Consider the following 113,772-nt stretch of genomic DNA (forward strand, 5'->3'; position numbering starts at 1 on the left):
TCGACGCCAAGGCGAACGCGTCGAGCGACGGCAAGGCATCGGCGTCCGCCTCCTGGGCCGTGTACGGCGGCTTCGACCTCAGCGGCCGGCTCAATCTCCAGCTCTCCCTGTTCGGCACGCCGGTCATCGAGCACCACATCCCGCTGGGCGCGCTCCACCGCGAGTGGTCGCTGGCGAAGGGTCACGCCGAGCGGTAGTCACCGCCGCCGGATCGACCGGTCAACTCCTATGGCGCGGCGGCCGGTTGACGATCCGGCCGCCGCGCCACCGCCGCCCTCAGGCGGGGCGTACGCCCGTGTGGACCGTGGTGGCGGCAAGGAGGAACGCGTCGGGGCGGCGCAGGATGCCCTCGGGCGCCTCCGCGTCGAGCAGCACGTCCAGGGTCTTGCGGTCCTCCGCGTCCAGGGACTCGCTCATCGTCTCCCGCAGCCGCGACAACTGGGCGTGCAGGAACGTGCGGGCCTGCTCGCCCAGGGGTGCCGGCAGGTCGAGCAGGAGCGTGAAGCTGCCGACCTGGGTGAGTCCGGCGCGGCGGAGCATCGCGGGCCAGTCCTCGACCAGGGTGGTGCTGCCGGGCAGCTCGGCGCGCATGATCTCGAACCAGTGCTCCTGGGCGGCATCCAGCCGCGCCAGGAGACCCGGCCTGCCGATCCCGATGTCGCGCGGCAGGTAACGCAGGGGCAGACCGCCCTCCGCGACCGCGAGCAGGCCGCCGGGGTTCAGGGCACCGGCGAGAGCGTCCAACGCACCCTGCTGATCGCCGAGGTGGTGCACCGCCTTGCTGCTCCACACCAGATCCGCCGCGCCGAGGCCGCCGCCCTCCAGGCCCTCGGGCAGCTCCGCGTGCCGGACGGCGACCCTCTCGCCCACGCCGAGCCGCTCGGCGCGGGCCAGGGTGCGGTCGAGGAGCGCGGGCGCGCCGTCGACGGCGACCACCTCGGCGTCCGCGAAGGTCTCGGCGAGGACGCAGGTCATCACGCCCGGCCCGCTGCCGACGTCGAGTACGCGCCGGACCTCCTGCTCCGGGGCGAGCAGCTCGCTCAGGCGGGCCGCCGTCCGGCGCAGGACGGGGAGCTGGAGCTCACCGCTGTTCACCAGGACGGCAGCCATGGCCTCCCAGTCGACATCACTGTGGTCATGGCCGTTGCCGTGCGCATGCCCGTGCCCATGTGCGTGTACATGTGCCGAATCGCTGTGTGTGCTCATGCGGAGGAGCGTGCGCCCGTCGAGCGGCTGCGGCAACTTTCGTTGCCGATTCCGGGACGGCCGGGTGATGCGGTCAGCAGCCCTGGCCCACGCCGTCGATCCGGCCGCCGAAATCGGAGCCGTAGTCGATCCGGTTGTCGCCGCTGCGCACCACCCGGGTCTCCTTCGGGTCCCAGTTGATGAAGCAGCCGTCGGCGCTGGCCACGAACGATCCGACGTTGTCGTGGAACGCGGCCGGCATGTCGTGGTAGCCGTCCTTGGCGACCCACTCCCAGCTCCGGCCGTTGTAGCGGGATCCGGTATAGAAGCAGATCGACCCCTGTGTACAGGAGGGCGCGGCCGGGGCGGCGGGTGCCGCCACCGCGTTGGTGACGGGCATGAGCAGGGCGGTCAGGGAAAGAGCGGAGGCCAAGGCCCATGAACGCAGCTTCATGAAAGTTCCCCTCGTTGAACGATGAAGATGAACCGGTACGACCGTGCTCCCTCACGGGGCTCCTTGCCCCGAGGGCGTCCCGGATCCGATGTCCGTCCGACCCGGTGCCAGGAGTCTCGTCGCCGGGTCGGCGCCGAGTCGACGGGTTTCCCGTTGACCGGGGGAACAGGAAACAGGGAAACCCTGCGGACAGCGCCCGCCCGCGCCCTGCCGTACGGTCCAACTCGCCGTGCCAGTAAGGCGTTTGCCGCACGGCCATTGGCTAAGGTGCCGTGATGGACGCAATGGATGTATACGAGTCTGCGCTCGGCCTCGTCGGCGGCACCCCGCTGGTCCGGCTCCGCACCGGCGGTGCCGCCGCTGTCTACGCGAAGCTGGAGTACCTGAGCATCGGGGGCAGCGCGAAGGACCGGATCGGGCTGCGCATGATCGAGCAGGCGGAGAAGGACGGGCTGCTGCGGCCCGGCGGGACCGTCGTCGAGGCCACCTCCGGCAACACGGGCATCGGGCTCGCGCTGGTGGCGGCCGAGAAGGGGTACCGGATCGTGGTGGTCGTCTCCGACCGGGTCAGCGCCGAGAAGGTCGACACCCTGCGAGCGTTCGGCGCCGAGGTGGTGGTCAAGCCAGCCGGCCTGCCGCGCCAGCACCCCGACCACCCGATGAGCTTCGCCGCCCACCTCGCCGGGACGACGCCGGGCGGGTGGCTGGCCGACCAGTACGACAACCCGGCCAACCCCGAGGCGCACTACCTGACCACCGGGCCGGAGATCTGGCGCCAGACCCGGGGGCGTGTCACACATCTGGTGTCCTGCATCGGGACCGGCGGCACGATCAGCGGCGCCGGACGCTACCTCAAGGAGGTCAGCGACGGTGCCGTCGAGGTGATCGGGGCGGACCCCGCCTCGTCGGTCTACTCCGGAGGCGACGGCCGCCCCTACTTCATCGAGGCGGCCGGACACTTCCTGCACCCGGACACCGCCGAGGACGTCTGGCCCACGTCCTACCACCCCGGTGTCGTCGACCGCATCGTGCCCGTCGCCGACCGGGAGGCCCTTGACACCCTGCGCCGACTCGCCCGCGCACAAGGGCTGTTGGCGGGTGGTTCTTCCGGTACCGCGCTGGCCGCGGCCCATCGGGTCGCCGCGGATGCCGGGCCGGACGCCGTCGTGGTGGTGATCCTGCCCGACTCCGGAAGGCAGTACCTCTCCAAGTACTTCAACGACTCCTGGATGCTGCGCCTGGGCTTCCTCGACGGCGACGAGAGCGCCCCCAGGGTCGCCGACGCCGCACCCATGGCCGACGTCACCTCACCCCTGCCCTACCTCAACAGCCGCACCTCTGTCGGTGACGCGCTGGAGGTGCTCCGCGCCAGGAAGCAGGGCGGCGCGGACCCCGTCCTGCCGGCCGGCCCCTGTCCGGCGGGCCCCGACCGCCGCCCCACCGCGCCCGAACTCACGGGATCGGTCACCCTGGCGGCACTCGAAGCGGCCCTGCACGACGGCACGGCGAGCCCGGCCGATCCCCTGTCTGACCACCTCGAAGCGCCGCTCCCCCACTTCGGCTACGGCGAACCCGCCGCGGCGGCCCTCGGCACACTGACCGGGCACGCCCAGGACACCGCGGTCGTCCTGCGCGACGGCTGCGCCCAGACCCTCATCCAGTCGGCCGATCTCCGCGCGCTTCTCCCCACCCCTCGGTGAGCCTGCCCGGGCCACCCGGGGCGGTGGCCGCCCTGTGCAGGGTTCGCAGGGCCAGGAGGAGTACGCCGATGTCGTCCAGGTAGATCGGGTCCGGGAGGAGGTCGACGGGGCTGATGACGTAGAGCAGTGCGCCCCAGAAGGCGGCCTTGTGGGTCAGGGGGACCCCGGCGTCCTGGAGCACTTTGCGGGCGCGGATCAGACGTACCGTCAGAACGACCGCAAGCACGGCGGTCGCGAGGAGGGCGAGGGCCGCGAGGGCCAGGGCCACTTTCACTTCGGTGCTCATCGCGCTGCCTTCCGTCGCACTCCGGCGGCGATGCTACTGAAGCCGGCCCCCGGCGAGCAGTGGCGCGCTCATGTGATGCCATCTCCTCGCAGCAGGCCCCGGCGACCGGGGCGGCCGCCTCGTCACCCCCCGAGTACCGTGCCCCGGGCGGTTCATGCGAGGTTCAGCAACCGGGTGCCCCCTTGCCGCCGCGCTGCGGGAGGCTGAGGTTGGGGGTGCCGTCCGGCCAGGTGAGGGCGATCGTCCTGGTCGAGCCGTCGGGGCCGAGCTGGACCACCGGGGTGGGCTTGCCCGCCGGGGTGCCGTCCGTGCGGAACGACAGCCAGCCGCTGGCCCCCGGCAGCATCTGGGCGCAGTAGAACTGGTGCAGGATGCCCGTCTCCAGGCCCGGGTTCTTCAGCCCGACGGCGTCGCGCCGGCCCGCGCTGATCGCCGCCACCGCCGCGTCGTGGGTGAGCATCGCCTGCCCGCTGCCCAGGTCGGCCGGGTCGAAGGTGAGGGTCGCCACCTCCTTGTCGGCGGTCAGCGGCTGGCCGGTGCAGGGGTCGGGACGGCCGGTGAACGCCGCCCAGAACTGGTCGTAGTTGTGCTTGGCGTCGGAGCCGGGGCAGTCCTTGCCCCACTCGTCAGGGCTGGCAAGCGCGGTGTACGCGACGGTGACCCGGCCCGATGCGATGCCGTTCAGGACGCCCTTGTCGCGGATGGACTCCGAGGCATCGTCACCGGCGAGGATGTGCAGCTGGGGAATCCCGCAGGGTGCGCCCTGCACCCAGTTCTCCACGAACGCCCCGAGGTCGCGGCCCCGGCCCGCGAAGTACACGACGGACGGGGCGGCCTGGCACAGGTTGGCGTGCATGAGGTTGAACTGCTGGACCAGGTAGTCCTGGCGGCCCGATCCGGCGGGCAGGTCGCTGGGCGAGGTGTACGGGAGTACGGTCACGGTGCGGTTCGGCGTCTTGAACCTGGTCTTGGCCGCCTCGGCGAGCGTCTGCGTGTAGTCGTCGCCCGTGACACTGTCCGCGACGACGGCGAGGGAGGTCACGGCCGGCTTCAGGTTGGATACGTACTGGTTCGCCGCGACCACCGAGTCCGCGTTGGTCGGGGAGACCCGGAACATGTCGACGATCTGCTTCTTGCCGGTGGGGTCGGCCGGGTCGAGGTTCATCGAGTCGCCCGTCACCGTCGACCCGATGACGGGAATGTGCAGCTGTGCGGAGATCGCCGCGGCGGCGCGCCGGGTCTGCTCGGTGGACTGGCCGAGCCCGACGACCGCCGAGATGCGTTCGGCGCTCATCTGCTCCTTCAGCTCGGCCACGGTGTGGTCCCACGAGGCGTACTGGCTGCCCATGTTGGCGAGGTACAGCTTGATGGCGGGCGTACTGCCGTAGGCGGCGGTGTTGTTGGCCCGCCACACGGCGGTGAGGGCGCCCTCGATGTTGGGGTAGAGCGAGTCGTAGGTGAGGGTGTCCACGTCGGACACCGGCGAGAGGTCCAGCATCAGGACGACGCTGGTGTACGGGCCCTTCACCGCGTCGTTGGCCGACTTGACCATGTGCTCCAGCTCCCGCATCCGGGCGGGTTCGTGGTCGGTGAACGGCCCGCTGTCGATGTTCACGCCCGCGCAGGCGAGCGGGGTTCCAGTCGCGGTCATGCCGGTGCCGCAGGTCAGCGAGGGCGGGAAGAGCCTGTCGTAGCCCCAGCGGCCGCCGAACACGAGGCCGGTGAGGATCACGAGCGCCGCGAGGAGCGAGAGGACCGGGTGACGGCGCAGCCGGCCGAAGCGGGGGTTGCCTACAGCGGGTGGCATGGACACTCCTTGCGGTGCGGTCGGCGGGCGCGGGGGTGCCGCGTCCGCCGCGGGGCTAGGCGAAGGCGGCCGCCGCCTGCTGCAGCGGACTGACGTCCAGCAGACGGGAGTTGTGCGCGAGGCGGGTGAAGCATTCCTGTATCTCGCCGTCCCAGCGCCGGGTGTGCTCGGTCAGCGGGTCGCTGTACAGCCAGAGCAGGGCGAGCAGCTTGGCGGTGGCCACCGCGAGGACGGTCTGCCCGCCGTCCTCGACCCCGTCGAGCAGCAGCGCGTACGCCTCCTGGGGCGAGTGCTCGTACAGCAGCCGGCAGGGCGCGGAGGAGAGGTAGTCGAGCAGCCGGATCCAGGCGCGGTGGTCCTCGTCGAAGCGGTCCGCGAGGGCTGCGGCCACCGGTGCGAAACGTCCGAGGGCCAGGTCGTGGAAGAGTCCTCGCTCGACGGCCGCGGCTTCGCCGCCGTGCGCGGGCAGCGCGGCCAGGGCGACGGACTGCGCGGCGAACAGCTCGTGCCAGGGGCTCGTCCCGTCGGGGCGCGCGGGCCGGGCTGTGTTCAGCGCGGTGAGTGCGGAGCGGGTCAGCCAGGGGTGCAGCGTGGCGGGCCCGTCGGAGTCGCCCCAGCCGATCTGGCGGATGCGCGAGTGGCGGTGGGTGAAGGTGCTCACCCACAGGTGCCGGCGCAGGAGTTCCAGGCTGCGCGGAAGCTCCGTCGAGGTGGCGGGAAGGCGCGGGTCCTGCGCGGTGCGTACGTCGGCGAGGTAGGCGGCCGCCAGGACGATCGCGGGGGCGGTGCTCCAGGCGGTGCCGGGGACGGGCAGCCCTTCGGGGAGGCTGGTCTCCAGGGCGTGGGCCCACAGCGGCGTGCCGTCCTCGTCGGCCGGGGCGAGCAGCGATACGGCGGGTCCGTGCGGGCCGGGGTGTGCACCGAACGGCTCGTCGAGTACGGCGGAGACGGCGCCCCGGTGGCCTCCGGTGAGCCGGTGGACGACGGATGCGGGCAGCGGCCGGGCGGGCGAGGGGTCGGAGCGGCCCATCGCGTAGCCGACCTGCTCCTCGGTCATCGGGTCGAGCCACACCGGGTACCACCAGGCGGCCGCGGGCCCGCGCTCGACGGCGACGGCCGCGTCGTTCTCCCGCGCCCACAGCGTCCGGGTCGCCCGGGAAAGGAGCGGGACGCGGCGCTGAGGCGTTGCGGCCAGCGGCGTCGAGCGCCAGGGCTCGCACCACCAGGACGTCCACTCCGACTGCCACTGCTCGCACGCGGCCAGCACGAGCAGCGGGTCCGCCGCACCCGAACCGTCCATGTCGGCCGCCTGGTTGCGGGACCGGGCGCCCGCGAGTTCGGTGAGGAAGCGACGCCCGGCCGGGGTCTGCGCGCCGTCCACCAGGAGCACCCAGGCGTGGTCGTGCCGGTCGCGGCGGGCGCCATGGGCGGGCAGTACGCAGGAGCAGGCGGAGCGCAGTGGCGGATGGCGTTCGGCCTGGTCCTTGACGTCGGCGAGGAAGGCGGCCATCAGGGGGCCGACCGCGGCGGAGCGCGAGGTGGAACTCAGTCTGATGAGCGCGTCGATGGAGCGCGCGGATTCGGCTTCGGGAACGCTGATGTGCCACCTGAGCGCGTCCCGTACGCCCCACCGTGCGGCGCTCTGCAACAGGGATCCGATCACGGGCTTGGCCTGGTCGCGGACGGCGGACACCACCTCCCGCGCGGGCCCCGAGACCAGGGGGCTCAACGCTCCCTGGGCGACGACGTCCATGGTGGCCGCCGCGGCGTGTTCCACCCCGGCGGCGAACCTGCCCGACCGGCTGTTGCGCGTGTACTGCTGTATGAGCTCACGTATCTGGTCGGCGGCCCGGCCCCGGTCCGCGTCCAGGTTCTCGTTCAGGGCGAGCAGCCCGAGCCCGAAGCGGTGGAACACCGGCCCGCGGCGCAGATTGTCCCAGCCGCGCATCATCTGGAACGCGACAAGGGCTGCCGCCGACACCGGGTCGACGGGGTTCTCCTCGAAGTCGAGCCCCGCGTGCACCACGGTCCCGCCGCACGCCCGCGACACGGCCCGCAGCAGATCGGTCTTCCCGGACCCCCGAGGCCCCAACAGCGCGACGACCGGCTGCCGTTGCCCCGGATACCGCCACAACATGTGCCGCAGGAACGCATCGGCGCCCCCTGCCGCATCAAGATCCCCCACCGCACTCACCGCCCCCGGAACCGACACGCACAAGGCGCACCTTCCGCATCGATTGAAACGGAAGGTAACACCGGAGGGACAGGCGGCGACGGGTGTTCCACCACATCCGACCACCGGATCGACGCCCGTGCGGCAGTTGCGGGGATTTGGGAACTGGAGGCACCAACCCCCGTGCGGCCGTGGTTGGTCGAGGCGTTGCCGTCAGGTGGTCGGCAACGCCGTGACCGGGGCCGTTCTGAGGTGGGCCGTGCCCGAGCGGACCGCCCAGGCGAACACGGCGAGCGACACCGCCCCCACCACGCCGGAGTCGTACGGTGCCGGGAGGTGGCCCGAGCCTCCGAAGGTGCCGAGCCACGACAGCAGGGTCAGTGCGGCGAGGTGGAAGACGATCCAGGCGCCGTGCCGCAGTTCCTGAAGCGTGGAGCGCCCCTGCTCGTCGCGGCGCAGCAGCAGGAACAGGGGAACGCCCGCGAGGACCAGGGGCAGGGCGAGCCGCAGGTGGTGCCAGCCCGACCAGAAGACGAACTCGCTGGCCACCAGGAAGCTGATGGGCGCGATCCAGTGCACGCCGGGCACCTGGCCGTCCGCCGGTGGAAGTCCCCTGTCCTTGTCGTGGGCCCGGAACGCGGCGGCGGCGACCGCCGAGGCCGCGTACACGAGCAGGTACATGTCGCCCATCACGCTGACGATGTCCTGCCAGCCGCCGAACGGCAGCATGAAGACGATGATGACGAGCAGGTTCAGCACCAGGGCGCGGCGGGCCGTCCCGGAGCGGGGGTCGATGCGCATGAAGAAGCGGGGCAGCAGGCCGTTCTTGGCCAGCGCGTAGGTGTGCCGGGCGTCGATGGCGACCCCGACGTAGGCCGACCCACCGGGCGACACCACCGCGTCCGCGTACAGCAGGGTGGCCAGCCAGTGCAGGTTGAGGACCAGGGCGAGCTGGCCGAAGGGCGAGTCGAAGTTCACGCCCTGCCAGCCGTGGCCGAGCAGGGAGTCGGGGACCGTGAAGAGGAAGGCCAGTTGCAGGCCGAGGTAGACGAGCACGGCGAGCCCGATGCCGGTGAGCACCGCGAGCGGCACGGTGCGGCGCGGGTTGCGGGCCTCGCCGGAGAAGTCGAGGGGTGCCTGGAACCCGTTGACGGAGTACACGATCCCGCCGCCGGCCAGGGCGGTCAGACAGGCCGCGTAGCCGTACGGTGCGAAGCCGCCGTGATCCGTGAGGCGGCCGGAGTGCGTGCCGGAGAGGAACAGCGCGACCACCGTGAGGACCGGGATGAGCACCTTGAACAGCGACACCAGGTTGTTGAGCTTCGCGAAGGTCCGCACGGCGAACCAGTTGAGCGCCGTCAGGAGCACGCTGAGCCCGGTGGCCACGGCGAGGCCGGAGCCGGTGAGGCGGCCGTTGTGGTAGAGGCTCGGCAGATAGTGCGCGGCGTACTGCATGATCGCGCTGATCTCCGCCGCCGTACCGCCGACCGAGAGCAGCACGGACCAGCCGACCACGGTACCGACGAGGCGGCCGCTCGCGTACAGCGGCCACCGCACGGTGCCGCCGCCTTCCGGGCGGGTGGCCCCGAGTTCCACCATGACCAGAGCCACCAGCGCGCACAGCACGCCCGCCCCGACCCAGGAGAGCAGGGCTGCGGGCCCCGCGGTCTGGGCGGCGAACATGGCGGCGAACAGCCAGCCCGAGCCGAGGATGTTGGAGAACCCGATCGCGGTCAGGCTCCAGAACCCGAGTTCCTTGTGGAGCCGCCGCTCCTCGCCCAGTACGGTCAGGACCGAAGGGGTCTCCCCCGGCTGGATCGGCCGCACGCGCACCCGCCTCCTCGCATGACTCACGACACAGGAGTGCCCAGCGTGTCACGCCATGGGCCGTGCGTCGCCGAGGAAGACGACCGAGTCCTCACGGGTTTCGACCGAGCCCCGCCCGGTTTCGACCGGGACTACCAGGTTTCGACGGCGAAGCTGACGCCCGCCGTATCCGTCTGGAGGCTCAGCTTCACATCGCCGCTGGTGATGTCCACATCGACCGAGCCTCCCGCGGCCGCGAGCTGCACGGCCTGGACGCCGTGCCATACGTTGCCGTCGTGCAGGGCGACGCGGACCGAGCCGGTCGCCGGGGTGTCGGTGATCTGGTCCATGCCGAGGTGGAGTCTGCGGTTGTAGCCGGCCCACGCGCTGCCGTGCGGCAGCAGGACGACGGTGGGCTGGGCGCCCGGGTCGACGCGGCCGGTGATCCATTGGGGCATGTCGGTCTCCTCAGGCGGTGAGTGCTGGAACGAGAGCGTCCAGTCGCGCAGTTCACTGGTGCTGGCGAGGCGGCAGTAGTCGAGGTCGAGGCCGTTGGACTCGCCGTACTGGTGGAACATCCAGGCGGCCTGGATTCCGGGGTTCCCGGCGGCGCGGCCGGCCGTGGCGATCCACAGGAAGTCGGCGTAGAAGCCGTTCCGGTCGACGTTCCACCAGTAGTCGAGGTTGGCGTACATGCCGACGGGATTGCGCGGCAGACGGCTCTTGACATATCTCAACCACGCGTCCTTGTAAGCGCGTTGAGTCGATTTGGGGACGCCGGAGTTCGCCGGGTCGTAGCCCTCCCAGTCGAGGATCACCACGTCGCCCGGCTGCCAGTTGACCCGGTCGATGAAGTAGTCGGCCTCGGCCTGGGCGCTGTTGCCCATGTGGGGGTAGTGGTACGCCCCCCACACGAGGCCGTTGGCCTTGGCGTGGTCGCGCTGGGTCACCCAGCGGGGATTGATGTACGAGAGCCCTTCGGTGACCTTGACGAAGGCGAAGGACAGGCCACTCGTGTTCGGTGTCGACGACTGGTACGACGCCCAGTCCTGCCCGTAGATACCCATCAGCAACCTCCGCGAGCGAGCCGGCCGGAACCACCCCTCCCCTCCTCTTGCTTGCCCGCTGACGGGCGGGCCGACTCACCGCCGGCGCGTCCTGTGGCGCCCAACGCGAAGGGCCGCCGGCACGTGCCGGCGGCCCTTCGGTCAACTGTCTTGCCCGCAGCGGGAGTTACTGGGCTGCGCTGGTGCGGTTCCTGCGGCGGTGCAGGGCGAAGGCGATGCCCGCGCCGCCCACCGCGAGCGCGCCCGCTGTGATCCCGGCCGGGACGAGCGCCGAGGAGGAGCCGGTCTCGGCGAGGGTCTCGCCGGCCGTCTGGGTCGTCGGGTTGTTGCCCGAGCCGCCCGTGCCGGACGTGCTGCCCCCGGTCGAGGAGGCGGGCGGGGTCGCGTGCTCGGGAATGTCCGTGACGGACTTGACCGACCCGTCGGCGTTGAGCAGGACCTGCTTGTTATTGGGGTGCTTGAAGTCGAACGCAGAGGTCAGCGCGTTCGCGCGGGCGTCGAAGGAGGCGTCGCCGATCCGTCCGGTGTGCCAGTTGTCCTCGATGAAGCGGGTGATCGACGCCTGCTCGGTGCGGGTGTGGTCGACCGAGTTGACCTTGCTGTAGGGCGAGATGACGAGCAGCGGCTGGCGGGTGCCGGGGCCGCAGCGGTCGGAGTAGCCGCCGGCCGCGGCCGGTCCGGCCTGGCAGGCCGGGCTGTCGGGAGCCTTGCCGTCGGAGCCGGGCTTGGTGTCCTTCGAGCCGTTCTGCGGCTTGGCGTACGCGTGGTCGTACCAGCCGTCCGAGTCGTCGTAGGCGATGACGACGGCGGTGTCCTTCCACTCCGGCGACTGCTGGAGCTTGTTGATCTGCTCGACGAGGAAGTGCTGCTCGTCGATCGGGTCGGAGTAGGCGGCGTGGCCGTCCTGGAACTCCGCGGCCTTCAGGAAGCTCACCGCCGGCAGGTTGCCGGCCTTGAGCGCCGCGTCGAAGTCGCTGAGGTCGTAGTTGTGGTTGGCCTGTCCGCCGTGGCCGATCTCGGCGGTGTTCTTCGGCGGCAGGTGGTGCGGGTTGGCCGTGGACTTGTAGTACTGGAACGGCGAGTGGTGCGGGCTGTAGTCGACGGCCGCGGCGCCGCCCACGTTGGTGTGCGTGCTGCCCGAGCACTTCGCGTAGTCGCCCTGCTTGCCGTCCCACGCGGTGCTGGGCCGGAAGCCGCCCTGGAACCAGCCCCAGGTCACCTTCTGCTCGTTGAGCAGGTCACCGATGTTGCGGCCCTGCATCGCGGCGAGCGCGTTCTTGCTCGTGTGGTCCTTGCCCGAGCAGTCGTCGTACGCCGGGTCCGGGTCGTTGACGAGCGTGCCGACACCCTTGGCGTCCGGAGAGATGACCGTGTACGGGTCGGGCTTCGCGGTCTGCTTGGGGTGCTCGGTGCCCGAGGCGGGGTCGGTGGAGATCACGCCGTGGGTCTGCGCGGAGATGAGGTTGAGCGCGCCGGGTGTGGAGGGCCCGTAGGTGGTGCTGAACGAGTTGTCGCCGAGCGAGTAGTGCTGGGCGTAGTTCCACATCGCGGTGACGGTGTTGCCGTCGTAGTAGTCCATGACCAGGCCGGGCTCGCCGAACAGGTTGCCGGAGCACTTGCCGGAGTCCGTGTTCTGGACGTAAAGGTCGGCCTTGCCGCCGTTGGCGGCGTACTGCTCGGGCCCGTAGCCGTGGTTCTGGTCGCAGGTCATGGCCTGCTGGGGGGTGAGCCGCTTGGGCAGGTACTGGTTCGGGTTCTTCGTGAGGAGCCCGGCGTTGCGCAGGGTGTCGATGTCCTTCGGGGTGTGCTTGTCGGCGGTGAACTTCGTGCCGTCGGTGTTCGCCGCCACCGGGTACGCGCCGAAGTAGTGGTCGAAGGACACGTTCTCCTGGAAGAGCACCACCAGGTGCTTGACCGGGGTGGCGGTCTGGCCGCCGTGGTGGTCCGCCGAGTCCGCCGCGGCCGGGACCGTACCGCTCAGGAGGCCGAGTGCTGCCGCTCCGGCGAACGCTCCCCACCGTCTGGCCCAGCGCCCCGGACCCGCCGCGCTACCTTTGCTGCCCATGCTCCGCGTGCCTCCACTGGCGTCCGCTTTCGGCCGCCGTCGTGATGTCGTTGACGAGACGCGATGTTTCGCGCGGACCACTACACCGCGACAGCGACACCGTGTCCTCCTGGTGAACACCCAGTCAGGAATACCAGGCCAAAACTTGACTCTCTGTTGGTGCAATGCGGCCGGTCGGGCGACCGTCAAGCAAGCAGGGCCCGCCCGAACCAGTCTGTCCGGTCCCGCACCCCCGGCAGAGCGAAGAAGTAGCCGCCGCCGAATGGCTTGATGTAGTCCACCAGAGGCTCGCCTTTCAGCCGTTTCTGGACGGTCTCGAACTGCCGGGCCAGGTCCTGCTGGTAGCAGCAGAAGACGAGCCCCATGTCCAGGTCGCCGTTGGCGTCCATGCCGCGGTCGTAGTTGTAGCCGCGGCGCAGGATCCGCTGGTTCTCACTGGGCTGTCCGGAGCGCGGGTTGGCGAGCCGGATGTGGCTGTCGAGGGGGATCACATCGCCCTTGGGGTCCTCCGCGAACTTCGGGGTGTCGAATTCGGCGGAGCCGTCGAGCGGGGCGCCGGTGTCGCGGCTGCGGCCGAACATCCGCTCCTGCTCACTGATCGAGACCCGGTCCCAGAACTCCACCAGCATCCGGATCAGCCGCACGACCTGGTAGCTGCCACCCGCCGTCCACGCGGGCTCGCCGCCCCCGGCGCCCACCCACACCAGCCGGTCCATCGCGGCCGCGTCGGAGGTGTCGGGGTTGGCGGTGCCGTCCTTGAAACCCATGTGGTTACGGGGGGTTCCGCTGGGCCTGGGCGGGCTGGTGTAGCCGTCCATGCGCCAGCGCACCTGCATCCCGCCGCGGGTGTGCCGGGCTATGTCGCGCAGGGCGTGCAGAACGACGTCCGGGCTGTCCGCGCACAGCTGCACGCTCAGGTCGCCGTGACACCAGGCGGCGTCGAGGTCGTCGTCGGGGAAGGCCGGCATCGCGGTGAGCCGGGCCGGCTTGCGGCTCTTCAGGCCGAACCGGTCGTCGAAGAGCGAGGCACCGACGCCCGTCGTCACCGTCACCCCGCCGGTGGGCCCCTGCGGGCCGAGCACCCCGGAGTCGCTCGGCGGCGCGGTGATCCCCACCGGTGCCGGTGTGCCGCCGGTGGCCAGGAAGCGGGCCCGCTCCGTGAGCGTACGCAGCAGCTCGGTGAGCTCCCTGCGGTCCGCGGCGGTCACGTCGAAGGACACCAACGCCGTTGCCCGCTGGGGAGGCTGGAGGATTCCGGCCTGGTGCACGCCGTGGAAGTCCACGGGCGCGGATGCCTTGCCCGCGTCGTCCGCCAGGGCCGGGCGGGGGATCGCGCCGCTCAGGGCGGCCCCGGTGACCGCGGTGCCGACCCCTACTGCCGCGCCCCGCAGGAAGCCGCGCCGTCGTACCTCGCTCATGCTGTCCTCCGCGCATCACAGATCGTCGCCACCGGGGCGAGGAGTTCCACCGCCTGGCCGACGTCACTGTTGACCCGTTGCCGGTCCTGTCGGCCGAGCCGGTCGAGCGGCGTCCAGTGGCCGCCCGCGCCGAAGCCGTCCAGGGTGTGCTGGGTGCGGTCCAGCCACGCGTCGAGGCGCGGCAGGTCCGGGTAGCGGCTGGTGAGCAACGGGCGCAGCAGGGTGAGGAGTTCGCGGGTGCCGTCGAGGTTGGCGCGGGCGGTGGCGAGGTTGGTGCCGCTGCCGTAGTCGGTGCGGCCGGTGAGCTCCGACTGGGCCGTGGCCTCCAGGATCTCGTGGGCGCGCAGCCCCAGCTGGGCCGGGTCGAGGCGTTCCTGCGGCCAGCTGTCCCGCAGGGCGTGCACGGCCTGGGACAACCGGTCGGCAGGACCGCGCAGGGAGGCGGCGGACTCGCCGTGCCACAGCCCGTATTCGACGCGGTGGAAGCCCTCGAAGTCCTTGGCCGACGCGGCTTCGGAGGGGGCGGGGCCCGCGCCGTTGATGGCTGCGTCCGCATCGCCGAACGCGTCGTACGCGGCGCCCATCCGCTCGTACACCAGGTGCGCGGGCAGCCAGGCGTCCCGTGCCGAGGCAAGGTCGCCGTCGTCGATGGCACGCTTCAGCTCGTCGGTGCGGTCGGTGAGTTCAACGGTTTTGGCCGCGATCCACTGCTGATAGGAAATGGCCACCGGGATGAGGTCGTGCTGGGTCACGGGGACCGCTGCCGGGCCGCTGCCCGTGCTCGCGCCCGCGATCTTCACGGTGGGTCCGGTGACCGCGTCGGCGTCGTCCGGCAGGCACTTGAAGGCGTACGAGCCGCCGCCGAGGACCACGCGCATCTCGCGGGTCGTGCCGGGGGCGAGGCCCTCGACCTCCCCGTAGACGGCGCCGGTCGCGGGGTCGGTGAGATCGACTTCGGCCGCCGAGGAGGACGTGTTGCTCAGCGCGAACACCTGCGGGCCCGGCGCCGCACTGCTCCAGCCCTTGCCGCAGGCGCCGGGCGACACCTCGACGGTGGTCGGGCCCTTCGCCGCCAAAGGCTTCGCGTCCGAGGAGCCGCCGCCGGACGAGGCGAGGGCGTAGACGCCCGCGCCCGCCGCCACGAAGGCCACAGCCAGGGCCAGGGCCGCAGTGGTGGGCCGGCCGCCGGGCGGCCAGGCCTTGCGGGCCGCTGCGGCGGACCCCTCGTCGGGTTCGGCCGGTTCCTGACCAGAACCCGGATCGGGGTCGTGCATCACGGCACTCCGTTCGTGTCAGCTGCGAGGGGGCGACGCCGCTCATGCTAGGCACCCGGCCGGGCCCGAACGCTCATCCGGGTGGCCGGGTGTCCAGATTTACCCCTGAGTTCACCGACACGACACCGGGTCGGGCCACGAACGGCGGATTGCGCCGCTCGTCGCCGACCGGATCTCGACTACGTCACGTCCTCGCCGGCCGGTTCGGACGGCGCCGCGTCCTCACCGAACGGATCCGGACTACGCCGCGTCCCCGCCGACCCGGATCACGATCTTGCCGTGGGCGTGGCCCGTCCGGCTGAGCTCGAACGCGTCCGCGAGCCGCTCCAGCGGGAACGACTCGGCGACCGGGACCTTGAGCTGCCCCGCGTCCGCGAGCGTGGCGAGGGCTTCGAGGCCGGGCCCGTCGGGGCGCACCCACATCCACTGGCCGCCCGCCTCCATGACGGACGGGTCGGCGATCGAGGCGTGCCGGCCCCCTTCGCGCAGCACCGCCAAGGTGACGTCGAGCACCCCGCCGACGTAGTCGACGACGACGTCCACGCCCTCGGGGGCCAGCGCCCGGACGCGCTCGGCGACGCCGTCGCCGTACGTCACCGGCTCGGCCCCCAGCTCGCGCAGCCGGTCGTGGTTGCGCTCGGAGGCCGTGCCGATGACCCGGGCACCCATGGCCTTCGCGATCTGTACGCCGAACGTGCCCACGCCGCCCGCGGCGCCGTGCACGAGCACCGTGTCGCCCCTGCCCGTGCCGAGCCGGGTCAGGGTCTGCCGGGCGGTGAGCCCCGCCAGGGGGACGCCCGCGGTCTCCTCCCAGCTCAGGGACTTGGGCCGGCGGGCGAGCGCCCGTACGGGGACGGTCACGAACTCGGCGAAGGTGCCGCCGTGCACATAGTCCTTGCGGGCGTACGCGAAGACCTCGTCGCCCGCCTTCCACTCGGGGGTGTCGATGCCCGTGCGCTCCACGACACCGGCGACGTCCCAGCCCGGGACCACCGGGAAGACCGTGTCCATCATGCCGTCCAGACCGCCGGACATGATCTTCCAGTCGACCGGGTTGACGGCCGCGCAGCGCACCCGCACGACCACCTCGCCCGGGCCCACCTTGGGCAGTGGCTGCTCGGTCAGGCTCAGGACCGAGTTGTCCCCGTACGAGGTGTACGTCATGGCCTTCATGGTGCTCTTCTCGGTGCTTGCGGGGCTGGTGGGCATCGCGTGCTCTCTCCCGATGTCGAGGTGGGCGGGGAGGCCCGTCCTACGGTGACCGGCCTCCCCGGTTCCTACGATTCTGGTGCGCGCCGCGCGGGCCCGCTCCCCGGAACCGCCGGGACGGCTCAGCCCGCGTAGACGTCCTCCACGTACCGGCCCTCGGCGGTGAGCCGGTTCAGCCAGGCCTCGGCGTCCTCGGCCGAGGCGCCCGTGCGCTGGGTGTACAGGTCGCGGAAGGCGCCGCGTACCCCCGGTGCCATGCGGTTGCCGTCGCCGCACACGTACACCCGCGCGCCGGCCTCCAGGAGCGGCCAGAGTTCGTCGGCCTCGGCGGCGATGCGGTGCTGCACGAAGCGGCCGCGGCCCTCGGCGGGGGTGCTGAAGGCGGGTCGCAGCGAGAGGGCTCCGGCCCGTTCGGCGACGCGCAGTTCGTCGGCGTGGAGGAAGTCCGCGTCCGGTGCGTCGCAGCCGAAGTAGAGGACCGCGGGGGCGAGTTGATGGTGCGACAGGCGGTCGGCGACGGCACCGCGGAAGGGGGCGAGGCCCGTTCCCGCGGCGATCATGATGACCGGTTCCGCCGCCTCGGGCGCGATACGGAAGGCCTCGCGGCAGGGCTGGACCCGAGCGAGCACGGTGTCACCGGGCCGCAGCGCGTGCAGATACCCGGAGCCGGTGCCGCCGGGGTTGAGCGCGACCATCAGGTCGGCGTGGCGGGGGTCGCGGGCGGGCGAGGAGGACACCGAGTACTGGCGGGGGCGCAGCGGCGGCAGCAGCTCCAGGAGCGTGGGCCAGTCGAGTGCGCCCTTCAGCGCCGGGTGGTCCTCGATGAGGCCGAGCAGGGGGCGCGGGTCGTCCGCCGCCAGGTGTTCGAGGGCGGCGCGCTCGGGCGGGCAGGGGTTGTGCGCGGCGAGCAGCGCGATCTGGTCGCGGGTGGGCCGTCCTCCCAACTCGACGTAATGGGTGAGGAGTTCGCGTACGGACACCGGGCGGTCGACCGGCAGCGCGGCGGGCGCGGCGCCCGGCGCGTGGATGCCGAGGACCGTGTCGAGGTCGATGCCGAGGGCCTCGGCGGCCCGTTGGACGACGGCCGGGTCATTGGCGGGCAGGACGGTGAGGTGGTCGGCGGTGCGGTAGGTGACACCGTCGGGCAGGGCCAGGCGGACGAAACGCTTGGGCCGGGGGTGACCGGGCACCGTCAGGTCGCGGGCCTCGGTGACGGTCATCTCCGTCAAGCCATGGCGCGCGGCGAGCGCCTCGCGCGGCCCACCGGTGATCTCGGTGACGGTGTACGCGGCCTCGGCGGGCGGCGTGGTGGCGCCGGTGGTCTCCGGGTCCCCGTACCGTTCGAGGAGCGCCACGCGCAAGGACTCAGCGAACTCCCTCACCGTGCCCATGAGTTCACCGGACGCGTCAGCTTCGGCGCGGGGCAGCAGCTGCTCACCGCCGAGGGCTGCGAGGCGGTCGTCGATGAGGGTGGGGATGCGCTGGTAGGTCGCGGCCCAGTTGCGGTCGCCGACGCCGAGCACCGCGTACGGCACGCCGTCGACGGCTCCCGGCCCGGCGTCCTCGATCCAGCGCACGAAGCGGGCCGCGTCGTCGGTCGGCTGTCCGTTGTAGGAGGCGGCGACGATGACGACGGGACGGTCCTTCGGCAGCGCGCCGGCGTGGGCGTCCAGCGGGGCGATCTCGGTGGCGAGGCCGAGCGTGGTGGCTTCGGCGGCCAGGCGCTCGGCGAACTCGCGACAGGTGCCGTAGTTCGTGCCGTGCAGGAGCAGCAGGCCGGTGCCCTGGCGGACCCGGGCGGGCAGTTCGGGCTCGGACCCGGCGGCCTCAAACGTCGCGGCCGAGGACGCGGCGGGGAGTGCGGCCCGGTTCAGGGCCCGGTCGGCGGGGGTGCGCGGGATCAGGGAGAGGGCGAAGCCGTGGGGCTTCAGGGTGAGCGACTCCTTGATCCGCAGCTGGTAGTGCGCGGAGTCCACGAAGCGGTAGCGGTGCACGAGCAGCGCGAGCAGCATCGTCGCCTCGTGGAGCGCGAACTGCCGCCCGATGCAGGCCCGTTCACCGGTTCCGAACGGCTTGTACGCGTGCGGCGAGCGGGCCGCCTCGGCCTCGGGCGTGAACCGCGCCGGGTCGAACAGCTCGGGGTTGTCGCCCCACGCGGGGTCGCGGTGCAGCATCGGTGTGAGCACCGTGACCAGCTCCCCGGCGCGCAGCGGGACGCGCCCGCCGAGCAGCGTGTCCTCGCGGGCCTGCCGGGTGAAGGCGGCCGCCGTCGGCCAGAGCCGCAGCGCCTCGCTGAGCACCTGACGGGTGAAGCGCAGCTTGCCGATGTCCTCGAAGGTGGGGTCGGGATCGGGGTTGTCGCCCCACAGTTCGTCGGCCTCGCGCTGGGCCAGACGCAGCGCGGTCGGGTCCTTGAGCAGGTGGTAGAGGGCGAAGGACAGGGTGCCCGAGGTGGTCTCGTGCCCGGCGATGAGGAAGGTGATGACCTGGTTGCGGATGTTGGCCGCGTCCAGGGTGGTGCCGTCCTCGGGGTGGGCTGCGCCCAGCATCAGGCCGAGCAGGTCGTCGACGGAGGTGTCCCCGCTCTTCGTGCGGGCGGCGATGACCTCGTCGACCACGGAGGCGAGGTAGGCCGAGTCCCGCTCGAACTCCTGGTCCTGCTCGCTGTGGTCGGCGCCCGGGGTGCGGCCGAGCCGCTTCATGCTCCACTCCAGGCAGCGCACCATCGCCTCGACGAAGGGGTGCGGGGTGGCCCGCCCGAACGAGTCGAAGTCGAAGCCGAATCCGGCGAGTCCGATGGTGTCCAGGGTCATCCGCGTCATGTCGTCGGCGACGTCCACCGCCTCACCCCGCGCCGCCCGGCGGTCCCAGCTGTCCATCACGCGGCGCGCGACGCGCAGCATCGCCGGATGGTAGGTCCGCATCGAGCCGAGCGCGAAGGCCGGCATGAGGATGTCGTGCGCCTTGGCCCAGTTCGGCTCGTCGTTGTAAGCGGTGAACAGACCGTCACCGGCGAACTCGCGGACATAGTCAAGGGTCTTCGAGATGCCCTTGGAGAAGCGGGTCTCGTCGGCGAGCTCGGTGACCAGGTCGAGCGAGCTGACGAAGAGGTGCTCGTGCTCGTTGAGGCGACGCCGGAACACCGGCCCGTGCACGCGCGCCAGCTCCATGGCCTGCTGCACGGGCGTCTCGGCGAGACCGCCGCCCGAAATATCCACCAGGGGTACGGCGTCGTCGGCGGGGCGTGCGTCTGCGGGGATCAGGATCATGTCCGTCATGCATCCAGCCTCACCCGCCCGGTGTGCCGCTCCCGGGCGCGCGACTGCATGATTGTGCAGTGGTTTCTCGCGTCCGGCACTTGCGGACGGACCGAAGAGGGGGCGGTGGCACGCGGTATGGCCGACGAGCAGACACCGGTGGAGGACTTGGGGGCGTGGCGCAACCACTTCCTGACCCTGCTCGACCGCATCCCCATGCCGATCGCCGTCTGCTCGATCGACGGCGAGGTGCATGTCGCCAACCCCGCGATGGCCACCGAGTGGGGCACCACCCCGGGAAGGCTGCGCGGGCGCTCGCTGCGCGAGTTGTTCACCCCGCGCTCCGAGGAGCAGATCGACCGGCTTGTCAGAGCCCTGCGCGCGGGCCGTACGTCGCGCTATCCCATCGAGGTGACCTGGCGGGCGGGCAAGGACGGGGCCGAGCGCGAGGGCGAGTTCACCATCGACCCCATCATGGCCATGCCCAACCCGGCCCCCGTGCTGCTCGCGATGCTGTACGTATGGGACGAGCGCCCCGCACCGCCGTCCTCCCCGGGCGGTTCGGTGACCGAGGCGCAGGCCCGCATTCTGGCGCTGGCCGCGTCGGGCGCGACCACGGCCTCCATCGGCAAGGCCCTTGGCCTGACCGTGGACGGCGTCAACTACCACCTGACCCGGCTCTCCCAGCGCTGGCGCGTCCAGGGGCGTACGGCCCTGGTGGCGAAGGCGTACGCGCTGGGCGTCCTGGCTCCCGGCCACTGGCCGCCGGTGCCGGCCGAGGGCCTGATCACGCGGCCCTGAGCCCGGCCTCCGCCGCGACCGCATCCACCAGGAGCCCCAGCCCGCGCGGGTTGGTGTCGAGGAACAGATTGGGCTCGATGAGCTCCAGCTCCATGACCACCGGCTCCCGGTTCTCGTCCAGAGCCAGATCGACCCGGGCGAACAGCGGGGTCTGCGATGACGGTATGGCCGCCAACGCGGCGGAGGCGGTGCGCAGTTCGGCCTCGGTGGGACGGTACGGGGTGAGATCGGGGTGCGGCACCCTGAAGTTGTCCATCACCCCGGGCTCGGTCAGCAGCGGCCCCTTGCGCAGGGCGTGGCTGAACACGCCGCGCACGAAGACCAGTGCGCGTTCCCCTTCCTCCACCAGAGACAGGTACGGCTGGATCAGCACCGCACGGCCCTGGTCGAGCAGCATCCGCGCATGGCGTACGGCAGCCGCGGCCTGCCCGGGCTCGTAGCGTGCGGTGTCGCGGGCGCCCGCGGAGACGGTGGGCTTGACGACGACGTCCGCCGACTGCGCGAAGTCGGCCTCCGCGCACTGGTCGCCGGGTTCGAGGATCCGCGTCGGCACGACGGGAACACCGTGCCCGGCGAGTTCCAGGAGGTAGCGCTTGTCGCTGCTCCAGCGCACCATCGGGGCGGGATTGAGCAGCCGGGTGTGCGCGGACGTGGTGTCGGCCCAGGTGAGGAACTCATCGAGCCGTGTCACATAGTCCCAGGTCGAGCGGATCACCACGAGGTCGAACCCGTCCCACGCCACGGAGTCGGCGTCCCAGGCGACCGCTTCCGCCGCCAGGCCTTCGGCGCGCAGCGCGGCCACGATGAGCGGCAGGTCGACGTCGTACTCGAAGCCGGGCCCACTCGTCACAACCGCGATCCTGGCAGCACTCATGCGCCCCTCCGATGTCTCATGTCCGATGTGCCCGGGCACCCTCGCACACGATGGCTCCGCACCGCCCCTCATTTATCGAGCGGGCCGGCCACCGCCTCTTAAAACCCTCTTACAACTCTTCGTTATCCATGCGCCATGGACATCAGCACGGGGACGTCATCCATCACGCGCCCGGCCCGCCGAAGCGGCCGGCGCACCCTTCTCGTTCTCGCCGTCGCCACCGCTCTGGCGGCCGGCCCGACCCCGGCAGCGACCGCCGGGCCCATCCACTTGGCGGGGGTACGCGTCCACGACGGCCGGGTGGACCTGCCCATGGCCGCAGGCACGGCCACCATCGACCCCGCGACCCTGGCGATCGACGCCCGTACCTACGACGGGCGCACCCTGCGGGTGTCGGACCCGGCCGCCGACGCGCCGGGAAGGCCCACTCATGTGACCTCGTCCGGCAAGGGCGCCCGCTGGTCGTATCCCGGCCGGGGCCTGAGCGCCGAGGCGCACGTCGAGCGCGGCAGGCTCCTGGTCACGATCAGCGCCGACCGCGACGGCACTCTGTCCTGGCCGGTCACGGGCACCGACCAGGCCGCCTCCGCCCTTCAGCTCCCGCGCGGCGAGGGCCTGTCGCTGCCGGTCGCCGACGCGTTCTGGAATTCGCCGCGTGCCCAACTCGTGGGCTCCGAGGAGGACATGGCCTCGCAGCTGACCCTGCCCGTCTGGGGGTACACCCTCGGCGCCGGGCGGGGCGTCAGCTACCTCGCCCCCACCGACATCGGCACGTCACTCGCGTACACCTCGCAGGGCGGGCGGCTGCGCACCACGGCCAAGCACGACTTCTCCGGCGGCAACTCGACCCGCGAGTACACCGTCGCCTTCAGCCTCACCGACGGCTCCCCGGTCGCGCCCGCGGTCGACTACCGGCACTGGCTCGCCGAACACGGCGAGCTCGGCAGCCTCGGCGAGAAGATCCGCGAGAACCCGGAGACGGGCAAGCTCCTCGGCGCGTTCCACGCCTATGCCTGGGGCGGCAGCCGCAAGGCGGCGGGCATCGACAAGCTCAACTCCCTCGGCATCAGCCGTCTTTGGCTCGGATACGACGCCGACGACTCGCCCATGACGGCGGCGGACGTCACCGCGGCACAGAAGGCCGGCTATCTGGTCGGGCCGTACGACTCGTTCGCCAACGGGCGCGACAAGGGCCCCGACACTCCCCCGAACTCGGTGTGGCCCGACAACGTCTACCCGTCCTTCTGCGTGCGGCGGGCCGACGGCACGCCCCAGCCCGGCTTCCACAAGCAGGGCTGCTACCTCAGCTCTCAGGCCTTCGAGCAGGCCGAGCCGCTGCGGCACTACCTGACGGACCGCACGCGCTCGCTGGTGGCGAACGGCGCGGCCAGCTACTTCCTGGACGTGGACGCGGCGGGCGAGCTCTTCCGCGACCACGACGCCGCGCACCCGATGACCATGGCCCAGGACCGGGCCAACCGCCTCGCCCGGATGCGTCGTCTGACCGACGGCAGTGCGCGGCAGAACCCGCTCGTGCTCGGCTCCGAGTCCGCCGGGTCCTGGGCCAACCAGGTCCTCGCCTTCGACCACGGTTCGGGCACCCCGGTCGACGGCCGCCTGTGGCCGATGGAGACGGGCCACTTCGACAGCACGCCGGACCAGCCCAAGGACGACACGGCGTGGGGCGGCTACACGCCCGCGCCGGCCCCCGACACGTTCTTCAAGCCGGTCCGGGTGGCCGACTTCAAGCCCGAGCACCGGGCCGCGGTGGCCGACGCCCTCAAGGCGATGTACGACCCGGCCTACCGCGTGCCGTTGTACGAGACCGCGCTGCACGGCTCGCTGGTCAACGTGGAGCGCTGGGAACTGCCCTTCGGCAAGCTTCCCGACCAGAAGACGACGCGGGCGCTGCTCGCGATGCTCTACAACACCCCGCTGAACTTCGTACTCGGCGACAAGGACAAGCACCATGACCAGAACCTGCGCGAACTGGCCGCGCTCCAGAAGTACTTCGCACCGCTCCACCAGGCGGCGGGGACACAGGAGTTGACGTCCTTCGACCGGCTGACCGCGGACCACACCGTGCAGCGGACCGTGTTCGGCGACGGCACGCTCACCGTCACGGCCAACTTCGGCACCACCGCCCACGAAGGGCTCCCGGGCGGCTGCGTGGACGCGACCCTCAAGGGCGGCGAGCCGCAGCGGCTGTGCCCGGCGAAGGTGGTGTCGTAGCACTCTGCGCGTACTCCCTCGCCGCCCTGGCCGAAAGGGCGCTCTGGCCGATCCCGCCACGCGGCGACAGGATGCCTCGCCCGAGCCGGAAACCGTACCGGTGTGGCCGATGGGAGAGGACGGGCATGGAATCGAGACGAAGACTGAGCCGGCGCAGCGTGTTACGGACGGGGCTCGGCGCCGGAGGACTGGCAGTGGCGTCACAGCTGCTGCCCTTCCTTCCCGGCGGCGGCCCCCGCCCGGCCTGGGCCGGGGAAGCGGAAGCCGGGAGAGTGGCCGGGGCCGCCTTCCCCGACTGGGCCAGATACGCCCGGCTCGCGGACGGCACCTTCGACGACGACGCCGATCCCCAGCGCGACATGCTGCCCGTCATCAGCGCGCTCAAGGCGCAGAACGTGAGCGTGATCGAGCTCGACACGGTCCTGTCGAACTGGCTGACCGACCAGCAGTTCACCGAGCACATGGCGAAGGTGAAGAGCTTCGCGGACCTCGCTCACAAAGCCGGGATGCGCGTGGTCATGTACTACCCCTCACTCGAACTCATCAGCCCGGGCGGCGAGAAGGGGCCCTCCTTCTACAAGAACGGCAACGGCAAGGACTGGGTGCAGCGGGGGCTCGACGGCCGGCCCAACGTGTTCTACGGCGGTCTGGTCGTCTGGGTGGACCCGGGTGACGAGAGCTGCTGGCTGAGCCCCAACTCTCCTTGGCGCGACTACTACTTGACGCGGATCCGGGGCCTCGCGGCGACGGGCGTCGACGCCATCTGGCCGGACGTTCCCATCTACTTCGACGGCGCGATGAGCTGGTGCGACGCGTCCTCCTGGGCGGCTGCCGCCTTCAAGGCGGACACCGGCCTCGAACTGCCCCGCACGGCCGACTTCGGCAATCCGGGTTTTCGCCGCTACGTCGAGTGGCGCCACCGCAACCTGTCCCAGTTCCAGCTGGACATCGCCGCGGCGGGCCGCTCCGTCAATCCCGACCTGGTCACCTTCGTCGAGACGGTGACGATGGACTACCAGTACGCGTCCCTCATCGGCCTGGACGGCGCGCAGCTGCGCCGGGCGGAGGGCGTCAGCCAGGTGTGGGAGGTGGACGTCCTCGGCAACTACGACGGGATGCGCCATGCCACAGCGAGCGACTGGACCTGCCTCGTCTCGATGTACAAGTACGCGCGGGCCGCCAGCGGCACCAAGCCCGCCTGGGCGTTCTCGTACGGCTGGAAGGCGGACGACGCCTCGCTGGTGATGGCCGAGCTGCTCGCGGCGGGCTGCAACCCGTACGAGGTGAAGAGCCCGTTCAAGGACCGGAGTACCGACACCGCGATGCGCAAGCGGATGTTCGGGTTCGTCGCGGCGCATCAGGAGCGGCTGTTCGACGCGGTCTCCGGGGCGACGGTCGGTGTGTACCACTCCTCCGCGAGCCGCGACTTCGTGAGTCCCGTGCAAGGCAGCGGCATGTACGTCAACACCAAGCCGCCCGCCGGGGTCACGGACTGGTGGAGCTTCGAGAGCTCCGAGGAGAGCTGCACCCAGCAGAAGTGGCTGGGGGAATTCCGGGGCACGGTCAAGGCGCTGGTGTACGCGCACATTCCGTTCAACACCGTGCCGAGCCCGGACCTCGACAGCGCCGACCTTGCCGGATACCGCGTCCTGTATCTCCCCCATCTGCAGGCGGTCTCGGACGCCGAGGCCGATGTCCTTCGGTCGTTCGTGGTCGACGGCGGCACGGTCGTGGTCACCGGCCCCGCGCCCACCGGCCTCGACGCGTTCGGCGCCGCCAGGACCGAGTACGCGCTCGCCGACGTGCTGGGCTTCCGCAGGTCCGACCCGCAGCCGGCCACCAGCCGCCATGCGTTCGGGGCGGGCACGTGCTGGTACTTCAAGGACCTGCTCGGCCTCACCTATCTGTCGCGCACGGACGGGCCGAGCGCCGACCGGCTGCTCGAACCCGTCCGTACGGCCGCGCCGCCCGCCGTCTCGCTCACCGGTGACCCCCGGATCCACCTGGAGCTGAGCCACCTCGGCGACGACACCATCGTCCAGCTGGTCAACTTCACCGCCTTCGGCGAGAGCCCGGCCGCGTTCAAGACCACCCCGGCCGCCTGCACCGTCTCGCTGACGGTCCCGGCGGGCCGGCAGGTGACGGCCGCCGCGGTCAGCTCGCCGGACGGTTCCTCGCCCGCGCCGGTGCCGGTCCCGTGGAAGGTCGGCGGCACCACGGCGGTAGTGGATCTGACGGTGATTCAGTACTCGCTGCTCACCGTCACCATGACCTGAGGGTTCGTCAGGGGCAATCGCGGCCGTCCGTGTGACCGCACGGCCTGTGCGTGGACAATCCGTTGCCTTCGCGGTATCGAATGCGGGGTGTGACGAAGAAACTGAGCGGGCGGACCCGCATCTCACTCGGAGCCCTGTGCGGTCTCCTCGCGGGCTATGCGGCGCTGGCGGTGGCCGAGTTGGTGTCGGCCGCCGTCCGCCCGGAAGCCGGGCCGGTGACCGCGGTCGGCGGGGCGGCCATCGACCGTACGCCCGTGACGCTGAAGGACTGGGCGATCCGTCACTTCGGGACGCACGACAAGCTCGTCCTCCAGATCGGCATCCTCGCCGTGCTGGCGGTCCTGGCCCTGCTCCTCGGGGTGCTCGCCCTGCGCCACCGGCGGGCCGGGGCCGGTGGGGTCCTGGCCTTCGGGGTCGTCGGGGCGCTGGCCGCGACCGCGCGCCCCGACTCGCACAGCGCCATGGACGCGCTGCCGTCCGTGCTCGGCGCGGTCGCGGGCGCGGTGCTTCTGTACTGGCTCGTCGGACGCCTGCCCGGCGTACGGCCGAGCACGCGGAGGGTGGCCGGCGGCGGGGGCTGGGACCGGCGCGCGTTCATGCTCGCGGCGACTGCGGCGGCGGCCGCCTCCACCGCCGCCGGGCTGCTCGGCCGCGTACTGAACTCGACCAGTGAGCGCGCGGACGCCTCCCGCGCCAAGGTCGTCCTGCCCCGCCCGGCCTCGCCCGCGGCCCCCGTACCGAAGGCCGCGTACCTCCAACTCCCGGGCCTGAGCCCGCTGTTCACCCCGAACTCGGACTTCTACCGCGTCGACACGGCCCTCGTCGTGCCGAAGGTGGACGCCACCACCTGGCGGCTGAAGATCCACGGCCAGGGTGTCACCGCCCCTCGCACGGTCACCTTCGACGACCTCGTCCAGGGCCGGGCGGGCGAGCTGATCGAGCGGGACATCACCCTTGCGTGTGTGTCCAACGAGGTCGGCGGACCGTATGTGGGCAACGCCCGCTGGATCGGCGTACGCCTCGCCGATCTCCTGAAGGAGTGCGGTGTGCGCCCGCCCTCGCGCGGCGGCCCCGCCGACCAGCTGGTGGCCCGGTCGGTGGACGGGGTGACGATCGGCAGCCCGGTCGAGGCGGTGCTCGACGGCCGGGACGCGATGCTCGCCATCGGCATGAACGGCCGGCCCCTGCCCTTCGCCCACGGATTTCCGGTCCGCATGGTGGTGCCCGGCCTGTACGGCTACGTCTCGGCGTGCAAGTGGATCGAGGACATCGAGCTGACCACGTTCGCCGCGTACGACGCGTACTGGGTGCAGCGGTCCTGGTCGCAGCAGGCCCCGGTCAAGACGCAGTCCCGCATCGACACCCCCAGGACGCCCGCCCGGCTCAAGCGGGGCACGGTCATGGTCGCGGGGGTGGCGTGGGCGCAGCACCGGGGCATCGAGCGCGTCGAGGTGCGTATCGACGACGGGCCCTGGCGGCGGGCGGACCTGGCGGCCGAGGACAGTGTCGACACCTGGCGCCTGTGGTCCTACCCCTGGCAGGCGACCCCCGGCAGCCACACCCTGACCGTGCGCGCCACCGACGGGACGGGCGCGACCCAGACCGAGGAGCGCACCCCGACCGTCCCCAATGGGGCGACGGGCCGGCACTCGGTCGAGGTCACCGTCGCATGAGCCGATGGCGCTCACGCGCGACGCGTCGGCTCAGCGGTGCGCGTACCGGTTCAGGAAGGTCCCCCAGTCCGCCTCCAGTTTCCATTGCAGCGATGCCTTGGGGCTGGCGGCGAGGAAGGTGCGGCAACCGGCGCTCGGCAGCCGGTGCGCGTCAGGGGTGTCGTTGCGGCACGGCTTGGCGAACGTGCCGTAGCTGTCCTGCTCCTTCCACAGGTTCGGGCCCTCGATGAAGGCGTGGTCCAGCGAGGCGCGGGCGAGCTTGCGCAGCTGCGCGACGGTCAACCGCTGGTCGGTGACGGCCTGTTGGAACACGGCGGTCAGGTCGCTGCGGCTGACGCCGGGGTCGTCGGTGGCGAGGGCTACCGGGACGCCCGCGTCGAGATAGCTGCGCAGCGGGTGCCGGTCGCCGCTGACGCGGAGGATCTGGGCGTTGCTGATGAGGGGCGCCTCGACGAGGACGTGCTGCTTCCGCATCCGCGCGGCCAGCGCTGCCGGGTCCCTCTCCTGCGCGAAGTCGACGCCGTGGCCGATCCGGTCGGCACCGGCCACGGCGACGGCCTCGTTGATGTGGAAGGTCAGGTCGCGTCCGCCGACCCCGCCCAGGCCCTTGACGAGTTCACCCGCGTGCAGGCTCACCCGCACCTCGGGGGCGCGGGACTTGAGGAAGCCGACCATCTTCATGTGCAGGGTGTAGTCCCGCAGCGCGACGGGCGCGTCCTCCGGCTGCACCATGTTCACGCCGACGAGCCCGCCGAGGTGCCCGCGTACGAGCTCGAAGCCGAGGATCTGCTGGGCGAAGACGTAGCGGGGGTCCATGGCGCGCAGGACCTGGTAGTCGAAGCGGATCGCGACCCGGCAGGCCTCGGGGGCGGACGGGGTGTCGCAGCCGAGCTGCTTGCGGTAGTCGCGGACGCTGCGGTCGGTGTCGTCGGCCGCCTGCCGGACCAGGGCCTGGAACTGCGGGTTCGCGGTCAGGGTGGCGTGGAATCGCGCGAAGTCGGCGGGTCCTGGATCCTTCGGCAGGATGCGGTCGACGAGCTGGTCGAGCGGTCCCGCCTCGGGAGTGGTGAGGGTCTCCAGATAGCTGCTGTGTTCCTTGGCCGCGGCCCGGGCGACCTCGGCGAGCATGTCCGCATCATGACCGGTTTCGGCCTCGTCGAACTTGCCGAACGTGTCGAAGAAGTGGTCGTGACCGGGCTGCGGGTCACCGTCGGGCGGCAGGACGAAGCCCTGCATCGACCACGCCTCGATCACCCGCTGCCGGAACGCGCCCGGAGCCACGGCGTCCCGTGCCGGGCGCTGTCCGGTCGCACACGGCAGGGGTCCCGCAGTCGCAACGTACGTCGTGGTGTCGATGCACTTGCCGTCCCGTGCCGCGTACCCGATCAGCGACTCCGGGCGCACCGCGCCGCCCAGGTGGTGGTGCAGATCCGCGCCCTTGGGCAGCTCCGTCATGAAGCGCCCGAGCTCGCCCGGGGAGTCGACTATTCGCGCCAAGTACACCTGGACTCGGGCCTGTTCACGTCCGTCCGGATCGGGTGGGGCGGCGGCCGCGGGCAGCACCCCCGCGGCCACACCCAGTGCCGTGAGCCCGGCGAGCACCGGCCACCGGGTTCCGTGCCTCGTGCGCATGTTGCGTTCCTCTCGTCGTACCTGGCGCTCCGCGCCGCATCCATCGGCACCTGCCCAAGTCCCTCCCCGCCCAAGAGTCCCAGCACTCCCCGGCCCACCCACCCGAACCGGTCAGGACTGTGGCACCTGCGGAAGGACCAGGCGCCAGAAGGTGCTCAGGAGCGGGGGCGACGCCCATGCGGGGTCGCGGCGGGAGAGCAACTCGATGCCCGTGGTGGCGGCGAAGATCAGGTCCGCCATGTCGTTCCGCTCGACGGGCTCGTTCCGGAACTCCTGGTCGGACGCCTCCGCGAGCACGCTCCGCACGAAGTCCTGCCATTCGCGGCGCAGATCGAGGCCGCCTTCCCGCACTCCGTCACCGCTCAGCTTCAAGCCGGCCCGGGACACGACGTCACGGCGGAGCTGGTCGGCGAGCGCGTACGAAGTACCGGTGAGCCGCTGCAGAGCGCTCATGCCGGGTTGTTGCGCCTTCTCGGCGGCCCGGCGCAGCCGTACCGCCGCCGCCATCTCCACGCTGGTCGCGACCTCGGCCTTGCTCGTGAAGTGGAAGTGGAGTGCTCCCACACTGACACCGGCGGCGGCGCTGATCTCCATGAGTGTCGCCTGTACGTATCCGCGCCGCTCGAAGGCTTCGGCCGCGGAGTGGATGAGTGCGTGGCGGGTGCGTACGGCACGGTCTTGTTTGGCCACCGGTGGCTCCTGGTGCAGGGGTTGATCGGCGTGCGGAAGTGTGGGGGGCTAGGGGGTGTCCGATGGGTCAGGGTCGGGTAGGTCGTGGCGTCTGGTGCGGTGCATCGCAAGGCGCCGGAGCGTCCCGATAGCGGAGCTCTCGGGGCGTTTCGGCAACGCGGCGAGGTGCCGTGCCAGGCGTCGCGACCCCGGCCATGACCCATCGGACACCCCCTAGGGCTCGATGAGTCCCGTTCTGATCGCGTACCGGGTCAGTTCGAGGCGGTCGCGGAGGCCCAGTTTCTGCAGAAGGTTGGCGCGATGGCGCTCCACGGTCTTGCTGCTGATGACGAGGAGATCGCCAATGTCCTTCGACGAGTACCCCTCGGCCACGAGCTTGAGGATCTCCTCCTCCCGCTCCGTGATCGCCCGGTCGGGCAGCGGCCTTCCCTGGCGCAGGCGTTCCAGGTACTCGCGGATCAGCGTGTTCTCGGCCCCGGGGTACAGGAACGGCTCGTTGCGCATGGCGGCCCGGCAGGCAAGGACGAGGTCGCGGTCGGCGACCGTCTTGAGGACGTATCCGCAGGCCCCGGCCTTGAGGGCTTCGAAGAAGTACTGCTCGTTGTGATACATCGTCAGAATCAGGATGCGCAGATCCGGCTGGAGCCGGGACAGTTCGCGGGCGGCCTGGAGCCCGGTTCGGCGGGGCATCGCGATGTCGAGGATGGCGAGGTCGACGGGCGTCTCGCGGGCCAGGGAGACGGCTTCGGCTCCGTTGTCGGCCTCGGCGACGACGGTGAGGTCCGGCTCGCTGTCGAGGATGAGCCGTACACCGCGGCGCACAAGGGCGTGGTCGTCGGCGAGCAGGATGCGGGTCGGGTCCGATGTCGTCATGCGGTGCTCCCTGCCGTGATGGCGATGGCCAGGCGGACCTCGGTGCCGCCGTACGGTCCGGCGCCGAACGACAGCTCCGCGCCCGTCAGGAGCGCGCGTTCGCGCATGCCGCGCATACCGTTGCCCTCCGGGGCCCCGCCGGTGCCCTTGCCGTTGTCCCTGATGAGCAGCTCGACGACCCCGGCAGCGCTGCTGCGCAGCCGTATCTCGGCCTGGGTCGCCGCCGAGTGGCGTGCCATGTTGGTCAGGGCCTCCTGGGCGATCCGGTAGAGGACGAGCTCGCTCTCGGGGTCCAGGGGTGGCAGGCCCCGGTCGATGCGGTGGCGTACGGCGAGTCCGGGGACGGTGAACTCGGCGGCCAGGGCGCGCAGAGCGCTGGCGAGGCCGAGCTCTTCGAGCAGGCCGGGGCGCAGGCGCCGCGCGATGCGGCGGATCTCGTCCAGGCTGCCGCGGGTGGTCTCCTGCGCGAGACGGAGTTCCTCGCCGAGGGCGGCCGGCGCCCGGTCGGCCGCGTGCTTCAGCTGGAGCAGTACGGCGGTGAGGGTCTGGCCGACCTCGTCGTGCAACTCCCTTGCCACGCGCTGCCGTTCGGCCTCCTGGGCACTCAGGATGCGGGCGCTGCTGGCGGCACGCTCGGATTCGAGGCGGTCGAGCATGGAGTTGAACGTCCGTGTCAGATCGGCGACTTCCCCGGCTCCGACGACGTCCGGGCGCGCCTCGCGGCGGATCAGATCGGCCGTCGTCATGGCCTGCGAAAGCCGTTTCAGAGGGGCGAGCCCGAAGAAGCGGACGAGCAGTGCGTTGATCACCAGCATCACGGCGGCCCCGGACACCACCACCTCGGCCTCACCGAGCCGCACGTGCTTGGACACGGTCACATACGGCCCGAGAAGCAGTGCCATGGCCACGACGACCACGGCGGCGTTCAGCAGAAAGATGCGCCAGAACAGCGACAACGCCGGTCCTCTCATTGCTCCGTGAACCGTCTGCCTCCGTGGGATCCGGGCACAATACCGCCTGGCTGGGGTGAACATGCTGGTCAGGGAAGTCTCCGCAATCGGTATGGGTCACGTCCATACATGCTGACACCCATTTCTCCGCTCGTTTCAGCGTGGGGTCGGGACCAAAGTCCCTATGCGGAACGGCTGTCAGTGGATTGCATGGCGTACCAAGGAAGTTGGCCTGTTTCACCCCGCACGGAACGAAGGGCTCCCCCGCTGATGAGTCATGTATCCAGACGGCGTCTGCTCACGCTGGCTCCAGCCGTCGGAGTGGCAACCGCCATTCCCGTATCGCTCACGGCGGCTCATGCCGCACCTCGTCAAGGCAGCGCGAAAACATCGGCCCGGCCCCTCCAGGAGATTACGGACGCATGGGGTCGGTGGATGGCCCGCGAGCGGTTCCCGGCGTCGAACGGATGCCGCTTCACCGCGTCCACCGATTATGCGAAGCAGAGCTTCCTCAACGACTACCACCGGCATCAGGTCGGCGCGAAATACCGGGACATCATCTACGACGCGAATGCGCCATCTCCCGTTCCGGGACAGGTCAGTTCAGTGGCCACCAACTACCGCAACGGAACCGCGGTGGAGCAGACCGTCACCTACAAGCAGAGCAAGACGACCGAGCAGGACCTGCGGATCTCGGTCACCCAATCGCTGAAGATCGGCGTGACCGTGGAGGTGTCGGCGGAGATTCCGGCGGTCGCCAAGGTCAGCGAGACCACGTCGATCGAGGCGAGCCTGTCCTCGACGCAGGAGTTCACGCACAAGGAGACGCAGACCTGGAGCGTCGATCTCCCGCTGCGGATACCGCCCAAGTCGGTGGTCGAGGCGACGCTGGTGGTCGGCACGCAGAAATACGACATCGACTGGACGGCCACGGTCACGCTGCGGGGGAACGTCGCGATCTGGTTCAACGAGAAGGTCGACCTCAACCAGGACGGGGATCGCCACTGGCTGTGGTTCGTGCCGATCGAGCAGGTGTTCCGGGACTGCCGGCAGCACCAGATCACCGACACACCGGGATACGAGATCATCGCGGACGGCGTGAACGCTTTCGCCAGTGGCACGTTCAGCGGCGGGCAGGGTGTCTCGCTGAACGTGAATGCCGACCAGAAACCCCTCGACGGCAGTCGGCGCGGCAGCGTGGATTCACGCACGATCCCGATCCCGCTCGCCCCGAACGGAAACCGAGCAGCGGTCTCCGGTCATTGAGCGACCACCGCGCCGGACTTGGCGACACCATCCACCCGCGGGGCAACTCAATGAGGTGAGTTCACTAGGGTGAGTCCGATACCGGGAAAGGGGCGGACTCGTGGCAGAGGTGCGCGTACTGGCGGTGGATTTCGTCGGTACTCTGGCGGGCCACGGCCCGTCCCCGGACGGTCGGTTGATCGCGAAAGTGCTGGGCGACTTGCCGGGGACGGTGATCCCGGACGACTTCCCCACCCGATTCGACGCCGTGGCCCATCGCTTCAGGGAGTCCGACCACGCCCTGGGCGTACGCAGCACATTTGCGACCCGCCTGCGCCGCGCCGCCCAGGACTGCGGCGCAGGCATCCCGGATCTGCGGCTCGCGATGGACGCGGTGTTCACGGCGCTGCCGGACGCAAGGATCGACGCCGTGGCGGCGTCGGCGCTGCGGAACCTGCACGCGACCGGGCTGAGGTGCGTTCTTGCCTCGAATACGGACCGCCCCGAGCGGGTCCGCCTCCAGACCCTGCGGGACTCCGAAATCGCGGACTGCTTCGACGCCCTGGTGCTTTCCGGCACGCTGGGCATCCGCAAGCCGGACCCGCGCTTCTACGCGGCGGTGACCGAGGCGGCGGCCTGCCCGCCCGAGAACATCCTGTTCGTGGGAGACAACCCGCAAAACGATGCGGTGGGGCCACATACCTACGGGATGCCGGCGGTGCTTGTCCGGTCGGGGCCACGGCCGGCCGGTCTGCCTTCAGAGATCGCCACGATCAGCCACCTGAAGGATCTGGCTGCTCACCTCAACGACCGTAGAGCAAAACCGAGTTGAAAACATGTGCTTCCCTGAACGGTCACACCCCGATGTCCTCATTCCACAACTCGGGATTCGCCGCGATGAACTCCTTCATCATGGCCACGCATTCCGGATCACCGAGCACTACGATCTCGACCCCGTGCCGGGCCAGCCACTCCTGACCGCCCCGAAATGTCTCGTCCTCGCCCACGACGACGCGCGAGATGCCGAACTGCCGTACCAGGCCGCTGCAATACCAGCACGGGGACAGCGTGGTCACCATCGTCGTGCCCCGGTACGAACCCCGTCTTCCCGCATTGCGGAATGCCGCCGTCTCGGCATGCAGAGAGGGATCGTTGTCCTGCACCCGCCGATTGTGTCTACGGCCCAGCACTTCCCCGTCCGCGCCATAGAGCGCCGCACCGATGGGGATGCCGCCCTCCGCGAGGCCCGTCCGGGCCTCCTCGACGGCTGTCGCGAGCCATTGCCTGGCCAGTTGCCGTTCCATGGTTCCCATTCCGCCGTCCTTCGGGTGCGCAGGGCGTCGGCTACTCGGCTGTCCGGACCCGCTCGTGGCGCAGGAGGACGACGCCGTTGCCGAACGTGCGGGTCTCGATGAGGCGCAGCTTGTGCGTGTCGGCGTACGAGGTCGGGAAGAGGCGCTTACCCGTTCCGAGCAGGACCGGGTGGACGTAGAGGCGGTACTCGTCGATGAGGTCGTACTGCCGGAACGTGGCGGCGAGATCCGCCCCGCCGATCACGAGGTCTCCGCCCGGCTGCGCCTTGAGCGCCTCGATCTCCGCCGGGACGACCTCGTGTTTGACCGTGGTGTTCCAGTCGGCCTTCTGAAGCGTCCGCGAGTACACGATCTTCGGCATCTCCCGCCAGATTCCGGCGAATTCGGCCTCCGGCGGGGAGGCGGAAGGGTCACTGTCGGCGGTGGGCCAGTACTCGGCCATGAGCTCATGGGTCACGCGCCCGCTGATGAAGGCGGCCATGGGCCTGAGCTGTTCGTTGACGTACCGGTGCAGCTCGTCGTCGACCATATGCCAGTCGATTTCGCCCTCGGGCCCCGCGAAGAAGCCGTCGAGGGAGACCGACATGGGAAGGATGATCTTTCTCATCGCAGTCACCCACGCGACGATACGCCCGCCCTCCCCGGCATTCCCGTCAAGTGCGTCGGCTCTTCTTCGGCTGTGTCAAAGCCCTGAGCCCGGAGCCCGGCGTCAGTTGTCGCCGGCCTTAGGTGCGCCCAGGGCGGCCCGGGCCGCTTCCTCGATCGTGGCCGTCGGCCTGAAGAGCGGGTCGAGGCCGCCCGCCGTCAGGATCCGCAGGTGCCACGGCCGTACGCACACCACGCCGAGGTGGCCGTCGCGCGCCCGGATTCTCCGGTACGCCCGGCACAGCAAGGCGAGGGCGGCGCAGTCGAAGAAGTCGACGGGCCGCAGGTCCACGATCACGCGGGCACCGGCCGGCTGGGTGGCGGCGTCGAGATGCAGCTGCACGCCGGGCGCGGTGGCAAGGTCGACGGTGCCCTGGACCTCGACCACCGTGAACCCCTGCATCAGAAACGTACGGGCGTTGCAGCACCGGTCCGGCAGCAGCCCCGGCGGAAGCGGAACAGGCGCCGGGACGGATGGCCGAGCGGTGGTTCCCATGGCAGCTCCCGGTCCAGAACTGACCCCCGCGGGTGCGGAGGTACGCGGTTGTCGGGCAGTCACCGTGGTCCCGGGGTGACGCACTACCACCCTAGGAATATGGCCGCATGCAGAAACGTGCAGCCTTCGAATTGTTCACCCTGGGGGGTGAACGAAATTTGCGCCGCTCCCCGTTTGAACCCTGCGCACGGGGAGCGAAACCGGATCGGCGCCCCTATCTGCCGACTCGCGGGAGCTGAAACCCCGGTACCGGAAGACCGGTTGGGGCCGCCGCCTCGGTGGCCGGGCGCCCTCCTCAAGCGCCCGGCCCCGGGGCCGGCCGTCAGTACGCCCCGAAGACGTTGTCGATCGAGCCGTACCTGCTGGCGGCGTAGTTGCACGCGGCGGTGATGTTGGCCACCGGGTCGTAGAGGTCCGTGGACGTCCCCGCCACGTGGAAGGCGTCGAAGGTGGGCTGGATGACCTGGAGCAGGCCCTTGGACGGGACGCCGTTGATGGCGTTGATGTCCCAGTTGTTGATGGCGAGGGGGTTGCCCGACGACTCACGCATGATGTTGCGGTAGATGCCGTTGTAGCTACCCGGGATGCCGTGCTGGGCCATGACGTCCAGCGACTGCTTGATCCAGCCGTCCAGGTTGTTGGCGTACTTCGGCGCACTGGCCGTGGTCGCCGTGGTCGCCGTGGTGAGGCTCGTCGTGCGGGCGGAGCGGTCGGCACGGTCGGCCGAGGCGGCCCGGGCGGGGGCGCCGACGGTGAGCTTGAGGCCGGGCTGGATCAGAGCCGGGTTGCCGCCGATGATGCTCTGGTTGTCCTGGTACAGCTGCTTCCAGCCGCCGCTCACGTTGAGGGCGTCGGCGATCTTGGCGAGCGAGTCCCCGGCTACGACGGAGTAGCTCGTGGGGGCCGCCTTCACCGCTGTGACGGCGGCGGAGGAGTGGACCGACGCAGGCGCGGCGGTGGCCGTGGTCGCACCGATCACCGGAATGGCGAGTACGGCGCCGCCCGTACCCGCGGCGGCAAGGCCACGGGAGAACGAGCTGGACTTGGGGCGGCGGTGCTTGCCCTTTGCAGGCATGGTGAATTCCTCTCCTTCGCCTGCGAGGTGAGCTGTCGGGTTCGGACGGGAGATGTCCGGTCGCGGCGCACGCGACTTCACCCCAGCCGTTCCGGAATCCGGATCGGCGGCTTACCTGGGTCCCCCGCTCCTGCCATACGTGTGTGGGAGGGTCCGGACGGCGGCAGGATTCGGCGTTCCATCCGGATTGCGGTGAACGTAGACGAATACGCCGAGTGGAAACAAGCCCAGAATTCAAAGGGCGCGATCGGGGATATAGATCCACTTAAATCCACACCCGTCGGCCACCCCGCCCGACGCCCTCAACTCGCTTTCGGACCAACCGAAATGCCCCTGCCGGACTCGGACGTCCGCAACTCGGCACGTGACCCAATTCACTCGCTCTTCGCGCAACCAAACAGCCGACCCGCAAAAGTGGCGAGCCTTACTCAATAGCCACCAATTCGGACATTACAAAAGCCGGACCGGCAGCTCCTCAAAATGCCCCATTTTGGACACTTAGGACCTCTCCTATGTCCCATGCCTCGCATACCGGCGACCGCACACACGTCTCTTACGCCCTTGCCGGAGATCATGGGCACAGGCGGCCCTCCACGGTGGGGCCGGCAGCAGAGGGGTGGAGCGGTGAGCCGAGAGAGCGCAAAGTACGACGTCCTCGTGGTCGGGGGCACGGGGGTGGACACGGTCGTACGGGTCGATTCCCTGCCGGTCCCGCTCGCCGACTCGGTGCAGGTCGGGCCGATCGAGGAGTGGCCCGGGCACACCGGCGCGAACGTGGCTCTCGGGACCCGGGCGCTCGGCCTGGAGGTCGGCCTGATCGACTGCATCGGCGACGACTGGACCGGCTCCCGGGTCCGCGAGCTGCTGGCCCGGGGCGATGTCGACTTCGCCCCGCTGCTCTCGTCGGCGGGCACCCGGCGCGCGGTGAACCTGGTGGACGCGAACGGCCGCCGGATGTCCTTCTACGACGCCCGCGACCCGGCCGACCTGCGGATGCCCCGGGACTTCTACCTCCCCCGGCTGCGCCGGACCCGCCACGTCCACCTCTCCGTCATGAACTTCGCGCGCTTCCTCTTCGACGACATCGAAGCCCTCGGCATCCCGGTCTCGACCGATCTGCACGACTGGGACGGACTGGCCGAACACCACCGGGAGTTCGCGCTCCGCTCCGACCTCGTGTTCCTCAGCTCGGCGGGGGCGGGCGACAACACCCCTGCTCTGATGCGGGAGATCCTGCGCGAGGGCCGCGCGGACACGGTGGTCGCCACGGCCGGCGCCGAGGGCTCCTACCTCCTCACCCGGGACGGCGGCCCCACCCCGCACCACATCCCGGCGGCCGCGCCCCACGCCCCGGTCGTGGACACCAACGGCGCGGGCGACGCGTACGTCAGCGGCTTCCTGTACGGCAGGCTCACCGGCCGGGACGTACGGGAATGCGGCCGCTTCGGCGCGCTGGCCGGCGCCCATGCCTGCACGGCTCCGGTCGCCACCGACCCCATCACCCGGAAAAGCCTGCTGGCGGCGGATCAGATCGCCTGAGATCATTCCGGCGTTCGGAGCCGCGTACCAGGCGCCGATCGCCACGTGGTGCCCAACTGACGCCCTGAACAAGCCCTTATTACGCCCTGTCAAGTCCCGTCAGGAAGAAACATGAACGACATCAGCGAATTCAAGAACATTTCCCCGACCACGCTCGCCGACGTCCTGGGACGCGAGCAGGTCATGGATATCGGCATTCGCCCTTTGTGGTCCCCGGTGCCGCGCGTTGCCGGACCCGCATTCACCGTCCGCTGTCCGCCGGGTGACAACCTCATGCTGCACGCGGCCATCCACCGCGCGGAGCCCGGTTCGGTCGTCGTCGTCGAGTCGGGCGACCTGGACTACGCGCTCGCCGGCGGGAATGTGTGCGCCGTCGCCCAACGCCGGGGAATCGCCGCGTTTGTGGCCGACGGGGTCATTCGTGACCTCGCCGAGGTCCGCGAGTTGGGCTTTCCCGTGTTCGCCCGGGGCGTCATTCCCATCCCCGGCACCAAGAAGGCCGTGGCACCGCTCAACGAGCCGGTGCGCTGCGGCGGCGTGCGGGTGGACGCGGGCGACGTCGTGGTGGCCGACGAGGAGGGCATCGTGGTCACTCCCCGCGCCCGCTGGGAGCAGGTGCTCCTGGAGGCCCGGCGCAAGTTGGCCAAGGAGGCCGGCGAATCCCTCGACACGTGGGAAGCGACGCACCGCGCCCGCATCGACAAGGCCCTGAGCGAGGGCGGCTTCGAGGGCTGACTAGCCGTCAGGTACCGGGAGTCGAGCCGCCGGAAATCCCCACCTCGCGGACGAGTTCGAGGCCCAGGATGCGGTCGAGGTAGGCCATGGTTTCGAACTTGGCCCCTTGCGGCACATCGTCGGCCGTCGCCAGATCGTGCAGGAGGCGCAGGACGGCCGCGGTGTCGAGCCGGTTGTCCAGGGCGGTACGGGCGGTGCTCTTGAGGTCGGCGGGGATCGGCTTCGAGGGCTGCTCGGCCCAGTCCGCCACGGCACGCCGCCAGCGGGCCATGGCGCGTCCGGCCTCGCCGACCTGCTCGGCGGTGACCGAGACCGGCTCCTCGTAGGGGTGGCTGAGCAGCAGCAGGCGTACGGCGAGGAGGTCGAGGCCCTCGAACGGGGGCAGCTGAGCCTCGCCGATCTGCAGGCAGGCGCTGCCCGCGCCTTCGTACGTCCCGGTGGTGAGCTGGACGCCGGGAAGGCCGCCGAGTGCCTCGGCGATCTCCTGCGGATCGCCTTCGGCGTCGGGCGGCCGGATGCCGGCGGCAGCGGCGGCCGCCTTGTCGTGCGGACCGGCCCATCCGATGAGCACCGCCCGGCCGCGCATTTCGACGACGCGCGCCAGCACGTCCGCGATCAGCAGCACCCGCAGCCCGGTTCCGGCAGCACCGTCGGCAGGGGCGTGGGCGCAGATGCGCAGCGGGCCCGGTCCGGCGAGTTCTTCGACGATTCGCAGCACGTCGCCGAGCCTAGGGGTTGGGCCCCGGCCTGGACAGCGGTCCACGCCCGAGCGCACGCGGAACGCCGCCCCAGGGCACCGGAGAGCACGGCCTCAGGACATCGGAGAGCACGGGCCTTGGACACCGGAGGGCACGCCGGAGAACACCCGCTCACGCAAGCAGCGGCCTCAGCGCGCCGCCCCGCAGCCGCGTCACGAGCGGGGCCCCGAACCGGCGCGCGGACCAGGTCACCGCGAACGAGACCACCCCTCCGACCACCAGCGCGACCAGCACGTCGTGCGGATAGTGCGCGCCCACGTACACCCGCGAGGCACCCATCAGGAGCGCGAACACCGAGGCCACGATCCCAAGGCGCCGGTTCACCAGGAACAGGGCGACCGCAGCGGCCGCGGCGACCGTCGTGTGGTTGCTCGGGAACGCGTAGTCGTCCAGGGGCGGGCACTTCTCGATCAGGAAGTCGTGCGGCAGCGCGCGGCAGGGCCGGGGCTCGGTGAACACCGACTTGATCCCGTCATTCACCACGTACGCAAGCACCATCGCGACCGGCGCGGCCAGCGCCGCCGCCATCACCGAGGCGTCCTTGCGCCGGGCGATCCACCAGCCGGCCAGCATGAGCACCGCGAACAGGGCGATGCCGTAACTGGTGAAGGCGGACACCGGCCCGTTGAGCCAGTGCGTATGCCGGGCGAAGTCGGTGATGTCGCCGTACAGGCCGCCATCGATGGACGCGCCGTCCAGGGCCTGTGGCGTGGGGGTGGAACTGGTCATGGGATGCGGCTCTCCGGTGGTTCGACGGGCGGTGCCCGCCCCGCGGCGAAACGGGACGGCTCGTGGAGCAGAAGTCCGGGCAACTGTCTGGTGAGCGGAAAATGAACGTCTACAAGCTCGTAGACGTAAAAGGATAGAGGTAGGTTGCGCGGATGTGCCGTCCGCCTCAGCCGAACGTGAAGCCGGGCCTCATGCCCACCATGCCTCGGCGATCGCCACGCCCATGAAGACCGCGCCGAGCCCGGCCACCACGCTGACCACGACGTTCGCCGCGGCGTAGAACCTCGCCCCGTCCTCGGCGAGCCGCAGCGTCTCGTACGAGAACGTCGAGTACGTGGTCAGCGCCCCGCAGAGCCCGGTGCCCACGAACAACTGCACCTGTGAGGAGGCGGCGCCCGCCGTGACCGCGCCGGTGAGTACGCCGAGGATCAGGCAGCCGACGACGTTGACGGTGAAGGTGCCCCAGGGGAAGACGCTGTCGTGCTTCCGCTGCACGGTCAGGTCGGTGAGGTACCGCAGGGGCGCGCCGACGGCCGCCCCCGCCACCACGAGCAGCCAGTTCACTCGGCGCGCTCCCGTCCGCCGTACCGGATGACCTCGCAGTCGTCGAGCATCACCAGGCCGTCGGCCACCAGCTCGTCGAGCTGCGGCAGGAAGTCCCGTACGCGCTTCTCGTCGTCCACGACGACGATCGCGACGGGCAGGTCCTCGCTCAGCGAGAGCAGCCGCTGGGTGTGGATGAGCGAGGAGGCGCCGAAGCCCTCGATGCCGCGGAACACGCTGGCACCAGCGAGGCCGGCCGCATGCGCCCGGTGGACGATCTCGGCGTACACGGGCTTGTGGTGCCACAGGTCGCTCTCACCGATGAAGATCGTGAGGCGCAGGGCCCGTCCGGTCGGTCTCGTCATCGGTGCCTCCACACCAGTGCGCGGCGGGTCAGCCACACCGCGCTCCATACCGCCGTGAGGGCCACGAGCGGCGTCAGCGCCAGATAGGCGAGGCCGGTGCGCGGCTGCCCGGCGGCCACGAACTTCTGGATGTCGACGGCGTACGTCGAGAAGGTGGTGAAGCCGCCGAGGACTCCGGTCCCGAAGAACGGGCGGACGAGCCGGTGCGCGGCCCACACATCGGTGATCACCACCATGAACACGCCGATCACCGCGCACCCCACGCCGTTGACCAGCAGCGTCGTCCAGGGAAAGGAGCCGGGCCGCGTGGTCCACAGGAGCGAGGCACCGTAGCGGGCGCAGGCACCGATCGCTCCGCCGAGTGCCACCACCGCGACGACCGGGCCGAGCCCGCGCGCCACGACCGGGCGCTGCGCAGGGACCGCCAGGTCGACATCCGGATCGGTCGCCGCCCTCGACGGCTGGGCTCCCTTGGACATACGTCTCCTACCTGCAGGACGCCCTCACCCGGGCGCACGCGCTCGCAAGTAGGGACCGTTGGCGGCGCGGATGCCGCGGTTCGGGTACGGCGGGCCCCACCGCCGCGCGGCGGACACCGGGGATCACCGCTGCCCCAAGGCTAGCGCCGGGCCTCACCCGCTCGCCAACCGGTCCCGTACGAGGTGCGCGGTCACGGGGGCGGCGGCAGCGAGCCGAGGCCCGGTGCCGTGTCCGGCCAGACCAGCAGGACCGGGCACGGCGCGTGATCAACCACGAACCGGGCGGCCGGGCCGAGACTGCGCGGGCCAAGGTGCGTGCGGTCGCCATCGCGCGCGCAGATCAGGAGCTCGGCGCCTTCCGCGGCGCGTATGACCTGCTGTTCGGCGCGGCCGTGCAGTGCGAGGCGGCGGGCCGGGCGGCCCAGGCGCCGCTCGGCCTCGTCGAACAGGTCGTCGGCGGCGGCCCGGGAGAGGTCTTCGAGGCGGGTGCCGGGATCGCGCTCGGGACGGCCGCGGCCGAGGAGCCCGGCGAAGGCGCCGTGCGCGGCCTCGGACACCGCGTCGTCGGTGACGTGCAGGAGTACGAGGTCCGCGTCCCCGGCCCGCTCGCGCGCGGCGTCCACGCAGGCGGGCCAGCTGCCCTCGGTGATCCAGATGATGACGCTCATGGAATGCGGTCAGCCTCCGATCGTGTGCAGCGCCGCCCACAGCGCGGCGGTGGACGCGAGAAGTGTGGCGGGAACGGTGAGCAGCCCGAGGCGGGTGAAGTGGCCGAGGTCCGGCGCGTCGTCGTGTTCGTGCAGGATGCGCCGCCACAGCAAGGTGGCGAGCGACCCGACATAGGTGAGGTTGGGGCCGAGGTTGACGCCGATGAGAACGGCCAGGACCGGGCCGGGCCCGCCCGCTGCCGCCACGGGGAGCAGGGCGAGCACGGCGGGCAGGTTGTTGATGAGGTTGGAGAGCACCGCCGCGACGGCGACGACCGCGAGCAGGGCAGGCAGCGAGTCGCCAGCGGGCAGCAGGTGGCCAATGACGGAGCCGAGCCCGTTGTCGACGACGGCCTTGACGACGATGCCGAGGCCGAGCACGAACAGGCAGAACGGGATGCCCGCCGAGCCCACCAGTCTGCGCGGCGTGGTGCGCCGCTGGGACAGGGCGCGTGCGGCGAGGACGAGCGCCCCGGCGAGCGCCGCCCAGGCCGGGCTGAGGCCGGCGAACGAGGTCACGACGAAGCCGCCGAGCGTCAGGGCGAGGACCACCAGCGTGAACACGGGCACCTCCGTGCTTCCGGTCACCCGTGTCCCGCGCGCCGTGGCCGCGAGGTCGGTGCGGAAGAAGGCACGGAAGATCGCGTACTCGACGGCGACGGCGGCCAGCCAGGGCAGCGCCATCAGCGCCGCGAAGCGGGTGAAGGAGAGGCCGCTGGCGGCAAGGGCCAGCAGGTTGGTGAGGTTGGAGACGGGCAGCAGCAGGGAGGCCGAGTTCGCCAGGTGCGCGGTGGCGTACACGTGCGGGCGGGCCCGGACTCCGACGCGGGCCGCCGTCGCGAACACCACGGGGGTGAGCAGCACGACGGTCGCGTCCAGGCTGAGCACCGCGGTGATGACGGCGGCGACGGCGAAGACTCCGCCGAGCAGCCGCTGGGGGCCGGCCCCGCACACGCGGGCGACGGCGTCTCCGGCGGCCGCGAACAGGCCCTCGTCGTCGCAGAGTTGGGCCAGGACGAGGACGGCCGCGAGGAAGCCGACCACCGGGAGCAGGTCGCGGGTCTGCTGCCACGCCTCGGCCGGCGAGACCGCGCCGAGCGCGACGACCAGTCCCGCCGCGGGCAGCGCCGCCACCGCTTCCGGCCAGTTGCGGGGGCGTACGACGGCGAAGGCGAGCACGCCGAGCAGGAGGACGGCCGAGACGATCTCGGCGGTGACGGTACTCAGGGTCGGCCTCCGGGCAGCGGGCGATCACGGCCGCGGGCCCCGTGCCACACCACCGTGGGTGACCCTATGTGCTGATCACCACTCCGCATTCTCCGGCAGGGGCGGCACGCCTGCGCCGCGTGGCCACCCGTGTCAGGGGGTCAGCGGCGCGGCCTCCGCCGGCGCCACCGGTTCGTCCGCCATCCGGGCCGGGGAGCGCAAGGAACGCAGGCAGCACCAGGACGCCAGCGTCCCGGCCAGCACGGTGCCCGCCGCCGCGAACGTCCACACTCCCCTGACGTCGGCGAGACCCAGGCCGAGGGCGCCCATCACGTACAGGCCGACGCCGCTCGCGAGCGAGTTGAACAGGCCCCCCGCGGACAGCATGGTGGCCCGGCCCTTTGCCGGCACCCGTTCGTTGAGGGCGGCTTTGAGGCCGGGCATGCAGAGCCCGCCCGCCATCACGAAACCGATGTAGAGGGGGATGCCGAGCAGGCCCGAGCCGGTGACAGCCGCGCCCGCGAGGAAGACTCCGGCCGCCACGGCACTCATCAGCACGATGCGCCAGCGCAGTTCGGGGCGGCCGCGCACGGTGCGCGCGACGACTTCGAGCACCGGGATCTGCAGCAGTTCGCCCGCGCAGCGAGCGGCGGCCATCGCGACCAGCGAGCCGCCGGTGAGCGCGTCGAAGTGGACGGTCCATTGATGCGCCCGCCGATTCGGCGGCTTCGTCCGGTCCGGCCGCGTCGGCCGGGGAGGAGGCGGCCGCGCAGGAACGCGCGTTCTGGGAGGCCCGTCGGCGGTCGGCGGAGCTCGACGACGACGAGGACGGCCGTCGTGAGCGCCGCGAACTGGGCAGGCAGGCACGCCGCATGCACCTTCAGGTCCGCGTGCAGCGCTACCGGCGCGGCGCCGGCAGCGGCCCGGTGCCCCGCGATCTGAGCCTTCCGCCGCTGCCGGGCCGCGATCCCTACGACGACGGCGGCCGGGACGGCTGACGGCACGTCCCGGCCCGGGGGCATTTCGAACAACGCGGCCCCCACAAGCGCCAAGAAGCACACCGGGCGCCCGTTTGACCACCGGCGCGCAGTCGGGAGCCCGGCGGCAGCCCCCGCCCTGCACAAGCGCGGGGACGGGATGCGCCGGTCAGCAGCGCCCCGCTCCGCCCTTCGTACCCGCCGAGGCCACCCGGGGCCCGGCATCCGCAGTGAGCGTCTTGGGCACCGGCAGCAGCTGGCCCGTCTCCGCGCGCAGTGCGGTCGCGTTGCGCGCGGAGACGCGGCCGAGCGGGGCGGGGGTGAGGACGGACTGGCTCTGGACGTACGCGACGAAGCTCTCGAAGTCGCGGGTGTGGCGCACCGGCGAGGTGTGGTCGAGCAGCGCCGGATAGTCGTCCGCGCCGATCATCGTGTAGGCCGTCGTGGCGAGCCGGTACGTGGCGTGCAGATCGAGCGGGGTGCCGTCGATGAGGACATCGGCCGGGGCGACGCGGTTGCCCGCAGAGCCGGCGGCGTCGAACGTGTACCGCACGTTGTGCGACACGGCGAAGGGCGCGTACGTGAGGACGGTCCCCTTGAGCTTCCACTGCTGTTCCAGCGTGTCGTGGATGACCTGACCGGTGACCGTGGCCGTCAGGATGGGGTTGCCGTAGCCCACCGCGTTGAACGCCTTGCGGTAGGAGACCGCCCCCTGGGTGGTCGCGTCGAGGGTGAGGTCGGTGTTGATGACGCTCGGCCCCAGACGCGGGGCGAGTGCGATCAGGGCGAGATCTGCGGGGACGTTGGGGTAGATGTTGCCCGTGTCGAAGGGGTCCAGGCTCTGCGCCCCGGCCCACAGCGCCCAGTCGGCCGCGAGGTTGCCCATCGTGCTCTCGCCCAGGCTGTTCAGGGTGCGCGTGAACGTGGCCGTCTGGCGGCCGACCCGGGTGGCGCCCCGGTTGGCGGCATAGCCGGTCCAGTAGTCGGCGGTCTCCTTGAGGGACGGATCGGGCGTCACATCGTGGGTGTTGGGGTGGTTGGTCGAGGTCGTCAGCTCCCGTACGACCTTGCCCGTCACCGGGTCGAGGCGCAGGTTGATCTCGTTGATGAGCTGCGCGTGGCAGCCCGCCTCGACGAACGGGCGGGGCCGGCCGGAGGGGTCGGGCACCATCATGTTGAACGCGCAGTGCCAGTGGCCCGTGACGATGGCGTCGATGTCGGGCGACACGGCGCGCGCGAGATCGTAAGCGGGCCCCGTGGGCTGGCTCCCGCTGTTGAAATCGCTTCCGGCCACCGCCCCGTCGTGCATGCTGAGCACAATCGCGTTGACGCCCTGCGATTTGAGCAGCGCCGCATAGCGGTTCGCGGTCTGCAACTCGTCCAGCATGCGCAGCGCCGTCTGGAATCCCGTGGACGAGGTTTCCGTGCCGGTGACCGTGAGGTGAATGAATCCGATCGGAAGGCGGCGCCCGCCGGCGCCGTGCACCCACTCCACATTCACCGGGGGAAGGACGGTCCTTCCCGAATTCCCCCACAGCATGTTGGCGCAGTAGTAACGGAACTTCGCGCCGGGAAAGGTCCGCCCGGTGGAGTCGGGGAAACTGTTCGTCCAGCCTTCGCCCGTGTACGGTCTGCCGTGCTCCATGTGGTCGATCATGAATCCGGGGGTGCGGTCGAACTCGTGGTTTCCGGCGGTCGCGAAGTCGAGCCCCAACCGGTTGAGCGCCTCGATGGTCGGCTCGTCGGCCAGCGACTCGGCCGGGAACTCCCAGCCCGAGAACAGGTCGCCCGGCGCGAAGAAAATCGAGTTGGTGCGTCCGGCCCGCAGGTTTGCCAGGTGCGTGGCCAGGTAGGCGACTCCGCCCACGGTGAACTGCTCGCCGCCCGCGCCGGTGATGACCGCGTCACCCGGCGGCGGGGCCTGCAGATAGCCGTGCAGGTCCGTGATGTTGAGCAGTTGCACGTCCACGTACTCGGTCGCGGTCGCGGCGTCGCGGGCGTGGCCAGTGGCCAGGGCCGGCGTGCCTGTCGCCGCCATCGTCACGAGTGATCCCGCCACAGTCATGAAGCTGCGTCGACCCACGCCCCACATATCGACTCCCTCATTCGAAAACTACGCAGCCACGCCGGGAACGACGTTCCGGCTCCCCACCTGGCGGCCCGAAGAACTACGCGACACGAATCCATTGATTGCGGGCACAAGAAATACAACACAACAGGATGGCCGAACCCATGACACGCCGCCGGAGAACGAGCGCCGACTCCGGGCGGCCAACAGGCACCACTCAAGCGCACGAACCACAAGGACAGAAAAAGACGCGCGAAACGCGGAGGATGCGTCACATGACGAGTGGCTGAACTGAAACGGGCGTCCTTCAACCCTGTTTGTGCGCAAGCGTCATGAATACGTGTCGGTGATCCGGGGAATGCGGCACGGGCGCGAAGTCCCCTCGCGGGACAGGGCTCGGGGGCGCCCAAGGCTAACCGGCTTTTACCTCTCCTCATAGCAGGCCGCCCCTTCCCCGTCCCTCGCCGCACGCCCCGCGCGGGGGCGGTGTGGGGGATGCACCCGGTGTCATTGTCCCCCGCTGCCACCCCTCCAAATCAGGCTCAGTACAAGGGAGTTGGAGGATCGGAGGAAGGCGTCGCAGAGGTCAGCGCTGTGCGGTCAGGGCGTACAGGAGCGGAATGCGCGGCGCGGTGTCGGGCAGCCGCCACCAGCCCTGCGGGGTCGCCACCATCTGGGGCCATCGGGGCCAGGGCAGTTCGTGGCTCTCGCGCAGACCGGTGATCGCGAGGCCCGCGCCGAGGACGGCGTTGATCACCTCGTCGAGCCCGTGCATCCACTCGAAGCACTCGGTCGCACCCTGCACGGCCGGACCGTCGGTGTAGGTGTACGTGGCGTCCCGGCGGACCGGGCCCCGGCCGCCCAAGTAGTCGTGGCGCAGCAGCAGTTCACTCCCCTCACCCGGTCCGGGCGAGGGGCCGAGGGAGTTGAACAGCGGGTGGAACTCGGCGAGATAGAGCCGCCCGCCGGGGCGCAGCAGAGCGGCGATCGTCCCGGCCCAGCGGGACAGGTCCGGGAGATAGCACAGGGCACCCTTGCCGGTGTAGACGACGTCGAATTGGCGCCCGTCCAGTTCCCTGGCCGCGTCGTAGACGTTGGCCCGGACGTATTCGACGTCCAGGCCCGCCTCGGCGGCCACCGTCCGTGCCGCCGACACCGAGGCGCCGGAGAGGTCGAGCCCGACGGTGCGGGCTCCGCGCGCGGCGAAGGCCACCGTCTCGGTACCCAGATGGCATTGGAGGTGCAGGACGTCCCGGCCCTTCAGTTCGCCGAGGTCCTCCCATTCGTACGCCCCGAACCATCGCTCGGGGTCGGCCGTCCCGTCGGCCAGGCCGTAGAAACGGCTGGCGAGATGGACCGGGGTGCGGGCATCCCAGTTCGCTTCGTTGGACGACATCATCCGCCGTACTGCCGGGTCGAAGCCGTCGGTCGTGTCGGTCAACAGGTCTCCCCTCACGGACACCATTGCGCCACGACACTACCCAGTACGCCGGAAAGGTAAGTGTCTGACAGTGAGTCAGGTCGATGTCGTCGGCGCCTCGCGCACGGCCCCGGCGATGACCGTGGTCACGGTCCTGCGGACGTGTTCGGCCTTCGGCGGGGCGTCCTCCTGCCCGGCGAACAGCAGGTGTCCGGCACCGATCAGCGTGGGCGCGAGGGCGTCGATGTCGGCATCCGCCGCGATGCGGCCCAGGTCGCGCTCCACGCCGAGGTACGAGGCGATCATGGCGGTGGCCTCCGTCAGGAGGGGGAGCCCGCGCGGCGTGGTCCGGCGCAGCCGGGTGCGCAGGGCGTCCCGGGAGATGACGAGGCCGACGACCGCCACCGCGACCGGGCCGAACAGCTCCGTCAGCGCTTCGGTGAGGCGGTCCGCGACGGTACCGGTTCCGGCCGCCTCGCGCAGGGCTGCGGCTTGAGCGTCGAGCCGGCCGATGCGGTCGAGGACGAGCCCGGCGAGGAACTCGTCGAAGTCGGCGAAGTGCCGGTGCAGGACCCCCTTGGCGCAGCCCGCCTCCGTGGTGACGGCCCGGCTGGTCAGCGCGCCGGCCCCGTCCCTGAGCAGGATCCGCTCGGCGGCGTTGAACAACTGCTCGCGTGGGTCCTGCAGGGCCACACCTGTCGGCATCGCGGATCCTCTCCTGGTCGCCACCCTTGACGAGTGGGCACGTGCCCACAATAGTGGGCGCATGCCCACTCTGCCTCCGGAGCAGCCCCGTCCCGCAGGAAACGAGCCTCACAGGGCCCGCCGCATGGCCGAGTCGTTCGGCTCGGACGCCGAGCGCTACGACCGGGCCCGCCCGCGCTACCCCGACGCCCTGCTGCACCGGATCGTCGCGGCCGCCCCCGGCCCCGACATCCTCGACGTCGGCTGCGGCACCGGAATCGCCGCCCGGCAGTTGCAGGCGATGGGATGCCACGTGGTCGGGGTCGAGCCCGACGCGCGGATGGCCGACGTGGCCCGGCGGTTCGGGGTCGAGGTCGACGTGGCGACCGTAGAGGGCTGGGAGCCGGCGGACCGGAGGTTCCACGCGGTCACCGCCGGGCAGGCCTGGCACTGGATCGACCCGGTCGCGGGAGCGGCCAAGGCCGCGCAGGCGCTGCGGCCCGGTGGCCTGCTCGCGGCGTTCTGGAACGCCTTCCAGCTTCCGCCCGAGGTGGCGGAGGCCTTCGGCACCGCGTACCGGCGGGTCGTGCCCGACTCCCCGTTCGATCCCCGGGCGATGGCGAAGAGCACTCTCGACGCGTACGCGGCGATGCTCACCAAGACCGCCGAGGGGATCCGTAAGGCGGGCGGATTCGGCGAGCCGGAACAGTGGCGCTTCGACTGGGAGCGGTCCTACACCCGCGACGCATGGCTGGACCAGCTGCCCACCTACGGCATCCTCGCCGGCCTCGCGCCGGACGAGCTGGCCGAGGTGGTGCGGGAGGCGGGGGCCGCCGTCGACACGCTGGGCGGCAGCTTCACGATGCGCTACGCGACGGTGGCGGTCGCCGCGACCCGAACGGGCGGCGCCTGAACGCCAGTTGACCCATCCGCGTCACGCGGGCGAGACGGACCGCGCGACGCGGAACCCCACGTCGTCGATCCGGAACGTCGGGTGGCTGCGGCGTCGCACGGAGGCCCGGCAGCTCCAGGGCTCGTCGAACCATCCGCCGCCGCGCAGCACCCGGTAGCTCTTGTAGACCTCGGCGTCGTAGACGTCCCAGCACCACTCCCACACATTGCCCAGCATGTCGTGGAGGCCCCATGCGTTGGGCCGCTTGCCGCCCACCTCGTGGATCCGCTCCCCCGAGTTGGCCCGGTGCCAGGCGATCTCGTCCAGCGGGCCGTACCGCGCCTCGGTCGTGCCGGCCCGGCACGCGTGCTCCCACTCGGCCTCGGCCGGGAGCCGGTAGCCGTCGGCGGACGCGCGCCATGCGACGCTCTCGCCGTCGACGTGGCGATACGCAGGCGTCAACCCCTCCTGCCGGGAACGGGAGTTGCAGTAGAGGACGGCGTCCAGCCAGGAGACACCCTCGACGGGCCGTCGCTCACCCTGCGCGGCGCTTGGCCACTCCCCGGTGACCTGCGCGTACGCGGCCTGGGTCACCGGGTGCACGCCGAGGTGGAACGCCGCGACGTCGGCCTGCCAACTGCGCTGCGTCCGCCGGTCCGACAGCGTCACCCGCCCCGGCGGAACAGTGATCATTTCTTCCCCGGCCATCGCGTTCGCGTCCATGATCAAGTGATCCTAGCCAGGACGGCCCGCCGCTACTTCTCGGTCAGCGGGTTCTCGCACGCCCGGTGGGACGGCGGGGGCATGGGGCGGGTGTAGGGGTGCGGGGGAAGGGTGCCGAGACAGGCGCCGGGCGCCGACTCGTTGACCGCCCGCACCCGGCCCAACGGAGCAGGCGCGAAGGGGGACTTGGCGCGCACGAAGGTGTTGAAGCTCTCGAAGTCGCGCGTGTGCCGGACCGCCTCGGTGTGCTTCAGGAGAGCCGGATAGCCGTCGGCGCCGATGAAGGTGTACGACGTCGAGGCGAGCCGGTACGAGGCGCGGAGGTCGAGCGGGATGCCGTCGATGAGGACGTCGGCGGGTCTGACGCGTGCGCCCGGCGGCGCGGCGGCGTCGAAGGCGTAGCGGACGTTGGAGGAGACGGCGAGGGGCGCGTAGGTGAGGTCCCCGTCGTCCACGGCCCACTGCTGTTCCAGTGCGTCGTGGAGGGTCTGTCCCGTGACGGTGGCGGTGATGACGGGACAGCCGTAGCCGACGGCCTTCCAGGCCCGGTCGAAGGTGATCACCCCGCCCGAGGACGGGATGTGCGGCAGCCCGTTGCCGATGACGGTGCGGCCGGTGCGGGGAGCCACGGCGATCAGAGCGAGGTCGGCGGGCTCGTTCGGGTTGATGTTGGAATTGTCGAACGTGTCCGGTTTCTGGCGGCCGGCCCACAGCGCCCAGTCGGCCACGAGGTTTCCCATCGTGCTCTCGCCCGTGGGGCTGAGGTGCCTGGTGAAGGAGGCGGTCACCCGGCCGATGGGGATGGCGCTGCGCCGCTTCGCATAGCCGGTCCAGTAGTCGGCGATCTCCTTGAGGGCCGGATCGGCCGCCACATCACGGGTGTTGGGGTGATTGGTGGATGTGGTCAGCGCGCGGACGACGGCGCCGGTGCGCGGGTCGAGCCGCAGGTTGATCTCGTTGATCAGCTGGCCGTGGCAGCCCGCCTCCACGAACGGGCGTGGATTGCCCCGGGGGTCGGGCAGCATCATGTTGAACCTGCAGTGCCAGTGGCCCGTGACGATCACGTCGATGTCGGCCGACACCCTGAGGGCCAGATCGTACGCGGGGCCGGACGGGATCGTCGCGCTGTTGAAGTCGTCCCCGGCCACGGCCCCGTCGTGCATGCTCAGGACGATGGCGTTGACGCCGCGTTCCTTCAGCTCCGCGGCGCACCGGTCGACGGTGGCGACCTCGTCCAGCGTCGAGAGGGCGGGCTGGTAGGAGGTGGAGAAGCGTTCCATGCCGACCGTCGTCAGGTGGATGAACCCGATCGGCAGCCGGCGCCCGCCCGGCGCGGTGACCCATTCGATGTTGTACGGAGGGAGCACCGTCCGGCCGCTGTGCCGCCAGACGGCGTTGGCGCAGTAGTAGCGGAACGTCGCCCCGCCGAACGGCTCGCCCTGGGAGTCGTAGAACGTGTTGGTGTGCCCCATCCCCGGGTACGGGATGCCGTGCTGCATATGGCCGGTCAGAAAGCCGGGTGTGCGGTCGAACTCGTGGTTGCCGGCCGTCGCGAAGTCGAGGCCGAGGCGGTTGAGCGCCTCGATGGTCGGCTCGTCCGCCATGGATTCGGCGGCCATCGTCCAGCCCGAGAACAGATCACCCGGCGCGAAGAAGATCGAGTTCGCCCGGCCGGATCGCAGCCGTTCCAGGTGGGTGGCCATGTAGGCGACCCCGCCCACCTCGTACCGCCGGCCGCCGGCACCGGTGATCACGGTGTCCGCCCCCGGCGCGCCCTGAAGGAATCCGTGCAGGTCGGTGATGCTGAGCAGCTGGACGTCGACATACTCCTGCGCGCTCGCCGCGTCCCGCGCGTGCGGGGTGGCGAAGGCAGTGGTCCCGGTGGCGAGGAGGGCCCCCAGCGACCCTGCCGCGGTCATGAAACTGCGCCGGCCGAGCTCGCGCACGTGGGTCCCCTGTCTCGGGTCGAGGCTTCCCCGCGTCCGCGGACATGCGCCGGACACGCGTCGCCCCGGGCGCATTCCCCTCGCCCCCGTGGCGAAGGGATCGGGCGCGCCCAACCTAAGTCGTCGGCTCGCGGCAGACACGCTTGCACGGCAAAAGGGGCACTCGTGTCGCGCGGTCCCGGCAGGTGCAGGGCGGGCAAACGGCCGAATCCCGCTCAACCGCACCAGGCCCGCTCAACCCCCTCGTCCGCCCCCGGGTCCTGTCGGCCGACCGGCGCGCCACACGAGCACTCACGGGAAGAGGCCCCCATGGCAGTACGTACGGTACGGAGAGTCAGGACCGCGATCCTCGGGACGGTCCTCGCCGGCGCGGTGATCGCCACCGCGTTCGTCGCGCCCGCTTCGGCACAGCAGGCACAGCCCACCGGACAAGCACGTCCCACCGGCCATCGCGCCACTCAGCAGGCCATGGAGGCCACGGTCGCGGCGGGCGTGCCCGGGGTGATCGGCGTCGCCGAGGACGGGCGCGGCCGCTGGACCGGCGAGGCGGGCGTCGCCGACACGCGCACCGGCCGCGAGCGCCAGGCGCGGGACACCTTCCGGGTCGGCTCGATCACGAAGACGTTCATCTCGACCGTCCTGCTCCAATTGGAGGCGGAGGGGAGGCTGAGCCTGGACGACTCGGTGGACAAGTGGCTGCCGGGCCTGGTGCGGGGCAACGGGAACGACGGGCGCGCGATCACTCTGCGCCACATCCTCAACCACACCAGCGGGATCTACAACTACACGCAGGACCCGGACTTCCGGAAGCTGGTCTTCGGCCCCGGCTTCCTCCGGCACCGCTACGACACCTGGACGCCCGAGCGCCTCGTGCGCACGGCCCTGGCCCACCGGCCCGACTTCGCACCCGGCACGAGCTGGAAGTACTCCAACACCAACTACATCCTCGCCGGAATGGTGATCCAGAAGGTCACCGGCCGCTCGTACGCACAGGAGGCCGAGCGGCGCATCCTGCGCCCGCTGAACCTGCGCTCCACCTCGTTCCCCGGCACCGACTCCCGGATGCCGCAGCCGAGCGGCCGGGCGTACTCGACCCTGGGCGGCACCCCGGGCCAGGTGTACGACGTCACCGAACTCAACCCGTCGGTCGGGGGATCGGCGGGCGAGGTCATCTCCGACTCCCTTGATCTCAACCGGTTCTACCGGGCGCTGCTGGGCGGGAAGCTGCTGCCGCCGCGCCAGCTGGCGGAGATGACGACGACCGTCCCCAGCGACGAGATCCCCCACTCCTCGTACGGTCTTGGCCTGATGAAGGTGAGGCTGTCCTGCGGCACCGAGGTCTGGGGCCATTCCGGAGGCATCCACGGCTCCAGCTCGCAAGCCGTGGTGACGAAGGACGCCAAACACTCCCTGGCCCTCAACTTCAACGGGGACTGGACGGGCGACTCGGCGAGGGTAGTCGAAGCGGAGTTCTGCGGCACGAAGTGACGTACAGGAGCGGGCAGTTGGAGGCGGACGCCCCCTCGTTCTCCGCGCCAGAGCCATAAGCAATCCTTCTGGCCCTCAGATCTGACATGTCTTGGACTTCCGGCTTCGGCCATCGCAGGGTGGAGCCGGGAGAAAGGAAGTCGGTCATGACGGTACTGATCGCGGGAGCGGGGATCGGCGGGCTCACTGCCGCGCTGAGTCTGCATGCGGCGGGCATCGACACGGTGGTGATGGAGAGCGCGCGGGAGATCCGGCCTCTGGGCGTCGGCATCAACCTGCTGCCGCACGCGGTGCGCGAACTGACCGAGCTCGGCCTCGGCGAGCACCTCGCCGAGGCCGGGGTCGCCACGGCCGAGAACGTGTACAGCGACACGAAAGGCCGTCACCTCTTCACGGAACCAAGGGGGTTGGCGAAGGGCTACCGATGGCCGCAGTACTCGGTCCACCGCGGCGAGCTGCAACTCCTGCTCCTCGCGGCGGTCCGCGAACGACTGGGCAGCGACGCGGTACGCAGCGGCATGCGGCTGGTGGACTTCGCGCAGGAGGCCGACGAGGTCCGCGTCCGGCTGCTGCACCGGGCGAGCGGGGCCGTGGAGGAGTGCGGCGCCGCGGCCCTCATCGGTGCGGACGGGCTGCACTCCGCCGTCCGGGCGCGGCTGCATCCGGACGGCGGGCCGTTGCTGTGGTCGGGCATCCGGATGTGGCGGGGTGTGACGGAGTCCGAGCCGTTTCTCACCGGCCGCTCGATGGTGATCGTCCGGGAGGGGGACGTGGAACTGGTCGCCTATCCGATCGGGCGTGGCCGGATCAACTGGGTGGCGCAGGTGCGCGTGGCGGAGCCGGGCCCGCTCGCCGAGGGAGCGGACTGGAACAGCGCGGGCCGCCTCGCGGACGTGCTGCCGTACTTCGAGGACTGGTCGCTGGGACGGCTGGACGTGCCGGCCCTGCTGGCGAACAGCTCGGGGATCCTGGAGTACCCGATGGTCGACCGGGAGCCGCTGCCCGCGTGGGGGCGCGGCCGGGTGACCCTGCTCGGCGATGCCGCGCACCCGATGTATCCGGTGGGCGCGAACGGCGCGTCCCAGTCGATCGTCGACGCCCGGGTGCTGGCCGCCGAACTCACGGCGGCCGGCGACGTGCCGACGGGTCTCGCCCGGTACGAGAGCCTGCGCCGGGAGGCGACAGCGGCGGTGGTCCTGGCCAACCGGGAGATGAGCCGGACGAGCAGCGGTTCCGCGAGCGGCCTTGCGCGGATGACCGACACCTACCGGCACGCCACGGGAAGCGATGTGGCCGTCCTCAACTCACGCGCCTCCCTGACCCCCGGCTGAGCCGAAACGGTCGGGGTCGGCGCGGGAGGCGCGCTCCAGGAGGAGGTCCTTTTCCTGGACGTTGTGGGTCAGGGAGGCCGCGCGCTCGAACTCCGCCCTCGCTTCGGCCCTCCGGCCCAGCCGCTCCAGGAGATCTCCTCGTACGCTCGGCAGCAAGTGGTAGCCCTTCAGGGCCGGTTCGTCCCTCAGCGCGTCCACCAGGGCCAGGCCTGCCGCCGGGCCCTCGGACATCGCCACGGCCACCGCCCGGTTCAGCTCGATCACGGGGGACGGGGTCAGCGCCATCAGGCGGCCGTAGAGGAGGGCGATCGACGTCCAGTCGGTGTCCTCGTAGCGCATGGTCTGCGCGTGGCACGCGGCGATCGCCGCCTGGATGGAGTACGGGCCGTCGCCCGCGCGGTGCAGGGCCTCGATGCCCCGGCGGATGAGCAGGCGGTTCCACTTGGCGCGGTTCTGGTCGGCGAGCAGCACCGGCTCGCCGCCGGGTCCGGTGCGGGCCGCGATGCGGGAGGACTGGAACTCCAGCAGCGCGGCCAGGCCGTGCACTTCGGGCTCCTTGGGCATCAGGGCGCAGAGCACGCGCACCAGGCGGAGCGCGTCCTCGCAGAGCGCGGGGCGCACCAGGTCGTCGCCGGCCGTCGCGGAGTACCCCTCGTTGAAGACGAGGTAGATGACTTCGAGGACCGAGGCGACGCGGGCGTCCCGGTCGGTTCCGTACGGCACCTCGAAAGGGACCCCGGCCTTGGCGAGGGTCCGTTTCGCGCGGACGATGCGCTGGGCGACCGTGGGCTCGGGGGCCAGGAACGCGCGGGCGATCTCCTGTGTGGTCAGCCCGCCGAGCAGGCGCAGGGTGAGGGCGATCCTGGCCTCGGTCGAAAGCACGGGATGGCAGGCGGTGAAGATGAGCCGCAGCAGGTCGTCGTCGATGCGGTCCGGGTCGTCGAAGTCCGCCGGGTCGGGCGGCGGCACGTCTTCGAGGGCCCGCCCGACCTCCGCCAGCTTGCGGGCGTACGTCTCCTTGCGGCGGACCAGGTCGATCGCGCGGTGCTTGGCGGTGGCCATGAGCCAGGCGCCCGGCTTGTCCGGGACGCCCGACTCGGGCCACTGTTCCAGTGCCGCGACCAGGGCGTCCTGCGCGAGCTCCTCCGCGATGCCGACGTCCCGCACGATGCGGGCGACCCCCGCGATGATCCGCGCGGACTCGATCCTGAATACCGCTTCGACCGTCTCGGTCGCACTTGCTGCCGTCACGGCCACCCATCAGAGCAGCCCCGCGCAGACGCGGCAAGCTCGACCCGGCGGGCCGTCCGGATGCCCCTCACACATCCCCCGGCGGACACCCCCTCGCGGCTTCCGTCCGCACCTGGTTGCGTAGCCTTGGCCACATGCACCGGCTCCAGCGTCTCCGCCTCGATCATGCCGCGGCCCTCCTGAAGTTCGAGCGGGAGAACCGGGCGTACTTCGCCGCGTCGATCTCCGACCGGGGCGACGACTACTTCACGCATTTCGACGCCCGCCACCGCGCACTGCTGGCCGAGCAGGACGCGGGCACCTGCTTCTTCCACCTCGTGGTGGACGACGACGGCTCGGTCCTCGGCCGGGTCAACTTGGTTGACGCAGCTGATGGTTCCGCCGAGCTCGGGTACCGGATCGCCGAGCGGGCCGCCGGACAGGGGCTGGCCACCGCGTCCGTCCGCGAGGCCTGCGCGCTGGCCCTCGCGGAGTACGGCCTCACCACGCTGACCGCCGTCACGACCCTGGACAACATCGGCTCCCGGACCGTCCTTGCCCGCACCGGATTCACCCCCACCACGCCGCTCCAGCTGGACGGCCGCCCGGGCCTTCGCTTCGTACGGGATCTGCGACTTGGCCGATAGCCGACCACCGCGCAGGCCCTGGTCGTACACTCGCCCGTAGCCTCACATGCGTGTGAGGGTGAGGGAGTCGATCCGCAAGGAGGAGCACATGCGCATCGGAGAGCTTTCGGAGCGCACCGGCACGTCGCGCCGGCTGCTGCGCTACTACGAGGAGCAGGGCCTGATCGTCTCCAGCCGCTCCCCCAACGGCTACCGCAGCTACGACGAGAACCTCGTGGACCGGGTCCTGCAGATCCGGGGACTGCTCGACGCGGGGCTTCCGACCCGCATCATCAAGCAGATCCTCCCCTGCCTCAACAAGCCCCGCGTCATCCACTTCCCCGACGCCACCCCGGAGATGCTCTCCACGCTCACCCTCGAACGCGACCGCATGACGCAGCGCATCGAATGCCTGATCCGCAACCGCGACGCGGTGTCGGAGTATCTCGACACGGTGAGCGCAGGAGCGACCCCCGACCGCATCCCGCAGGCGTCGGCGGCCCGCTGAATCGCGGACGCCTGAACGCTCTCGACCACCCTGCTTGCAGGGCGAGTTGAAGGGCCGTTCACGGGCCGCCTTCCTCGACCTCCACAAGGACGAGGACGCCATGGCTCCCGGGGCGCACCGCGTGCCCGGTCCCCGCCGGGACCATCTGCAGCTCGCCCGCGTTCACGGTCACGGGCCGGCCGGCGACGGTGAGTTCGAGTCGGCCGTCGAGGACAAGCAGAGCCTCCGTCGCGTCGTGGCGCTCCTCGGCGATCGGCAGCTCGTCCATCCTGAGGACCTTCACACAGGCCGGTCCCACCTCCCCCAGGACGAGCGAGCGCCATCCGGCGGGGAGGCCGGCAGCGGTTTTCAGCAGGTCGATCGGACTCAAGGCGCAGGTCTCCTCTGCGGTCGGGGCATGACGCCGCCAACCGTTGCGGGGTGGATCTGTGGATGCCTCGAAGGCTATGCGCCCGCCGGACCCCGCCGGTCGACCGAATGGCAAAGGATGTCTGCTCCGCGCTGGAACGGATCCGGCCGCATCTCTGTCTACCTTTCCGGGCACCCCCGAGCGGTGCCGCTCGGGCATGCCCGGGTGTACTTCTGGCAGAGAGTTCTATCGACCCATGGGTCTCACGAGTAACAACGTGCTGGCACTGACCGTGCTCTGCGCGGTGGTGATGTTCACGGTCACCATCTGGTTGTGGCCGCGCCTGGCGCGTCAGAACTGGAAAACCGTCCTGGGCCGGCTGGGGCTGCTGGTGGTGACTCAGCTGCTGGTGTTCGCCGCGGTGGGGCTTGCGACGAACAACAGCTTCCTGTTCTTCGGCTCGTGGACAGATCTGTTCGGGCAGGAGCAGGGAGTCGGCGTGGTGGTCGACCATTCGGCTCAACTGGGCGACGGGTTCCGGGAGTTCCTGGCCCGTTGAACCACCCGGCCCCGACACGCCCCGCAGGGCGCGTCGGGGCCGGCGCAGGTTCCTCAGCGGCGGCGCCGACCGCCCAGGACCCTGGCGAGCAGACCCTGCGACGCGGCAACCGGAACCGGCGCGGCGGGCTCCGGCTCGGCCGGCCGCTCCGGCGGGGCCACCGGGCGCAGGGGCCGGGGCGGGGCCGGGGCCTTGGCCTTCTTGCCGTCGATCCGGATCAGCGGGGCGCCCGCCACCTCTTCCACCCCGTGCCACAGGTCCGTGCGCGACTTCAGCCACTCGAGCAGCTCGGCCCGTACCGGCTCGGCGTCGCCCCAAGTGCCGTACGCCTTGGTGCCGGTGATGCAGATGAGCTTCAGCTCCATGGTGGCCACCGCTCCCCAGACCGCCGCCGCGACGCCGGGGCAGTGTTCGGCCCGGAAGTCGTCGAAGGCCACGATCGCGTCCGGGCCGGCCAGCTCCCTGGCGGCCTCGATGTCGCCGTGCACGTGCTCGTACAGGTGCGAGGCGTCGACATGGATGAAGCGGCAGCTGTCCGGCTTCAGGCGGGAGGCGATGACGGAGGTGGGCGCCTGGACGATGGTGGGCAGCTCTTCGTGGAAGGCGAGGTAGTTCGCCTCGAAGCCGCGGCGGGTCAGCGTCGAGTACGACCGGTCCATCTCCGCGCTGTTGGGGTCGTCCGGTGCCGGGGAGTCGAAGAGGTCGCAGACCGTGAACTCCTCGCCGGGCCGCAGATACCCGCCGGTGAAAATCGCGCTCTTGCCCAGATAGGCACCGAGTTCCAGCAGGTCACCTGCCTGTTCCGGGAACTTTTCCTGACGCTTCAGAAACCAGTCGAACAGCAGTTGATCGGCCGGCCAGAACCAGCCTTTGACATCGGAGAAGCCGGCCGGGGGCGGCACCGGTGCACTCGTCGTTTGTGACATGGACCGGTCCTACTCCTGCCAGATGACCGGAAGATGACCGCGGGGCGTGGCCCGGACACCCCCCGCTGAAACTCCCCCGTCATCAAAGGAAATCCCGGTCCGGGACCACGATCGCAACGCTCCGTATCCCGTACGACACGCAAGGCGACCATCACTCCCACCGGCCGAATTGCCGAATTCCACCACTACACATAAAGGCGACATAAGCGCACAATAGGAGCGCGACACAGTGTCGCAGCGCGGCCAGACGTGCAGACTTTCAGAAGGAGGCGAGTCGGATGGCCGACGTCTCACACCGCCCCGGTGATATTTCGGGGCACCCCGATGTATCGGAGATGCGGGACCGCTACGCGAGGGTGATGGAAACCCGCGGCGTCGCGGCGGTCGAGGAGCTCGTGATCCTCGCCGGCATATACGCAGCGATCTCCGGCTGGACGGTCCACTTCTCGGCCGCCAAGCCCACCCTGGCCCTCAGCAACCTGGTCGTCGGCATAGCCCTCGCGGTCCTGGGCCTGTGCATGTCCATGGCCCCGGAGAGGTCCACGGACCTGAACTTCGTGGTCCTGCTCCTCGGAGCCTGGCTGATCGTCTCTCCGTGGGTCGTCGCGCGCAGCGCCGGCACCGGAGCCATCCTCAGCAACGTCATCACAGGCGCCTGTGTGTGCCTGTTCGCACTGGTCGCGGGCGGCATTCTGATGTCCAGGGGCCGAAGGTCGACCTGACGTCCGCCGCCGTCACCCTGACGCCGTGAAAGCCCCGTCGGTCGCACGGAGTCCGATGGCCGCCAGGATGCGGCGAACCACCCGACTCGCACGGCACCCGCACTTCAACTCCCGGTCTGGAACCCGGAGTTGGTGCGGGCGCCGTCGAGTTCCGAGCCCACCCGGCGCAGCCACCTGAGCTCGCCGTCGTGCCACACATCGGTCGGCGCGAGACCCGCGGCCGCGGCAACCGCGGCGGAAGCGCGGTGCTCGGGGTGGATGTGCGCCAGCACCTCCCGCACGGGCCGTTGTCCGAGCCACTCCACGAGCCCCCTGGCCGCCTCGGTGGCGATGCCCCGGCCCTGCCACGGGGTTCCCACCACCCACGCGATCTCTGCGACCGCCCCTTGCGGGGACGGGGCAACCGTCGCCTGGACCGTGCCCGCCAGACAGCCCTCCTCGCGGAGCCGGACCACCCAGTTCAGCCAGCTCACCCCGGGGTCGGGAGAGCCCGCGGTCAGGCGCTCGTAGCGGGCGCGGAGGGCCTGTGGGGCGTCCGGGGCGCCGCCGATGAACGCATGCAGCGCGGGGTCGGACAGCACCGCGGCCATTTCCTCGGCGTGTGCGACGCGGAGCGGCAGGAGGTCGAGCCGCGCGGTCGCGATGGCCTCGGGGGTAAAGGTGCTCACCCCGACATCCTCTCCACTCGCCCACCCTGCTGTCGATCTACACCCATCGAATCCGGGGACTGGTGCAACCCCGTCCGCCGGGGCGAAGATGCTCTCCACTCGACCGGGCAGACGGGAGCGTTTTCAACGATGCGGGAATTACCGGTTCCGGACGCGGAGGGTGAGTTACCCGGCGCCCAGCGCCGCCCGTTCGGCCGGCGCCGCCCGTTCGGCCGACCCGCCCGCCGACCGCGGACGACCGCCATCACCCGATTCGTGATCATGGCCCTCACCAGTGCGTGTGAGGGCGATCACAGCTCCAGGGGGCCGCCCGGGAGTAACCTGGCGACATGCCTCCGCTCGTTCGACGCCGCCACGTGGACTACGTCCGCGTTACGAGCATGGCCTGTCGCACTTCTCGCTGACCCAGGCCCCCCTTCACCCTCCCCGTGCCTCACGCGGCGCCCGCCTCACCCCGGCGAAGCCGTGACCGCGCCCACCCGCGCCGGCCGGGACATATTCCAGCGGATGGCTCCCATGTCGTACGTGACCTCCTCGCAGCTCCCCATCATCGACCTCTCCGCCGCCGACCGCGGCCCCGAGGCCCGGCGGCAGCTGCACACCGAGCTCCACAACGCCGCGCACGGCGTCGGCTTCTTCCAGCTCGTCGGGCACGGCGTCACCGACGCCGAGACCGCCGCACTCAACCACACCATGCGGGCGTTCTTCCAGCTGCCCGAGGCGGACCGGCTCGCCATCGACAACGTCAACTCGCCCCACTTCCGCGGCTATACGCGCATCGGCGACGAGCGCACCGGCGGCTCCCGCGACTGGCGCGACCAGCTCGACATCGGCGCCGAGCGCCCGGCGCACATCCCCGCCCCGGGCGAGCCCGCGTACTGGTGGCTGGAGGGGCCCAACCAGTGGCCCAGCGCCCTGCCGGCGCTGCGCACCGCCGCGCTCACCTGGATCGAGAGGCTCAGCGCGGTCGCCGAGAAGCTGCTGCACGAGCTGCTCGCCGCGATCGGCGCGCCCCAGGACTTCTACGACGACGTGTTCGGCGACCGGGCCCATCTGCACCTCAAGCTGGTGCGCTACCCGGGCAGCGCCGAGGACGGCACCGCCCAGGGGGTCGGCGCCCACAAGGACTACGGCTTCCTCACCCTGCTCCACCAGGACACCGTCGGCGGACTCCAGGTGCAGCGCGAGGACGGCCGCTTCCACGACGTGCCGCCGCTGCCCGGCGCCTTCGTCGTCAACCTGGGCGAGCTGCTCGAAGTCGCGACCAACGGCTATCTGCTCGCCACCAACCACCGTGTGGTGAGCCCGCCCGGAGCCACCGAGCGCTTCTCGGTGCCGTTCTTCTACAACCCGCGCCTGGACGCCCACATCGAGCCGCTGCCCTTCCCGTACGCGGCGCACGCACCCGGCGCCACCGCGGACCCGGCGAACCCGCTGTTCGCCGAGTACGGCCGCAACGAGCTCAAGGGGAAGCTGCGGGCCCACCCCCTGGTGGCCGCCCGCCACCACGCGGACCTGCTGCTCACGGAGCGCCCGCTCGCGGGATCCACCCTGACCTCGTAGCGGACGGCTATACCCGGCGGTCGAGCAACAGCTCGGAGAGAGCGACCAGTTCGTCCACGCACGACGCCTCCAGCGGGACCGCGCGCAGTTGGTCGCGCGCGGCGGCCACCCGGGTGCGCGCGTCCCTCAGGGCGTAGGCGCGGCCGCCGGCCTCCTCGACGAGGCCGGCGGCGTGCCGGACGGCGGCCTCGTCGGGGCCCGCGGCGAGCAGGCCCTCCAGGCGAGGCCCGAGGGACGGGTCCATCGCCATCGCCGCGAGGACGGGCAGCGTTTTCTTTCCCCGCCGCAGATCGCTGTGCACCGGCTTTCCGGTGACGGCGGGGTCGCCCCAGATGCCCAGCACGTCGTCGACCGCCTGGAAGGCGAGGCCCCACTGCCTCCCGGCCCGCGCGAGCGCGTCCGTGAGCGGCGGCGGGGCGCCCGTGAGGACCGGCCCGAGGGCTGTCGCGCAGGCAAGCAGGGCGCCCGTCTTGCGTGCCGCCATGGCCCGGTACTCGGCCAGGCCCACCGCCCCGGGTCCGGCCCACGGGCGGGACTCGAAGAGCACATCGTCCGCCTGTCCGTGCACCAACTCACCCATCATCACGGCCAGTTGCTGGACAGCCGCACCGCTTCCCGCGCCGCCGGCCCCGGCCAGCGTACGGACGGCGAGGGCGAACAGGGCATCGCCCGCGAGGACGGCGGGCCCCGTACCGAAGGCCTTCCAGGCGCTGTCGCGGTGCCGCCGGCGTTCGTCGCCGTCCATGATGTCGTCGTGCATCAGCGAGAAGGTGTGGATCAGCTCGATCGCCACGGCCGCCGGTATCGCCGCATCCGCGCTCGCGCCCACCGCCTGTGCCCCGAGCACGGCGAGCGCCGGCCGCACCCCCTTGCCGCCGCCCCCGGAACTCGGCGTACCGTCCGCCTCGCACCAGCCGAACGCATGCGCCGCGATGCGGCCGGGCCCGGGATGCAGTTCCTGTACGGCCTTGCGCAGCGCCGGCTCGACGAGTTCCCGGCAGCGAGTGAGGGTGGCGGTCGCGGACGGCCTGGCCTTCAGGGATACGGGGGTGTGCGGTCCGGCCTGGGTGGACATGGGCTCTGTTCCTGTCGTGTGCCGTGCGGAGAATGCTGAGGACATCGCGAGGGTCGCGCTCAGTGGGCGGGTACGGCGTCGGCGGCCGCGACGCCCAGCTCGGCGCGCGCCTTGCCGATCATGGCCTCGGCGTGCTGCAACCCGATGTCGCACAGCGCTCGCTCCAGCACATCGAGGTCGGCCGCGGTCTCGGCCGCCGCACGCCCCTGCCGGGCCTTCGCCTTCACCAGGCCGAGCCGGGACAGCGCCTCCCCGCGCGGCTCGCCCATCGCGCGGAACTCCGCCAGCGATCCGCTGTAGCACGCCTCGGCCTCGGCGTAGCGCCCCGCGCGGTACAGCACGTTGCCCCGCATCTTGTGGTTGTACGCGAGCGCGCCGACCAGCTGGATCTCGCGGCAGAGGACCTCCGCCTCGGTGAGCAGGGCCAACGCCGCTTCCGGGTCGCCCTGGGCGGAGCGCACATCGGCGATGCCCCGCAGCGCCCAGGCCCGGCCGCGGTCGTCACCGGCGTCGCCGGCTATCTGCGCGGCCTCCTCGAAGAGGGCGAGCGCGCTGTCGAAGGACCCGGTGTTGCGGTGCATCTGCGCGATGCCTTCGAGCGCCCACACGGTGTGCCGGGCCTCGCCGCGTTTGCGCGCCTCGGCGAGCAGCTTCTCGTGGAGCCTGCCGACGGCCTCGTAGTCGCCCTGGATGCGACCGGTCTCGGCGAGCCCGGCCAGGGAGTAGCCGCGGGCCACGATGTCGCCGCCCTGCTCGGCGAGTTCGGCCGCGGTGGCGAGCCAGCGCCGGGCAAGAGCGAGGTCGCCGCGCTGGCGGGCCAGCGTGCCGCCGCTCCACACGGCCCAGGCCATCGCGCCCCGGTCGCCCGCCCGGCGGGCCGCGCGATAGCTGTCCTTCCACGCCCGCTCGGCCTCCTCCACGCGGCCGAGCCGCCTGCTCGCCTCGGCGACGGCGAGCCCCGTGTGCGCCAACTCAACTGCGTCGCCGCTCAGTTGGGCCCGCCGCTGCTCCTCGACGGCCTTGGCGAGCACGTCCTCCAGGGAGGTGTTCACCGAGAGCTCGCCCAAGGATCCCCGGTACTCGGGGGCGAATGCCTTGCCGTACATGGTTGTCTCGCTTCGGATCGGAATGCGGAAGCGGAGCACTCCCGCCTTGATCACGAAGCTATGAGACAACCGGGTGCCGAGGAGTCAGCCTCAGAGCTCGTGTGCCGTACATCTGAAGTCTGACGTCCGGCGCGGAGGTCCGCCCTCAGCGGGACCCGGCGACCTTGGCGAGATAGGCGTCGGCCCGCTCCGGATCGATCAGCCAGTCGTGGTAGTCGAGCGGATCCGCGTACCCATTGACGAAACGGTGGGCGATCTCGGGGAACTCGAAGGCGGCCCGCAGCAGGCGCGAGAGGTGCTCGGCCGGCGGCTGACGCAGCATCAGATCTGTGAAGGCGTGCACGTGCCGCGCGTGTTCCCAGTACGCGTCGAACGTCCCCCTCATCCAGCGCTCGTCGTACGGCAGCTCGCCGCGCCGCACGATCGCGTCGAGGTAAGCGGCCGCGGCCCGGGCCGCGTTGTTCGCTCCCTGGCCGGTGATCGGGTCGTTGACGACGACCGCGTCCGCCATGCCCAGGACGTACTGGCCGCCTCCGAGCGCGGCCACCCCGTGCCGGACCGTCGGGGTGATCGCGCCGTACAACGCGGCGCCCTCGTCGGTGGGTTCGGCCCCGGCGAAGCGCTCGTACTCCCCCGGCGCGTACGTCCGCAGCAGTTCCACCGCGCGCCGCAGCCCCTCGCGCGGCTTTGGCCGGTCCTCCCAACAGTCGTACGGGCCTTTGCGTTTGGCCTCGAGCAGCAGGACCTCGCACGGTCCGCCCACGGTCAGCGCCTGCAGCGCGATCGCGTCGCCCGCCGAGGGCATGCCCGTGTTGCGCAGATACGTGTCGCTCTCGTCTCCCCGCGGTGCGACGCCCCAGGCGTAGAACGCGGCGAGGGCGCGCTGGGGGCGGTCGTACACCGAGCGTGTCTCGTCGCGGCCGAACAGCGACGAGAGCGCGCCGCGGCCGGCGGCGACGACGGTGAGCTCGTGGCGTGCGGCGGTCTCCGCGAGGTCGTCGGCATCGGCCGCCCGGAATTCCACCCGGCCGCCGCGCGCCTCGAACAGCTCCAGCCACGCGGAGAGTTTGACCCGCTGGTCGACCGAGCGGACCTCCGCGTCATAGGTGGTGGAGAACCGCGCCGACCAAGGCGCTTCGGCCGTCGGGTCCCACTGGCTCATCTCCAGGCCGCCCATCACCGGCGCCGCGTCGTCCCAGAGGTTCAGCCCGGCCGCCCGCTCCAGCGCCAGGGCCGGCCCAAACATCAGCTGTGTCGAGGTGACCCGGCCTTCGCGGATCTGCTCCGCCGTCCGCTCCGACACCAGCGTCACGTCGTAGTCGGCGGCCTGGAGTCCCAGCGCCAGGTGCAGCCCGGCCTGCCCCGCCCCGATGATCGCGATCCTGCGCACACATGCCTCCACCCGGTCCACCACCCGTCCCGACTCCCCCGTTGTACTGGGTGGTGTGCGGGACTGCCTAGACGACATGGACGCACATGAGGTCGCTCGCAGGACGTGACTGTCCGGCGCTGCGCCGCACCGGAGGGAGGGGCGGTCACTGCACGGCGGCCGGCTTCTTGACGCCTTTGGTGCTGTCGCAGACCAGGCCCCTGATCCCGGCCGAGCCCTTGGGCTCGGCGACCGCCTGACCCTTGCGGCAGTCCCCGTCGCCGGCCGCGTCCCGGCAGCCCTGGAGCCACTGCCCGGGCGACCCCTCGGCCTTGGCACCGCCCTGCTCGCTGCGCCACTGCTCGCAGCCGCCGCTCTTGAGGAAGTCCTGGGTGCGTCCGGTCGGGTCGGCCTTCATACCGGCCAGGGCCACGACGTAGCCGCCTTCGTAGGCGACCTGATCGTGGAAGAGCGGCTTGTCGTTGAACTTCGAGACGACCACGGCTCCGATGCCGAGACAGACGGCGATGCCGACCGCGAGGGCCATCAGGAGGTTCCGGCGGGAGGGGCCTTGATGGGACACGTATTCCGGTGCCTGATCGAGAAGAACCATAGGGCCGACCTTGGCACACCCGGCCTAACACTCCGCTAACGTTCCCACCCGTATCGGCCTTCCCCCAGGGAAATTGACGAAACATCAGAGACGGGCGGGCCGCTAATTTCCCCGGTACTGACTGACCATCCAATGCCGGTACGACGACCACAAGGGGCCGGTGTAGTCGGCGCACGGCCTGGCGCACAGCGTCGTGGAGAGATACCGCCGGAACACGGATTCCTTCAGCCGGGCCGCCTGAAGGGCGAGATTCGGCGACAGGGCGTTGATGGAATATCCCCGGTATCCGACGACGGAGGGTTTCGGGCCCGGAATGGAAGCGGCCGCCGATTTCACGAAACGTGCCGCGACTTCGTGATCGCTGTGATCGCTTCTGGGGCCGCTTCCGCGGTCGATGTTCCGGTAGTCCAGGGTCCGTACGGTCCTGGCATGCGAATCCGCGACCAACCAGGACAGCATCGCGGTGAGTTCCTTGGCGTCATAACTCGCGCTGCGGTCCATGGTCGTGATGCGGCGGATCCTTCGCTGTTCGAGCTTGAGGAGGCTCTGGCCCCCTTGCAGGCGGGTGCCCGAGCCGTCGTGCAGCCCGTCCGGCAGCCGGAGGAAGGTGACTCGCACGCCGGGCCGGCCCGCCGGGACGCGCAGCGCGAAGGCACGGACCGTACGCCCCGCGTGTTTGCGGTCCTGGCGGCGCCAGTCGTTGGGGACGCCCGCCAACAGCGCATAGGCGCGGCCGACGCCCTGTTCACGCCGCTCGGCGTACCCGGTGCCGGAACTTCCCGCGTCACCCGCGGTGAGGTAGACGATGTCCAGACAGGCGCCCCTCCCCCAGTCGTTCAGCAGGTCGGGACTCATGAAGAGGAGATCGTCGTCCTCGTGCGCCACCCCGGCGAACACCGTGCGCCGGCAGGGCGCGGGGACCGCCGCCGAGGAACTCGCGGGTACGGTGATCTGCCCGCACGCCAGAATCGCCAGGCCGCACACCGCCGTAGCGGCTCGCATTCCGCGTTTTCCCGGCCATTCCACTGTCCCGTTCACGGGACGGATTATTATCGCAGAATTCACTCAGATCCTGGATTTCCCTCCGGGCGTGCCGCGACCGGCAATTGGCGGCGGAATTTCTGGGTCCGCAGGAGTGGGAATCGACAGCGGGACCGCCCCGCTACCCTGGCGCCGTGACTCAACTCACCGCCGCCGTCGTCCAGGCCGGCTCGAAGCTCTTCGACACCCCGGCCGGCCTGGCCAAGGCACTGGACCTGATCCGCGATGCGGCCGGCCGGGGCGCCGAGGTCGTCGTGCTGCCCGAGGCGTTCCTGGGCGGCTACCCCAAGGGGCTCGACTTCGGTGTCCGGGTGGGCAGCCGCACCCCTGAGGGTCGGGAGACGTTCCGCCGTTACTTCGAGTCGGCCATCACGGTACCGGGTCCCGAAACAGACGAACTGGCCGTGCTGGCACAGGATTTGGGCTGCCACGCGGTGGTCGGAGCGGTGGAGCGGGCCGGCTCCACCTTGTACTGCGTCGCCCTGTTCTTCGGGCCCGAGGGATATCTCGGCAAGCACCGCAAGCTGATGCCGACCGCCGCCGAGCGGCTGATCTGGGGGTTCGGCGACGGCTCGACGATGCCGGTGGTCGACAGCGGGCACGGCAGGCTGGGGGCGGCGATCTGCTGGGAGAACTACATGCCGCTGTTCCGGACGGCGATGTACGCGAAGGGGGTCGACATCTGGTGTGCGCCGACCGTCGACGACCGGGAGAACTGGCAGGCCACCATGCGGCACGTCGCCCTCGAAGGGCGCTGCTTCGTGCTCAGCGCCAACCAGTACCTCCTGCGGTCGGATCTGCCCGGCGACGTCCACCCGGTGCAGGGCGACGCGCCGGACACCGTCCTCATCGGCGGCGGCAGCACGATCGTCTCCCCGCTCGGCGAAGTCCTGGCCGGTCCCCTCAGGGACGGCGAGGGGATCCTCGTCGCGGAGCTCGACCTCGGGGACATCCCCCGCAGCCGCTTCGACTTCGACGCCACCGGGCATTACGCCCGCCCGGACGTCTTCACCCTGCACGTGGACGAAACCCCGAGGCCCCCGACCCGGCCGCGTACCCCCTGAGCGCTTACGCGGTCTTGACCGGATTCGGACACCGGAGCCCCCGGCCTTGCAATACCGTGCCCCCGTGGACCAGTTGATCTCCCAGGACCCGACGCACATAGGCCCCTACCGCCTGATCGCCCGCCTGGGCGCGGGCGGTATGGGACTGGTGTATCTGGGCCGTTCCGAGGCCGGGCGGACCGTTGCCGTCAAGGTCGTCCAGGCCGAGCACGCCCAGCACCCCGAGTTCCGCCGGCGCTTCGCCCGCGAGGTGGCGGCCGCCCGGCGGGTGGGCGGCGCCTGGACGGCTGCCGTGCTCGATGCCGACACCGACGCCGCGGTGCCCTGGGTCGCGACCCAGTACATCCCCGGGCCCGACCTGACCACCGTGGTCGGCAGGGACTTCGGGCCGCTGCCCGAGAACTCCGTGCGGGTCCTGGCCAACCGGCTCGCCCTCGCCCTGCAGGCGGTGCACGGGGCGGGGCTGATCCACCGCGACCTCAAGCCGTCCAACGTCCTGGTCACCGTGGACGGCCCCCGCGTCATCGACTTCGGCATCGCGCGGGCCATGGACAGCCTCGCCGGGGACAGCCTGCACACCCGCACCGGCATGCTGATCGGCTCGCCCGGCTTCATGTCGCCGGAGCAGGTGCGCGGCCTCGAACTCACCCCGGCCAGCGATGTGTTCTGCCTGGGTGCCGTCCTGGTCCACGCCGCGACCGGCCGGCTGCTCTTCGGTGCCACGGAGACCGGGCTGAACGCCCACCTGTTCCGGGTCGCCGAGGAGGAGGCGGACCTGACCGGCGTCCCGGAGTCGCTGATCGGTCTCGTACGCGCGTGTCTCGACAAGGACCCGGCCAGGCGGCCCACTCCCCAGCAGGTGGCCGACTACACGGCGGCGGACACCGGCGAGGAGTGGCTGCCGGGTGCGGTCCTTGCCCAACTCGGCCGTCACGCGGCCGAGTTGCTGGACTTCGCGCCCCAGAGTCCGGCGCCCGCGGCCACGGTCCCTGCCGACCCACGCGTCCCGTCCGGGCAGCCGCTGCCCCCGCCACCCGCGTACGCGCCCACGCCCCCGGTGCATCCCGTGCCACCGCCGGGCGTGGCTCCCTCCCCCACCGACCTCCGAAAATCGCCCCCTGCACACCCCAGACGCTGGTGGGGGCTCGCGGTGGTCGCCCTGGTGCAGCTCTTCGTGCTGCTCGACGCGGCGTCCCTGCGGATGGCGCTGCCCTCCATCATGATGGATCTGCGTGCGTCCGCATCCGGCCTGAACTGGGTGTTCTCCGGGTACGAACTGGCCTTTGGCGGGCTGCTGCTGCTCGGCGGTCATCTCGCGGACCTGATCGGCCGCAAGCGGATGCTGATCATCGGCCTGGTCGGCTTCGCGGTGGCCGGGGCGGTCGGCGGCGCGGCCCCGTCGTTCGAGGTGCTGGTCGTGGCCCGCGCTGTGCAGGGCGCGTTCGCCGCACTCCTGTCGCCGGCCGCACTGGCTCTGGTGGCGGTCAACTTCCCCGACGGGAGGGCCCGGGGCAGGGCCTTCGGCCTCTACGCCGCGATCGCCGCGGGCGGCTCCGTCGTGGGCCTGTTCACTGGCGGCTGGCTCCTGGAGAACATGAGCTGGCGGATATGCCTGTACGTCGACGTGCCGCTCGCCGTGATCGCCGTGATCGGCGCGGCCACCCTGGTCCACGACCGCCCGCTCCGCACCCGCCGCCGCCCCGACCCGGTGGGCCTGCTGCTCGGCTCCGGCGGGATCGTCGCCCTCGTCTACGGTTTCCAGGAGACGGGCTCGCGCGGCTGGACCGATCTCCTGGTGCTCGCCCTGTTCGGGATCGGCGTCGCCCTGCTCACGGCGTTCGTGTTCTGGCAGTTCAACACGGCCGCCCCGCTCCTCGCGCCGTACATCCCCAGGGATCTCAGTCGCACGGGTTCCCTGGTCACGTTGTTCCTGACCGGCGCCGGCACGTTCGCGATGGTCATGGTCCTGAGCGCGTACCTCCAGAACCTGCTCGGATACGCCCCGATGCAGAGCGCCGTGCACCTGCTGCCCGCCGTCGCCGCGATCGTCGTCGGCGCCACTCAGGTCTCCGGCCGCCTCCTCGACCGCGTTCCGCCGCGCAACCTGATCCTGCCGGGGCTGCTGCTCGCCGCGGCCGGGCTGGGGCTGCTGACGTTCCTCGACACGGGCAGCGCGTACGTCACAGTGGCCCTGCCCGGCATGCTGCTCGCCGGGTTCGGGCTCGGCATGGCCCTGATGCCGCTCTACTCCATCGCGACGGGCGGCATCGCCGCGCAGGACTCCGGCGGCGGCGCGGCACTGACGAACTCGGCCGGCCAGGTGGGCGGAGTACTCGGCACGGCGATGTTCGGCAGCATCCTCGCCACGGCCGTCGCCTCCCGCATGGAGGCGGTCAAGGGGCTTCCGCCGAGCCTTGCCGAGCTGGCCCGAAGCGGCCGCACCGTCAGCCCGCAGGCACTCCCGCCGTCGCTGGCGAACGTGATCAGGCAGGCGACGCTGGACGGTTATACCGACACCCTGTGGTGGTCGGCCGGCCTCACCCTGCTCGCGGGGCTGGTCGCCGCGCTGCTGGTCAAGTCCACGCCGCGCTGAGGAACGCGCCGGGTGCCACGCGGGCACCCGGCGTCCCCCGGTCAGATGGGGAGGCTGTCGACGGTCGGGGCGACCGTGCCGAACAGGTCGGTGATCGTCGTCAGGCTCGCGTTCTTCAGTACGGGCGCCGGGATCGGCTTCCCGTCGGGGCCCGGCAGGGTGCGGGTGGCGGTGGCCTCGGCGACGACGGTGGGGCGGTAGCCGAGGTTGAAGGCGCCCTGCGCGGTGAAGGTCACGCACATGTGAGTCATGAACCCGGCGAGGACCAGATCGCCGCCGACTCCGAGTTCGCGCAGCATCTCCTGCAGCTCGGTGTCGTGGAAGGAGTTCGGGAACCGCTTGACCACCACGGGCTCGCCCTTGAGCGGGGTGACCTGGGGGCAGATCGCCCCTATCTCGGCACGGATGTCGTACGGCGTGCCCTCGCCCCCGTCGTTGACGATGTGGATCACCGGGATGTCGGTGGCGCGCGCGGCGGACAGCAGCCGGGAACCGGCGTCCAGCGCCTGCTCGGAGCCTTCGAGGGCCATGACTCCGGTGGTGTAGGTGTTCTGGAAGTCGATCATGATGAGGGCGGTGTCGGACAGGTGCGGGAGCTGATTGTCGAGGCCGATCACGTTCCGCAGGGTGGTGGCTGCGTTGTCCATGTGTGCCCTCTCTGGGGGTGGCTGACCTGTGTGTGGCTGACCTGTGTATGGGGGGAGAGTCAGGAGGCGCCGGTGCGTCAGGTGAGGGTGCGGAAGCGACGGCGGTAGGCCGCCGGGGTGGCCCGGAGCTGTCTCTGGAACGCGCGGTGCAGGGATTCCAGGGAGCCGAGGCCCGAGGCCGCCGCGATCTGCTGAAGCGACTGGTCGGTGCTCTCCAGGAGACGCCGGGCGGCCTCCACCCGGGCCGCTTCGACATAGGCGGCGGGGCTGGTCCCGGTCTCCTTGCGGAAGACCCGGGTGAAGTGCCGCTCGCTCAGGCACATCCGCCGGGCCAGGACGGCGGCGGACAGGTCGCCCTCCAGATGGTCGGCGATGAACCTGCGCAGTTCGGCGCTGTCGCGGCGGGTGGACGCGGGCCGCGACAGCGGCACGCTGAACTGGCTCTGCCCGCCCTGCCGTTTGAGGTACATGACCAGGAGCCGGGCGACCGCCAGGGCGGCCTCCTCCCCGTGGTCCTCGGCGACCAGGGCGAGCGAGAGGTCGAGGCAGGCGCTGATGCCCGCGCCGGTCCACACCCGTCCCGAGCGTACGAAGATGGGGTCCGGGTCGACCGTCACGCCGGGGTGCTCACAGGCGAGCTGGGCCGCGGTCGACCAGTGCGTGGTCGCGGTGTGCCCCTCCAGGAGCCCGGCCGCCGCAAGGACGTGCGCACCCACGCACACCGACGCCACCCGCCGGGCATGGGGCGCGGTGTCGCGCACCCACGCCACGACCCGGTCGTCGATGCGGGCGATGGGCCCTTCGGGGGTCATGTCGACCGCCCCCGGCACGATCAACGTGTCCACCGCGGCGCCGACTTCGTCGAAGGCGAGGTCGGCGAGCAGCCGCACCCCGGCCGAGGTGGCGACCTCGCCCCGCACCGGACCGGCGAGATGGACCCGGTACTCGGCCCGGCCCCGGATCACCCCGTTGGCCAGCGAGAAGACCTCGGCGGGGCCGGTCACGTCCAGAACGTCGACGTCCGCGAAGACCGCGATGACCACACGATGAGGAGTGGGCATGCCACCATCATCGAGGTGGGTTCCCATGTCGGCAATGACGGTTTTCTGTCACATCCGGCCATCGCCGCGGCGCGTCGGCCGAGGGTCTCCGCCTCCGCCGACGCCCGCTGCCCCGGCCGTCCTTCAGGCAGCCTCCGCCGCCACGCGGATGCTGGCGCGCGGCCGCGTGTAGAGGCGGCCCCGCACCTCACCGCGGGCCAACCGGTCCATCGCCGACGGGAGTTCGGTGAACGGCACCTCCTGCACCACCGGCTTGAGCGCGCCGCTCGCGATGAGGTCGTACACCTCGCGCAGTTCGTCCTTGCTCGCGCCGAGGGAGCCGACGAGCTGGACGTTGCGCATCACCAGGGAAGCGATCGATATCGGGGCGACGGCGCCGCCGAGTCCGACGAGCACCACACAGCCGCCCGGGCGCACGCTCTCCACGGCCGCGGAGGCCGTCGAGGGGACTCCGGCGAAGTCCACGATCACATCGGGGTGTTGGGCCGTGAGCTGCCGTACGTCCTGGAAGCAGGCCGAGGCTCCGGCCTCCGTCGCCGGGCCGAAGGTGGCCGGGTTGATGTCGACCCCGTACACGGTCGCGCCGAGCAGGGTGGCGATCCGTACGCCGTTCAGGCCGAGGCCGCCCAGCCCTATGACGCCGACGGTCCGGCCGCGCCGCACCGAACCGGCCGTCCGCACCGCGTGATAGGCGGTGGCCACCGAGTCGGTCGCGACCGCGGCCTCGGCGAACGTCACGTTGTCCGGAATATGCACCAGCGTGGACGCATGAGCCAGTTCCTGCTCGGCGAACGCTCCGTCGTGCCCCACCCCGGGCGCGAAGCGGGCCGCTTCGATCGGGTGCGTGACCAGGGCGATACCCACCCGGTCGCCCACCGCGAAGTCCCGCACACCCTCGCCGACCGAGGAGATCACGCCCGCGCCCTCGTGCCCCAGGGTCACGGGGGACTTCACGGTGAGGTCACCGAGGTCCATGCCGCTCATGATGTGCAGGTCGGAGTGGCAGAGGCCGGCCGCCTCTATGTCGACCACCACCCATTCCGGCCCGGGCTCCGGGTCCGGAACCGTCTCCATGGTGAGCGGCCGTCCCGCCCCGGCGAACCGCATGGCCTTCATCTGTACATCCCCACCTTCACCCCTGTGTCGCACAGGTGTTCCCTGTTCCGATGGTTGAATTCCCAAGGTTCGGGCGTTTTATGCGCGTGAATCGTTTCGGCAGACATGATCGTGTCACGGGTGTGGCAGAAGATGCCAACGGCGGCCCACCCCAAGGGAGTTGGGGCGGGCCGCCAGGGGGATCGGCGCGCGGGGCGCCGACTCCGTCTCGCTCAGCTGCCGGTGACGGTCAGGTTCCGTTCACCTCCAACTCGTATATGCGAGCGGCCGGATCGCTGTCCTGGGTCGGGGTGATCACCGCGAGGCGTACATAGCGGGCCGATCCCGTGACGGAACTCGTGGTGGAATCCGCGGAGTTCCCCCGGACCTGGGCCGCCGTGGTCCACGTACTGCCGTCGGCGGAGACGCTCAGGTCGAAGTCCTTGGTGTTCCAGGCTCCGCTCTCGCCGCCGGCGCCCGCATGGCGCACGGTGATCGAGGTCAGCGGGTGGGACGCACCCAGATCGACCTGAAGGGTCTTGGTGCCCGACGCCTTCGAGCACCACTTGTCACCGGAGCCCCCGGTGAAGCTGCCGTTGACCGCCTTGTCCGGGGTCTCCGAGCTGTTGCAGGACGCGGAGCCCGTGGCCGGCTGCCCGATCGCGAGGTCCCGGGCGCCGCCGCTCGGCCCGTAGACCTCCAGCTCGTAGACGCGGGCCGCGTCGCTCCCGCCTCCGCCGGTGTTGGAGGGGCCGGTGATGACGAGGCGCACATAGCGGGCGGATCTGGCCGATACGGGGTGGTACGTGCGGCTGGAGCGTGAGCCGGTGGCGGTGGCCGCCGTGGTCCATGCGGTGCCGTCGGTGCTGGTCTGGATCTGGAAGGCGCCGGTGTTCCAGCCAGTGTTCTCGCCGCCCAGACCGGCGTGCTTGATCACGAAGGACGACACGTTCCGGACGGACCCGAGATCGACCTGAAGTGACTTGTCAGCCGCGGACGAGCACCACTTGCTGTTGTTCGTCAGGGAGCCGTCCACCGCCTTGTCGGCCGACTCGGCAGAGGCGCAGGACGCCGATCCGGTCACCGGCTTGCCGAGCGCGAGGTTGGTGCCGAGCTCCGGTGCGGCAGGAACCGGCGTGGCCCCGTCCTGGAACGACGGCGGCACGTCCGAGGCGCCTGTACCCCAGGTGGTGCTGGGCGCGCCGCCCATCGTGTAGGTCAGGGTCGCGCCGCCCGCGACATCCGGATAGCGCAGGTAACTGTGGCTGGTGGATGCCCCGTTGACGGCGAGGGCCTGTACATAGGGGCCGGTACCGGAGCTGTTGATGGTGATGTTCCCGGCCGCGCGCTGGATCAGGACGGACGGGAACTGCGGCCCGTGCACCGCGAGCGTGTCCGCGCCGGGCGTGGCCGGGTACATGCCGAGCGCGGCCCACACGTACCAGGCCGAGGTCGCACCGAGGTCGTCGTTCCCGGGCAGGCCGCCTGCGCCGGTGGTGAACGACTCGGACATCACCTTGCGCACCGCGTCGGTGGCCCCGGCCGGGTGGCGGGCGTAGTTGTAGGCCCACGGCACACCGTGCTCGGGTTCATTCCCTATGTAGTAATAGGGCCTGCTCTGACCGGCGTTGACCTCGGTGAAGTGGTGGTCGAGACGCTGGACGGCGGTCTGGGAGCCGCCCATGGAGTTGATCAGGTCGGAGAAGTCGTACGGCACCATCCAGGTGTACTGGGAGGCGTTGCCCTCGGTGAAGGTGGACTGGCTGGCCGGGTCGAGCGGCCAGCTCCAGGAGCCGTCGCTCTTGTGCTGCTGCACATAGGACGACTCGGCGTTGAATGTGTTGCGCCACCATTGGGCGCGCGCCATGTGTGTGGTGTAGCTCGATGTGTTGCCGAGGGACTTCGCGAACTGGGCCACCGCGAAGTCGGACGCCGAGTATTCGAGGGAGTCGGAGGGGTCGTCGAGGTAGTGCAGGCTCGTATACGTGGACTGGCGACCGCGTATCGGACTGCCCTGCGCGGTACCGCCGTTGGACGCCTTCTCCATCAGGGACAGGGCCGCCGAGGTATCGAAATCGCGGGCCCCGAAGGCATACATGCTGCCGACGATGATCGGGCCGGGGTCGCCCGTCATGACGAAGTCCTCGTTGGTCTGCTGCGACCACTTGGGCAGCAGCCCGCCCTGCTGTCCGTCCAGGACCATCGACTTGGCGATGTCGCTCGCCTCGGTGGGTGCCATCAGGGCGATGAGCGACGCCCAGGACCGGTAGATGTCCCAGCCGGAGTAGTTCTGGTACACCGGCCTTGCCGAGTTGTGCACGGCGTTGTCGAAGCCCCGGTAGTCGCCGTTGACGTCGCTGGAGATGTTGGGGCTCTGGAGCACGTGGTAGAGGGCGGTGTAGAACTTCTGCTTGTCCGCCGTGCTGCCGCCGGAGACCTGGATCCGGTTGAGCATCTGGTTCCAGGAGTTGTCGGCCGCGGTGCGGACGGCACCGAAGTCCCAGCCGTTGTTCTCCGAGGTCACATTGGCCTGCGCGCCCGCGACGCTGACGTAGGACAGGCCGACCTTGAACTGGACGGCCGCGTTGCTGGTGGTGTCGAACGTGACATAGGCGCCGGTGTTGGTGCCGGACGCGCTGGTCGAACCGTCGCTGACGGTGCCGCCCGACCAGGTTCCGAAGCCGGTGGGCGCCCGGTCGAAGCGCACGTCGAAGTAGATCTGGTACGTCTTGGACGAGCCGCAGAATCCGCCCGCGGTCACGCTTCCGGTCAGCTCGTTGCCATTGATGTGCACCGCTCCGGCGCGGTTTCCGGTGGCGCTTCGGCCGGCGTTGATCAGCAGCCGGGAGGCGGTCGAGGCGGGATAGGTCAGCTTGCCCATGGCGGTGCGGGTGGTGGCGGACAGCTCCACATCGGTGGCGTAGCGGTCGAGGCGGGTCTTGTAGTAGCCGGGCCCCGCGACCTCGTTCGCCTTGGTGTAACCGGACGCGTAGCTCGTCCAGTTGGTGCCGGGCGAGCTGCCGAGCGCGCCGGTGACCGGAAGGAGCGGCAGGTCCTCGTTGTTGGCGCAGCCGGCGCCGTCGAAGTGGGTGAGGCTGAAGTCCTCGACGGAGGTGTCCTTGTAGCGGTAGCCGGACGGGGAGGCGGTGGGGGTGTCCGGGCCGAACTGCACACCGCCGAAGGGCACCACGGCGCCGGGGTAGGTACTGCCCCCGGCGCCGCCGGGCACGGGGTTGGGGGCGTTGCTGTCGTCGGTGCCGATGAACGGGTCGACGTACTGGGTCAGCGGAAGAGTCGCCGCGTGGGCGGGCGCCGCGGCGAGGCCGGCGAGGCCTAAGGCGGAGAGAGCGAGGGCGCTGAAGGCGCCGACGCATCGGGAGAGGCGTCTGGACCGGATCACGGATCCGGAGGGGGGCACGGAGCGGAGCACGAGGGGGGACCACCTTCTCGCAAAGGACCGCTCGCCGTCCGACGGGCGGCCTCGGGACGGGGGGATGCTCGATGTGCATGTGAACGTTACCAATCAACTCACGATTGTTGAGGTGTCCCTGACCACCCGTCAAGGGCCGGGGATGAAATCGAGCCCCTTGTTCACCTTGAGGTTCCTCCGCCATGGGCCAGAGGGAGCAATCGCCGTCTGTTCGGCGGATTTTGACGACTAGTCAGTTGAGCGCCGCCTCCGGCGCCCCCGTATGGGAACGTTAACAAGCCGCAAGGGCCCTCGTGGCGGCTTCACCCCGGCTGTCCCAGGCGCTCCGTTGGCCGCCTGACATGGGGTGTCGTCTGTCATCATCGAGCCATCGCCGTGCCGGACCCGGGCACGGACCGGTCGATGAGGAGGCTCGTGAAGCGCCCGACGATGAAGGACGTGGCCCGCGCGGCGGGTGTGAGCCCCATGACCGTCTCGCGTGCGGTGTCGGGCGAGCCCGGGGTCTCTCCGGACACGGCTGCCCGAGTGGAGCAGGCCATACGGCAGTTGGGCTATCAGCGCAACGACAACGCCCGCAACCTGCGGCAGAAGAACCTGCGCACGTCCACGATCGGTCTTGTCGTCGACGACCTGGCCAACCCGTTCTACGCGCTCATGGCCCGCTCCGTCGAGGACGAGGCGCATCGGCGGGGTTTTCTCGTCCTGGTCGGCAGCACCAACGACGAACCCCGCCGCGAACGCGAGGTCATAGCCGCGTTCACCGCCCGCCAGGTGGACGGCCTCATCCTGGTGCCGACCAACGGGGGTCACGGCTTCCTCAAGCAGCCGATGGAGGGCGGGACTTGTGTCGTCTGCGTCGACCGGCCCGCCAAGGGGCTGGCCGTCGACACCGTCACCGTCGACAACCGGGCGGGGGCCGAACGGGCCGTCAGCCATCTGCTCGGCCACGGACACACCCGGATCGCCTATCTCGGCGACCGCTTCGACATCTGGACCCAGCGCGAACGCCACGCCGGCTACCTGGACGCCCTCGCCTCCCACGGCATAGCCGAGGACCCGGCGCTCGTACGGCACGGACTGCGTTCCCAGTCCGACGCCGCGGCCGCCCTGGCCGAGCTGCGGGCGCTGCCCGGTCCGCCCACGGCCCTTTTCACCACCAACGATCTGATCAGCATCGGCGTGATGGACGGGCTCGGGCGCCCCGACCCCGTCGCCCTGGTGGGATTCGACGACTTCCCGCTCGCCGACCGGCTCAGTCCGCCGCTCAGCGTCGTCAGCCAGGACCCGGTCGCACTGGGTGCGACGGCCGCGAACCTCCTGTTCTCCCGGATCGACGGCGACCTCTCCGCTCCCCGCTCCGTCGTCCTCCTGACCCGGCTCATCGTCCGGGGGTCGGGATCGGTGGGCGGCGTTCGCGGCTAGCCGGTGTCGTCTGTGCCGACGGGCGCGCTTGCGGTCAACGGCCGTACACCCCTTACCGGAGGAGCCCCTCGGGCAGATAGGGCGACCGTACGGGGACGGGCCAGCCGATGCGGCGAGCGTGGCAGGCCAGCCCCAGGACGTCGAGGTTGACGGCGGCTTCCATGTCCTTGCCCCGGTCGCCGACCGTGTAGTGCTCGCGGTGGTCCTCCAGGGCGTCGGCCAGCGCGAGGGCGAAGCCCCGCTGGTCGCCCTGGACGAGCTGGGAAAGGAGCGAGACCGGTGGGGCGAGGAAGCTGCCACCGGCCATCCGGGCGGCCGTCGTCAGGGCGTGGTCCATCGCGGGCTCGGGGTCGACGCCGCGCAGATAGTCGTGAAGGGCCGCGCAGTACGCCCCGCCCGGCGAGGGGCGGTCGTCCTCCACGAAGAACTCCGGCTCGACGAGCACGCAGTCGGCCAGCGGCCTGCGCGCGCCGACGGCCAGCGCGAGCGCCACGGCCTGCTGCCACTGGTGCGGATTGGGCCGGTAGGAACTGCGCCACGCCGGCAGCAGCCGGGTCGTGCCGCCGATCGCGACCTCCACCTCCGTGCCCGGCTCGGCGCGTGCCACCCGAAGGGCGCCCGCTCCCGCCTCGGCGCCGAGCAGCAGCGCCTCGTACTGGCACGGATCCGTCCCGTCCGGATCGAGCGCCGCCCGTACCAGGAAGCGCTGCCGCTGGTCCGACATGAACGACGTGAGATCCCGCGCGAGCGCCTTCGGGTCTTCGGAGCGGTCGTGGAAGCGCTCCAGCTCCTGCGCGGCGAAGTCGTCGTACAGCGACGGGTCGACGGACTGCGCCACGAAGGGGTGCGGCGGCCTCTCGACCACCAGGGGGCCGGCAGCGAGCGCGGCCACGGCATCGGCGCGCTTGTCCCGCCCGTACGCCCGGACCCGCGGCACGCCTGGGGCGAAGCCCGTCACCAGCGCGCGCGGAAGATACGCGGAGTCGACGTGGGTGGGCCAGCCGTGCCGGCGGTGGGCCATGGCCGCGAGCGCTATGGCATCGAGCGGCAGCAGGCTCCGCGGCCCGGCGTCCCCTCCCGCGGCGCGGCTGCGATGCTGCTCCAACTGCGCGGCCAGACAACGGGTGAAGCCCTCCTCGTCGCCCGCCGCCAGGGCTCGCAGGGTGCTGAGGGCGGCCCGGTGGCCGGGCCAGTCGTCGCCTTCGCCGAGCGTCGCGGTCACCATCTCGATCAGCGCGCACTTCTCGATGTCCTGGACCGGCCCCGGCGAGGCCGCGTCGTCCGGCCCCTCCTCGTGCCCGAAGGCGTACGCCATCAAGGCATGGACGAGTGCCACGTCGGCACGCCCCTCGTTCCCGCGCCACGGCGGGGCGGCCTCGATGAACATCTCGGCCTTGCGGTCCGAGACCTGAGCCAGGAACGCCAGGTAGAAACCGTCCAGCCACTCGAAGGAACGGACCTGGCCGCCCCGCGTCCCGTCCTCCTCATCGCGGTCGAACTCGCCGCCGTACGACACTCCGGCCTCGGCGTAGTCGATGAACACGTCGAACTGCCACCCCGGAAACACGGTCAGCTCCAGGGCGCCCACCGCGGCGGCCGCCGCCGATCCCAGCGCGACCTCCGCGTCCTTTCCGCTCAGCTCGGGCAGCCGTATCGACCGCGCCCCGAGGTAGTCAAGGAAGGCTCCGGCGATCGCACGCCAGCCCCGGGCCGGACGCGGATCGTCCTGCATCCGGTGTACATCCCCCGCGATCCGCTCGGCGAAGCCGGCCTCCGCGGCGGCCAACGCCGCCTCACCGATTCGATGGCGCTCGATCCGCACCTCTGCCTCCCGACGAGTCCCCGTTCGATCTTGCCCTGCCAGCATAGGAAGGGGGTCTGACAATGCGCCGGGCCCGGCGGACGACCGAGGACGCATGACAGGTCCCGCGGCGCCTTTGTCATCATTTGGTCACATGGACGTGCGATCGTGGTGCTGCCTGCTTGGTCACTTGGCGCCACGAAGGTTTCGGATCAGATCGGAAATGAACACTTCCGACTGGAACGCCTTCGTATGTTCCTGGCGTCTTGGCGGCCGACAACGCAGAGCACAGGGCGAGATCAGCACAGCAAGGCGGGCTGCACTACGTATGAACGAGAAGAACAGCGCAAAGGCGGGCGAGCTTTCCGGCAAGGAGGCGGCACCGGGCGGCGAGGCCGATGCGGTGAATGCGGCGGAGGAAGCGGCTGACCGGGCCGAGGCCCGGGCGGATACGACGCCGGCGGACCAGGCCGAGAAGGGGGCCGACGAGGTCGGCCCCAACTCCGGCGGCTCCGAGCCGACTCGGGACCAAGCGGATCCGGCTGACCAGGCCGATCGGGCCGACAAGACCCTGGTTGCCATGCCCCCGGTGTCCCGGCAGGACTCGGCTCAACCGACGGCGGACGCGGTCTCCGAGCCCGACGAGGGCCAGGCCGACGCCGCAACCGGCGGCAGCGAGGCCGCCGGCGAGCCACACGAGGACGGCGCCGCGTCCAGCACCCCGCCGAGCGACGAACAGCCCGAACAACGCGAACAACGCGAAGAGCGCGAAGAGCAGCCCGGGGAAGAGGGCAAACAGCAGCCCGAAGCCGACGCGCCCAAGTCACCCGAGGCACCCGCGAAGCCCGACCCTGTCACCGCCCCCGCATCTGTAGGCGGCCCGGACGCGAATCCGGAGTCGGCCCCTGACCCGCAGCCGACCCCAGACCCTGACCCCGACCCCGCGAGGAAGCCCCCGACCCCCTCCTGGGCCGCCCGCAGGGAGTCGGATTCCGAGCGGACCAGCGAGTTCGTCGCCCTGAAGCCGGACCTGCCGCGCCCGACCTCACCCCGCCCCGTCACCCCGACCCCCGGGCCTTCGTCGTCCGGCGAGAAGCCCGGCGCGGGTTCCGGCGACTCGGACCGCACCCGGGAGTTCACCGCGCCCTCGCGTGCGGACAACGACCGCACCATGGCGCTGACCCGGCCGCCCGCTCCCTCCGCCGCCGCACCCGCGACCTCGTCAGGAACCGGTGACGCGGCGGGTCCGCCGCCCCCGCTCGACCTGCTCGCGCAGCTGACGAACACACCGCCGAAGGCCGAGACGGTGGGCCGTACGGTCGCGCGAAGGATCAAGATCTTGGGCACGCTGGTGGCGCTGCTCGCCGTCGTCCTGGTGGCGGTCCAGGCGCTGCGTCCCCTCCCCACACCGACGCTCAAGCTGACCGGCAAGTCGAGCCACACCGCCGACGGCGGCGCCCTGTCGCTGCCGTGGCCGACCGAGGGGCAGGCCGTGGTCGACATCGACGGCCTCGGCCGGATGGGCTCGTACGGGGAGATGAAGCCGCTGCCCATCGGCAGCGTGGCCAAGGTCATGACCGCGTACCTCATCCTGCGGGACCACCCGCTCAAGGCTGGCGACAAGGGGCCGTCGATGCCGGTCGACCAGAAGGCTGTGGACGACTACACCAACGGCGTCGCGCAGAAGGAGTCGGTCGTCGAGGTCAAGGCGGGTCAGCAGATCTCCGAACTGGAAGCCCTTCAGGCCGTCATGCTGCCCTCGGCGAACAACGTGGCCCGGCTGCTGGCCCGTTGGGACGCGTCGACGGAGGAGGCGTTCATCAAGAAGATGAACGACACCGCCAAGGAACTCGGGATGACCAACACGACGTACACCGACGCGAGCGGTCTGATCGAGTCCACGGTCAGCACGGCCGAGGACCAGGTGAAGCTGGCCAAGCGGGCCATGACGAACCCCGTCTTCCGGCAGATCGCCAAGCTGCCGTCGTACCAGTCGACGACGACCTCCGGCGGCAACACCCTCGAGACGGCCAGGACGCAGTACAACTTCAACAAGCTCGTCCCGCTGAACGGAGTCGTCGGCATCAAGACGGGGTCCACCACCAAGGCGGGCGGCAACCTGGTGTTCGCGGCCGAGACGACGGTCGGCGACAGCAAGCAGCTGATCATCGGCGCCGTGTTCGGCCAGCACAAGACGCCCATCATCACCACCGCGACAGCAGCCAGCAAGGGCCTGATACTGGCCGCGGACAAGGCGCTCAGGAGCGAGACGGTGGTGAAGAAGGGCGAGGTGGTCGGCCAGGTGGACGACGGCCTCGGCGGTACGGTCCCGGTCGTCGCGGCCAAGGACCTGACCGTGCCGGTGTGGTCCGGCGCCTCGGTCGCGCTCAAGCTGACGGACGACGGCAAGCCGCTGCCGCACTCGGCGAACGCCGGTACGGAGGTCGGCATGCTGACCGTGGGCAGTGGAGCCGGCGAGGCGAAGGTGCCGGTCACGCTCAAGGACGATCTGTCCGAGCCCTCCTTCGGCGCGAAGCTCACCCGGCTCGGCTGACCCTGGAGTCGACGACAGCCCAGCGTGGCCCCGCCGGTTCCGGCGGGGCCACGCGGTCGTTACGGGTCAGCAGGGGACGGCGCCCCCGCACTGGCAGGGTCCGCCGCTCTGGCATCCGCACTGACAGCTCGGTCCGCACGAGCAGTTGGCCGCGCGGAGCGGCGGGGCCGTCGCGGAGCGGGGAGTTGCGAACGGGGGGTTCGGTGGAGTCGTAGGAGGAACAGGCTGCTCGGGAATCACGGTCGGGCTCCTTCCCTGGTGCGCTGTTTCAGCCCCGAGTCAACTCCAGGCCTCGCCGGTCGTCAACGCCCGTGTCCAGTAGGTGAGTTGAGGCGTTCGAATGGCCCCCGCCCAGGAGCCGTACTACTCCTCGGGGCAACTGGCGTACCCCGTTCGCTCACGTCGGTCCGAGCTCGGCCGGGTCACGGGCTCGCGGGGTTCTGCCAGCGGCGATGGGTCCGGGTACGGCGTTCCCTCGCCTGGGCGCACTTCCAGCACAGCCATCCTTCGGGCCGGGCGTGCACACTGGAGTTGAAGCAGCCCGGCTCGGCGCAGCGCCAGAGTTCCCGCGGCCCCTCGTGGATGGGGAATTCCTCCGCGGGGCGTTCATAGCCGGTGGGCTGCTCGGTCACGATGTACTCGCCGTGCCTCCAGGTCTCGAACGGCACCCACTCGGTGCCCATGTGGTCCGCCACGACGACGTCCTCATGCGCCGGACAGCACTGCTTCCACCAGCGGCGTACGTGCATGAATTCGGGGACGGACCAGACCCACATCAGCCCGCCGGACGAGTTGAGGACCATCTGCCCGGCCCGCCCGGCCGCGTACGGGACATCCACTCGCTCCCAGCACCCCTCCCCCAAATCGAAGATCATGTTCGGGCAGCGCTCATCTGCGGGGCCCTCCGTGACGATGCACCGCACCTCCTCGATCGCTCCCGGCGCGAGCTGGAGGTTGGTGTGGTGGCGCAGCACATGGCGGACCGGAACTTCCGGCACCTTCGCGGCGGCCGGTGCGGCCGGCTCCGTCGGCTCCACGAGAGCGGGGGCGAACTCGCCTTTCTCGATACGGCTCCTCATGCGTACGGCCAGCATCTGCACGATGGAGTCGATGTCGGGCGGCAGGCCGGTGTGTTCCACGGCGGGGCAGACCGCGGTGTGGGGGATGCGGCAGTAGCCGGAGTCGGCCGGCGTTCCGCGGTAGGCGACTCCCACGTTTACATGCCACCGGAAGCGGTCCGGCACCCGGCGGGCGGGGAGTTCCGGCGTCAGCGGGATGCGGCCCGAGTCGTGCCGGTCGAACCATTCGATCGGGGTTCCGCAGTATTTGCAGCGGGCCGCGGCCTCGCCGCGCAGGAGCTTGGACTGGTTGTCCCGGTGCAGCCGCATGCCGACAACGCACCTCCTCAGGCTCGGACGTTCCCTCCACCGGCCTAACGAGAGCCCGCCCCGCGTGGCACGGTCGGGACCCCGTCGCCTCCCTGCGAAGTCCGATTGTCAGTGGTACGCGGCACGATGGTGGGCAGGCTGAACGACAGGCGCGCAGAACCCGTCCGTTCGGCGCAGGTATCGGTTCGGTCCGACAAGGGAGTCCGGGATGACCTCCAGGTTCAGGTTCGGAGCACGCAGGGCGGGCGGCGCGGGCCCCGTGAGCGGGACGGGGCTCCCGGCGCTGCCGGTTGCCGCGGCGCTGCTCACCGCCACTGTCGCGCTGTACATGGCGCTCGTCGCCTTCGGCAATATCACCGACTTCGACACCAATCGCCAGTTCGTCCGTCACGTCCTGGCCATGGACACCACGTTCAAGGATCCGGATCTCATGTGGCGGGCCATCACGTCGAGCACGCTTCAGGACATCGCGTACGTCCTGATCATCGTCTGGGAGACGCTGACGGCTCTGGTGCTCATAGCGGCGGCCGTCGTGTGGTTCGGCGGGTTGCGGCGCCGGGCCGGCCTCGCGCGGGCGCGGCGGCTGAGCACGATGGGGCTGCTCATGGTGCTACTGCTGTTCGGTGCCGGGTTCATGGCCGTCGGCGGGGAGTGGTTCTCGATGTGGCAGTCCAAGTCCTGGAACGGCCTCGACGCGGCGGCCCGCAACTTCATGGTGGCGGGCATCGCCTTGGTGGTCGTCCATCTGCCGGGCACCAACGCGCCGAGCGATCAGGCGAGTTGATACGCGCACAGGGCCGTCGGGGGCATCCTGCGCGGGCGGCGAACGTGCCCACGCAGGTGCCGCTCACCCAGACTGTGCGCTGTTCGCAGCCGTGCTGGTGGCAGAGGGGGTCGCGGAGTTCATCACGCCGTCACGAGACGCCGGACGGTGTCAGTCGCGCGCCGCGCACAGGTCGGTCCACTCGAAGCTGTGGTGACCGGTGTCGCAACACATCATCGGCTCCAGCTGCTGTTCATCGGTTTCAGGCAGTTCCTGCAGTTCCAGAACGAGGCTCTCCATATGCCGCTCCCCTTCCAGGAGTTGAGTGGTGCTCTCGGGCCGGCCGGTCGACCAGCCACGATCGTGGTCCGCCGTGGGTGAGACGGAGCAGGAAATCGAGTACGCCGGAGATCCCCACGTTGTACGAGGCGCAGATCTCGCGCAGTGTGTCGTCGGGCACCAGGAAACGGCCCTGCCGCCGGGCCGCCCGTACGGTCAGGCAGGAGGCGAGGTCGAAGGCGGCCTCCCGGTGCCGGGCCTCGCCGGTCAGCTCGTGGAGGTCGAGCAGCAACTCGGCATTGCCGGCCGCTCCGTGGCAGCTGCCCGGGCCGATCTGCCAGCGCTGCCGGCGGACCGCGCGCGCCGCGCCTTCGGCGTGTTCCAGGAACCGTTCGTCGCCGGTCTCGTGCCACAGCCGCACGAGGAAGGTGCCGATGCCGGAGGTGCCGTTGCACCAGAAGTTCAGCCCGGGGCGCTCGGTGCGGCCGGGGCCCTTCGGCCAGTGGGCGCTGCCCGAGCGCCATGCGGCGACGGCGCACAGGGCGTGCCCGCCGCCGACGGCGATGTCGGTCAGGTCGGGGCGGTCCAGGTCCCGGCCCGCCGCGAGGAGGAAGGCCGCGTTCCCGGCCACGCCGTGGCCGAACCCGTAGCAGGCCGAACCGGCCAGCTCGGCGCGGAAGCCGGGGCCGGCGTCCCACTCCACCCCCGGCCCGTCGTGGAGCAGCCGCAGCACGCCGTCCGCACACTGGGCCGCTCGTTCGGCGAAACGCCGGTCGCCGGTCGCGTGCCACAGGTGCAACTGCGCGAGGCCCGCCCCGGACAGGCCGTGGCAGACATCGGGGTTGCCGCCTTCGAGCGGGATGTTCAGGGCGTACGCGATCGAGCGCTCCGTCAGCGCGGTGTCTCCCAGTGTCGTCGCCGCCTCGTACAGGGCCCAGGCGGCGCCGGAGCGGCCGAAGTACAGGCCGGGCAGGACGCGGCTCGGCGCGGCCAGCCGCCGGTCGAGCCATTCGGCGGCGGTGCGCAGGGTGGGCGCGACGGCTTCGTGCCCGCAGCGCACCGCCCGGTCGAGCACGGCGAGCACCCCGGCCGCGCCGAGCTGCACGTTGCAGGGGTCCCCGTACGGGAGCGCGGCCGGGCCCGGCCAGAGGTACTCCTGCGAGGGGTCCATCGTGTCCGCGAGGAAGGCGAGTCCATCGGCGAGCAGACGGTTCGTGGAAGGGAGGGAGGGGGTTGGGCAGAAGGGCGTGGGTTGCGCCCTCGCCCCCGTACGCACATGCTCCCCAGCCCGCCGCAGTGTCCACCGCCCCGCGCCGTCCCCCGTCAGCCCCGTGATGAGCGGGGCCAGCGCGCGCAGGGCGGGGATGTCGGGGGCGGCCTCGGCTACGAGCAGGGCGATGCGTTCGCCGGCCGGCCGGGCCGGCGCCGAGTCGGGGGCGAGGACCGGGCTGATCCCGGTCGTCACGTGAAGCAGCGTCGCGCCCAGGCTGAAGCAGTCCGCCTCCGGTCCGGGCGCGGGCGGGACGGCGTCGGGGCCGGCCGGGGCTTCCAGGTATTCCGGCGCCGTGAAGCCGCGCGTTCCCGCGACCGGCGCGGGGATGCCGGTGGGTACCGCGCACTCCAGGTCGACCAGGACGGGCCGGTCCTCGGGGGTCATCACGACATTGCCCGGTTTGAAGTCGCGCAGCACGAGGCCCTCGGCGTGCAACTGGCCGATCATCTCGACGAGTTCGCGGGCGAGGCTCCACGCCTCGGCGACGAGGACGTGGCCGTCGCCGGTGCGCAGCCGGTCGGCGGTCCACTGCTGGAGGTTCACGCCGTCGATGAGGTCCTCGGCGAGGAAGACATGGCCTCCCGCCTCGAACACCTCGTGTACCGCCGGGGTTATTCCGAGCGGGGCGAGCCGGCGCAGGATGTCGGCCTCGTCCCGGAGCCAGTCCCGCGCGTCCCTGCCGTCGGGCCCGGCACCGACGTGCGGGCGGGCCTCCTTGAGCAGGACGGTGTCGCCGGTGCGCTCGTCGCGGGCGCGGTAGACGCCGCCGCGGTTGGAGTGCCGGATCGCCTCCTTGACCAGGTAGCGGCCGGCGAGGAGGACGGGGTCGCCGCGTCGCCGTCCGGAACTCGCCGGTGCGGATCCGGGAAAGGGGCTGCCCGCCCAGGGCGGCGGGGCGAACCAGGGGTTCCGCTCGTCGGCCACGAAGGTGCCGTCGGGTGCGCGCAGGCGGCCCTCGTAGAACCCCTCGTCGTTGAGTTCGCGGGGCCGCGCGAAGCAGCCGTAGCGGTAGTGCACCAGGCTGCCGGGACGGTAGCGCCGGTCGGACAGGATCGCGGGCCCGGCCAGACCGCGTGTCCGGTCGTCCAACTCATCGGCCAGGAGCCTGAGTTGGCAGTCGTCGGCGGGGTAGGCGGTGAGGAACTTCCCCGACTGGGCGCGCGCGGCGCGGACCGCGTTCATCTCGGCGGCGATGGCTGGAGTCGCCGCGAATTTGAACGCGCATCCGTGGGCCACCAGGACACGGGCCGCGCACTCCAGAACCCGGGGCGCCGAGACGGGTGTGGCCGACACATGGAGCTTCCAGCCCTGTCGGCGGCTGATGTGGTGCGCCGGAGTGACCATGCACCAGGGGTCGCGGTGGTGCACCCGCCATGGGGTGGTCGGTTCCGCCTGTGCCAGGATCCGCGCGAGGATCGGCCGGTAGCTCGACGTCACCCGGCCAGCATGGCAGTGCGCTCCCCGGGTACCGGGAGGCGTTTCCCGGCCAAGTCACAGGGGTGTCGCGTCTCGCGCCCGGCTCGACAATCGATCGTATTCGGCGGGGAGTTGAACGGAGCCGGTCGAATCCCCACCGGGGGTGGTCGCCGCACCCCACAGACAAGGTGCATAATGCATGTGTAGCCCTTCGCGCGTCCCCCGTCGCGAAGGGCTACACCTGCTTGCCGCGGCTGTGCGCCCCGGACGCGCCAAGCGCGCAGGGCACAGCAGCCACCCGAGCAAGGGACTCCCCTCGTGGCCCCTTGTTCGTGTTTTTTCGAGTTAACAGTGACGTAGAGTGTTTCCGCAAGTCCGATTCCGATCGTGGAGCGAGATGTTCCGTTTTGTCGCCGACGACCGTGGCCGACAGCCTCCCCGTCAGCCGGGCTCCTGTACCAAGGTCGGTTAAAGTACGAATCCGTTGACCGAATCGAACATCGCGCATCCTCGGACAGCGCATGAGCGGCGGACGTGGACGTGGGGACCCTGATGGACAACGGCGAAGAGCGCACTCCCGAGCTGACGACGTTGCAGCAGAAGGTCGAGTACATGGTCGAGAAGACCTTCCCGGGGGAGAAGATCTCGGGCCGGGTCTTCGCCGATCTCGTCAAGGAACGAGGCGGCTCGCTCTCGCACAGCTATTTCTCCAACATCCTCGCCGGCAAGGTCACCAACCCGTCCGAGGAGATCCTCAAGGCGCTCGGGATCGGCTTCGGCGTGGACTGGCGCTTCTTCAAGGACGAGTCCGAGGTGGTCGACGACGTCGTGGCGGGGCTCCAGTTCCTCGCGAAGCGGCGTACCGGGGAGATCAGCGGTCTGGCGGGCCGGGGCATCGACGACGACGGGCTCGACCCGGAGCTGCTCCAGTTCGTCCTCTCCCTCCTGGAGGACAACAAGGACAGCAAGGACGGGCGGGACAACGGCCCCGAAACGGCCCCCGGCGGACAGCCCGGGTAGCCGGCACCTCGTGTTCATGACCATTGGCTAAGATCGCAGACCGCTTGTCACATACGCGTGACTACGATCAAGAGGTCTCCATGTCCATGCGCGAGCTGCGGAGAGAGTGCGAAGCCGGCCTTGCGGATCTGCCCATCCCGGCCCCGTTCAGCATTCCGGGGCTTGTGGCGAACATGGAGGAGGCCCGCGGCCGCACCATCGTGCTGCACGAACTGCCCGACCGCCTGGCCCGTGTGAACGCCGCCTGCGGTCTCCGCCTCAAGTCGGGCGGCACCAGCTTCGTGCTCTACCGCAAGCGCCCGACCCTCTATCAGACCCAGCACGTCATCCTGCACGAGCTGTGCCACGAGTGGTTCGACCACGGTACGACCCTGAACGCGGACCAGTTGCGCCAGCTGCTTCCCGTCTTCAACACCTCGCTGATCAAGCGCGTCCTCGCCACCGATGAGCCCGCCGCCGCACCGGCCGAACCCCCCTCCCCCGAGCCGGACGAGCTGCCGCCCGCGGTCACCGAGGCGTTCCGCTCCGGCGGCCCCATCCAGGCGCGGGCCCAGTACGACACCCACGACGAGCGGATCGCCGAGTTCGGCGCCTCGCTCATCCCCCGCATGGCCCGCGATGTGACCAGCGACGACATGGTCGGGCGGCTCGCGAACTCCCTCTCGCGGCCCGTCGCCCACCGGCGCCGCGGTTTCTTCCGCCGCTCGTAGCCCGCTCCCCCTCCTGTCCCCTTCCCCGTCCCCCGAGGAATCTCCGTGACCGCGCTTGACCTTGCCGGCTATCTCATAGCCGGCGTGATGACTGCCGTCGCCCTGTGGCGCATGCCCGCGGCGCTCTGGGGAGACGAGGAGGACAAACGCAGACGCGCCCTGTGGGGCTGCTACGCCGGCTTCGCCGTCGCTCTGTGGACCAAGACGAAGGTCGTGCGCATCGGGCTCAACAACAGCCCCGTCGTCGACCTCGCCGTACTGATCAAGCACTACACGGCGACCATCGCGATCCTGGCGATCCTCAGCTACATCGTGGCGATCTACGGGCACTTCCCGGAGGGCGGCGTCATCCCCCGCCACGTCCGGTTCGCCCGGATCATCCAGCAGGTGGCGGCCAAGGCGTCCGTCGCCACGCTGATCCTGCTGACCGTGCTCTTCTTCACCGTGGTCGACCGCTCGTACGCCTCGGACCGGTTCGTCTCCGACCACGCCGGGCAGTGGGGCGCCACGCTCTACATGAGCGTGTTCTACCTGTACTTGGGTGCCGCATCCGCCGTCTGCGCCTATCAGTGGGCGCTCGCCACCGCCGGGGCCACGGCCCGCCATCTGCGGATCGGGCTCGGCATGATGACGTTCGCCATGTTCATCGGCGTCGGATACACCCTCAGCCGCACCCTGTTCCTGTGGATCAGCGTGGCCGACCAGCCGAGCCCGGCCTTCGCCCTGAAGTTCGACGAGGTCACCGAGGCGGCCCAGGTCGTCCTGTTCGCGTTCTTCGCGCTCGGCGCGTCCATCCCCGCGTTCAGCAAGGGCTGGCGCCGGGTGCGGCTGTGGCGGGCGCAGGCCCGGCTGCATCCGCTGTGGCGGGAGCTGATGACGGCCTTCCCCGACCAGCCCTTCGAGCCGCCGGCCTCGCTCACCCGTGAGCTGACCCGGTTCGGCACCCCGGCGGACCTGCGGATCGACCGGTGGGCCGCCGACATCGCGGACGCCGTCGAGAAGCTGCGCCACTACGTTCCGGACAGCCTGCTCCCGGCCGCCAAGCGGGCCGCGTCCGCCGACAGTCCGCGCGCCGAGAGCGAGGGGCCCCTCGCCGAGGCGTACTGGATCAAGGCCGCACTCGCCGCCAAGGCCGACGGCGCCGCCGCGGGCGATGCCGCGGCCGTCGACACCCTGCACGCCACCGACCAGGACGGCGAAGTCGCCCGGCTGGTACGGGTGGCCGCCGCCTACCGGACCATCAGCGGCGAGCGCGCCCGCAGCGTCCTGGACTCCCTGGAGAAGACCGCGTGAGCGACACCCTGGCCGAGACCGGAAACCGTACGACCGCCACGGCCCGCACCGTCACCGACATCCTCCAGCCCCGCAACGTCCTGCTCGCCGGGATGCTCGGCATCGGCCTGGCTGCGGCAGGCGAGTGGACCGGCCTGCTGTGGGGGCTGCTCGGCGCGCTCTGCGCGGGGCTCATACCGGCCGGCTACATCGAGTGGGAGCGCAAGCGCGGCACCTGGGGCGACCGGCATGTCGTCGACCGCACCAAGCGGGCGCCGATCTTCTTCGTCATCCTCGGCTCGATCGGGGCCGGCTCGGTCGTCATGGTGCTCGGACACGCCCCGGTCGGCATCCTGACCGCGATGCTCGCCCTGTGGGTGATGACGATCTTCCTGCTCGCCGTGAACACGGTCTGGAAGATCTCGGTGGACTCCGCCGTCGCCTCGGCGGTCGTGGCGCTGCTCGCCGTGGTGCACTCCCCCTGGTGGCTGCTCGCCTACGCGATCACGGCCGTGGTGTGCTGGTCGCGGGTCGCCCTGACCTACCACACGGTCATGCAGACGGTGGCGGGCGGCGCGCTGGGCGCTGCCACCTCGGCGGCGTTCCTGTTCGTCTGATGCCGGGCGTCAGGCCCGTGCGTGCCGGGCATAGCGTCCCGGCGCCGTGCCCACCACGCGCTTGAAGTGGCGGGTCAGATGGGACTGGTCGTAGAACCCGGTGGCGCGGGCCACGTCACCGGGTGCCTGCCCGTCGAGGAGCAGCCCGCGGGCCCGGTCGATCCGACGGGCCGTCAGATACTGGTGCGGCGCGATGCCGAACTCCGCGGTGAAGGCGCGCACCAGATGGGTGGGGTGCGCGTGCACCAGGCCCGCGGCCTCCTCCAGCGTCACGCCGTCGACGAGCCGGGCGTCGAGGAGCTCGCGCAGGTGCCGCGCCACCGAGCGGCCGCGACCCGCCGAGCCGCTCACGTGCCGGGGGCGAAGATGGCCGCGCAGCCGCTCGGCGATGAGCGCGAGCCTGCTCTCGGCCTCCAGCTCGTCGCCGCGGTGCGCGAGCGCCGTGTGCAACTGCCCGACCCTGCGGCGCAGCACGGCGTCCACCAGGTCCGGCCCGTCGACGGCGGGCGCGATGAGGCTGTCGTCGAGCTGGGTCCGCTCCAGGTAGACCACCCGCTTGCGAAAGCCCTGGGCGGTCGCCGGGGAGCCGTTGTGCGGAACGTCCGGCGGGAGCAGCGTCACCGCGTCGCCCGGGGTGCCGTGTGCATGGCGGTCCAGGTCGTAGCGCACCGCGCCGTCGTCGACGATGAGGAGCGTCCAGCTGTCGTGGACGTGCATCGGGTAGGAGTGCTCGGTGAACCGGGCGTGGAAGACCTCCACGACTCCCGCGACCCGGGGCCGCCAAGCGGAGATCTCCTGTCCGGCCGTCATGCAAGGAACGTACAAGACGCGGCGGACGCGGGTTCGGCAGTCTCGGTCCATGACATCGCAGTCCATGACTTCAGACAGTGCGCCCGTACGTTTCGACACGAAGATCGCCGTGCTGCTGCGCGACGACCTGCACACCTGGCAGCGGCTCAATGTGACGGCCTTCCTGGTCAGCGGGCTCGGCACGGCGCTGCCCGAGATCATCGGCGAGCCGTACGCCGATGCGGACGGCACTCCCTACCTCCCGCTGTTCCGTCAGCCGGTGCTCGTCTTCGAGGGGAGCAAGGAGGTCCTGCGCGCGGCCCACATCCGCGTCCTGAGCCGTGATCTGACCCGGGCGGTTTTCACGAGCGACATGTTCAGGACGGGCAACGACACGGACAACCGGGCCGCGGTCCGGGCCGTCCCCGGCGCCGACCTCGATCTGGTCGGTCTGGCCGTCCACGGGCCGCGCAACGCCGTGGACAAGGTTCTCAAGGGGGCGCGCATGCACCCCTGACCGGGCTTCGCGTCAGGGCAGGTGGACGGTCACCGTGAGGCTCGCCCTGCACTCCGCCTGAGCCGCCGCGGTCCTCGCCCTGAGCGCCACGGTCTTCGCCGTGCGGGCCGGGCCCGATCCATCCGGGCCCGGCCCGCACGGCACACCTTTGCACGTGAGGTATCCGACCCCCGACACGCCGGTGCGCACGGAATGCGTGCGCACCCCAGAAGGTTGTCCTCGCGTACGGCCGGATCGGTACCGGCCCGGGGGACGCACACGGAGAACGGAATACACAGCCATGGGTGAGTTGATCCTCGTACGTCACGGGGAGACCGAATGGTCACTGTCGGGACGGCACACGAGCTACACCGACCTGCCGCTCACGGCACACGGGCAGGAGCAGGCCCGCGCGGTCGCACCACTGCTCGCCGACCGGCCCGTCGGCCTCGCCCTGGTCAGCCCGCTCCAACGAGCCGTCCACACGGCCGAATTGGCCGGATTCAAGAACGCCCGAATCACCCCGGATCTTCACGAATGGGACTACGGCGGCTACGAGGGCATCACCACCGTGGAGATCCACCGCAGCCGCCCCGACTGGAACCTGTGGACCGACGGCGTCGCCCCCGGCCCCGCCGGCCACCCCGGCGAGAGCCCGGCCGAAGTAGGCGCACGGGCCGACCGGGTGCTGGCCGAGGCCGACGCGGCCCTGCGCGCCGGCGACGAGGACGTCGTCCTGATCGCCCATTCCCACTTCCTGCGCGTCCTCACGGCCCGCTACCTCGGCCTGCCCGCCTCCGGCGGCGCGCTGTTCGTCCTCGACACGGGCGCGCTGTCCCGCCTCGGACGCGAACACGACCGCCCGGTCGTCACCGCCTGGAACTCGGTGCTGCAGCACACGGCGAACTGAGCGGGCCGATCGCGAGGGTGTCGTGCGGATACCCGGCTCGGGGCGGGTGACTCGCCCCGCCCGGACCGGCCCTGCGGGGTCCGGTGCGCGCGTGTCGGGTGGGCGAGCAGAGGAGGCGAGCCTCACCTGGCTCGTGACCTGCCAGGGCGGGGCCCCGCCGGGCGGCGCGCGGCGGCCGGCACACTTTCACGGTGACCGAGCTCAGGTGATGCGCGCGCCGGGCGCCACGCACCTGGGCCGGGTCCGGCGACAGCCCCCTCAGGCCGCCGCGACCACCGCACGGGCCCTGCGCAGCGCCAGCGCCGCCAGGGCCTCCGGGGCGCCGGCCTGCCCCCGGATCCCGGGGAATGCGTTGATGTCGACGATCAGCGGGGCACCATCCCCCGTGTCTATGACATCGACCCCGTAGACATCGAGGCCGAAGACAGCGCCGGCCTCGACCACCAACTCGGCCCAGCCGGACGGCAGTTCGCCGAGCGCGAGCGGAACGGTGGGGCCGCGCCCCTCGGGAGCGAGCTCGGAGCGGCGCAGTGCCGCGAACACCGTGCCGTCGATCACCCAGAGCTTGTGGTCATAGCCGCTGTTCTCGGCGAACTCCTGCGCCACGACGGGCTCGTCCGCCCAGGCGCCGGCCAGTTCGGCCAGCCGGTCCGGGCTGTCGACGCGGGCCACGAGGTCGTGCCGCCTGCTGTGACGGCTCTTCACCACCAGAGGACGGGCCGGCCCGGTGTCGGCCGCGAGCTCGGCCAGTGAACCGAACGTACGGGTCGCCGAGAAGGGCAGCCCCGCATCACGGGCCCGCTCCGCCATGGCCGTACGGTCCTGGCACAGGGTGGTCGCCTCCGCCGAGTTGATCACCGCGGCTCCCCGGGACTCCAGGTCCCTCGCCAGCGCGAGAGCCCGGGACGTGCGTGACTTCAGCAGGTAGACGTCCGCGAGCGGGCCGAGCGCGGCGGCGTCGGCCGTCTCCGGGTGGACCGTCACCACCCGGTGTTCGCGGCTGAGCAGTTCCGTGGTGGCGGCCAGCAGCGGATGGTCCGGCTCGGGCGTGATGAGCCCGACCGTCGTCGCGTCCCTCACCGGCCCTCGCCCGCTCCCGCCGAACTCCGGACGGGCTGTGCCGCCCCGAACGACTGCTCCGGGATCCGTCCCGTGCCGGACACGAAGGCCGCGGCGGCGACCTCACTGCCCGTACGGGCCAGTTCGAGCACCGCGCGGGCCACCTTGGCCGCCGCGTCCGGGACTTGGCGGAAGCTCGGGAAGTCGTTCACGTCGACGACCACCGGCCCGTCCGGGCCGAGCAGCACGTCCACGCCGTACAGGTCGAGTCCGTAGACCGCGCCGACCCGGTCGACGATGGCGGCGACTTCGGCGGGCAGCGGGACGTGGCGTTCGCGGACGCCCTGGTCGGGATGGAGCGGCGAGCGGCGCTCGGTGGCGTACAGCTCGCCTCCGACGCAGTACACCTTGAGGTCGATGCCCGAGTTGGGGACGTACGGCTGGGCTATGAGCATCCCCTCCCCGGCGAGGACGGGCAGCATCGCGTCGAGCCGGTCCGGCGACGGCACGAGGTGCACGGCCCGCCCCGAGCTTCCGTCGGCGGGCTTCACCACCAGCGGATACTCGGACTCGGGTATCTCCGCGAGCAGTTCGGGCCGCGCCGCCGCGTACGTCATCGGCACGGGAAGGCCCCGGCTGCGGCCGATGGCCGAGGCGAGCGCTTTGTCCCGTACGCCGCGGATGGACCGCACATCGTTGACCGTGGTCAGGCCGACCGCGGCGGCGGCTTCCAGGAGCGGGAGCCCCGGGCCGCCGGACACCGTCTTGAGCACCCAGGCGTCGTGGCTGCCCGCGCGGACCGCCTCCGACATCCGCAGCAGCGACCCGCCGGGGCGCACCACGTCGACCTGGTGCCCCCAGGCGTCGAGTTGGCGGATCACCTCGACGGGCATGCCGTCATGGCGGTAGTGCTCTTCCACCAGGAAGCAGAGCCTCATCGACCTTCCCCGTAATGCCCGGACGTCCGCCGATCCCGTCCGGCGAGCTGTGACGTCACAGGATGTCATGAACTTCGGCGTGATTGACCGCCCACCCCGGCCCGGCTACTTTCCCCGCCGTAGCCGCCTCAGCAGACTTCGCTCTACCGGCGCCCCTCCCTCCTGCGGGGTGGGCTTGCGCCGGATGCGTTCGGGTCCGGCAGGACGCGCCGCGGGAGCCGCGGTCCGTGGGCCGGTCCGCCCCAAGGGCCGTGGCGCGGGCGGTTCCGCGCCCACCACGGCACTCCGCTTCGCCGTCGGCCCCACTCCCGCCGGGACGCCCCGCTCTCCCGCCGGGTCCCCGATCGGGCGCGGTGCCGGGCACTGGTCCCGCGCATCCGCGAGAGCCTCCACCAGGCGCAGCCTGTACCACTCGATCTCGTCCGGCTCGTCCGCCAGGAGCACCCGGTCGACAATGGCCTGGGCGATCGCGGACTCGGGGTGGATCCTGAACGTCTCGGGCTGCAGGCGCCTGAGACAAGCCCGTTCGTAGGGATCCCGGACGATTTCGGCGAGGTGTGCGCTGTCGAGGGCGGAGGCGACCGCGGCCGCCTGTTCCCACTGGTCGTCGGTCTGGCGGGCGAGCATGGCGATCCTGCGCCCGCGCCAGTTGCGCGCCCGCCAGTCCTGGCCGTCGTCGGGCGCCGGGTGGCGACCGCTCAGCGACTCCGGCTCGCGCAGGGCCAGTTCGACCAGTTCGTCGGCCAGGTAGAGCCAGACGACCGCCCGGTAGCGGTTGAGGTAGCAGCGCACCGGAGTGAGCCGGCCCGTGCGGGCCAGTTTGGTGAACCGCCCCGGTGCGATGCCGAGCAGGTCGGCGCCCTCGCCGGTGCCGACGGTCCGCACCCGTTCGCGCAGGCACTCGGGAAAGTCGGCCGCGGCTCTCAGCCGGGCCACCTCGCGCGCGGTGACCCGGCGCTGTCCCCCGCCCGGATCCGGGACGGTGCGAATGTGGCCGAGCTGGACGGCCAGTTCGAACTCGCCGCGCCTGAGCTCCAGTTCGCGGGCGGCCGCGCCCGGTGTGAGCCGTTGCCCGGCCGGCGCCGCCGCACGCGCGACGGCGGCGGGCACCACGGCGTTCTTGGTGGTGACAGTGGTGAAGACGGTCATCGGATCCTCCCCTGTGAGGAACGAGTACGCGAGAGACGAATACTCTCGGTGACGACCGTAACTCGCCGCGCGGACATCCCGCGCGGCCTGTGGATAACTCACATCGAGCGCGCGAAGCGCCCGTTCGGACAGCTCAGAGCTCTGTCACGCCGAAGTTCCCGGGCTGCCTGGCAGCCACCGAGAGGTGCTCACCCACCCGGTTGACCAAAAGGGTCATCTCGTACGCGATCTGGCCGATGTCGGCCTCCGCCGAGGCGAGCACGCACAGGCAGCTGCCGTCGCCGGCCGCGGTGACGAACAGGACACCTTCGTCGAATTCGACCATCGTCTGGCGGACCTTGCCGGCCCGGAAGTGCAGGCCCGAGCCCTTGGCCAGGCTGTGCAGCCCGGAGGACACGGCGGCCAGGTGTTCCGCGTCCTCGCGCTCCAGGTCGGCGCTCGCGGCGGTGACCAGACCATCGTTGGACAGCACGATCGCGTGGCGTACATGCTCGACCCGCCGGGTCAGGTCGTCGAGCAGCCAGTCGAGTTCCTTGTTCATAGCCATGTCAGGCCTCCCCGCTCATGCAGTTCCCCGTTTCCCGGTTCCCCTGCCACCCTTCACCACCGGCGCGCCACGGGCAAGCGGTGCCGGGCGCCGGGGAGTCGCGCGGCAGGCGCGGGCGGCGCATCAGCCGACCGAGTCGAGCAGGCGCGCGGTGTGCATGCGCCCCGCGTATTCGACGAGCCGGATCAGGACCTCCTTCCCGGAGTCCCGGTCGCGGGCGTCGCACAGCACGACGGGGGTGCCCGGGTCCAGGTCGAGGGCCGCGGACACATCGGCGGCGCCGTAGGAGCGGGCTCCGGCGAAGCAGTTGACGGCGACGACGAACGGGATGCGACGGTGCTCGAAGTAGTCGACGGCCGGGAAGCAGTCCTCCAGGCGGCGGGTGTCGGCGAGGACCACGGCGCCGAGTGCTCCTTGGGAGAGTTCGTCCCACAGGAACCAGAAACGATCCTGCCCAGGCGTGCCGAACAGGTAGAGGGACAGGCCCGAGCGGATGGTGATCCGGCCGAAGTCCATGGCGACGGTGGTCGTGGTCTTCTGGTCCACACCGCCGGTGTCGTCCACCGACTCCCCCGCCTCGCTCAGGAGTTCCTCGGTACGCAGCGGCCGTATCTCGCTGACCGCTCCGACAAGGGTGGTCTTGCCCACGCCGAATCCGCCCGCGACGAGGATCTTCAGCGCGAGGGCGGGGGTGGGTTCAGAGGGCTCGGAGGCCATCGATCACTTCTCTCAGGATGATCTCGTCGGGCAGTTGCGCGGGCGGCACGGGACGGCTGACGACCACGTGGCCGGCTTCGAGCAGGTCCCCGACGAGGACGCGTACGACGCCGACGGGCAGGTCCGCGTCGGCGGCGAGCTCGGCGACGGACTGGGTCTCCTTGCGGCACAGGGCGAGCAGCGCCCGGTGTTCGGGGCCGAGGAGGGATTCCTCGGCGGGCTCGGGTCCCTGCGGCGCGGCGAGGGTGACGAGCGCGATGAGGTCGAGGCGTACGCCGCTGGGACCGGGTGCGGTGCGGCCGCCGGTCATGGCGTACGGGCGGACCAGCGGCCCCGCTTCGGCGTCGTACCAGTGGCTCGGCCGGTACGCGGGGCCGTCCGGCGGGTGCTCGTTCATGGGGTGGGCGTCCCCTTTCCGGTCAACCGGCGGCCGGCGGGCGCACGATGTGGCGCGGCGGCGTGTAGAGGTGTTCGCCGACACGTTTCACCAGGCGCGCCATTTCGTACGCGATGAGCCCGATGTCGGTGGTGAGCGAGGACAGCACGGCGAGGCAGGAGCCGTCTCCGGCGGCCGCGACGAAGAGAAAGCCGTCGTCCATCTCGACCATGGTCTGGCGCACGCCCCCGACGTGGAAGTGGCGTCCGGCGCCCTTGGCCAGGCTGTGGAATCCGGAGGCGACGGCGGCGAGGTGTTCGGCGTCCTCGCGCGTCAGCGCGCTGGAGGCGCCGACGGCGAGGCCGTCGTTGGACAGGACGACGGCGTGCCGGACCTCGCCCACCCGCAGGACCAAGTCGTCCAGCAGCCAGTCGAGTTCGCCGGAGCGGGATCCGGAGCGGGCTTCGGAGGCGGGTGCCGCCCCGGTGTGGTTCGGGGCGTCGAGCCTCTGGTGGTCGATCATGCGCGGTCTCCTTCGCTCGGGTGGCCGCCGCCGGGCTCGCCCGGTGCGGGAGTGCTTGTGCGGGCGGCGCCGCCGCGGGCCCAGCCGCCCATGTAGGCCGTCATGCGGTCGCGGGCCTGCTCGGGGGTGGGCGAGGCGGCGTCCGGGCCGGTGTCGGGCTCGGGGGCAGGGGCCTCGCGCAGTTGGGGGGCGAGGCTCGCCTGGCGCACCCGGCGCGGCAGTCCGGCCTCCGCGCTGTCCGGGGCGATGCCGCGGGCCCGCTGGCGCAGGGTGGTGACGCCGGGCGGCGCGGGCGGCTCGGGCCGGACGGCCTCAGGTGCGTGCTGGGCGACCAGGGCCGGCCGGGGCGCTCCTTCGAGGGGCACCTCGATCCTCCTGCGGGGTTCGTCGCGCGGCTGGTCCTCGCGCCGGGCGGTGGCCCGCGCGGGCTGGGCGGCGGCTGTGACGGCGGCCTGGAGGAGGCCCGTCGGGAGCAGCACGACCGCGGTGGTGCCACCGTACGGCGAGGTACGCAGATGGACCTTGATGGCGTGGCGGGCGGCGAGGCGGCTGACGACGAACAGGCCGAGTCGGTCGCTGTCGAAGAGGTCGAGCGCCTCGGACTGCTCGATCCTGCGGTTGGCCTCGTCGAGGGATTCGTCGCCCATGCCCAGTCCGCGGTCCTCGATTTCGAGGGCGTAGCCGTTGCCGACGGGCTCCCCCGTGACGCGGACCTTGGTGTGCGGGGGCGAGAACTGGGCGGCGTTCTCGACGAGTTCGGCCAGCAGATGGGTGAGGTCGGCGACGGCGCCGCCGGTGACGGCGGCCTCGGGCAGGCGGCGCACTTCCACCCGGGCGTAGTCCTCGATCTCGGAGACCGCGGCCCGTACCACATTGGTGAGCGGGACCGGCACGCTCCAGGCGCGGCCGGGCGCGGCGCCGGACAGGATGATCAGGGATTCGGCGTGCCGCCGCATACGGGTGGTGAGGTGGTCGAGGCGGAACAGGTCGCCGAGTTCGCCGGGGTCGTCGGCGCGCCGCTCCATGCGGTCGAGCAGGTTGAGCTGGCGGTGGACGAGGACCTGGCTGCGGCGGGCGAGGTTGACGAAGACGCCGGAGATTCCGCTGGCCAGCTCGGCGCGTTCGACCGCGGCGTGCAGGGCGGCCCGGTGGACGGTGCCGAGCGCCTCGCCGACCTGGGCAATCTCGTCCCGCGGGGGCGGCCCGGGCGGCGCCTCGGCCTGGATGTCGAGTTCCTCGCCGGACCTCAGCCTGCCCATGGCGGTGGGGAGTTTGCGCCGGGCGATCTCCAGGGCGCTGTTGCGCAGGCTGATCAGTTCGACGACGAGCCCGCGCCCGATGCGTACGGAGATGACGAGGGAGGCGGCGACGGCGGCGAGGCCGAACAGGACGGCGGCGCCACCCGCGGTGAGCAGTCCGCGGCCGAACGGGTCGGCGCGATCGGCGGCGCCGGCCGCGGCGCCCGTCTCGATGTCGCGCATACCCTTCTGCACGGCGGAGAGGACGGCGTCCCAGGCGGCGGGGTCCACGGCCGTCGCGGCGGCGCGCCCCGGCTCGGCGGACTGGATCTTGTCCTCGGCGGCGCCCAGCGAGGCGTAGGCGCTCTGCCCGCTGAGCGTGGCCCAGGCGCTGTGTTCGGGCCCTGTCAGGTCGGCGGTGGCGCCGGCGGTGAGGGTGCGGCGGCTGTCGACGGCGCCGGTCAGGCGGCGCAGGTGTTCGCTGGTAAAGGTGCGGCCGAGCTGCGCGGAGGACACCAACGCGTCCTCGCGGGCCAGCATTTCGCCCGCCCGGCCGAACTCGTGGAGGACGCGTGCGCCGGAGCCGAGCGCCGGGGCCTGGATGTCGGCGAGCGCGCCGTCGACGTCGAAGCCCGCGCCGATGGTGTCGGTGTAGCGCTGGTAGGCGGCGTCCCAGCCGGTGGAGCGGTCGTGGACGCCGGTGCGCAGCGCGGGCAGTTTCAGGGCCTCGGCGACGAAGGTGCGCAGCCGGTCGGTCACGCCCGCGGGCAGGTCGCCCGCGTCGGCGGCGGTGTGTTCCCGGTCGAGCCTCAGCTTGCCGATCGCCGTGTCGGTGCGCTTGGCCTGCTGGTCGAGTTCGGCGGCCCGGTCGTCGGCCGGAGACGCCAAGTACCGTACGGCGGACCGCCGTTCGGCCTGGAGCTCGGCGACGGCCGCCACGACCGGGGTGCGGATCTGTTCGTCGACGCGGCGCGACTGGCGCAGCGCAGACACGTCCTGGGCGGTGGTGACGGTGGCGAAGCCCCACAGGGCGAGCAGCGAGACGACGGGCACCATCAGGAGCGAGACGATCTTGGCACGCACGGTGCGCGGCCGCAGCCGCCACAGGGCCTCGGCTTCCTGGGGCGCGGGAGGTTCCCCGAGGGCGTGTTCGTCGGCGGCCGGCGGTCCTGCGTGGGCGCGTCGCCCGCGGGCGCCCACCGGGATCGGCGGCGCGGCGTCCGGGGCCTTGCGGGGTATGCGCACGGATCTCCTCGCTTATGGATAGAGCCGACTGCCGGGCAACGCACGGCAGTTCATGGAGTGGGGGCGAGTTGTTCGGCCAAGGCGTACTCGGCGCGTTCGCGGGCCGTCGGCGAGAGGGCGACGAAGGCCGCGGTGATGAAGAGGTAGGACCCGAGGCCGACGGCGAGGGGGAAGATGAACTGCATCGCCGTCGCCCCGGGCAGCTCGGAGCCGCTGGGGGCCACGTCCACGCTCACCGAGATCATTCCGGTGTAGTGCATGCTGCTGACGGCCGCGCCCATCACCAGGGAGGCGACGGCCACCGCGATCGGCGACTTGATGTTGAGCCCGGCCCACAGGGCGGCGGTCGCGGCGACCACGGCGATGACGACGGAGAGCGCGACGAGCACGGGGTCGTAGTGGACCTGCCCGTGCAGCCTGAGGGCCGCCATGCCGAGGTAGTGCATGCCCGCGACGCCGAGTCCGGTGGCGAGGCCGCCGAGCAGCAGGGAGCGGGTGCGGTCCTTGCCGTAGCCGACGGCGAAGACCCCTGCGCCGACGAAGACCATGGCGACGAGGAGGCTGAGGATGGTCAGGAGCACGTTGTAGCGGATGTCGGTGCCGGTGACGGCGAAGCCGAGCATCGCGACGAAGTGCATCGTCCAGATGCCGGTGCCGATGGCGGACGCGGCGGTGATCAGCCAGTTGCGCCGGGAACGGCCGCTCGCCCCCAGGGCGCGCACGGTGCAGCGCAGCCCGAGGGCGGAGCCTATGCAGGCCATCACGTACGACAGCACGGGTGTAAGCCAGCCGAAGGCGACGTGGTCCAGGTGTCCCATGGCTCAGGGACGCTAGTCCGGGGAGGGGCGCACGACAGGGGCGCAGTTCGAAAGCTGCCGGAATATGACGAAGAAATGTTCCAGCGCGATCAGCCTTTGTTCGAACCTGCCCGCCACGGTCGAATTTCAGCCACTGCCGGATCGGTGCCCCATGGGGGATCATGACGGCATGGCCGAAGACCACACACACGTTCAGGAATTCTTCGCCGCCCGGGCGGCCGACTGGGACCGCAAGTTCCCCGACGACGGCCCGGCCTATGCCGCGGCCGTCGCGGAACTCGGCCTCGCGCAGGGCGATGCCGTCCTCGACGCGGGCTGCGGAACGGGCCGCGCGTTGATGCCGCTGCGCGCCGCGGTCGGCCCCGAGGGCACCGTCCTCGGGGCGGACCTCACGCCCGAGATGCTCGCCGAAGCCGTACGGGCCGGGCGCGACCGGTATGCCGCATTGCTGCGCGCCGATGTGGCCCGGCTTCCCCTGCGCACCGCATCCGTCGACGTGGTGTTCGGCGCCGGGCTCATCTCACACCTCCCCCAACCCGCCGAGAATGTGCGGGAGTTGGCGCGGATCACCCGCCCGGGCGGCCGCCTCGCCCTGTTCCACCCGATCGGCCGGGCCGCGCTCGCCGCGCGCCAGGGCCGCCGGATCACCGACGACGACCTGCGCGCGGAACCCCGGCTGCGCCCGCTGCTCGCCTCGGCCGGCTGGCGGCTGACGTCGTACGCCGACGAGGACGAGCGCTACCTGGCGGTGGCCGTGCGCGAGGACTGACGGTCACTCGGATCCGGTATCCGATACCCGAATTCCGTCGGGATCAGACTGCCGCCCGCCCGGCCACTTCGCGCACGAAGGCGGCCGGATTGTCGAACATGATGTTGTGGCCGGCGTCCGCAATCGTCACGACCCGGACGCCGGAGCCGACGAGCTCGGCGCGCCCGGGCAGACAGTCGTCGAGCCCGCCGACCAGATAGGTGCGGTCGAGCGGCAGCTTCATGAGGAGCTCGCGCATCGTCGGCTCCGTGCCGCGCACGAGGCCGATGGCCGTGCGGTGCAGGCCGAGCGGGTCGGCGAGGCGCATGGTCGCCGCCCACAGCGGGCCGACGCGTCCGAGCACCGCCGGGAAGCCGCCGCCGTGCACGAATTCCTCCTCGGTGTACGAGGCGATGCCACTGCTGCCCGCTGTCGGCGCCGGGTTGGGGTCGAGGTTGGCCTCGGTCAGCACGAGCCGGGTGACCAGGTCGGGGCGGCGGTCCGCGAGCACGATGGCGACCGCGCCGCCCATGCTGTGCGCCACCAGCTCGGCCCCGGTGACGCCCGCCGCGTCGAGGGCCGCCGCGAGCGCGCCCGCATGGTCCTCCAGGGTGTAGCCGAAGTCGGCGGGCCGGTCGCTGATGCCGTGGCCGGGCAGATCGACGAAGAGCTGACGGCGGCCCACGAGCGCCGGATGCCCGGCGAGGTGCGCGTGATAGACGGCCGACATCGAACCCAGGCCGTGCACATACACGAGCGCGGGCCCCTCCCCCTCGCTCTCCGTCCACCTGATCCGGCTGCCCCGGCCGTCGAACTCCGCCTGCCGCATAACGCACTCCCCGTCGCTGGTCGCTTCCTTCGGACGGGACATTACATCGTTCACGTAGTACTACGCCACCGATGTACACCACAGATGGGGCAGAATGCGGGCATGCTCGAACTCGCCATCCTGGGATTCCTCTACGAAGCGCCGCTGCACGGCTATGAGCTGCGCAAGCGCATCACCGCGCTCACCGGCCACGTGCGCCCGGTCGGCGAGAGCACGCTCTATCCGGCGATCAAGCGCCTGGAGAAGGCGGGCCTCCTTGCCCGCGAGACCCAGCCGGGGGCGGCGGCCGCACCCCGGCACATGCTCACCCTGACCGAGGCCGGCCGTCAGGATCTGCTGCACCGGCTCGCCGAACCGGACCGCCTCGACGTCACCGACGAGAACCGCTGGTTCACGCTGCTCGCGTTTCTGCGCCATCTGCCGGAACCGGCCGGGCAGGCGGCCGTACTGCGCCGCAGGCTGGCCTTCCTGGAGGAGCCCGCGAGTTTCTTCTACGACGGCGAACGGCCCATCGCCGCCGAGGAGTTGGGCGACCCGTTCCGGCGCGGCATGCTCACGATCGCCCGGGCCACCAGCGCGGCGGAGCTCAAGTGGCTCCGCGCTACGCTGCGTTCACTGGAGTGAGCCGGCCTCACTCGCCCTCGGTCGCCTTGAGGTGCGGTACGGGACAGCCGCGTACGCCCGGCGTCGGAAACGTGCCGAGCTCCGGCACGCGGTAGCCCTTGGGATAGCCCTTGACCTCGGGGTTCTGACGCGCGTAATGAGGCACGGAGCGCGGCGGGAGCAGGCGTACGGCGCGGGCCCGCAGGCGCAACGCACCGCGGACCAGGGTCCTTGCGGCGGGGGCGGGCGGAGCGTAACGGAACGCCCGCAGCAGCGAGTCGTCGAGGAGCGCGAGGCTCGTGGTGCGCAGCATGGGGGCCAGCGGCTTCGGATACCACGAGGCCATCAGGTCGAGGGTCGCGTCGGACACCCGGCGCGCACCCTCGTCGAAGCCGAAGTGGGCGGCCTCGTACTCGTCGAGACAGCGCTCGAACTCCTCGTAGGACTCCGGGATTTCCTTGATGCCCATGTGCTTTCCGAGGGTCTGGTAGTAGCGGGCCGAGGCGCGCAGTTCGTGGTCGCTCAGGCGCCGCCAGCCGTAGGAGTCGATCCAGCGCTTGGGCATGACGACGAAGGTGCAGAGCACGTAGCGCATGTCGTCGTCGCTGATGTCGTACGAGCGGTGCATCTGGTTGATGCGACGCACGGCGGTGCGTCCGTCCACGCTGTCGAAGCCGTGCTCGATGACGGTGTCGAGGAGGAGGGCGGTGTCGTCGTACCGCTTCTGCGGACGGTCCGTCAGTTCCGCTGTCTCGGCGAGGAGTCGGCCGATGCTGGGCACGGCGTAGGTGCGGTACAGCGCGAGTTCCAGGGCGCGCGTGTGGTCCCAGGGGAATTCCAGCGTCGCCGACATCCGGTAGATCGCGAGGAAGTCCCGCTCGGGATCAAGCCGCTGGATTTCCTTGAGCCGGTCGAAGCGAGTCACCGCTGCCCCCTATGTGTCGACGGAGGTTCAACTCTACGTTGGACAGGACCGTTTGAGAGATCGGCGCTGCCGCGCTGCGGCCGGGTCGTCCACGGCAATCCGGGTGAATCCCGGGGAATCCAGGGAAGGTGGTCCTGATGTTCGGGAGATTCCGGAAGTCGGCCCGGTCGCATGCGGCCGACGATCGCCACCACAACATCTTCGAGGCGGCGGCCGCCTATGTGGCGGCCTGTGCGGAGGACGACCAGGACGCGCTGGAAGAGGCGGCGGGCTGGGTCTCGCCGGAGGCCCTCTCCTTCGGGGTGCGCGAGCTGGCCTGCCGGGCGGTCATCGCACTGGCCCGCGACCGCGGCGAGTCCCCGAGCGCGGTCGCCCAGGAGCTGATGGGCCTGCCGGCGGCCTGAGAGGCGCCCTGCGGGCCGGTGGTTCGGGACGGCCCCGCGGGTTGGTCGTTCGCGACCCTCGACGTCCGCGTTACCCACTGGTTAGGGTGCGCCGACGAGCGAACCGAAGGGGAGGATTCCGTGACCGGGACGGACGAGGCCGAAGCGGCCGCAACCGCCGCAGACGAGGCGCTGTATGTGCTCACGGCGGTGCTCCTTACGCCGGCGCAGTTCCCCAGCGTGCTCGGCGACGACTACCCCGAGGCATGCGCGGCGCTCGGCCTCGGGCCGTACGCCCAGGGCTACGGTCTCGTCCTCGGCCAGGACGGCGCGGGCGCCCGCTGGACGGTCGTCGTCGACGACGTGTCGCTGGTGGCGGTCGCGATCGCGTCCTGGGACTGCGGCATGGAGTACGAGCTGTCGCCGGACGAGCGCACGGTGGTGGCGGCCCTGCCGGGCTGGCCCCTGGAACTGGCCGTCTCGGCCCCGGACGTCCCCGCCCCGCACGACCCTGACCCCGGCCCCGAAGCAGGGGGCCGGGCTCCGCTCGCGCCGCCCGACACGAGCGAGTGGGGCCCGGCCCAGCGCCGCCTCGGCGCGGACGAGATCGCACTGCAATGGGCGGCGTGGCGGGAACGGCTGGGGGACGACGCGTTCGGACCGGCGCCGCAGGACGCGGCCGCCGCTGGCTCTGTCGAGCAAGAGGGCAACGGCGACGGCTCCCCCGTGGTGAGTCGCGCGCCGCACGAGGACACCCCCGCCATGCCTGCCGCCCCGGACGAGGATTCCCCCGTCCCGGGCCACTCCGACGACACCGAGACCCACGGGGCCACGGGCGACACCGAGGGCGCCGCGAAAGCCGCCCCGGACACGGCTGCCGCCGAACTCCCCGACACCGGGGCCGAGTTGTCCGGGGTGCGGCGCGTGCTGGCCGAGCTGTGCGGCTACCTCGACTCCGCGCCGCCCGTCGGCCGCGTCCGCTCGGCCTTTGCCCCGGGAGGCGCCCGCATGCTGCGCGCCGACGGCCCCGGCTGGTCCCTGGTCGCCAGGACGGACGACATCGCCTTCGTCCTGCTCGACGAGTCCCCCGGCGAGGTGCACCCCGTGGGCCGCGGCACGGAACTGCCCGCTCTCCTCGAAGCACTGGAGGCCGTGGCTGTGCGGCCGTCCTGAGGGGCATCACCGGTGGGGTGAGTGGCACAAAGCGACCTCTCTCGCCCCCAAGTCGCCGAACCTCACTTCACGTTCCGGTATCACCCGCGGGTGCCCCAACTTGCCCATTCGTGATGGAGCAGGCCAACTGGCAGAGTACAAAGGAGGCAGGCAAAGCACCCGCACATGCGGCACGAGGGGGCAGCAGTATGTCCTGGAGATTCAATCCCGCACCAGGGTGGCCATCCGCGCCTCAGGGCTTCTCGCCGCCCCCGGATTGGCGCCCCGATCCGTCCTGGGCACCAGCACCGGACAACTGGCCGTTCTGGGTGTGGGTCGAGGACTTTCCCGCCCTGGCACCGAGGGGAGCGCGGCCAACAGCGGCTGCCCCGGCCGGACTTACACCCACCGCCGATTCACATCTCGGGGCACAAACCCTGCCGTTTGGTCCGGAAGAACTCCGTGGCGAAGACGGAACGATGACCCTGCGCGGGGATTGGCTCGAGCTGAACTTCAAAGTCGGACGCTTGGGTGATCCGCTGAAGGCGGCTCTTCGGATACGCCGAATTCCCCTCGCAGTGGTTACCGAGGTGCGTTACGAGCCACCAACGGGACGGCGTCGAGGATCGATCCGGCTCGTGGTCGTTCCCGGAACGGATCCCCTGCGCCCGCTCCTGAGGAGAACCGAGCCGGGGCCGGACAGCGACCCGGACACCTTGGTCATCTCACATGCTCACGCCGTGCAGGCAGCCACGTTCGCCGAGATGTTGCGAGCCCGGCTGACAGCAGCGGGACCGGCTGTCGGTGCCGACGACGCGCCTTGGATCGAGAGCGGCGTCCTGCCGATTGAGGTGTCCGGGTCCGACGGGCGTGTCAGCTTCGACGGGACGACCGTGGGCCTGCGGTTCGGCCGCCTGGCATCGCCGGAGAAGAGGAGGACGGGCCGCCGGGACCTTCCGCTGGAGGCGATCGCCGACGTTCGGGTGGAGCACCCCGGGTTCACAGGGTGGTTGCACTTCGCGCTCGCGGGGACGCCGGTGGCCGACCCGGGCAGTCCGAGGACCGACCTCAACACACTGGTACTCAACGCCGACCGCTCCGAGTCCTACGCCATTCTCGGAGCAGCCGTTCTGGCGGGGGTCCATCGGACAGCAACCCGCGTTCACGCGGAACTGCTCGCCCCGTGCCAGCCATCGCCTTCGAGCAGCGACGACATCCGTCCGGAACGTCGCGACAGCAGGACCCCGACGCAAAGCGGGAGCCGTAGTCCGTCATGGGCGGAGCCCACCCCCGTCGGATCCGGCCTCGCACCTGCCGATCGCCCTCGTTCAGTGTCCCGGAAAGAACGGCGCGCGGCCGCCCGGGCGACGAAGGACTACGCGAAGGCCCTGGTGGTGTGGGAGCGGGAGCAGCGACTCCTCGACGAGCTCGTCGCTGCTGCCCGTCGCATCGGGAAAGCTTCCAGGGGTGCCACCCACGATCTTTTCATCCTGAAGGCGAACGAGACGGTCCTGTGGACCGGCCGAACGTCATTGGTCGAACCCCGCCGCCGGCCCGGTCACTACTCCGGAGGCTCCTCCGGTGTCCGATTGGGCATCGCGAAGGGTGTCTCCGTCCGGGTCGGCGCATCGAGTCGGCACTACACCCCCGGGCCGGAGGTCCAGACACCGGTCGATCGGGGAACGGCCATGGTGACCACCCAGCGCGTCGTGTTCAAAGGGCCTCATGCCAGCAGGGAATGGGCGTTCCCCAAGCTTCTCGGCGTGGAGAGCGCCACGGACGGCAAGAGTGTGCTTCTGCCCGTTTCGAACAGGCAGAAGGTCTCTGGATTGCTGCTCGGCGATCTCGCCGAGGAATGTGCCGCGTTCCTGGCTCTCGGGCTGGCCGTACTGGAACACGGACCCTCAACGGTCACCGCCGAGTGCATGGCAGCGGCTGAGCGCCACCGCGGGGAGCGGCCCAGTCCGCCGAGCCCCTCTGGCGCGCAGACCGAGTGAGGCCGGCCGGGACGAGCCCGCTCAGCCGAGCGTCAGCCAGGCAAGGCTGCCCAGACCGGCCACCGTGCAATAGATGGCGAACGGGGTCAGGGTTCGGGTTTCGAAGTACTTGGTGAGGAAGCGGACCGCGACGTACCCGGCGATGAAGGCGGCGGCGCTGCCCGCCAGTACCTGGCCGCGGATGCCGTCGCCCTCGTGGCCAAGCAGGGACGGCACCTTCAGCAGGGCCGCGGCGGCGATCACCGGAGTGGCGAGCAGAAAGGCGAAGCGGGCCGAGTCCTCGTGGGAGAGGCCCCGGAAGATGCCCGCGCTGATCGTGGAGCCCGAGCGGCTGATACCGGGGCACAGTGCGAGGATCTGCGCGGCCCCGATCCAGACGGCCTGGCGGTAGGTGAGCCGGGTCAGGCGTCGGTCGGAGAGTTCGTCCGGGTCGAGATGCTCTTCGCCCGGCGCCACGGACGCGCCCGCGCGGCGACGGCCATTGCCGCCCCGGCGCAGCTGCTCGGTGAGGTAGAGCACGATGCCATTGAGGGCCAGGAAGACAGCGGTCGGGACCGGCTTTCCGAGCGTGGAGCGGAAGAGGTGGTCGAGAGCCAGGCCCGCGATGCCGACCGGGATCGTGGCCACGATGAGCAGCCACGCCAGCTTCTGCTCGACCGTGACGATGCGGCGCTCGCGTATCGAAGTGACCAGGCCACGTGCCACCCGGACCCAATCCCTGCGGAAGTAGACGACGAGCGCGAGCGCGGTGGCCAGATGCAGCCCGATCAGGACGTTCAAGTACGGCGATCCATCGGCCGACACGTCCAGGTCCCGCTTCCAGTGTCCGCCGAGCAGCGCGGGCAGCAGAATGCTGTGGCCGAGGCTGGATACGGGAAACAGTTCGGTGACGCCTTGAAGCAGGCCGACGCCTATCGCTTCCGGGTAGGTCAGAACAGACATCGACGGCTTTCGGTGCGTAGAGGGTCCCTGACGCGGAAACGCGCGCAGAACATGAGCGGCCCGGCGAAACTACAACACGTTGTGGGAGGTGAGTCCCGGGCATCGGAACTGTTCAACTCGTCGTTTCCTGACGTTCATTGATGCCGAGCCCTGGCCGCCACGTTCCGGCTCACCCTGTCTACGATCGTCCCCGGCGCTTCGATCCGATCAAGTGCCCAACCAGGCGGAACGGGTAACGGGGAGGAACTGGCATGGCAGGAAAGGCCGTTGACGAGGACAAGGCCGGGAACGCGGAGGGGAAGGAATCGCGCGGGCAGGACGTGGTGTGCCGGCCCGTCGGCTGGGTGGTCGGCGGGCGGACCGAGGTTGCCGATGACCACTGGGACCGCGAGACGGCCGTGATCCGGCTCGACGCCGAGCAGTTCGGGCCGGAGGCCCTGTACGGTCTCGCGGACTTCTCTCATCTCGAAGTGGTCTTCCACTTCGACCGGGTGGCCCCCGAGAAGATCGAGTCCGGCGCCCGGCGCCCGCGCGGCAACCCGGACTGGCCGCTGGTCGGGATCTTCGCCCAGCGCGGCAAGAACCGCCCCAACCGCCTCGGCGTCTCGCGCTGCCGCGTCCTCGCGGTCGAGGGTCTGGACGTGCGGGTCGCGGGGCTCGACGCGGTGGACGGCACGCCGGTGCTCGACCTCAAGCCGCACATGGCCGAGTTCGGCCCGCGCGGCGAGACCACACAGCCTCAGTGGTCGGTGGAGCTGATGCGGGAGTACTACGAGTGACTTGGGTGGACGTCGGAAAGTGACGCGGGTGCGCGTCCGGGTAGCGCGGGCGAGCGGTTCGCCCGCAACCCCACCCGCGTCGCAGCCTGGGGCAGCGCGAGCGACCGGCGCGCACCCGCCTCAACCCTCAACTCCCCCGCACCGCACCCCGGTTGCGCCCTCGCCGCCGAGCCTGCCTAAACCCGCTCGAGCGGCCGGTGCGGTCCCACTGGCAGTTCGGCCGTGATCGAGTCACCCGGGCGGATCTCGCCACCCGTGCGGACCACGCTCATGATTCCGGCCTTGCGGACTATGGTGCCGTCGGCGTCGCGGCCGACGAGCTGCTTCAGGAGGCCGTTCTGGAAGCCGTCGATCTGGAGGCAGGGGTTGCGCAGGCCGGTGACCTCGACGACCGCCTCGGCGCCGATGTGCAGCAGGGTGCCGGTGGGCAGGCCGAGGAGGTCGATGCCCTCCGTCGTCACGTTCTCGCCGAGCTGCCCTGGGGCGACCTCGAACCCCTGCCCGGCAACCTCGGCGAACAGCTCGCCATGGATCAGGTGGACCTGGCGCAGGTTCGGCTGCGTCGGGTCCTGGGCGACGCGGGAGCGGTGCTTGACGGTCACGCCCGCGTGGACGTCTCCCTCCACCCCGAGCCCGGGCAGCAGCGTGATGCTGTCCCGGTTCGGCTTGGTGAACGAGTACTCACCGTTGCTGCTGACCGCCGTGACCGTGCCCTTGGTACCGCTCATCGCGCCGAGCTCCCCTCTGCCGTAACAATGATCGGCCCGAGCCTATCCCGGCAGGTCAGGGGCCTCCAAGGGCTGCCTAGCGGCCGAGCTCCTTGCGGGATATGTTCCGCAGCCTGCGGCGCTGGCTCGGGTCCAGCATCAGGTAGGCCGCCACGGGGACGCCGATCAGCACCAGCAGGGCGAGCCAGAAACCGATCAGGGGGATCAGGATGAGCCCCGCCACGACTCCACCGGCGGCGATCATCGCGCGCTTCGACATGTCCGTCGCCTTCCTTTGCGCGGCCTGTGGCCGCTCTTCCTGTCCAGAGAACGCACGGCGGCGCCCGCTGGTTCCAGCTCTGCTTCCACTATGCGTCACTTCCGGAGCGGCGCGCCGACCTCGTGCATGTGCTCCAGTGCCTGCCGGTAGGAGTCGGTCAGCGAGGTCTCGGCGTAGGGGACACCGAGGGCGGCGCAGTGGGCGCGGACCATCGGCTGGGCGAGCCTGAGGTGCGGGCGCGGCATGTTCGGGAAGAGGTGGTGCTCTATCTGATAGTTGAGGCCGCCCAGGAACCAGTCGGTGAGCAAGCCGCCGCGTACGTTGCGCGAGGTCAGGACCTGGCGGCGCAGATGGCCCCAGCCCGAGTCCCCGGGGTCGTTCGGGTCGGGCATCTCCATGCCTTTGTGGTTGGGGGCGAAGGTCATGCCGAGGTGCAGGCCGAACAGCGCGTGGTGCACCAGGGCGAAGACCAGCGCCTTGCCCGGCGACATGACGCTCAGGAGCAGCATCGCGTAGCCGGCGAGGTGGGCGATCAGGAGGGGCGCCTCGACGGCCCGCTCGCGGGGCGGCTGCCGCTTGAGGTCCTGGAATCCGTACACCTTCAGGGCGATGCCCTCCAGGAGCAGCATCGGGAAGAAGAGGCGGGCCTGATTGCGGGTGAGCCAGCGGGCGAAGCCTTCGCGCTGCTCGGCCTGACGCTGGGTCCACACGAGGGCGCCGACCCCGACGTCGGGGTCCTTGTCGATGTGGTTGGGGTTGGCGTGGTGGCGGTTGTGCTTGTCGTTCCACCAGGCGTAGCTCATGCCGAGCAGGAGGTCGCTGTGGAACAGGCCGATGAGCCGGCCGGCGCCCTTGCCCCGGGTGATCTGGGCGTGCCCGGCGTCGTGGCCGAAGAAGGCGCCGCGGGCCCAGAACACCGAGAGCGGCACGGCGAGCAGCAGATTCCACCAGGTGTCGCCGGTCAGCACCATTCCCGTCACCGTCGCGGCCAGGGCAAGGAGGTTGACGGTGATGCGGGTCGCGTACCAGCCGGTGCGCCGGTCGAGCAGGCCCTGCCCCTTCACCGCCTTGAGCAGGGGCGCGAACTCGCTGCCCGCCCGCGGCTCGGCAGGGGCGCCGAGGCCCGTGGTGGGCTGCGGCATGGTCGCCTGTGACATGACGTCTCCGGTGGTCGGTCGTCCCCCGCAGTCCCCTGCGCTGACCTGACCGAACGTACGGATCGGCACCCCTTGACGACCATGGAGCCACCACCCCACTACTGGCGGGGGGTTACCCCGCGCCCCTGGGTGGTGCTGGCAACACCCACCCGGACCCCATGTGACGCGAGCCACCCCGCAAGACCTCCGCCCGGTCGTTCTTTCCTGTACCCTCGGCCGCTCCGACAACGTAGTCAAATTTGAGGAATGCGTTATCGCTGTGCAGAGGCTCCCCGCTCCCACACCGCCCCAGCTCGCCGAACTCGCCCGCTGTTCCGTGACCTTCCTGCCCGCCGACCCTTCCCGGACGAGCCTGATCGCCTTCTGGTCCCCCGAGGCCGAAGAGCCCCCAGCCGCGCCCGGCACCGTCGAGAACCTCACCGTCGTCGGCACGGACGCCACGCTCCACGACGTACGCGCCCTCCTGCTGCCCGTCCGCGACGCGCTGCCCGTACTCACCCGGGCACGCGCCTCGGCCCAGGCGTCGCGCCCCGCCGCTTTCTGGGGCACGGCCGCGCTGCTCGCCCTTCAACTCGCCGCGCGGGGGCTGCTGTTGCCCGGTCTCACCGCGAGCGACCACGACGCGTGGCGGGTCGGTCC

The 113,772-nt window shown here is 71.1% G+C and carries 103 protein-coding genes, 1 pseudogene and 1 riboswitch (2 of these 105 only partly in view); of the genes and pseudogenes, 37 read left to right on the top strand and 67 right to left on the bottom strand.

The features are described 5' to 3' along the window. Positions 1–197, top strand: the 3' portion of a protein-coding gene (locus IE206_RS01630) for a hypothetical protein (protein ID WP_189959845.1). 1,234 nt of this gene lie to the left of the window's left edge; 197 of the gene's 1,431 nt are visible here — the last part of the coding sequence; its start codon lies beyond the left edge, outside the window; the stop codon is at positions 195–197. A gap of 79 nt (positions 198–276) precedes the next feature. Here the strand turns inward: IE206_RS01630 and IE206_RS01635 are convergent, their stop codons facing one another. Continuing rightward, complete coding sequence (locus IE206_RS01635) at positions 277–1,206, bottom strand: class I SAM-dependent methyltransferase (RefSeq protein ID WP_189959846.1); 930 nt, start codon at positions 1,204–1,206, stop codon at positions 277–279. A 73-nt stretch (positions 1,207–1,279) separates the two neighbouring features. Next, entirely contained in the window at positions 1,280–1,639 is a 360-nt protein-coding gene (locus IE206_RS01640; protein WP_189959848.1) for a peptidase inhibitor family I36 protein, read from the bottom strand. A gap of 275 nt (positions 1,640–1,914) precedes the next feature. On the opposite strand from IE206_RS01640, the gene IE206_RS01645 reads away from it, so the two are divergent. Further along, positions 1,915–3,339, top strand: coding sequence for a pyridoxal-phosphate dependent enzyme (locus IE206_RS01645; protein WP_226598631.1), 1,425 nt, complete (start codon positions 1,915–1,917; stop codon positions 3,337–3,339). Here the strand turns inward: IE206_RS01645 and IE206_RS01650 are convergent. The 10 genes from IE206_RS01650 to IE206_RS01695 form a co-directional block, all read right to left on the bottom strand. Next, positions 3,293–3,625 (bottom strand): YkvA family protein, encoded by a 333-nt coding sequence (locus IE206_RS01650; protein ID WP_189959850.1) that lies wholly within the window; start codon positions 3,623–3,625, stop codon positions 3,293–3,295. The two genes, IE206_RS01645 and IE206_RS01650, sit on opposite strands and share 47 nt — an antisense overlap. Positions 3,626–3,788: 163 nt before the next feature. Next, positions 3,789–5,432 carry an ABC transporter substrate-binding protein gene (locus tag IE206_RS01655; RefSeq protein WP_189959853.1) on the bottom strand — a complete coding sequence of 548 codons (1,644 nt, stop codon included), beginning with the start codon at positions 5,430–5,432 and terminating at the stop codon, positions 3,789–3,791. 55 nt (positions 5,433–5,487) lie between these two features. After that, positions 5,488–7,644, bottom strand: coding sequence for an ATP-binding protein (locus IE206_RS01660; RefSeq protein WP_189959855.1), 2,157 nt, complete (start codon positions 7,642–7,644; stop codon positions 5,488–5,490). A 174-nt stretch (positions 7,645–7,818) separates the two neighbouring features. Beyond that, positions 7,819–9,423: an APC family permease gene (locus IE206_RS01665; RefSeq protein ID WP_226598820.1), complete on the bottom strand. Its 1,605-nt coding sequence runs from the start codon at positions 9,421–9,423 to the stop codon at positions 7,819–7,821. A gap of 140 nt (positions 9,424–9,563) precedes the next feature. Then, the gene (locus IE206_RS01670) at positions 9,564–10,478 is read right to left on the bottom strand and encodes a glycoside hydrolase family 25 protein (protein ID WP_189959859.1); all 915 of its coding nucleotides are present in this window, start codon (positions 10,476–10,478) and stop codon (positions 9,564–9,566) included. A gap of 166 nt (positions 10,479–10,644) precedes the next feature. Then, a complete protein-coding gene (locus IE206_RS01675) occupies positions 10,645–12,543 on the bottom strand; it encodes a phospholipase C (RefSeq protein WP_189959861.1) in 1,899 nt (632 codons plus the stop codon). Positions 12,544–12,728: 185 nt separating this feature from the next. Next, on the bottom strand, positions 12,729–13,961 hold the full coding sequence (efeB, locus tag IE206_RS01680) for an iron uptake transporter deferrochelatase/peroxidase subunit (RefSeq protein ID WP_189959870.1): 1,233 nt from the start codon (positions 13,959–13,961) through the stop codon (positions 12,729–12,731). After that, positions 13,958–15,235 (bottom strand): EfeM/EfeO family lipoprotein, encoded by a 1,278-nt coding sequence (locus IE206_RS01685; protein ID WP_189959873.1) that lies wholly within the window; start codon positions 15,233–15,235, stop codon positions 13,958–13,960. Before IE206_RS01685 ends, efeB begins: the two co-directional genes overlap by 4 nt. 240 nt (positions 15,236–15,475) lie before the next feature. Then, the gene (locus IE206_RS01690) at positions 15,476–16,408 is read right to left on the bottom strand and encodes an NADP-dependent oxidoreductase (protein ID WP_189960726.1); all 933 of its coding nucleotides are present in this window, start codon (positions 16,406–16,408) and stop codon (positions 15,476–15,478) included. Between the two features lie 158 nt (positions 16,409–16,566). After that, the gene (locus IE206_RS01695; protein WP_189959881.1) at positions 16,567–19,722 is read right to left on the bottom strand and encodes a cytochrome P450; all 3,156 of its coding nucleotides are present in this window, start codon (positions 19,720–19,722) and stop codon (positions 16,567–16,569) included. 105 nt (positions 19,723–19,827) lie between these two features. Between IE206_RS01695 and IE206_RS01700 the strand changes: the two genes are divergently transcribed. Beyond that, positions 19,828–20,502 (top strand): PAS domain-containing protein, encoded by a 675-nt coding sequence (locus tag IE206_RS01700; protein ID WP_308433902.1) that lies wholly within the window; start codon positions 19,828–19,830, stop codon positions 20,500–20,502. On the opposite strand, the gene IE206_RS01705 is transcribed toward IE206_RS01700, so the two are convergent. Continuing rightward, the gene (locus IE206_RS01705; protein ID WP_189959883.1) at positions 20,489–21,376 is read right to left on the bottom strand and encodes an ATP-grasp domain-containing protein; all 888 of its coding nucleotides are present in this window, start codon (positions 21,374–21,376) and stop codon (positions 20,489–20,491) included. The two genes, IE206_RS01700 and IE206_RS01705, sit on opposite strands and share 14 nt — an antisense overlap. A 135-nt stretch (positions 21,377–21,511) precedes the next feature. Between IE206_RS01705 and IE206_RS01710 the strand changes: the two genes are divergently transcribed. From IE206_RS01710 to IE206_RS01720, 3 genes are all read left to right on the top strand, one after another. Beyond that, positions 21,512–23,608 carry a glycoside hydrolase gene (locus IE206_RS01710; RefSeq protein ID WP_189959885.1) on the top strand — a complete coding sequence of 699 codons (2,097 nt, stop codon included), beginning with the start codon at positions 21,512–21,514 and terminating at the stop codon, positions 23,606–23,608. 194 nt (positions 23,609–23,802) lie between these two features. Continuing rightward, the gene (locus IE206_RS01715; protein WP_226598632.1) at positions 23,803–25,884 is read left to right on the top strand and encodes a hypothetical protein; all 2,082 of its coding nucleotides are present in this window, start codon (positions 23,803–23,805) and stop codon (positions 25,882–25,884) included. Between the two features lie 80 nt (positions 25,885–25,964). Further along, positions 25,965–27,557, top strand: coding sequence for a molybdopterin-dependent oxidoreductase (locus IE206_RS01720; protein WP_189959889.1), 1,593 nt, complete (start codon positions 25,965–25,967; stop codon positions 27,555–27,557). A gap of 30 nt (positions 27,558–27,587) precedes the next feature. Here IE206_RS01720 and IE206_RS01725 read toward each other — a convergent pair whose 3' ends face one another. The 4 genes from IE206_RS01725 to IE206_RS01740 all read right to left on the bottom strand — a co-directional run bounded on the left by IE206_RS01725 (position 27,588) and on the right by IE206_RS01740 (position 31,708). After that, positions 27,588–29,189, bottom strand: a complete 1,602-nt coding sequence (locus tag IE206_RS01725) for an amidohydrolase family protein (RefSeq protein WP_189959891.1) — start codon at positions 29,187–29,189, stop codon at positions 27,588–27,590. 111 nt (positions 29,190–29,300) lie between these two features. Next, entirely contained in the window at positions 29,301–29,879 is a 579-nt protein-coding gene (locus tag IE206_RS01730) for a ScbR family autoregulator-binding transcription factor (RefSeq protein ID WP_189959893.1), read from the bottom strand. A gap of 213 nt (positions 29,880–30,092) precedes the next feature. Further along, positions 30,093–30,752, bottom strand: a complete 660-nt coding sequence (locus IE206_RS01735) for a response regulator (protein WP_189959895.1) — start codon at positions 30,750–30,752, stop codon at positions 30,093–30,095. Continuing rightward, positions 30,749–31,708 (bottom strand): HAMP domain-containing sensor histidine kinase, encoded by a 960-nt coding sequence (locus IE206_RS01740; protein WP_189960728.1) that lies wholly within the window; start codon positions 31,706–31,708, stop codon positions 30,749–30,751. Before IE206_RS01740 ends, IE206_RS01735 begins: the two co-directional genes overlap by 4 nt. A gap of 429 nt (positions 31,709–32,137) precedes the next feature. On the opposite strand from IE206_RS01740, the gene IE206_RS01745 reads away from it, so the two are divergent. Further along, positions 32,138–32,968, top strand: coding sequence for an ETX/MTX2 family pore-forming toxin (locus IE206_RS01745; RefSeq protein WP_229853164.1), 831 nt, complete (start codon positions 32,138–32,140; stop codon positions 32,966–32,968). Between the two features lie 100 nt (positions 32,969–33,068). Further along, positions 33,069–33,779, top strand: coding sequence for an HAD family hydrolase (locus IE206_RS01750; protein ID WP_189959897.1), 711 nt, complete (start codon positions 33,069–33,071; stop codon positions 33,777–33,779). 22 nt (positions 33,780–33,801) lie between these two features. Here the strand turns inward: IE206_RS01750 and IE206_RS01755 are convergent, their stop codons facing one another. From IE206_RS01755 to IE206_RS01770, 4 genes are all read right to left on the bottom strand, one after another. Then, positions 33,802–34,251 (bottom strand): nucleoside deaminase, encoded by a 450-nt coding sequence (locus tag IE206_RS01755; RefSeq protein WP_189960730.1) that lies wholly within the window; start codon positions 34,249–34,251, stop codon positions 33,802–33,804. A 40-nt stretch (positions 34,252–34,291) separates the two neighbouring features. Next, positions 34,292–34,867 carry a dihydrofolate reductase family protein gene (locus tag IE206_RS01760; RefSeq protein WP_189960731.1) on the bottom strand — a complete coding sequence of 192 codons (576 nt, stop codon included), beginning with the start codon at positions 34,865–34,867 and terminating at the stop codon, positions 34,292–34,294. Positions 34,868–34,969: 102 nt separating this feature from the next. Beyond that, on the bottom strand, positions 34,970–35,401 hold the full coding sequence (locus IE206_RS01765; protein WP_226598635.1) for an anti-sigma factor antagonist: 432 nt from the start codon (positions 35,399–35,401) through the stop codon (positions 34,970–34,972). A gap of 322 nt (positions 35,402–35,723) precedes the next feature. Continuing rightward, positions 35,724–36,476 carry a transglycosylase SLT domain-containing protein gene (locus tag IE206_RS01770; protein ID WP_189959898.1) on the bottom strand — a complete coding sequence of 251 codons (753 nt, stop codon included), beginning with the start codon at positions 36,474–36,476 and terminating at the stop codon, positions 35,724–35,726. 2 nt (positions 36,477–36,478) lie between these two features. Next, positions 36,479–36,662: riboswitch (cyclic di-AMP (ydaO/yuaA leader) on the bottom strand. 438 nt (positions 36,663–37,100) lie between these two features. Here IE206_RS01770 and IE206_RS01775 point away from each other — a divergent pair. Together IE206_RS01775 and IE206_RS01780 are read left to right on the top strand one after the other, a co-directional pair. Then, positions 37,101–38,015, top strand: a complete 915-nt coding sequence (locus IE206_RS01775; RefSeq protein WP_226598637.1) for a carbohydrate kinase family protein — start codon at positions 37,101–37,103, stop codon at positions 38,013–38,015. 111 nt (positions 38,016–38,126) lie between these two features. Continuing rightward, complete coding sequence (locus tag IE206_RS01780; protein ID WP_189959900.1) at positions 38,127–38,750, top strand: RraA family protein; 624 nt, start codon at positions 38,127–38,129, stop codon at positions 38,748–38,750. Between the two features lie 7 nt (positions 38,751–38,757). Here IE206_RS01780 and IE206_RS01785 read toward each other — a convergent pair whose 3' ends face one another. The 8 genes from IE206_RS01785 to IE206_RS01820 form a co-directional block, all read right to left on the bottom strand. After that, complete coding sequence (locus tag IE206_RS01785; protein WP_189959902.1) at positions 38,758–39,468, bottom strand: cysteine--tRNA ligase; 711 nt, start codon at positions 39,466–39,468, stop codon at positions 38,758–38,760. Between the two features lie 151 nt (positions 39,469–39,619). Then, a complete protein-coding gene (locus IE206_RS01790) occupies positions 39,620–40,237 on the bottom strand; it encodes a phosphatase PAP2 family protein (RefSeq protein ID WP_189959904.1) in 618 nt (205 codons plus the stop codon). A gap of 189 nt (positions 40,238–40,426) precedes the next feature. Further along, entirely contained in the window at positions 40,427–40,801 is a 375-nt protein-coding gene (gene crcB, locus IE206_RS01795) for a fluoride efflux transporter CrcB (RefSeq protein ID WP_189959906.1), read from the bottom strand. Continuing rightward, positions 40,798–41,145: a DUF190 domain-containing protein gene (locus IE206_RS01800; protein WP_189959908.1), complete on the bottom strand. Its 348-nt coding sequence runs from the start codon at positions 41,143–41,145 to the stop codon at positions 40,798–40,800. The genes crcB (IE206_RS01795) and IE206_RS01800 overlap by 4 nt, the downstream gene beginning before the upstream one ends. Continuing rightward, positions 41,142–41,624, bottom strand: coding sequence for a fluoride efflux transporter CrcB (gene crcB, locus IE206_RS01805; protein ID WP_189959910.1), 483 nt, complete (start codon positions 41,622–41,624; stop codon positions 41,142–41,144). The genes IE206_RS01800 and crcB (IE206_RS01805) overlap by 4 nt, the downstream gene beginning before the upstream one ends. 191 nt (positions 41,625–41,815) lie before the next feature. Beyond that, entirely contained in the window at positions 41,816–42,292 is a 477-nt protein-coding gene (locus IE206_RS01810) for a universal stress protein (RefSeq protein ID WP_189959912.1), read from the bottom strand. Between the two features lie 9 nt (positions 42,293–42,301). Beyond that, positions 42,302–43,558, bottom strand: coding sequence for an SLC13 family permease (locus tag IE206_RS01815; RefSeq protein WP_189960734.1), 1,257 nt, complete (start codon positions 43,556–43,558; stop codon positions 42,302–42,304). Between the two features lie 132 nt (positions 43,559–43,690). Further along, the gene (locus tag IE206_RS01820; RefSeq protein ID WP_189959914.1) at positions 43,691–44,194 is read right to left on the bottom strand and encodes a hypothetical protein; all 504 of its coding nucleotides are present in this window, start codon (positions 44,192–44,194) and stop codon (positions 43,691–43,693) included. Between the two features lie 215 nt (positions 44,195–44,409). On the opposite strand from IE206_RS01820, the gene IE206_RS43105 reads away from it, so the two are divergent. Beyond that, positions 44,410–44,535 (top strand): hypothetical protein, encoded by a 126-nt coding sequence (locus IE206_RS43105; RefSeq protein ID WP_264197697.1) that lies wholly within the window; start codon positions 44,410–44,412, stop codon positions 44,533–44,535. Positions 44,536–44,683: 148 nt separating this feature from the next. On the opposite strand, the gene IE206_RS01825 is transcribed toward IE206_RS43105, so the two are convergent. The 3 genes from IE206_RS01825 to IE206_RS01835 form a co-directional block, all read right to left on the bottom strand. After that, positions 44,684–46,606, bottom strand: coding sequence for a bifunctional metallophosphatase/5'-nucleotidase (locus IE206_RS01825; RefSeq protein ID WP_189959916.1), 1,923 nt, complete (start codon positions 46,604–46,606; stop codon positions 44,684–44,686). Positions 46,607–47,168: 562 nt separating this feature from the next. Beyond that, complete coding sequence (locus IE206_RS01830) at positions 47,169–47,981, bottom strand: class I SAM-dependent methyltransferase (protein ID WP_226598821.1); 813 nt, start codon at positions 47,979–47,981, stop codon at positions 47,169–47,171. A gap of 117 nt (positions 47,982–48,098) precedes the next feature. Beyond that, entirely contained in the window at positions 48,099–48,707 is a 609-nt protein-coding gene (locus IE206_RS01835) for a TetR family transcriptional regulator (protein WP_189959918.1), read from the bottom strand. 61 nt (positions 48,708–48,768) lie between these two features. On the opposite strand from IE206_RS01835, the gene IE206_RS01840 reads away from it, so the two are divergent. Then, positions 48,769–49,599: a class I SAM-dependent methyltransferase gene (locus tag IE206_RS01840; RefSeq protein WP_189959919.1), complete on the top strand. Its 831-nt coding sequence runs from the start codon at positions 48,769–48,771 to the stop codon at positions 49,597–49,599. Between the two features lie 21 nt (positions 49,600–49,620). Here IE206_RS01840 and IE206_RS01845 read toward each other — a convergent pair whose 3' ends face one another. After that, entirely contained in the window at positions 49,621–50,301 is a 681-nt protein-coding gene (locus IE206_RS01845; RefSeq protein WP_226598639.1) for a formylglycine-generating enzyme family protein, read from the bottom strand. 32 nt (positions 50,302–50,333) lie between these two features. Continuing rightward, positions 50,334–52,247 (bottom strand): bifunctional metallophosphatase/5'-nucleotidase, encoded by a 1,914-nt coding sequence (locus IE206_RS01850; protein WP_189959920.1) that lies wholly within the window; start codon positions 52,245–52,247, stop codon positions 50,334–50,336. Positions 52,248–52,556: 309 nt separating this feature from the next. On the opposite strand from IE206_RS01850, the gene IE206_RS01855 reads away from it, so the two are divergent. Continuing rightward, entirely contained in the window at positions 52,557–53,735 is a 1,179-nt protein-coding gene (locus tag IE206_RS01855; RefSeq protein ID WP_189959921.1) for a serine hydrolase domain-containing protein, read from the top strand. Positions 53,736–53,881: 146 nt separating this feature from the next. Then, a complete protein-coding gene (locus IE206_RS01860; RefSeq protein ID WP_189959922.1) occupies positions 53,882–55,066 on the top strand; it encodes a flavin-dependent oxidoreductase in 1,185 nt (394 codons plus the stop codon). Here IE206_RS01860 and IE206_RS01865 read toward each other — a convergent pair. Further along, a complete protein-coding gene (locus tag IE206_RS01865) occupies positions 55,040–56,317 on the bottom strand; it encodes an RNA polymerase sigma factor (protein ID WP_189959923.1) in 1,278 nt (425 codons plus the stop codon). The genes IE206_RS01860 and IE206_RS01865 overlap by 27 nt on opposite strands. A 134-nt stretch (positions 56,318–56,451) precedes the next feature. Here IE206_RS01865 and IE206_RS01870 point away from each other — a divergent pair, with 134 nt between their 5' ends. Both IE206_RS01870 and IE206_RS01875 read left to right on the top strand, forming a co-directional pair. Beyond that, a complete protein-coding gene (locus IE206_RS01870) occupies positions 56,452–56,943 on the top strand; it encodes a GNAT family N-acetyltransferase (RefSeq protein ID WP_189959925.1) in 492 nt (163 codons plus the stop codon). An 88-nt stretch (positions 56,944–57,031) separates the two neighbouring features. Beyond that, entirely contained in the window at positions 57,032–57,430 is a 399-nt protein-coding gene (locus IE206_RS01875; RefSeq protein WP_189959927.1) for a MerR family transcriptional regulator, read from the top strand. A gap of 58 nt (positions 57,431–57,488) precedes the next feature. On the opposite strand, the gene IE206_RS01880 is transcribed toward IE206_RS01875, so the two are convergent. Continuing rightward, positions 57,489–57,800, bottom strand: coding sequence for a cupin domain-containing protein (locus IE206_RS01880; protein WP_189959928.1), 312 nt, complete (start codon positions 57,798–57,800; stop codon positions 57,489–57,491). 235 nt (positions 57,801–58,035) lie between these two features. On the opposite strand from IE206_RS01880, the pseudogene IE206_RS01885 reads away from it, so the two are divergent. Beyond that, positions 58,036–58,299: pseudogene (locus tag IE206_RS01885) on the top strand (esterase); the annotation flags it as partial. A 92-nt stretch (positions 58,300–58,391) separates the two neighbouring features. Here the strand turns inward: IE206_RS01885 and IE206_RS01890 are convergent. After that, positions 58,392–59,264 carry a class I SAM-dependent methyltransferase gene (locus IE206_RS01890; RefSeq protein WP_189959932.1) on the bottom strand — a complete coding sequence of 291 codons (873 nt, stop codon included), beginning with the start codon at positions 59,262–59,264 and terminating at the stop codon, positions 58,392–58,394. A gap of 278 nt (positions 59,265–59,542) precedes the next feature. Here IE206_RS01890 and IE206_RS01895 point away from each other — a divergent pair, with 278 nt between their 5' ends. Beyond that, entirely contained in the window at positions 59,543–59,986 is a 444-nt protein-coding gene (locus IE206_RS01895; protein WP_189959934.1) for an SPW repeat protein, read from the top strand. Positions 59,987–60,090: 104 nt separating this feature from the next. Here the strand turns inward: IE206_RS01895 and IE206_RS01900 are convergent, their stop codons facing one another. Continuing rightward, positions 60,091–60,654, bottom strand: coding sequence for a GNAT family N-acetyltransferase (locus tag IE206_RS01900; RefSeq protein ID WP_189959936.1), 564 nt, complete (start codon positions 60,652–60,654; stop codon positions 60,091–60,093). Positions 60,655–61,161: 507 nt separating this feature from the next. Here IE206_RS01900 and IE206_RS01905 point away from each other — a divergent pair. Further along, positions 61,162–62,217: an isopenicillin N synthase family dioxygenase gene (locus IE206_RS01905; RefSeq protein WP_373300851.1), complete on the top strand. Its 1,056-nt coding sequence runs from the start codon at positions 61,162–61,164 to the stop codon at positions 62,215–62,217. 7 nt (positions 62,218–62,224) lie between these two features. On the opposite strand, the gene IE206_RS01910 is transcribed toward IE206_RS01905, so the two are convergent. The 5 genes from IE206_RS01910 to IE206_RS01930 all read right to left on the bottom strand — a co-directional run bounded on the left by IE206_RS01910 (position 62,225) and on the right by IE206_RS01930 (position 67,382). Beyond that, positions 62,225–63,292, bottom strand: coding sequence for a polyprenyl synthetase family protein (locus IE206_RS01910; RefSeq protein ID WP_189959939.1), 1,068 nt, complete (start codon positions 63,290–63,292; stop codon positions 62,225–62,227). A 59-nt stretch (positions 63,293–63,351) separates the two neighbouring features. After that, entirely contained in the window at positions 63,352–64,398 is a 1,047-nt protein-coding gene (locus IE206_RS01915; protein ID WP_189960737.1) for a tetratricopeptide repeat protein, read from the bottom strand. Between the two features lie 145 nt (positions 64,399–64,543). Next, positions 64,544–65,788: a styrene monooxygenase/indole monooxygenase family protein gene (locus IE206_RS01920; protein WP_189959941.1), complete on the bottom strand. Its 1,245-nt coding sequence runs from the start codon at positions 65,786–65,788 to the stop codon at positions 64,544–64,546. Between the two features lie 145 nt (positions 65,789–65,933). Beyond that, complete coding sequence (locus IE206_RS01925) at positions 65,934–66,380, bottom strand: hypothetical protein (protein WP_189959944.1); 447 nt, start codon at positions 66,378–66,380, stop codon at positions 65,934–65,936. Positions 66,381–66,482: 102 nt separating this feature from the next. Then, complete coding sequence (locus tag IE206_RS01930; RefSeq protein WP_189959946.1) at positions 66,483–67,382, bottom strand: PIG-L family deacetylase; 900 nt, start codon at positions 67,380–67,382, stop codon at positions 66,483–66,485. Between the two features lie 173 nt (positions 67,383–67,555). On the opposite strand from IE206_RS01930, the gene IE206_RS01935 reads away from it, so the two are divergent. Together IE206_RS01935 and IE206_RS01940 are read left to right on the top strand one after the other, a co-directional pair. Next, positions 67,556–68,485 (top strand): nitrilase-related carbon-nitrogen hydrolase, encoded by a 930-nt coding sequence (locus IE206_RS01935; protein ID WP_189959947.1) that lies wholly within the window; start codon positions 67,556–67,558, stop codon positions 68,483–68,485. A 64-nt stretch (positions 68,486–68,549) separates the two neighbouring features. After that, positions 68,550–71,078 (top strand): DHA2 family efflux MFS transporter permease subunit, encoded by a 2,529-nt coding sequence (locus IE206_RS01940; RefSeq protein WP_189959950.1) that lies wholly within the window; start codon positions 68,550–68,552, stop codon positions 71,076–71,078. A gap of 41 nt (positions 71,079–71,119) precedes the next feature. On the opposite strand, the gene IE206_RS01945 is transcribed toward IE206_RS01940, so the two are convergent. The 4 genes from IE206_RS01945 to IE206_RS01960 form a co-directional block, all read right to left on the bottom strand. Continuing rightward, the gene (locus IE206_RS01945; RefSeq protein ID WP_189959951.1) at positions 71,120–71,725 is read right to left on the bottom strand and encodes a cysteine hydrolase family protein; all 606 of its coding nucleotides are present in this window, start codon (positions 71,723–71,725) and stop codon (positions 71,120–71,122) included. Positions 71,726–71,802: 77 nt separating this feature from the next. Continuing rightward, a complete protein-coding gene (locus IE206_RS01950) occupies positions 71,803–72,786 on the bottom strand; it encodes a GlxA family transcriptional regulator (RefSeq protein WP_189959953.1) in 984 nt (327 codons plus the stop codon). Positions 72,787–72,909: 123 nt separating this feature from the next. Beyond that, positions 72,910–73,902 (bottom strand): zinc-binding dehydrogenase, encoded by a 993-nt coding sequence (locus IE206_RS01955; RefSeq protein WP_189959956.1) that lies wholly within the window; start codon positions 73,900–73,902, stop codon positions 72,910–72,912. 229 nt (positions 73,903–74,131) lie between these two features. Next, a complete protein-coding gene (locus IE206_RS01960) occupies positions 74,132–77,281 on the bottom strand; it encodes a GH92 family glycosyl hydrolase (protein WP_226598641.1) in 3,150 nt (1,049 codons plus the stop codon). Positions 77,282–77,725: 444 nt separating this feature from the next. Between IE206_RS01960 and IE206_RS01965 the strand changes: the two genes are divergently transcribed. Then, the gene (locus IE206_RS01965) at positions 77,726–78,733 is read left to right on the top strand and encodes a LacI family DNA-binding transcriptional regulator (protein WP_226598643.1); all 1,008 of its coding nucleotides are present in this window, start codon (positions 77,726–77,728) and stop codon (positions 78,731–78,733) included. 52 nt (positions 78,734–78,785) lie between these two features. Here the strand turns inward: IE206_RS01965 and IE206_RS01970 are convergent, their stop codons facing one another. Continuing rightward, on the bottom strand, positions 78,786–80,555 hold the full coding sequence (locus tag IE206_RS01970) for an immunity 49 family protein (RefSeq protein WP_189959958.1): 1,770 nt from the start codon (positions 80,553–80,555) through the stop codon (positions 78,786–78,788). A gap of 307 nt (positions 80,556–80,862) precedes the next feature. On the opposite strand from IE206_RS01970, the gene IE206_RS01975 reads away from it, so the two are divergent. Beyond that, on the top strand, positions 80,863–83,088 hold the full coding sequence (locus IE206_RS01975) for a D-alanyl-D-alanine carboxypeptidase (RefSeq protein WP_226598644.1): 2,226 nt from the start codon (positions 80,863–80,865) through the stop codon (positions 83,086–83,088). A gap of 422 nt (positions 83,089–83,510) precedes the next feature. Here the strand turns inward: IE206_RS01975 and IE206_RS01980 are convergent, their stop codons facing one another. Then, entirely contained in the window at positions 83,511–84,476 is a 966-nt protein-coding gene (locus IE206_RS01980) for a DUF6083 domain-containing protein (protein ID WP_189959960.1), read from the bottom strand. Positions 84,477–84,684: 208 nt separating this feature from the next. Between IE206_RS01980 and IE206_RS01985 the strand changes: the two genes are divergently transcribed. Next, positions 84,685–85,260, top strand: coding sequence for a DUF2165 domain-containing protein (locus tag IE206_RS01985; protein WP_189959962.1), 576 nt, complete (start codon positions 84,685–84,687; stop codon positions 85,258–85,260). Between the two features lie 150 nt (positions 85,261–85,410). On the opposite strand, the gene IE206_RS43110 is transcribed toward IE206_RS01985, so the two are convergent. Both IE206_RS43110 and lanL read right to left on the bottom strand, forming a co-directional pair. After that, complete coding sequence (locus IE206_RS43110) at positions 85,411–85,539, bottom strand: hypothetical protein (protein WP_264197710.1); 129 nt, start codon at positions 85,537–85,539, stop codon at positions 85,411–85,413. Further along, positions 85,502–88,228 (bottom strand): class IV lanthionine synthetase LanL, encoded by a 2,727-nt coding sequence (gene lanL / locus IE206_RS01990; protein ID WP_226598646.1) that lies wholly within the window; start codon positions 88,226–88,228, stop codon positions 85,502–85,504. The genes IE206_RS43110 and lanL overlap by 38 nt, the downstream gene beginning before the upstream one ends. A 531-nt stretch (positions 88,229–88,759) precedes the next feature. Here lanL and IE206_RS01995 point away from each other — a divergent pair. The 4 genes from IE206_RS01995 (at position 88,760) to IE206_RS02010 (ending at position 91,826) form a co-directional block, all read left to right on the top strand. After that, complete coding sequence (locus IE206_RS01995) at positions 88,760–89,227, top strand: hypothetical protein (RefSeq protein ID WP_189960742.1); 468 nt, start codon at positions 88,760–88,762, stop codon at positions 89,225–89,227. Between the two features lie 80 nt (positions 89,228–89,307). Then, complete coding sequence (locus IE206_RS02000; protein ID WP_189959964.1) at positions 89,308–89,937, top strand: toxin; 630 nt, start codon at positions 89,308–89,310, stop codon at positions 89,935–89,937. 45 nt (positions 89,938–89,982) lie between these two features. Next, on the top strand, positions 89,983–91,230 hold the full coding sequence (locus IE206_RS02005) for an MAB_1171c family putative transporter (RefSeq protein WP_189959967.1): 1,248 nt from the start codon (positions 89,983–89,985) through the stop codon (positions 91,228–91,230). Then, positions 91,227–91,826, top strand: a complete 600-nt coding sequence (locus tag IE206_RS02010) for a phosphatase PAP2 family protein (RefSeq protein ID WP_189959969.1) — start codon at positions 91,227–91,229, stop codon at positions 91,824–91,826. Before IE206_RS02005 ends, IE206_RS02010 begins: the two co-directional genes overlap by 4 nt. 9 nt (positions 91,827–91,835) lie before the next feature. Here IE206_RS02010 and IE206_RS02015 read toward each other — a convergent pair whose 3' ends face one another. Next, entirely contained in the window at positions 91,836–92,636 is an 801-nt protein-coding gene (locus tag IE206_RS02015; RefSeq protein WP_189959970.1) for a helix-turn-helix transcriptional regulator, read from the bottom strand. Here IE206_RS02015 and IE206_RS02020 point away from each other — a divergent pair. Beyond that, complete coding sequence (locus IE206_RS02020; RefSeq protein WP_189959973.1) at positions 92,635–93,132, top strand: DUF2000 domain-containing protein; 498 nt, start codon at positions 92,635–92,637, stop codon at positions 93,130–93,132. The genes IE206_RS02015 and IE206_RS02020 overlap by 2 nt on opposite strands. A gap of 280 nt (positions 93,133–93,412) precedes the next feature. Then, a complete protein-coding gene (locus IE206_RS02025) occupies positions 93,413–94,021 on the top strand; it encodes a histidine phosphatase family protein (protein ID WP_189959975.1) in 609 nt (202 codons plus the stop codon). Between the two features lie 258 nt (positions 94,022–94,279). Here the strand turns inward: IE206_RS02025 and IE206_RS02030 are convergent, their stop codons facing one another. The 9 genes from IE206_RS02030 to IE206_RS02070 all read right to left on the bottom strand — a co-directional run bounded on the left by IE206_RS02030 (position 94,280) and on the right by IE206_RS02070 (position 102,631). After that, positions 94,280–95,101 carry an ATP-grasp domain-containing protein gene (locus IE206_RS02030; protein ID WP_189959977.1) on the bottom strand — a complete coding sequence of 274 codons (822 nt, stop codon included), beginning with the start codon at positions 95,099–95,101 and terminating at the stop codon, positions 94,280–94,282. Then, positions 95,098–96,018: an ATP-grasp domain-containing protein gene (locus tag IE206_RS02035; RefSeq protein WP_189959979.1), complete on the bottom strand. Its 921-nt coding sequence runs from the start codon at positions 96,016–96,018 to the stop codon at positions 95,098–95,100. The genes IE206_RS02030 and IE206_RS02035 overlap by 4 nt, the downstream gene beginning before the upstream one ends. Positions 96,019–96,123: 105 nt before the next feature. Beyond that, the gene (locus IE206_RS02040; protein WP_189959981.1) at positions 96,124–97,167 is read right to left on the bottom strand and encodes a DUF6397 family protein; all 1,044 of its coding nucleotides are present in this window, start codon (positions 97,165–97,167) and stop codon (positions 96,124–96,126) included. A 133-nt stretch (positions 97,168–97,300) separates the two neighbouring features. Beyond that, entirely contained in the window at positions 97,301–97,714 is a 414-nt protein-coding gene (locus tag IE206_RS02045; RefSeq protein ID WP_189959984.1) for a roadblock/LC7 domain-containing protein, read from the bottom strand. Between the two features lie 123 nt (positions 97,715–97,837). Then, positions 97,838–98,431, bottom strand: coding sequence for a GTP-binding protein (locus tag IE206_RS02050; protein ID WP_189959986.1), 594 nt, complete (start codon positions 98,429–98,431; stop codon positions 97,838–97,840). Next, positions 98,412–98,828, bottom strand: a complete 417-nt coding sequence (locus IE206_RS02055) for a DUF742 domain-containing protein (protein ID WP_189959988.1) — start codon at positions 98,826–98,828, stop codon at positions 98,412–98,414. The genes IE206_RS02050 and IE206_RS02055 overlap by 20 nt, the downstream gene beginning before the upstream one ends. A 22-nt stretch (positions 98,829–98,850) precedes the next feature. Continuing rightward, positions 98,851–99,330, bottom strand: coding sequence for a roadblock/LC7 domain-containing protein (locus IE206_RS02060; RefSeq protein ID WP_189959989.1), 480 nt, complete (start codon positions 99,328–99,330; stop codon positions 98,851–98,853). Next, a complete protein-coding gene (locus IE206_RS02065) occupies positions 99,327–101,813 on the bottom strand; it encodes a sensor histidine kinase (protein WP_189959991.1) in 2,487 nt (828 codons plus the stop codon). Before IE206_RS02065 ends, IE206_RS02060 begins: the two co-directional genes overlap by 4 nt. 50 nt (positions 101,814–101,863) lie before the next feature. Continuing rightward, a complete protein-coding gene (locus IE206_RS02070) occupies positions 101,864–102,631 on the bottom strand; it encodes an MHYT domain-containing protein (protein ID WP_189959993.1) in 768 nt (255 codons plus the stop codon). 169 nt (positions 102,632–102,800) lie between these two features. On the opposite strand from IE206_RS02070, the gene IE206_RS02075 reads away from it, so the two are divergent. Next, positions 102,801–103,400, top strand: a complete 600-nt coding sequence (locus IE206_RS02075; protein WP_189959995.1) for a class I SAM-dependent methyltransferase — start codon at positions 102,801–102,803, stop codon at positions 103,398–103,400. 43 nt (positions 103,401–103,443) lie between these two features. On the opposite strand, the gene IE206_RS02080 is transcribed toward IE206_RS02075, so the two are convergent. After that, the gene (locus IE206_RS02080) at positions 103,444–104,208 is read right to left on the bottom strand and encodes an alpha/beta fold hydrolase (protein WP_189959997.1); all 765 of its coding nucleotides are present in this window, start codon (positions 104,206–104,208) and stop codon (positions 103,444–103,446) included. 102 nt (positions 104,209–104,310) lie between these two features. Between IE206_RS02080 and IE206_RS02085 the strand changes: the two genes are divergently transcribed. Next, positions 104,311–104,832, top strand: a complete 522-nt coding sequence (locus tag IE206_RS02085) for a PadR family transcriptional regulator (protein WP_189959999.1) — start codon at positions 104,311–104,313, stop codon at positions 104,830–104,832. A gap of 7 nt (positions 104,833–104,839) precedes the next feature. Here the strand turns inward: IE206_RS02085 and IE206_RS02090 are convergent, their stop codons facing one another. Next, complete coding sequence (locus tag IE206_RS02090; RefSeq protein WP_189960001.1) at positions 104,840–105,736, bottom strand: oxygenase MpaB family protein; 897 nt, start codon at positions 105,734–105,736, stop codon at positions 104,840–104,842. A 137-nt stretch (positions 105,737–105,873) separates the two neighbouring features. Here IE206_RS02090 and IE206_RS02095 point away from each other — a divergent pair, with 137 nt between their 5' ends. The 3 genes from IE206_RS02095 (at position 105,874) to IE206_RS02105 (ending at position 109,268) form a co-directional block, all read left to right on the top strand. After that, on the top strand, positions 105,874–106,140 hold the full coding sequence (locus IE206_RS02095; protein WP_189960004.1) for a hypothetical protein: 267 nt from the start codon (positions 105,874–105,876) through the stop codon (positions 106,138–106,140). A gap of 120 nt (positions 106,141–106,260) precedes the next feature. Continuing rightward, the gene (locus tag IE206_RS02100; protein ID WP_189960005.1) at positions 106,261–107,292 is read left to right on the top strand and encodes a hypothetical protein; all 1,032 of its coding nucleotides are present in this window, start codon (positions 106,261–106,263) and stop codon (positions 107,290–107,292) included. 506 nt (positions 107,293–107,798) lie between these two features. Continuing rightward, the gene (locus IE206_RS02105) at positions 107,799–109,268 is read left to right on the top strand and encodes a DUF4429 domain-containing protein (RefSeq protein ID WP_189960007.1); all 1,470 of its coding nucleotides are present in this window, start codon (positions 107,799–107,801) and stop codon (positions 109,266–109,268) included. 21 nt (positions 109,269–109,289) lie between these two features. Here the strand turns inward: IE206_RS02105 and IE206_RS02110 are convergent, their stop codons facing one another. Next, the gene (locus tag IE206_RS02110) at positions 109,290–110,210 is read right to left on the bottom strand and encodes an undecaprenyl-diphosphate phosphatase (protein WP_189960009.1); all 921 of its coding nucleotides are present in this window, start codon (positions 110,208–110,210) and stop codon (positions 109,290–109,292) included. A 251-nt stretch (positions 110,211–110,461) separates the two neighbouring features. On the opposite strand from IE206_RS02110, the gene IE206_RS02115 reads away from it, so the two are divergent. Next, complete coding sequence (locus tag IE206_RS02115; RefSeq protein ID WP_189960011.1) at positions 110,462–110,989, top strand: SAM-dependent methyltransferase; 528 nt, start codon at positions 110,462–110,464, stop codon at positions 110,987–110,989. 176 nt (positions 110,990–111,165) lie between these two features. On the opposite strand, the gene IE206_RS02120 is transcribed toward IE206_RS02115, so the two are convergent. From IE206_RS02120 to IE206_RS02130, 3 genes are all read right to left on the bottom strand, one after another. Next, positions 111,166–111,717, bottom strand: coding sequence for an MOSC domain-containing protein (locus tag IE206_RS02120; RefSeq protein WP_189960012.1), 552 nt, complete (start codon positions 111,715–111,717; stop codon positions 111,166–111,168). A 76-nt stretch (positions 111,718–111,793) separates the two neighbouring features. Next, on the bottom strand, positions 111,794–111,976 hold the full coding sequence (locus IE206_RS02125) for a tail-anchor membrane protein (RefSeq protein WP_114034603.1): 183 nt from the start codon (positions 111,974–111,976) through the stop codon (positions 111,794–111,796). Positions 111,977–112,071: 95 nt separating this feature from the next. Continuing rightward, the gene (locus tag IE206_RS02130; RefSeq protein WP_189960743.1) at positions 112,072–113,118 is read right to left on the bottom strand and encodes a fatty acid desaturase family protein; all 1,047 of its coding nucleotides are present in this window, start codon (positions 113,116–113,118) and stop codon (positions 112,072–112,074) included. A 274-nt stretch (positions 113,119–113,392) separates the two neighbouring features. Here IE206_RS02130 and IE206_RS02135 point away from each other — a divergent pair, with 274 nt between their 5' ends. Next, positions 113,393–113,772, top strand: the start of a protein-coding gene (locus IE206_RS02135; RefSeq protein WP_189960014.1) for an SCO1167/SCO6262 family helicase. Its footprint extends 2,488 nt past the window's final position; the window shows 380 of its 2,868 coding nt (coding positions 1–380); it begins with the start codon at positions 113,393–113,395; the stop codon falls past the right edge of the window.

It is taken from the genome of Streptomyces violascens (assembly GCF_014649955.1).
Taxonomy (GTDB): Bacteria; Actinomycetota; Actinomycetes; order Streptomycetales; family Streptomycetaceae; genus Streptomyces; species Streptomyces violascens.

Coding starts and splice junctions, on each gene's coding strand:
- IE206_RS02130 (WP_189960743.1), bottom strand. CDS start 113,118: ATGCCGCAGCCCACCACGGGCCTCGGCGCCCCTGCCGAGCCGCGGGCG.
- IE206_RS01650 (WP_189959850.1), bottom strand. CDS start 3,625: ATGAGCACCGAAGTGAAAGTGGCCCTGGCCCTCGCGGCCCTCGCCCTC.
- IE206_RS43105 (WP_264197697.1), top strand. CDS start 44,410: ATGCACCTTCAGGTCCGCGTGCAGCGCTACCGGCGCGGCGCCGGCAGC.
- IE206_RS01820 (WP_189959914.1), bottom strand. CDS start 44,194: ATGGCCGCCGCTCGCTGCGCGGGCGAACTGCTGCAGATCCCGGTGCTC.
- IE206_RS01845 (WP_226598639.1), bottom strand. CDS start 50,301: ATGGACGCGAACGCGATGGCCGGGGAAGAAATGATCACTGTTCCGCCG.
- IE206_RS01895 (WP_189959934.1), top strand. CDS start 59,543: ATGGCCGACGTCTCACACCGCCCCGGTGATATTTCGGGGCACCCCGAT.
- IE206_RS01675 (WP_189959861.1), bottom strand. CDS start 12,543: ATGGGCAGCAAAGGTAGCGCGGCGGGTCCGGGGCGCTGGGCCAGACGG.
- crcB (WP_189959910.1), bottom strand. CDS start 41,624: ATGTCCAAGGGAGCCCAGCCGTCGAGGGCGGCGACCGATCCGGATGTC.
- IE206_RS01770 (WP_189959898.1), bottom strand. CDS start 36,476: ATGCCTGCAAAGGGCAAGCACCGCCGCCCCAAGTCCAGCTCGTTCTCC.
- IE206_RS01655 (WP_189959853.1), bottom strand. CDS start 5,432: ATGCCACCCGCTGTAGGCAACCCCCGCTTCGGCCGGCTGCGCCGTCAC.
- IE206_RS02095 (WP_189960004.1), top strand. CDS start 105,874: ATGTTCGGGAGATTCCGGAAGTCGGCCCGGTCGCATGCGGCCGACGAT.
- IE206_RS01755 (WP_189960730.1), bottom strand. CDS start 34,251: ATGGAACGGCAACTGGCCAGGCAATGGCTCGCGACAGCCGTCGAGGAG.
- IE206_RS01890 (WP_189959932.1), bottom strand. CDS start 59,264: ATGTCACAAACGACGAGTGCACCGGTGCCGCCCCCGGCCGGCTTCTCC.
- IE206_RS01635 (WP_189959846.1), bottom strand. CDS start 1,206: ATGAGCACACACAGCGATTCGGCACATGTACACGCACATGGGCACGGG.
- IE206_RS01980 (WP_189959960.1), bottom strand. CDS start 84,476: ATGCGGCTGCACCGGGACAACCAGTCCAAGCTCCTGCGCGGCGAGGCC.
- IE206_RS01710 (WP_189959885.1), top strand. CDS start 21,512: ATGGACATCAGCACGGGGACGTCATCCATCACGCGCCCGGCCCGCCGA.
- IE206_RS01875 (WP_189959927.1), top strand. CDS start 57,032: ATGCGCATCGGAGAGCTTTCGGAGCGCACCGGCACGTCGCGCCGGCTG.
- IE206_RS01670 (WP_189959859.1), bottom strand. CDS start 10,478: ATGGGTATCTACGGGCAGGACTGGGCGTCGTACCAGTCGTCGACACCG.
- IE206_RS01905 (WP_373300851.1), top strand. CDS start 61,162: ATGGCTCCCATGTCGTACGTGACCTCCTCGCAGCTCCCCATCATCGAC.
- IE206_RS02085 (WP_189959999.1), top strand. CDS start 104,311: ATGCTCGAACTCGCCATCCTGGGATTCCTCTACGAAGCGCCGCTGCAC.
- IE206_RS01945 (WP_189959951.1), bottom strand. CDS start 71,725: ATGGACAACGCAGCCACCACCCTGCGGAACGTGATCGGCCTCGACAAT.
- IE206_RS01690 (WP_189960726.1), bottom strand. CDS start 16,408: ATGAAGGCCATGACGTACACCTCGTACGGGGACAACTCGGTCCTGAGC.
- IE206_RS02120 (WP_189960012.1), bottom strand. CDS start 111,717: ATGAGCGGTACCAAGGGCACGGTCACGGCGGTCAGCAGCAACGGTGAG.
- IE206_RS02080 (WP_189959997.1), bottom strand. CDS start 104,208: ATGCGGCAGGCGGAGTTCGACGGCCGGGGCAGCCGGATCAGGTGGACG.
- IE206_RS01975 (WP_226598644.1), top strand. CDS start 80,863: ATGAACGAGAAGAACAGCGCAAAGGCGGGCGAGCTTTCCGGCAAGGAG.
- IE206_RS02020 (WP_189959973.1), top strand. CDS start 92,635: ATGCAAGGAACGTACAAGACGCGGCGGACGCGGGTTCGGCAGTCTCGG.
- IE206_RS01780 (WP_189959900.1), top strand. CDS start 38,127: ATGAACGACATCAGCGAATTCAAGAACATTTCCCCGACCACGCTCGCC.
- IE206_RS02015 (WP_189959970.1), bottom strand. CDS start 92,636: ATGACGGCCGGACAGGAGATCTCCGCTTGGCGGCCCCGGGTCGCGGGA.
- IE206_RS01765 (WP_226598635.1), bottom strand. CDS start 35,401: ATGGGAACCACCGCTCGGCCATCCGTCCCGGCGCCTGTTCCGCTTCCG.
- IE206_RS01800 (WP_189959908.1), bottom strand. CDS start 41,145: ATGACGAGACCGACCGGACGGGCCCTGCGCCTCACGATCTTCATCGGT.
- IE206_RS01720 (WP_189959889.1), top strand. CDS start 25,965: ATGCGGGGTGTGACGAAGAAACTGAGCGGGCGGACCCGCATCTCACTC.
- IE206_RS01930 (WP_189959946.1), bottom strand. CDS start 67,382: ATGCGAGCCGCTACGGCGGTGTGCGGCCTGGCGATTCTGGCGTGCGGG.
- IE206_RS01695 (WP_189959881.1), bottom strand. CDS start 19,722: ATGACGGACATGATCCTGATCCCCGCAGACGCACGCCCCGCCGACGAC.
- IE206_RS02055 (WP_189959988.1), bottom strand. CDS start 98,828: ATGAACGAGCACCCGCCGGACGGCCCCGCGTACCGGCCGAGCCACTGG.
- IE206_RS01915 (WP_189960737.1), bottom strand. CDS start 64,398: ATGTACGGCAAGGCATTCGCCCCCGAGTACCGGGGATCCTTGGGCGAG.
- IE206_RS02070 (WP_189959993.1), bottom strand. CDS start 102,631: ATGGGACACCTGGACCACGTCGCCTTCGGCTGGCTTACACCCGTGCTG.
- IE206_RS01735 (WP_189959895.1), bottom strand. CDS start 30,752: ATGACGACATCGGACCCGACCCGCATCCTGCTCGCCGACGACCACGCC.
- IE206_RS01870 (WP_189959925.1), top strand. CDS start 56,452: ATGCACCGGCTCCAGCGTCTCCGCCTCGATCATGCCGCGGCCCTCCTG.
- IE206_RS01705 (WP_189959883.1), bottom strand. CDS start 21,376: ATGAGTGCTGCCAGGATCGCGGTTGTGACGAGTGGGCCCGGCTTCGAG.
- IE206_RS02025 (WP_189959975.1), top strand. CDS start 93,413: ATGGGTGAGTTGATCCTCGTACGTCACGGGGAGACCGAATGGTCACTG.
- IE206_RS01860 (WP_189959922.1), top strand. CDS start 53,882: ATGACGGTACTGATCGCGGGAGCGGGGATCGGCGGGCTCACTGCCGCG.
- IE206_RS01955 (WP_189959956.1), bottom strand. CDS start 73,902: ATGAAGGCCATGCGGTTCGCCGGGGCGGGACGGCCGCTCACCATGGAG.
- IE206_RS02045 (WP_189959984.1), bottom strand. CDS start 97,714: ATGGCTATGAACAAGGAACTCGACTGGCTGCTCGACGACCTGACCCGG.
- IE206_RS01995 (WP_189960742.1), top strand. CDS start 88,760: ATGGACAACGGCGAAGAGCGCACTCCCGAGCTGACGACGTTGCAGCAG.
- IE206_RS01760 (WP_189960731.1), bottom strand. CDS start 34,867: ATGAGAAAGATCATCCTTCCCATGTCGGTCTCCCTCGACGGCTTCTTC.
- IE206_RS43110 (WP_264197710.1), bottom strand. CDS start 85,539: ATGGAGAGCCTCGTTCTGGAACTGCAGGAACTGCCTGAAACCGATGAA.
- IE206_RS01985 (WP_189959962.1), top strand. CDS start 84,685: ATGACCTCCAGGTTCAGGTTCGGAGCACGCAGGGCGGGCGGCGCGGGC.
- efeB (WP_189959870.1), bottom strand. CDS start 13,961: ATGAGCGAGGTACGACGGCGCGGCTTCCTGCGGGGCGCGGCAGTAGGG.
- IE206_RS01825 (WP_189959916.1), bottom strand. CDS start 46,606: ATGTGGGGCGTGGGTCGACGCAGCTTCATGACTGTGGCGGGATCACTC.
- IE206_RS01645 (WP_226598631.1), top strand. CDS start 1,915: ATGGACGCAATGGATGTATACGAGTCTGCGCTCGGCCTCGTCGGCGGC.
- IE206_RS01810 (WP_189959912.1), bottom strand. CDS start 42,292: ATGAGCGTCATCATCTGGATCACCGAGGGCAGCTGGCCCGCCTGCGTG.
- IE206_RS02000 (WP_189959964.1), top strand. CDS start 89,308: ATGTCCATGCGCGAGCTGCGGAGAGAGTGCGAAGCCGGCCTTGCGGAT.
- IE206_RS02115 (WP_189960011.1), top strand. CDS start 110,462: ATGGCAGGAAAGGCCGTTGACGAGGACAAGGCCGGGAACGCGGAGGGG.
- IE206_RS01855 (WP_189959921.1), top strand. CDS start 52,557: ATGGCAGTACGTACGGTACGGAGAGTCAGGACCGCGATCCTCGGGACG.
- IE206_RS01950 (WP_189959953.1), bottom strand. CDS start 72,786: ATGCCCACTCCTCATCGTGTGGTCATCGCGGTCTTCGCGGACGTCGAC.
- IE206_RS01725 (WP_189959891.1), bottom strand. CDS start 29,189: ATGCGCACGAGGCACGGAACCCGGTGGCCGGTGCTCGCCGGGCTCACG.
- IE206_RS02040 (WP_189959981.1), bottom strand. CDS start 97,167: ATGACCGTCTTCACCACTGTCACCACCAAGAACGCCGTGGTGCCCGCC.
- IE206_RS02125 (WP_114034603.1), bottom strand. CDS start 111,976: ATGTCGAAGCGCGCGATGATCGCCGCCGGTGGAGTCGTGGCGGGGCTC.
- IE206_RS01745 (WP_229853164.1), top strand. CDS start 32,138: ATGGCCCGCGAGCGGTTCCCGGCGTCGAACGGATGCCGCTTCACCGCG.
- IE206_RS02075 (WP_189959995.1), top strand. CDS start 102,801: ATGGCCGAAGACCACACACACGTTCAGGAATTCTTCGCCGCCCGGGCG.
- IE206_RS02035 (WP_189959979.1), bottom strand. CDS start 96,018: ATGAGGCTCTGCTTCCTGGTGGAAGAGCACTACCGCCATGACGGCATG.
- IE206_RS02060 (WP_189959989.1), bottom strand. CDS start 99,330: ATGATCGACCACCAGAGGCTCGACGCCCCGAACCACACCGGGGCGGCA.
- IE206_RS01925 (WP_189959944.1), bottom strand. CDS start 66,380: ATGGTTCTTCTCGATCAGGCACCGGAATACGTGTCCCATCAAGGCCCC.
- IE206_RS01640 (WP_189959848.1), bottom strand. CDS start 1,639: ATGAAGCTGCGTTCATGGGCCTTGGCCTCCGCTCTTTCCCTGACCGCC.
- IE206_RS01835 (WP_189959918.1), bottom strand. CDS start 48,707: ATGCCGACAGGTGTGGCCCTGCAGGACCCACGCGAGCAGTTGTTCAAC.
- IE206_RS02110 (WP_189960009.1), bottom strand. CDS start 110,210: ATGTCTGTTCTGACCTACCCGGAAGCGATAGGCGTCGGCCTGCTTCAA.
- IE206_RS02050 (WP_189959986.1), bottom strand. CDS start 98,431: ATGGCCTCCGAGCCCTCTGAACCCACCCCCGCCCTCGCGCTGAAGATC.
- IE206_RS01840 (WP_189959919.1), top strand. CDS start 48,769: ATGCCCACTCTGCCTCCGGAGCAGCCCCGTCCCGCAGGAAACGAGCCT.
- IE206_RS01830 (WP_226598821.1), bottom strand. CDS start 47,981: ATGATGTCGTCCAACGAAGCGAACTGGGATGCCCGCACCCCGGTCCAT.
- IE206_RS01910 (WP_189959939.1), bottom strand. CDS start 63,292: ATGTCCACCCAGGCCGGACCGCACACCCCCGTATCCCTGAAGGCCAGG.
- IE206_RS01790 (WP_189959904.1), bottom strand. CDS start 40,237: ATGACCAGTTCCACCCCCACGCCACAGGCCCTGGACGGCGCGTCCATC.
- IE206_RS01685 (WP_189959873.1), bottom strand. CDS start 15,235: ATGCACGACCCCGATCCGGGTTCTGGTCAGGAACCGGCCGAACCCGAC.